Genomic DNA, 115,343 nt, shown 5'->3' on the forward strand with positions numbered 1-115,343 from the left:
CGCCCATGCCCTGGTCGAGCCGTAGGAGTGCGGGGGACTTGGTGTGTTCGTCACCGCCTCCGAGCCTGATTGCGATGCGTGCCAGTAGGTCAGTAAGCGCCCCGGTGGGGTGGGTGATTTCGCCGTAGTACGAGGCGTCTGCGTATTGAGGGCGCTGATCTTCTGTTCCGTACACCGCGTGGTACAGCGACATCTGCACATCAGCGATGGACCCCGAGGCGTCCAGGATCTCAGGGCGGATCCGCAGCGCCTTCCACCAGGGCGTCACGCCGCTCTGTTTCACCACAATTCCTCGTTTCCTGATAATGGTCTTGATTGTAGGGTCAACTTGTGCTGCTTAAAAAAGGGTGGGATGACCCTTTTCAGCAGCCTCGCGTGATGTGCGGATCTGCGCGTTCGCGATGTTTCGTGCGGCGACATCGACGCCGCGTCGGCTGCGCTGTAGACCGTTCCATGCGGCAACGTCGGCCTCGCCTTCGGGCAGTCTGTTTGCCAGGTAGGCGATCGCGGACCACAGGTACTCGTCGTCGTTGTCTCTGGCAGCGTCCACGAGAACCTCGGCGACAGCGTCCAGACCATCCGGCCAAGCCTTCGCCATGGCGAAGGCCACGTCGATGACGGAGGAGTCCGGCGTGACGGTGCTCTTGAACTCCTTCGCGGTGAGGAGGCGGCAGCCCTTGTCCCCCTGGTGGAGCAGGTTCTTGACGTCACCCATGTCCAGATCGCCGGCCAAGACTTGCCATCGGAGTTCCGACTTAGGTGCCAGTTGCCGGCCATAGAGGCGTACCCACCACAGGGCGAAGCGCGTACGCGCGTCGAACGAGTCCAGCGGCAAGGAAACGACTTTGATGTCTGCGGCGTCCTGGACGGCCTTTCGGGCAACGATCAGGAAGCGCTCCAGTCCCACTACAGCGCCCGTCACGTCCAGGATCTGCGAGTAGCGTCCTGTCACTTCCATCGCCGGTCCGGCGGATGCCATGAGCATGTCGGTGTGTGCAAGGCCCGACCGGTCCCAGAGTTCGACTCTTGACTTGACCTCGGCTTTTACCTGCGCCTCTACGGCGGCGAGGCGTCCTTCCCTGCGGTCCGGGGGCGCGGGTCGGCAGGCCATTGTCAGGGTCGTGACGATGTTGGCGGACGTCGCGGAAGCTCCTCCGGCCTCGGTCTTGGCGGGCCACGACCCTGTGAGGATCAAACCGGCTGCCGAAATCGCGCTGAGCAGGCGATGCCAGACTTCGAGGTCCCCGTGCCCGAAGACGATGGTGACGACGCCATCGTCGGTTACGACACGGCGTGCCTCTGCGAACGCTCGGGCGATGCTGCTGTCGTAGTGCTCACGTGTGCGATGGTCCCCGGCGGGTCCGCCGCCCCGCTTGACGATGATCTCCTCTGCCTTGTCCTGGACACCCCCAGGGTGCGTGGTCATGGACAGCATCGGGTCGGCCGTGTTCATGGCGCGCTTCGCCCAGACGAAGAAGACGTCACTGGAGTCGCTGTAGTCGATCATGTCGTCGTACGGAGGATCGGTGACGACAGCATCGAGCCAGTTGGGCCGGAACGGCAGCGTGGTGGCACTGCCACGTTGCACGGACGCTGGCAGGGCTGAGGCCCGCTGCCGAATGTTTCGCAGTGCGGTGACGGTCTGCTTTGAAAGGGATTCCCAGGAACCAGGCCCGGACGACAGCCCGCTTTCAAACCAGTCGTACGAGAAGGAGACTGCCGACTGATTGACGAAGATGTCGCCAACCTGCGCTCCACCCGCTTTTTGAAGGCGTGCTCCGCGGGTGGAGCGTCGGATCTTACGCATCATCGCCGCCGTGGCGTAACCGGCGAGAGCGCGAGCGTAGTCGGTTGAGATGCCGGCCTTCAGGCACTCCTGGGTGACTTCGTTGATGGCGCGGGCCAGCCGGACCAGTCCTAGGGTCTGGCGCGCTTCACACATGTCGCCATAGGTGCGGTCCCCGTAATTAACTGATTGAATCGTTCGCGTGTTACCCGGGGCGATGAGCTCGTCAGGGCGTGCTGGCAACAGGCCGAAAGGCGGTTCATGTTTCAGTGCTTCCGCTGCCTGCTTCGCTGCAGAGAACTCTCGATCGGTGGGCTGGCGGAAGACCTTCGTCTTGTCTTCTGGGTCGATATCGGCTGCCGCGAGGAGCATGTCCTCGCGCATACCTTCGGCGCTCAGGCGAGTGTGCACTGCTTTGGAGTGGACATGATCGCAGAACGGGCACACGGCGACGCGACCGTCTGCCGAGTACTTGCTCTTGCCTGCTTGGACGCGTGTAGGCGTGCCGATCGGCGGGCCGTCGTGGACGAGAGCTTCGCAGATGCCTGTAGTGGGGTCTGCATGGATACGGAAGCTCTGGCCGCTGTCTCCCTTTTTGGGGCGAGGGCGTCGCAATTCCAGTTCGCCGACAAGCGGAAAGCGTCTACCACATTCTTGGCATGGAAGTGTGGAAGCCCAAAGGTATCCCCAGGGGTAGGTTCCGGCGGACTTGGGGTAGAAGTCGTCCATCGATTTGCGGAAGCGGTGCCCGACTTCCTGGAGAAAGGTCTCTACGTCAGTGACGATGCGGTCCCTGTCCCCTTCGAGGGGCAGGGCTCCATTACTCTTTTGGAAGGGCAGGGACGGCTCCCGACGCCAGTCCCGGAAGGGAAGGTCGGCAAGAAGGGAGCCTCCGAGAGCTGCGAATGGGGAGTAATCGATTCCGAAGGCTTCTGCCTGGAGCCGTCCTGCTTCGAGAGGGATCATGGCCCGTCCGGAAAATGGGTCCAGTACCCGAGGCCGCCGACCGTATTCTTTCTCAAGGATGGCCTGGATCTCGGTTGCACCGTCCGTGTGCCCCTTGAGTGCCCTGCGGACGAGGTTCTGCAGGTCGCGCTGGTCAGCCTCGTCGTCAGGCCAGGGCAGGAGACTTGTGAGTACGGCCGCCTTAGCCTGGGCGACGGGACGCTTTGCGAACCACACCCAGAGGCTTGACTCGGTATTACCGCTTCCCCAGCTCTCGGAGCACGCATCACTGACCTCAGCGCAGGGAAACCAGCGTTCGATCATGCGTGTCATGTGGAGCTCTCCTGAGTACGGTCACGGGCGGTCCGTAGTGAGGACCCGGGGATCCGAAAGACGGCGTCGCCGCGGATGTCACCCGCGAATACGTTAATAGGGTCGCGGAAGCTACCGAAAAGCGCCCCCAGGCCGTCGTTGCACTGGTCCACGACGTACAGCCAGTAGTCCCTCCGGTGCTGCATGGCCATGAGCACCTCGTTACCCGTCAGACGGATCCCCCGGGATGCCGCTGAGTCCCATACTCCCTTGACCTCAACCAGTTGCTGGTCACGGCCCCTCACTGCCCGCAGATCGTATCCCCGATTCTCCGTGTGTACGTCCGAGACGATCCATCCGTCCTCCTGGAGGAGGCGCTGCACGTGCCGCATGGCGACGCGCTCGGAGTCCTTCTCCTCGACCGTCTTGTCGACCGCGCTCGCGTAGACCCGCATGCGGCCTACGCAGGTCGGGGTGGTGATCTCCACTTTGCTTAGGCGTTCCAACTCCTCCAGCCGCCGCTGTGCCTGCGCGCGCAGGCGATCGCGCAGCGCCAGACGCTCGTCACGGTTCGGGATCTGGTGCGTGAGATCTACGGGAAGGTTCTGCAGGTCGCGCCGCGCGGAGGCGAACCAGTCGTCGCGTACCTCCTGATACTTCTTACGGGTGTCGCCTGCGAGCTGGTTGGCGCGCTCCTCGGCCAGCTGCTCGCGGGCCGGGTGCGGCGCGCCTCCCGGCTGGGTAGTGGGCACCAGGTTGGCCAGCGTCTCCCAGCGGACGGGATACGCGTCGCCTGTCTCGTCGATTCGAATGAGCCCTGCCCAAGCGGTACGCCGCTTTCCCCCCACCTCGGTCAGGGTGGCCTCGTAAGCGTGCAGCTCGTAGCCCGTAATGCTGGTTGGATCCTCGGCCGCGCCCCCGCGGTAGAGGTCGGGGGCAAGCCCGTCAGCGACATGTCCGATGAGATCGCCGAAGGCCAGGCTGCCGGGGCCAAGAGGCAAAGCCCGAGACGTGTCTGCGCTTCCTGCGTTGTCCTTGAGGGCTTGGCTGCTTGTGGCCACCAGAGCCTGTTGCCCACTGCCCAGCCCTGCGGGGAGTGCGGCGTCTGAGGTGAGAAGCAGAATGCCGTCACCGGCCGCAGTGTTCTGTACACGCAAAAGGTCGGCGGCATCGAGCCGCTTGAGGAATGCCTCGACGATGGCGGGGTTGATGCGTTCGAGGAGGTCTTGCTGGAGGAGAGTCAGTGCGGCCATCGCTTCGACCTTGCTGGCCAGCTCGGCTTCCTGCGCTCGGGCCTGCTGGGCCCGCCTGCGCAAGTCCACCACGGTGATTCGGCGGGCCGCCTCTTCTGCGGCCTGCCGTCGCTCGGCGTCATCGCCGTAGAGAGCCTGGAGCCATTCCTCATACCGGATGCCGGCGAGTTCGGCTACGAGGGAGAGACTGTCGAACATCTGGCCATCGAGCTCGTTGGCAGCAGTAACAAACCGGTCGAGAAGGCGGTGCAAGGTCGCGCCTTCCCGGGTATCGACCGCGACCAGGTTGAACAGTTCGACGTCTCGGGTCTGGCCGACACGGTGGATGCGGCCCATCCGCTGTTCGAGTCGCACTAGAGACCAGGGGATGTCGTAGTTGATCAAGACATGTGCCACCTGGAGGTCGATGCCTTCGTTGCCCGCGTCGGTGGAGACGATGATCTGAAAGTCGCCGCGCATGAAGGCGGCTCGTACTGCGTCGCGCTCGTTGTTGGGCTGTCGGCCGGAGTACATGCGTGCCGTGTAGCCCTCACGCTCAAGCCGCTCGGTGATCCACTCCGCAGTGTCCGCGAACTCCGTGAAGATGACTGCCTGCTGATCGCCGCCGGGTGCGATGCCTTCGGGGGCCAGGCACCCGTCGATGAGTACTCGCCACTTAGAGGGAGCGTTCATCGGATCCTGGAGGATCTGGTCTACCTGCTCGACAAGATCGGAGATGGCCTTGCGCTCGGCGCGGGATGCGGCTGAGTCCGCGTTGACGACCTGGGCTTCCTCGCGGCTGGCGTCGTCCTCACCGTAGGGGTCTGCCTGCACGGAGGCTTCGGCAGCGGCGAGCCGCCCCATGTGCTGCTGTCGGCGCCTCAACGTCTCCTGGAGCGCGAAAAGAGAGGAGGCAGCTCGCTTGCCGTAGACCATACGGGCAAGCGGCTGGGCGTTAGGCAGCATGTAGCGGTCCACCATCGCCAGTGCCTGGGTGTAGACCGAGAGCTCCTGGCGGCTCAGCGGAATACGGTGATTCGTGGCCCGGCGACGTTTGAAGAGATGGCTATGGCCGTCGTAGTCGACCAGGTCCTCCTTCATCCGGCGAAGGAAGTGGATCGGCCCGGGCGTGAGCTTGGACAATTCCTGCGACTGATCGTCGCCCGGATCCGGGTAAATGTCGGGATCCACCAGATGCAGGAGATGACGGAACAGCCACTCGGATCCGCGATGCGGGGTCGCCGTCATGAGGAGAGTGCGAGGCGCCCGGGACAGGAGCCGACCCACCCTGTGATACGTCTGCGCCGTGGGGGTCAGCCTGTGCGCTTCGTCGAATACGACGATGTCCCAGCCTGCGCGGTCTGGACGGATGGCTTCCTGTACGGCGCCATTAACTGCCGCCAACTCCAGTGACACAACCCACATGTCGTGAGTTACATCGAGTGCATGCTCACGGACGGTGTCGGCGGTGATCCGGCGAAGGCCGCCGTCGAAGAACCGGTCGAAGTCTGCCTGCCATTTGGACACCAGGTTGGCTGGCGCGACGATCAATGCCTTGCGGATGAGTCCATACCGCTGCATCTCGCGGAGATATAGGCCAGCCATGATGGTCTTACCAGTGCCCGGCTCGTCGGCGAGCATGAACCGCAACCACGGCTGCGGCAGCATGGCCCCGTAAACCGCGTTCGCCTGATGCGCATAGGGGTTCAAGGGCGACGACGCGAGAAGGGTGCTGCTCGCGTTGGTCGCGGCGGCGCCCATCCATTGCGTCCACATGCCGGCCAAGATTCGCGCGGAGGGCGCGCCGCCGTCCCTCGCCAGCACCTGCACCCGGGCTGCTTCCTCGGCAGTTAGATCGGCTTTGTAGAGAGCTTGGTGATCATCGATGACGTACAGAGACCACCCGCCATCAGGTAGCTTCCGTGCCAAGTCGATGGTTACCCAGCCGGGCACAGTTTTCGGCAGGCTGACGCGCTGCCCCTGCTCGAATGACGTCGCCACGAACCTGCTGCTCCCCGCTATGTGTCACGCTCGCTCCAGTCGACCGTCGATGTCGACGGTGCGGCTATACCACCCTAGTACTGGCTGTGTGTGACTCGCGTGTAGCGCTTGTCGAGCCAGGAGAAGCAGGACGCCGCCGCAAGGCTGTGGGGGCCCTGAGAGGGGGAGCCGGCCACTGTCGGCGGCCGACGTCAGCAGCCATGGCTGCTGACGTCGGCCCGGACCGCACTCAGTCCCAGCCGTCGGAGATCGAGCGAAGCGCGCCGAAGAGTGCTCCATCGAGGAGTAGTCCCGGCAGCCGTGAGTTACCCGGCCGCAGTTCGCACCTGCGGCACCGGTCCATCGACAGTGAGCCAGTGCTGGGGCGACGTCCTGTGCCATGCTCTTGCCGGAAGATCGCCCGGTGTCCGTGATGACGAGGACGGTGCATGACGGCGTCAGGCTCGGCGACAGCGACCTCGAAGTTCGGAGATGACGGCCCTGTCAAACGCGTTGACTGCACCATCCACCGCAGCCACCCGGTCGGCCGCATCTACCAGCCCAATTCCATCTGAACGGGGATGCCGTTCACGACATCGCTCTGAGCCTGTGGGGCCACTCCGATTGGTACGCCGAGCCGGGTGGCGATGGGCGTGTACAGGTCGGTAGAGACCTCTGGGGTGCGCAGGGAGATCAGGAGGGCGTAGCTGACGGGTAGGCCGATGCGGTCGTTGCGCCTGTTCGCCTTCCACCAGCCTCCGATGGGGTAGACGGCGAGCGTGCCGCAGTCGGCGAGTTCGGCCGCCGATCCGCGCCAGATGTCGGCGTGCAGGGAGCCGAGGTTGCGGGCTCGGGGGCCGACCAGCCACTTGCTGTTGGATTCGAATGCCCTGGGGTTGCCGAGGCCGTCGCTTTCGTGTTCCGCCTGTTCGGCCAGTCTTCTTTGGAAGGAGTCGCTGGATTCGGTGGGGCCTTTGATGGCGAAGCGGAGGCCGTGTGAGGCATAGCTGTAGCGGCCGAGCATGCCGCGCCGGCCGGGATTGGGTTCGATCATGTAGGCGAGCGTTACGCGCAGGTCGACGGTGGTCTCGGCCAGGTCGCGCAGTTGTTCCAAGGGCCAGGGCAGCTCGTGCAGCTTGAGTTCGGCCAGGCGAGCCTGCCCGCCCTTGACCTTGTACGGCACCAGGGTGTTCTGGATGATCATCGTGACGGCGTTCGAGGCGCTGCTGCGGATACGTTCGGCGGTGGGCACGCCCCACCCGTACCGGCGGATCACCTGTCGCATCACGTCGCCCTTGGCGAGTTTGGGGGCGCCGGTCTTCTTGAACAGGCCCTGTTCGACCATGGCTGGGGTCCACTGGGCTTCGTGCACGAGAAGGGCCCGAACAGTCTCCGGCCTCAGTCCGGGGTAGGCGCTCATCGCCGTAGCGGCGAGCGCAGCCGCCTGGGCCGTGGCAGCGCTTGTAGCGTTCGTCCATGTCAGCTGACGCGCAGGGTCGTGGTGGGTGGTTGCCACGCTCACCAGATCGTGTGCGTCCAGGATGCTGTCGTCAGGGGCGACGAGCATGTTGCCGCCCTCCAGAACGATGTCGGGCTTGGTGATAGAACCGTTGGTCAGCGCCACCGAGGTCCGGCTGAAGGGGGACAGGGCGCCCGGCGCCGCCAGCGGACGGTATCCCTGGAACAGGGCGGAATCGGGGACGGCGTCCATGTGCGTGCACGCCCCGACGGTGAGTACGTTGTGCGCTTGGGCAGGTTCCTCGATGCGTGACAGGTCGGACAGAAGGAGCGGATCCAGCGTGCCGTCGTCGCGGCGCATTTGGTGGGGGACAGCACCGCGGATGTTGCCGGCGCTGACGATGATCAGGCGTGACGCTTCGGGATCGGGCGCACCGATCAGCTCGATCCGGTCGTCCCGGACAGTGACGTCCGTCCCTGCTGCCAGGGCGTCCAGGGTGGCCGACCACAGGGTTGCGGTGCCGTCTACGCCGTTCTCCCCCTCCCCGGACTCCCGGGTGACAGCCATCGAGAAGACGCGTCCGGACGGTGCTGGGCCCCCATTGCCGATCTCAGCGGTCGCGACCGCGTTCGCGGTTGTCTCCGCACAGCTCCGTGGGGAAGCGCCGGGCGTGTGAGCGTCATTGAGGATCTTCACGGACTCAAGACCGTGACCGAGGACGACGGGACCTTGTGATTCAAGAGCTGCCGCGAAGTCCCCGAAGAGGGCGAGTCCGGCCATCTGCGTGCCGTGCCCGATCCGGTCGGCCGGCGTACTGCCAGGAAGCACGCTGTAGGCGCGCTCGTGCAACGCGGGCTTCAGCAGGGCGTGCTCCTGAGCTATCCCCGTGTCCAGGATGCATACCGCCGGGGACTCCGGTGCGGCCGGCTCGATGCGCGCGGCGAGATCCTTGACGAGGTCCACGCGAAACTCGCGGTCGACGCTGTAGAGGCCCTCGGCGAAGGTAGGACTGCGAAGCTCCGCAGGGCAGGCGTTCGTGGCCAACAGGAACGCCAGCTCGTTGCCGGTCGTCGCCACGTGCGCCACCAGGCGTTCCCCGACATGGATCGCTCGTTCACTGACCCGCCAGCGACGCTCTTCGGCCAGGGAACGCAAAGTGGCTACGGCCGTCGGCGAAATCCGCGGATCGAACCACAACTCCCACCACCGCTCCTCGTCCAGCGGCGGCAGATCCTGGCGCTCCTGCCAGAGGTGCTCCAGCAGAGCCCGCTGGACCTGTTCCATGTTCGCCACAAGCTGGGCCTGCTTAGGGTTCCCGCCGGGGGTGTCATCCGTGAAGTCGGCGATCCGCTGAGTGAACGAGGCGACTTTGTCGAAGGGGATCCAGACCAGCGCGTCCTGCCGAGTGTCGTCGGTCTGCGGGCGGCTGCTCATGAGTGTCAGGCCGGATGCATCCAGGCGCTCCAAACTCAGAGGGTGATCGCGAGCCGCCTCGATACGCACCGCGAAGCCGTCTGGCTGACAGTTCTCGGGCGTCTGCTGCACGAGCTGGGTTGACTCCCGGCGGGCCTTCTCCAACCCGTCCACCAAAGCGTCGGCGTGCCCCTGCCGGTCCGTGTGCTGAACCAGAGCCGGACCAGTCCCGCCAGCAGCCTCGGAGCGTGGCGTGAAGGTGGCAGCCTCCCAGGGCACGATCAGGTGCGGACTGAGCCGTGCGGAAGAGTCGGGCTCAGGCATGGTGGGTGGCGTGGCGCTCGATCAGGGCTTCCAGCAGCAGTTGCTCGTCCACCACATCCCGATCAGCCAAGATGGCTCGTTTGGCCGCTGCTTCCGCCGCTTTGACCAGCTCGGCGTGACTCAGGCCCGATGCACGTTCTGTCACGAGGCCCCACCGTAGTGTGCTTGTGTCCATTCCGGCTAGACGTCGCTGCAGCACCTGTACAGCTTCCTCTCCGGTGGGAGGGCCGTAGGTGGCGATCATGTCGAAGCGACGGAACAGGGCCTGGTCCAGCAGTTGGTGGTGGTTGGTGCCGGCCACCACGAGGCTCTCAGAGGGCGCCTCATCCAGGAACAGCAGAAATGAGTTCAGGATCCTGCGGGCCTCGCCGACGTCGTTGCCTGCCGCCCGTTCGGCTCCCAGAGCGTCGAATTCATCGAACAGGTAGACCGCTCGGGTCTGGGCCACGGCGTCGAAGACCAGGCGCAGCTTGGCGGCGGTCTCGCCCATGAACCGGCTGATCAGACCGTCCAGGCGAATGGTGAACAGGGGCAGCTTCAGCTCTCCGGCCAGTGCCGCTGCCGTCATGCTCTTGCCCGTCCCAGGAGGCCCGGACAGCAGAATGCGGTGCACAGGGGTAAAGCCGAAACGCTCCAGCCGTGCACGCTGTCGCTGTTCGTGCAGCACGCGATCCAGCGAGGCCCGCAGTCCGGCGTCCAGGGTCATGTCGTCGAGCTGGGTGTCCGGGTAGCCTGCCGTCAGGAGACTGGTCAGCTCACCGCGGGGCTGCACGACCGGGGTAGCGGCACGCTGGGTGTCCGGCTTCCCCTGCCTCTGTTGGGCGGCCTCAACCAGCTCGCGCAGTTCTACGGCGAACTTTCCCTGCCCCTGGCGGGCGGATTTTGCCGCAACTTGTAGAGCGACGCTGTAGAAGAGGTCGTCGTTGGCTTCGGAGTGCGCCCGCACAAGAGCTTTCAGGTGATCGGCGTTTGCCGCCATACGCCTGTCACCCTCCGTGTGGACTGCCTGTAATAAGAGGTGTACCCAAATCAGCGGGCACCTGCGCTTGCATCGTACGGCCCTGGGCTCCGGGCTGCTGCCCGGATCCTCCACTGGCCGGGATGTCCGAATGAGTGGATCGCAGTGCGGGAACCCGGTATGACCTGCTGGCCTGGGACCCGTCTCTCACCCAGGCCGCGGACGGGGCCGTCTGTCGGTGATGTCCGAATCGTGCGTGCCGATCCGCGCTGTGCGCAGGAAACCTGCGCGCTCGACGACCCTCCCAGGGCCCGCATCCCTCAGTTCCTCAGTCTGCTTCCGCATCGAGGATCTGTTAGCGAGAAGCGAGCGCTCGCTCCGAAGATCCCGTGCCGCCTCGCCGAGACGCTTTGCCGCCCGCCGCCGCCCGTCAAGGTGGGGCGGGAGGCGGTTGCTCCCTCAAGGGCTGGGTTAAGGGTGCGCCGATCTTTCCCTCGGACTGCACGTTCACCGCAAGGGGTGGTTTGGTCAATTCCCCCTTGCTTGTCTTGAGGAGAGGGAGCACGGTTTCGGGTGCTGGGCGAATCAGGAAGGACTGCGTTCGGCGCACGGTGGCTGGGGTGAGGTCCCTAAGCGGAGCACGCGCCGGTCTGGACGGATCGCTGACGCGGATGACCGTGGGCTGGTGCGCCGCAGGGAGAGGGATGCAGCGGCATGCCTCGCTCTCGGCGCGAGCAGGAGGGGGCATGGGTGGCCAGCGTTTTCCAGAAGTGCAAGCGGGATGTCCGGGACCCGAGCTATCCCTGTGAACGTCCAAGGTGCGGCCACGGGTGGACGGTGCGATATCGGGAGCCGGGCGGCAGACGGGGCCGGCAACGCGAGAAGTCGTTCTCTCGGAGGGTGGGCCTGGACGGTGCGGACGCCTATGTCGTCCACGTCGAGAACGACAAGAAGTCGGGCACATGCCTGGACCCCGCGCGGGGAGCCGTGTGCCTGCAGGTCTGGGCACAGGACTGGGTCGAACGACGAGCTATCGGCGATACGACTCGCCGCAACTACGAGGGCTTCTTCCGCAACCACCTCGTGCCGCGCCTGGGGCAAAGGGTTCTGGCCAGCCTGGCGCGGCGCGACTTCGAACAGTTCGCCAAGAACCTGCACGGATCCGGTGCGGGCCTGGCGGCTTCCACGGTCAACGATCGCATGCTTGTGGTGGCCGCCATGCTGGAAGCGGCCGTGGTCGACAAGCAGATCCCGGACAACCCCGCGCGAGGAGTCCGAATACCCGGAGCGAGGCCGGCGGCAGCGGATGAAGATGAAATCCCGACGCCGGCGGAGGTCGATTTGATCGCGGCACACATATCACCGCAATACCGGCTCGCCGTCTACTTGCAGGCGGGTACTGGCCAGCGTCCCAGCGAGGTCCTCGCCTTCTCCGCCGAATGTCGACGGTCCGGATTCGTCAGGATCCGTTGGCAGGTCAGCGCCATGGCCCACCGTGCGGACTGCCGCACGGTCTTCGTACCGCTTAAAAATCGGACGGAGGGTGAATATCGCGACGTCCCGACCGCCCTCTTTGTTGATCAGGAGATGGACGCTCACCTGTCGACATGGAAGCCGGTGCCCGTGACCTTCGCCGGGCAGAGGGGCAAGCGGCGCAGGCTTGAAGCCTTTTTCCCCCCGCGTTCCCACGGCAAAGGCACGATGCCCACCGCGTCCACCTACGGCTACCACTTCAAGAAGGCGTGCCAGTCGGCGGGCCTGGTCGGCCCGGACGGCAAGGCGACCTACACACCTGGCAGCCTGCGGCACTTCTTCGCCTCGACCGCCTTGGCCAACGGAGTCCCGATCCATGAGGTCTCACGCTGGCTGGGCCACCGGTCGATCAAGACCACGATCGACATCTACGGGCATCTGCTACCGAGCGCCTGGGGCCGTTGTCGTACGGTCCTGCAGAACGCGATGCGGCCGACACCCTTCATCGAGGCAGGCCCGGCTGAGGCACCCGACCGGATCCGGCGTAAGCACCCAGGCGGCGAGTCGAGGGGCGGCCGACGAGGCGACTGAGCTGGGACCGTTGCCGTGCCCTCATGCAGAAGGTCATGGGCCCGGTGCTCGGCGACATTCCGGAGGAACCCCGTGAGTACAGCTCGGCGGCCTGAGGTGCTGAGCGTGCTGGATAGCTTCCCACCGTGCTGGATCGGTGCTGGATCCGATCACTGGAAGAGACGTTTCCGCAGGTGGGAGCCCTGTGTCAAACGTTCCGCTTCAACGTCTGACGCGCAGTCAAGAGATGTGCCCGGCCCGCTTGTTGGCGGGTCGGGCGCAGGTGTGCGTCCGCGTGGAGTCCTTGTGCCGCGGAGCGCTGAGGTGTTGGTGACGGGTCTGGTTGGTGTGACTGCAGCGTTCAGACTTTGACGACCTCTACGGCGGGGCCGCACAGGAGCGTCAGGTCCTCGGGATCGGAGGTCAGGACGGTGACTGGCTGGGGTGCGGTGCTGGCGATGACGGCGAAGGCGGCGTCGATGGCGTACTTGTGGCCGTGGAGGCGGTGGCTGCGCAGGAGGGCTGCGGCCTGATCGGTGATCTCCTTGGTGACGTCGTGAACGTCGACGCGGGAGAGGACCCACTTGATCCGGGCGGGGTGAATGCGCTCGTAGTCGGCCTCGAGGGTGGTCATGGCGCTTGTGGCCACGCGGATGCCTTCCTCCGACGCCGCTTGGATCAGGGCCGTGACGGTGCGGTCCTTGCGGTAGAGCTTGGAGAGGCCTTCACTGTCGAGCAGTAGGGTGCCGGGCATCAGGCTGCGGCCCCGCCGGCCTGCCGGTGGTCATGGCGCAGCAGCGCGCGGGCGGCTTCGACCTCCTCGCGGGTGAGCTCGTCATTGTCGGTCGCGAAGTCGGCGACGATCTCCCGGAGCTTGTCCATGGCGACCCGTTGTTCGAGGGCTTCGGCGACGTAGGAGGAGAAACCGCCGGGCCCGACGTGGGCGCGTGCGGCTTCGGCGAGGTCCTCGGGCAGGCTGATCGAGTACTTCTTGCTACTGCTCATGGTTCCCATGCTACCGGTGGTCGTAAGTCTCGGGGTGTACATGGTCGTGGCCGCGCGCCCCGTGCGGACCGGTATCCGGCCGGTCCGCGGAGAGTCCGCAGGACACCCGTGAGCGCCCGTCGCCGGCCAACGCGAGCCAACGGAGAAATGGCTGGTCAGGGTCCTGCGCGGGGCTCCGCCGCAGGTCAGGACCAGACCGCAGACATTCCGCTCCAATGTGTAGTGGCTGACTCATCACCACGTCGTTGATCTGGCAAGCATGCAGTTCAGAAGGGGCTCGACTCTTCGGAGTCGAGCCCTTCGCTTTTTCCGGTGCTGGGATGGCGCTGGGTTACCTGACTTCTCGTCACCTGCCGTCACCCCTTGTCGTGAGTGCCGTGCTGGGTTTGCGCCGGGACGCGGATGCTCCGCCGGTGCCAGAGTCCACTCTGATGAGCCCTCCCGGGACTACGAGCCGACCGTCGCGGGGAGCGCAGCCTGCCGTGCCTGGGTTCGTTCTTGCCGGCTTCCAAGGCCTTACGGAGTGGCCGCTCCGGCAACGTGGCGTCGATTGGTTCGCCGAGCCCCAGGTCAAGGAGTTCTTCAGGGTCTCGTCCAGGAGTGCTCGCCGGTCGGAAGGCTGATCAATCAGTCCGGGTCGTGCTCCCGGCTCTGATCGAGGCACCCTCGACGCGCTCCAGCATTTTGCTGCCATTTCTTACTCTCAATTGATATCGTTGCTGGAGCGTCGAGCTGTGAAGGGGACAACTGATGGCCAGGACTGTGATCGATCTGGACGAGGAGATCGTCGAGCAGGCGATGCGGGTGTACGGGGCGAGGACGAAGGCCGCCGCAGTGCGGGCGGCCATGGAGGAGGGGGTGAGGCTGCGGCTGCGCCGGGAGCTGTTCGATGCCATTGACGATGGTGAGTTTGATGACGTGTTTGCGGAGATCCGGTCGCAGACGGGGCCGCGGAACCCGGACGGCTCGCTTAAGCGCGAAGGCGGGTCTTCGGCGGCGTGAAAGGGCGCTACCTCATCGACAAGTCCGCGCTGGCCCGCCGGGGCAAACCGGCAGTGCGGGCGCGGCTGGATGTACTGGACCGCGATGGACTCCTAGCAGTGTGCGCCCCGACCGAGTATGAGGTTTTGTACTCGGCGCGTGGAAAGCCCGAGGCGTTGCGCCTGCGTACCCTGCTCCGTGGTTTCGACTACTTGCCCTGCAACGACGAGGAGTTCGAGCAGGCGCTCGCGATCCAGGCGCTGGCGCTGAACGCTGGCTTTCACCGGGCGCTGTCGCTGGCCGACGTCCTCATCGCGGCAACCGCAGAACGGCATGGGGTCACGGTCCTGCACTACGACGGTGACTTCGACATGATCGCCTCGGTGAGCGGGGTGCAAGCCGAGTGGGTCGTGGAGCCCGGCACCGCCGACTGACCGGGAACGCCCGTTCCGGTGAGCGATGGTCTTGCCCACCACCGGGGCAGGAATGGGCTCCCCGCCACGGTGTGCGGTGAAAGGGAGCCTCGGAGGGCCGGCTGTCTACCGGGTCAGCTCCCGCCGTCGTCGTCTTCGTCCCGTGTGCGAGGTGCGAAGGGCCGGTGCGGGCTGTGCGAGGTGTCCCAGAAGTACGGAGATGTCATGTCGTTCTCGCTCGTCTGCCCCCAGTTCTGGTTCCGTTCGCCCGCGCCGCTCTCTGCCGTTCCCGGCGTGAACGTGCCGGCGTCCGCGTTGGCATCCGGGTCCGCGGCCGCGTCGGTGAACGGCGAGTCCTCGGGGGCTGAGAAGCCCGGCGACCAGGGCCCCGTGGTGTACCCCTCACCCGAAGACTCATCCTCCGGCCCCGTGCCCCCACCTTCGTCGGGCATCGGGAAGAAGGTCTGCCTGATCTCCTCGGCGACCTCGTCCAAGCCGGCCGCTTCCAGGCTCCGGATTACACGGTGTACGAACACCATGTACTCGTCCATGTCCGGCTTCAGGCCGACCGCTGCCAGCAACAGGAGCAGTCGATCCGAAACCCCTACTTCTTCCTCGCGGTCGAACGTCCCTCCTCCTTGACCGTATCCATCCCACAGAGGGCCCCCGACAGCCGCTTCGCTGCGCGCGCTCACGGGCGGAACGAGCAGGTGGCGGAAAAGCTCGGGTACCTCCTCGTCGTTGGCCGCCGCCGCGATTTGTGCGAGCGGGCCGATCATGTCGACCGCCTTCTCGATCTCGTTCTCGTGACGGGCCAGCCACCACACCACCGCGCTGCCCGCGCTCTTGAGCACGTCGTCACCGAGGTAGCGACGCTGGTTGCGCTCGTGCTGACGCTCGTACTCCCAGATCTCCTCGTCCTTGCGAAGGTCATTCAACTTTCGTAGGCGCTCGCGGTCGGCGGGGGCGAGAGTCAGCGTCACATCGGCCGCCATGGCCTTCACTCGTCCGCTCCGGTCCGGGAGCGGGACGCCCAGCTCTCCCTCCAGGAGATACCGCGCGAAGCTCGCCCGGCCGGGCTCCTCGCGGTGGACGACCTCCAGGGCCCGACTGACGACCGAGGACACCGCGAGGGCCGGGTAGGCGCCGTCGGACTGGGTGGCGTGCTCGGGGACCGGCCGCCACCACACGGTGGCGGAGAAGAGGAAGTCGTAGCCGTCCGTCGCGCTCGGCAGCGACGCATCGACCACCCGCGTCTCCTGGTACGGCTGCTCCGCCGGTGCTGCCGGCGGCTCGGGTTCCCCCGGCTCGTACGGATCGGCCAACGCGCGGTCACCGCCGAGGACCGTCATCACGAGCAAGAGGGAGCCCGAGGCTGTGACCATGGACATGAAGCCCCACAACCACGCCGACCAATGCAGGAGGTTCCCGAGTGCAACCGGTGCGATGCCGCAGCAAGCGATGAATAGCATGCTGGGAAAGCGGTGTCTCATCGTGCCTCTTCCGTGGTTCGAGGTCCGGCGCCCGCATGCTCCGTGCGGGCGTACTGCGCGTGGTCGATGTGCTGCCAGAAGAGCGCGGCGGCGGCCGCCCGGGGCGGGTGGCGCGTGGACCCCGCCCACTCGCAGGCGATGGCGTAGAGACGGTGGAGGGCGGCCGTGCGGCCGTGCGTCGCCCTGACCATCACGCGCAGTGCCATCTCCCGCGATCTGTCGCTCGCCACGGCATTCAGCCAGCTACTCACCAGCGGGTTCCAGAACTCCGTCGGCTGTTGGGAGAAAATCGTCTGCCAACCCAAGAACAGGTCCGGCCACGGCGGCGGATCCGGTGTCCGGCCGCTACCCAATAGCTCTGTGAGCAGATGGAGATGAGGTTCCGGCCCGGCCGGCTCCCCACGCGTCCTGTCCCGCAGACGGTCGATCAGCAGCCTGTAGAGCCGACGATCGCTGCCGGCGAGGTGGAGAAGCGCTTCCCGGGCTTCGCGCGCCGCCTCCCCTCTCCGTACAGCGAGGTAGTGGAGCCGCACCATCGCCTGGTCCGGGTGCGTCGCGCCAAGGCTCTGGACGCAGGCGGCGGTCAGGACGCGAACGAGACCGTCCGACAAGGGGCCGGACCTCGCACACTCGTACATCCGCCTGCGGAACCATCCCCCGAACCTCTCGTGGCTGAGACCGAGTTCGAGAGCCGCCACGGCTCGTGGGTCGCAGGATGCCCCGGTCGCACGGTTCGCCCAGCGGACTACAAGGTCGAGGAGGTGGTCGGGCCGCCCGACGGCCAGGGACCGCTCGGCGAAGCGGGCGACGACGTTCATCCGGTCGTCGGTGGTCAGACCGCGGAGCGCGGCAGCATGGTCGATCCAGTCCCTGAGGTCGTCGCGTACCCCGGGGAAGTTCGCCCAGAAGTATGTCCGTACCGCGTCGGCGTAGGCCAGCCGCTGGAAGCGGAGCCGTCCGTCCGGGTCCCGTTCGATCCCCAACGCCGCCAGCCGCTCACCGAAATCCGTCCGTGCGAGCTCGGACGTCGCCTCTTCCTCGTGTCTCACCGTCCTCATCAGACCGTGCCACGCCTCGTAGACGATGTCGGCGCGGGCTTCCTCGAACACCGCCGTCGTGAGCAGCAGGGCCCGCTCGGGCGCGGTGCGGACCGTGGCGATCTGTTGGCCTACCTCGCCGGCACGGTCGGTCACCGCGTGCATCGCCTGATCGAGCCATCCCGCGAAGTCGGTCCCGAACCGTCCGCTGTCGCGGGCAGACCTCACCAGGCCCGCAAGCCGCGCCAGTTCCCGCATGGGGGAGCGGTCGTACAGGCGCTGGAGGTCGGCGCTCCGCAGGTCTGCGGAGCGGAAAACCATCCGGTCCATGCGGAGGTGACGGGTCACGACGGCGATGCCCCGGGGGCGTCCCAGCGCCACCGTGTGCGGTTCGAGGTCCGGTCCGTGGACGTGCTCCATGCCCGACGGCAGGACGACGACCATGTGCCCCCCCGCCTCCTGGACTTGTGACCGGCGCACTGCCAGGCGCCGCTGGGCCTTGGCGTACGCCTCCTCGTCGCCGATCCCGGAGAGGTCAAGGAGGAAGCGGTCCCCCTCACCGGGAGCAAGAGACTCCTCGTCCTTGTCCGTAACGGGAAGCTCCTCGAACCGGACCCCGTTCTCGTCGGCGTCCCCGTCCTCACCGAGCCCGTGCAGCAGCATGATCGCCGCGGCGCGGCGGCCGCTGCCTGGCGGAGCCTCCAGCAACACCACCGAACCGGGCTTCTTCAAGCGGTCGGCGGCAACGCGGTAACCCAGCGGTGAAACGAACCGGTCGGCCAGACGCCTCCGGTCCTCGTGGACGATCCGGAGGGACTCGACCCCTTTGCGGATCATCCAATCCGCGCCAACGCCGTAAAAGACGTACTGCGGCCCCACGCCATTGTTCACAGGGCCACGCGGATCGTTGACGGTGACACGATCCTGCTCGGTCATCGTTCGTCGTCCGAGCGCCGGCGCTCGCGCTCGAAACGCTGATGGACCGTACCGCTGTTGTCGCCGGCTGTGAACTGTGCCCCGGTATTGTCGCCCTCGAAGTGAGGGCCGTTGTATTGGTGGCCCCGACCGGTGTTCACAGGCCCCTGCGGCTCGTTGACGAAGGTGCCTGACAGTTCGCCGTTGAGGTTTCCGATACCGCCGCGCACGCGCTGCTCGATGTCGCGCGTCCGCATCCTTGTGTGCCCGTTGTCCCGGGCCGACTTCTTACCGGATTCCGCCTTCGCCCGCTCCCGTACCGCAAGGGCGTCCCGGTCCACCGCACCCAGCTCGGGCAGGAGCCGGGCAAGAGCGTCCCCGAGGGCCGCCAGGTCCGGTTCGGCGTTGCGGTGGTCGAACCGCCTGTACTGGCAGTCCGCCAGCTCCAGCAGATCGTCCGGAAGGATGACGCGGTCGATCCTCGTGGCCTTTCCGACGAGCACGGGGATCACCAGGATCCCGCGGTCGAGCGCTGTCTGAATCTCGCGCCGGGTCCAGTCCTGCTCGGTTTCCAAGGCCGGACGGCCATCGGCGCCCCGTACCTCCGCCCAGCGCGGGCCGATCACGGCGAGGAGCGCCTCACAGTCTTCCACCGCCCTGACCAGTTCCGCGGGGAACCGACGGCCGGGTTCGATCGAGTTGCTGGCGAAGAAGATCCGCTCGTCGCCGAACCGGCGGGCGAGTTCCCGAGCGATCATGGTCGCTGCGGACTCCTCGTCGCCTGTGCGGTAATTGACGAAGACGTCGGGCATGAAGGTTCCCTTCGTGAAGGAGGACCGGATGAACGGGCGCGGGGCTGTGGACCGGGGGCTGCGGTTCGCCCAGGACATGAGGTTCTGACCGTGTGGACGGCATGGCGCATCCACAGGGAGGCGTGCGGATTGAATTGAGGTGTGCCGCCTGGTGCGTCACGGGTCGCGGGCCGCCTGAAGAAGCCAGGGGTGCGGTGCGACGCGTCGAGCGGTGTTCAGAGGGGATCCGTCGGAGACCGTGGGATCCGGAGGGCCGGGGGATGGAGCGGTCCGGCGAGCCGGGCGGTTCGAGGCGGTTTCGGTCGTGGAACGGCTGTCAGTTGTGCGCGGGGGCGAGTACGCGTGCCAGCGCGGGCTGCAGATCACGTACGGCGCGACTGCTCCGGAACCGGGAGAGCTCCCGTGCGAGACGCCGGACGTCGCTGTTCACTGTCGCTGAGGGCACGGCCGGCATCACTCCCAGGAGATCCCCGGCGATCGCGCACGCGTGTTCGACCTCCCCGGAGGCGGCATGGGCCAATGACCGGCGGAAGCCGTACCGGGCGCGGGTGCGCAGCGCCTGCGGCGGGAGGCGGCGGTACTCCCGGTCGAGTACCTCGGCGGCTGCTTTGGGGTGGCCGAGGTCGTACAAGCACCAACCGGTCGACATCGCCGCCGGATCACTCACATGGGAGGTGCCGATCACGGGCTCCGTGCTGCTGCGGGTGTCGTCGCTGCCGAGTAGTTCCCGCGCCTTGTCGAGGCTGCGGAGGCAGTCGACTTCGTTCCCGATGAGCGCGTGCCCCTGGGCCTCTCGTTGGGCGGCGAGTCCCCGGATGCGCGGCGGGAGTTCGCTGCCTTGGGCGCGGCGGGCAAGGGCGACGGTGCCGATCCCGTCCCCGCCGTACATCGTGATCAGGGCGCGACGCACCAGTGCGTAGGAACCGAGGTGCGGGTCACCCCCGGCGCGTGCTAGTTCGGCGGCCTCGCCGGTCCAGCCGAGTGCCGCGTCACTGTCCCCGGCCTCCTGGGCCATCCAACCGGTGAACTCCGCGAACCGCGAGGCGAGCAAGAGCGCGGGGGTCCGAGAAGCGGGCTGGGCATCGGCAGCCAGCCCGGTGATCATGCGGGTCTGCGTCTCCAGCAGGGGCAGCAGGGCCCTGGGCGCGGTGGACTGGCCGAGTTTCCGCAGTTGGTCGAACTGCATGCGGAAGGAGGGCAGGAGGGGGTCATCGGTGGAGGACACCGCCTGACCGCCGAGTGTCAGGCCGAGGTCGATCAGCGCTCCCGTACCCGCTGAGAGGACCGCCCGGCGCGCGACGAGCCATCGGCTCGGCCCGACGGGGGATTCGGCGGTGCCCGAGTCCGAGTCCGTCTCGGGACGAGTGACCAGGCGCTGCAGTTCGCCGTCCGCGCCGAGGAAGGCATCGCACCGGCGGGCCAGTTCGGGGGACGCGGAACGTTCCCCGCGTTCGACCTTACTGAGGTGCCCCTTGTCGTAGTTGAGCGCCACGGAGAACTCGGTCAGAGTCAGCCCCCGCTTCCACTCGTAATCGGCGGAGTTCTGGGCCGAAACTGGAAGTCGTGCTCATCATCAACCTCCTCTTGAACATTGATCGCGAGAGCCGTACGCCCTCACGGGGAGTCGTCATCCGACGACCACCGGGCGACACGAAACCCGACGGTCAACACCCGGTGTGACGGCGTCGTTGCGGTTCGCATCCGAGAGCGAGTTTGGCATGAGGCGCGCCTGGAGAATCGAGGTTCGGCGGTGTTGCCCGTTGCCTCTTTCGTGCTCCGCTATTCCCTGTCCATTCATCGGAGTGACCGGGTTGACGGCGAGCGTGGTGACGCGATCGGGAATGACAGGATCACGGGCGGGTCCAGCCATGGGCGAAGTCACGGTGGAGGTCCGTCCAGCGGTGTTGGTGAAGGCGGCGTCGATGGCGTACGTGCGGCCGTGGAGGCGGTGGCTGCGAAGGTGGGCTGGGCCCCGCCCGTGGCGGCACCGTCCGTGCGCGATTGACCGGTCACCCCTTCCGGTACGCATGAGGCGAAGACGTTGGTGCGTCCCCCCGCGCGTACGGCACACTGAGCCCGCAGTTCATCGCCGTGCGGCGGCAACGCACGGGTGACGCGGGTGACTCGGGGGAGTACGGAATGGATCGCCGCCCGTCCATGGTGCTGGCCGCCTACGGGGCCTGGAACCATGTGATCCTGCTGTCGCTGTTCGACCCGATGAAGCGCCGGCTCACGGGACTGCTGGCCCCCGGCCGGGAGATCGGGCCGGTGCGTGTGCTCGGTCTCTCGATGGACGGTTTCGTGGTGACCGACCCGGGCCGGGTCGCCGGGTGGCTGCCGCAGGTCGTCTTCGTCGTCGCGGGCGGGGTGCTGACCTACGGGGTGTTACGCGGCGCGCGGGGACTCAAGCCGCGACTGCGGACCGTACTCGCCCTGAACGGAGCCGCGTTGCTGGCGGCGGGGCTGGCGGTGCTGATCGGCCCCGCGCTCGATCCGCAGGCGCGTTCGGCCTTCCTGACGTACAACGAGTGGACCGGAAGCGCCCGGATGGGGGCGGTTCCGGCGGCGGCGGCCCAAGCCGCGCTGTGCGTGGTCTGGCTGACCGTCTTCGCCTGGTACCTCATGTGGCGCTACCGGCATCTGCCTCCCGTGCGGCGCTACCTCGGCATCCGGGACGAGACAGGCGGGGAGCCTGCTCCTCTGCTCGAAAGGCCCATAGAACGGCGGCAGTTGATGTGGGCCGGGCTGATTCCGGCGGTGCTGTTGGCCGTGGCGGGCGGCCCGGTGCTGCGGCACTCCGCGCAGCGGTACCTGGAACAGGATCTGTCGGTCACCTTCGACCCCGCACTCTGGGACCCCTACCGGCCGCCGCTCCTCGTCCAGGAATGGAGCGGCGTCCTCTACCCGGCGCTCCGCCTGCGGCCGCTCTCCCACGAGACGGCCGGCGGCTGGCTCGCCACCCTGACGGTCTGCGTCGTCTTCCTCCTCGCCCTGGCACCGGCGCTCCGCTCGGTGGCACGGCACCTGACCGCCGGCCCGGAGGGACGCGTCACCGCGCTGCGCCTGGTCATGAACGGCTGGTACGCGACCCTGCTCGCGGCCGTCGTGGCGGCGTTCGTGGACGGCAGGCTGCTGCAGTGGAGCGCGCCGCGCGTGGAGGCGGAGCAGGCGGAGCTGCGTCCCGGACTGGCGCTCGGCGACGCCGTGCGGTTCGGCACGGCCTGGGGCTGGACCGTCGGGCTCGCCTGTCTGGTCGCGGTGGTCCTGATGCGGCGGCACGCGGGGAGCCGGGCCGCCCGGCCCGGTACGGAAGTGGACGAGGAGCAGCCGATCGATGCCTAGGAACCGACCCGTCGCCCGCAGGACGGACGCCCTCACCCGGGCGAGCGTGCGCAGGAGCGCCACCCGGGCGCCCGCCGGTGCGATTGCCGAGGAGGAGGCGGCGCCCGGCAGGCTGCGGTGGCTGAAGAGCCCGGCGGCCTGGCTGCTCACCATCGTGCTGACGGTGGCGGCGGTGACCTTCCAGGACGTGCTGACCGCGTCGGTGAAGACGATCCTCCCGCTGGACCGGGTGCCGGACCGGCTCTCGCCGCAGGGCGCGATCGAGGTGGTCGAGGTCAAGAACGTCAAGTACTTCGGCTACTACCTGGTGCGCGGCGGGGCGGACGCGGAATTCCGCCGCTCCCTGCCGCTGACCGAAGAATGGCGGGAGGACCCGAGGACCGTCGACGTCGAGACGTCGGAATGGGTGATCACCTTGCAGGGCCGCGCCTCCCAGCAGGTGCGGATCACCGACATCGTGCCGGAGATCGAGGGGGGTTCCTGCAAGGCGGCGCTCACCGGGGACAGCCTGGTCCACGCTCCCTCGGCGGGCGCCCAGGACGTCATCCCGCTGCAGTTGAAGGTCGACTCGCCGCAGCCCCGTCTCGAAGTGGTCGGCGAGAACGGCAAGGGCGGTGAGGACGCCGAACCGTACTTCACCGGGTCCGGGGCCAAGCACATCACGCTGAACCAGAACGAGTCCGAGGCGTTTCTGGTGCAGGCGACGGCGGAGAAGGGCTACTGCCGCTGGCGCTACCGCGTGCACTACCAGGTCGGTGGCGGCGTCGCCGAGACGACGATCAGCGCCCCGAAGGGCAAGCCGTTCGAACTGACGGCCCGGCTGCCCGACTCCGCCGGTTATGACGAGGTCTTCTTCCCGCCCACCGACTGCGCGTCCCCGGGCAAAGAAGACCTGCCGGAGGCGTGGTTCGAGCAGACGGGGGCGGAGTACGCCCGCGACCGGAAGGACCCGAGCCCGCCGTGCCCGGAGAGCTGACGTCCGACTCGCTCGGCCGTCGCGCTGCGAGGTGAGCGAGTCGAGATCGAACGGGACCGGGAACGAGACCGCGAACGGGACCCGGCGTTCGTGACGGCCGCGCAAGGTGCTGGCCGGGTGCGTGCGCGCGGCCCGGGCCCCTCCGCGTCCGCCCCCACGCGTGTCACCGTTCCTCCGCCTCCACCCTGAACTCCGCGATCCCCGCGGGCTTCTCCGGGTCGGCGGAGGTGACGGACACCCGGATCCAGCGGGCCGTCGCGCCCGGGGCGTACGGGCGCCAGGCGCTGCCGTCCAAGGAGGTCTCCACCGTGTGGGCGGCGGGCGGGACGTCCGACCAGGCCGGGGCGGCCGAGGTGATCCGGCGGGGGCGGCCGAGGTCGGTCGTCAGGGTGCCGGTCGCGCCGTCGGGGGCCCAGGTGGTGGCGGGGGAGCCGTCGACCGCCGCCTCCGCGTACAGGCCGGGGGCCTCCGAGGTCGCGGTCGTCGGGCGGCAGCGGGCCGCGTCGGCGGTCGGCGTCAGGTCGGGGCGGCGGGTCGGCAGGGTGAGGGTGCCCGAGAGCCGGCGCGGCCCGTCCGGGGTGTGCACGGTGAACGGGGCGCCCGACGTCAGGCTGACCGTGGTGGTGCGCGCGCCGACGGCGACGTCGTACACACGTCCCCGGTGGCGCAGGCCCCGGACGGTGACGCCCTCGCCGAGCTGCGGCGGCAGGGTCGGGTCCAACCGGATGCCGTCCTCGCGCAGCCGCAGCCCGGTCAGCCCGTGGGTGAAAACCTGGAGGAACCCGCCCTTCCCGGTCAGGAAGTCCTCGGCCGGGAAGCCCGACAGGGGGTCCTGCGCACCGGCCTTCTCGCCGCGCGCCTCGGAGAAGAGCTCGTACGGACCGCGCACGAAGGGCCGGACGGAGCGCTGGAGATAGGTGTACGAGGCGCAGCCCGGCTCCCCGATGGCCGCCGCGTCGACGGCGTGCACCGAGTCCGTCATCGCCGGCCCGTCGGGGTCGGTGCGCGCGGCGTAGTGATCGAGGGTGGCGGCCGCCGCGCCCGGCTCCATCGGCCACTCCAGCGGATACATCAGCAGCACGGTGTCGGCCTGCTTGATGGTGGAGCCGTTGTACCCGGCGTACTGGAGGAACACCTTGCGCGCCGGGTCGTACGGGATGCGCAGGCCGTCCGCGACGCGCGCCCACCGCGTCGGTGCGGCCCGGCCGAGGAGTCCGGCGGCGCGGGTCGCGTGCCGGAGCGCGGTGGCGGCGACGGCGTTGGTGAAGACCCCGTCCGTGACGCCGTTGCTGTACTCGTCGGGGCCCGCCACGTTCCGCAGCGAGTAGCTGCCGTCGTCGTTGGCGGCGGCGCGGGAGGACCAGAAGTCCGCGATGCCCCGCAGCAGCGGCCAGCCGCGCGACTCCAGCCAGGCCCGGTCGCCGGTGGCCAGCCAGTACTGCCAGACCGCCAGCGCGATGTCGCCCTGGAGGTGGATCTGGGTGAGGCAGTGCGGCGGGTCCCAGCTCTGGCACTCCTGGTCCAGCCGCCCCCGGCTCGCGCTCGTCCAGGGGTAGAACAGGCCCTCGTACCCGAGCCGTTCGGCGTTGGCGCGGGCCGCGTCACGGGTGCGGTAGCGGTATTCGACGACCGCGCGCGCCAGCTCCGGGCGGGTCGCCAGCAGCCCCGGATACATCCAGGTCTCCGCGTCCCAGAACACCATGCCCGCGTAGTTGTCGCTGGTGAGACCGGTTGGGGCGACGCTGTCCGCGGAGTCCCGGCGGGTGCTCGCCAGCAGCCCGTACTGGGCCGACCGCAGCCACCGCTGGAGATCCGGGCTGCCCGGCACCAGGACGTAGGCGGACCAGTCCTCGCGCCAGGCGGCGGCATTGTCCTCGAAGACCTTCCGCCACCCCCGCCGGGCCGCGTCCCGCGACGCCGCACGGGCGGCCGCGCGCGGGTCACGGGCCGTCAGACCGGTGTCCACGCCCACGTACTTCTCGAAGGTGTACGTACGGCCTTCGCGGACCTGGTGCGTGGCGGTCGTCGGCTCCGGTGCGAGAGGGCGGGGCCGGCCGGTGGCCGGTGCGGCGGGGCGCACGGTCTGGGCGATCGCGCCTTCGACGTCCGTGCCGCGGGTGCGGAACGTCCCGTCGGCGGCCACCGCGATCCGGCGTGCGCCCCTCGCGTCGAGCGCGCCGCTGACGGTGGCCGGGCCCGACCAGTGCGGGCGCATCCGCAGCCGTACCGCGCCGGCGTGGACGTGGCTGCGGTCCGCGAGCACCTCGTAGGCCAGGTCGGTGGCGCGGCCGTCGGCCGTGGTCCAGCGCAGCGAGGTGCGGACCACGCCGCAGGCGAGGAAGAGGGACTGGCGGTAGTGCGAGATCCGTCCCGCCGGAGTGCCGGAGCCCAGGGTCTCCCCGCCGACCCGCACGTCCAGGTTGGTCCAGCTCGGCAGCGCGGCGACGACCTCGCGTCCCTCGGCGGTGCCCGGTTCCGCACCGTAGAGACCCGAGACGAAGGCGCCGTCGTAGCGCGGGGTGTAGAGCGGCCAGCCGGTTCTCTCCGCGTGCACGGCGTATCCGGCGCCCACGGCCGGGACGCGGTGACCGAGGTAGCCGTTGCCGACGTACGCGTCGTAGCCCGCCGCCTCCCCGTACCGCGTGGAGGTCCGTACCCAGGACGCGTCGCCGCCGGGGCTCCGCTCGCCGCAGACCGGGGTCGCGGGGGTGCGGTCCGCCACCGGGCCGGAGGCGTGCCCGGTGGGGGAGAGGGGCGGCACCAGGAGGGTGCCGGCGACGAGGGGCGCGAGCAGGGCGACGCGGGGGAGTCTCACGCGGCCGACGGTAGGCAGCCGGGGCGTACGCGGGCGCGCGCGCCGCGCGCCATCGGCGCCGGGCCAGCGGTACGGCGGACGGCGCGGAGGGCCGGATGGAGCACGGACGATCCACGAGCGCGGTCCTGGTGGTTCCACCCGCCGTCGCCCCGCGACCTTTCAGCCGACGGTCGGGGGGCGCCTCACCGAGGGTGATCACCGGGTCGGTGACGGACAGGGCGTCCGTGTTACGTCCGGGTGAATTGACGCGCGTAGAGAGAGTGCCGGGATGGGTCGGTTCCGAGGCCGGCGCCAAGGTCCCGCCGGGCTCGGTGGACGGGAAAACGCCAGGTGGGCGGGGCAAGGTCGGTCTGCGGGCCGTTCCGGTGGCCGGGGCGGGACACTCTCCGCCGGGCATGTGGGGGGAGTGTCGTTCGTATGGCGGGTCCGGGGAGGACGCGGTCGTACCCTTGCGTGATCCCCGGCGTTCCGCCAGTCTTTCGCGGGAGGGCGGACGGGCTGGTCCCGTGCCGTGCGCAACGCCGCCGAAGCGTCGTCGGGCGGCCGCGTGGACGGCCGAGGCACCGGCTCGCACCAACGCCGCCCCCGGTCCGCACACCGTCCGTCAGGAGGCTGTCCGTGTCGTCGTCGCCCGGTCACTACGCGCGTAGAAGCGCGCCGGTGACGCTTGCGGGGGCCGAGGCCCGGGGGCCCGTGGCGGAGAGCGGCGGTCGCCCTCGACCCGGCTGACCGCCGCACCCCGAACGCGTCGTCCGGCCCTCCCCACCTACGGGGCCGGGCGGCCCCGCGAACGTGCCGCCCGGCACCCCCCACAGCACATGGCCGGGCGGCACTGTCGCGTGTGCTCCCGGACCGTCCGCCGCCGGCGCGCTAGCCGGGGCATGCGTGAGGCGTGCGGGGGGTGTGGGGCGGGCAGAGTGAACCGGGGGTGCGCGCCGTGTGCGACGGGTGGGCCCCGGTGATCACGCACGCCGCACGTTCATGCAGGCCAGACCCAGGAATCATCACTTCGGGTGAAACTGTGGCCATCGCTTGTGCGGTGCCACCCACGGTTGCGACGCTGTTGCGGTCTGTCAACCTGTTGGGAGTGGCCTGTGACTTTCGGTGAGCAGCCCGCCTATCTGCGCGTGGCGAGCGATCTGCGGGAGAAGATCGTCAATGGTGCGCTGCCTCCCCATACCCGCCTGCCCTCGCAGGCCCGCATCCGCGAGGAGTACGGCGTCTCGGACACCGTCGCGCTGGAGGCGCGGAAGGTCCTGATGGCCGAGGGCCTGGTGGAGGGGCGCTCCGGCTCGGGCACCTACGTGCGCGAGCGCCCGGTGCCCCGTCGGATCGCCCGCTCCGGGTACCGCCCCGAGGGCGGAGCGAGTCCGTTCCGCCAGGAGCAGGCGGCGGACGGGATGCAGGGGACCTGGGAGTCCCGGAGCGAGCAGGAGGGTGCCAGCGCGGAGATCGCCGAGCGGCTGGGCATCGAGCCCGGTGACCGGGTCATGCGCACCCGGTACGTCTTCCGGGACGCGGGCGAACCGATCATGCTCTCCACGTCCTGGGAGCCGCTCGCCGTGACCGGACGCACGCCGGTGATGCTGCCGGAGGAGGGTCCGCTCGGCGGCTGCGGGGTCGTCGACCGGATGGCCGCGATCGAGGTGGTGGTGGACAACGTCACCGAGGAGGTCGGGGCCCGGCCCGGCCTGGCCGAGGAGTTGCTGACGCTCGGCGGGGTGCCGGGCCACGTGGTGATGGTGATCGGACGGACGTACTTCGCGTCGGGACGGGCGGTGGAGACCGCCGACGTGGTGGTGCCCGCCGACCGGTACCGCGTCGCCTACCATCTGCCGGTCAGATGAACGGGGCGCCACGGGAGGCCCGGACGCGCACGGACCCCCCTGCGGACCGAACCGAACCAGACCGCACCGGATGAAGCGGACCGCACCGAACCGCACCGAACCGCACCGGTCGGCATCGCACGGACCGGCGTGGTGCGGATCGGCATCGCACGGACCGGCGTGGCGCGGGTGCCTCCGGCCGCCGCCGCACCGATATCGGTGTGCGGTGTCCGCCCCCGTTCACGCCGAGTTGACCGGCCGTCGGCGCGGTTAACCGGTGGGCAACGCCGCAGCTCGAAGCGTTGACATGTTCATCTCCTATCTTCCCGTTCGTCCCCGCACACCGGACCGACGAACGGGAAGTCACCGATGACGGACACCGCGACACCCACGGCGGCCGACGCGCCGGAGCCGGGGCCCCCGCCGGGCCCCGGCGAAGGCCCTGCCCGCAGTTACGCCAAGCTGGCCGCCGACGAGAGCCGCGAGGACTACTCGCTCCGCTACGCCCCGCACTCCTTCCGCCGCTGGTCGCCCTCGACGGTCGCCGGCACGGCGCTCGGCGGCATCGCCTACCTCGCCGACTTCGCGATCGGCGCCTCCATCGTCTTCACCTACGGGTTCACCAGCGGCTTCGCGTCCATCCTGTGCGCCGCCACGATCATCTTCGTCACCGGCATCCCGATCGCGCGGGCCTGCGCCACGTACGGCCTGGACATGGACCTGGTCACCCGGGGCGCCGGGTTCGGCTACTTCGGCTCGACGCTGACCTCGCTCATCTACGCCTCGTTCACGTTCATCTTCTTCGCCCTCGAAGGCTCGATCATGGCGCAGGCCATGCACCAGGCCGTCGGGCTGCCGGTCGAGGTGGGCTATCTGGTCACCACCCTGATCGTCATCCCGATCGTGTTCCGCGGCATGGGGGCGCTGGCCAAGGTGCAGGCGTGGACCCAGCCGGTATGGATCATCGGCATGGTCCTGCCGTTCGTCGTGCTCGCCTTCGAAGCCCCCGGTTCCTGGAGCGCGTTCACCTCCTTCGGCGGCACCGAGGGCGCGGGCTCCGGGTTCGACTGGCTCGGCTTCGGGCTCGGCACCGGCGTCGCGCTCTCGCTCATCGCCCAGATCGGCGAACAGGCCGACTACCTCCGCTTCATGCCGGCCAAGACCGAGGCGAACAAGCGGCGCTGGAACCTCGCCGTCCTGGCCGCCGGCCCCGGCTGGGTCGTCATCGGTGCGGCCAAGCAGCTCGGAGGCGCGCTGCTCGCCTTCGTCGCCCTGGAAGCGGTCGGCAAGACGCACGCGCTGGAGCCGATCGCCCCGCAGATCGAGGCACTGAAGCCCTGGCTCGGCTCCTTCGCGCTGCCCGCAGCCGCGCTCTTCGTGATCGTCTCGCAGATCAAGATCAACGTGACCAACGCCTACAGCGGCTCGCTCTCCTGGTCGAACTTCTTCTCCCGGCTGACCCACAAGCACCCCGGCCGGGTCTGGTACATCTTCCTCAACCTCGCCATCGCGCTGACGCTGATGGAGATGAACATGTTCGCGGCACTCAACAAGCTGCTGGGGTTCTACTCCAACGTGGGCATCGCCTGGATCGTCGCCGTCGCGGCCGACCTCGTCATCAACAAGCGGATCGGACTGAGTCCGCCCTACATCGAGTTCAAGCGGGCCTACCTCTACGCGGTGAACCCGGCGGGCTTCGGGGCGATGGTGATCGCTTCCGTCGTCTCCATCCTGGCGTTCTTCGGTCTCTTCGGTGCGTACGCCGAAGCCTTCTCCACCTTCATCGCCGCCGGACTCTCCCTGGTCCTCTGCCCGTTGATCGCCTGGGTCACCAAGGGCCGCTACTACCTGGCGCGCCCCAACCCGGTGAACGGGCCCGGTGTCGAGATCGCCGACATCACGGCGACCCACACCTGCACCGTCTGCGAGACCTCCTACGAGCTGCCCGACGTCGCGGACTGCCCGGTGCGGTCCGGCCCGATCTGCTCGCTCTGCTGCTCGCTGGACGCGGAGTGCGGCGACGTCTGCCGCCGTGCACCGGCCGGACCCGTGCTGATGCCGCTGCCGACCGTGCGGGAGGCGGGGCCGACGATCGCGCTCTGAGCCCGCCGGCACGGAACGAAGGGGGCGCATCCAGCCGGATGCGCCCCTTCGCGTGGCCTGATCCGTACCTCTTTGTGTAAATCCGCATCCGCTGAGTAAAGGTCAGGCGTAGGCTCCGGCATATGCGCAAAGAGGTTTCCTGGGGGTCCTCAAGGATGGACATGCGAACAGGGGGAGAGGCGAGATGCTCGGGAGAGGCACGATGAGCGAGAGTGCCGCCGTGCTTCCGTGGCAGGTGGTGCGGCACGACGACGAGACCGAGGGCAACCGCTACCGGATCGCTCGCTTCGCCACACAGGCCGAAGCGCAGAAGATCGCTGACGGCTTCGACACCGAGGGGCAGAAGCACTTCTACCGGGTGGAGCGCGTGGGGCCGGACGGCCACCTCTGATCCACTCGCGCACGACGGTCCGGGGCGGCCGGGCCGCCCATGACCGGGGCGGCCCGGTCGCCCCGTCCGTGCGCCGGAGTGCGCCCCCCGTCTCGAACCCCCGGTCCGAACCCCCCGGCCGAACTCCCGGTCCGGGCCCCGGTCCGAACCCCCCCCGGTCCGAACCCCCCGGCCGAACTCCCCGTCCGAACCCGTCGGCCGAACCCTCCCGCCCGCACCCCGGCCCGCGCTCCTGGCCCGGGTGCCCCGGCCCCGAACCTCTCTGGCCCCCACCCCCGGCCGTGCGCCCGCGGAACCCGTGATTCCCGCCTCCGGCCCCTCGCCCGGTAGGGTCTGCCCCCGGAAAACGGCGCGCCCCGGACCGTCGTACGCCGTACCCGGCCGACGCGTGCGCCGCTCGGACCGGGTGCGCCGCGCAGCGGCCGGAACGCGCCCGCGAGGCACGACCGGCGCGGGACGCCGAGGGCAGAGGTGGGGCGGATGACGGGACTGATCGACACGGTGGCCTGGGTACGGGTGGAGGACGGCAGGATCCTGTGCGCCCGCTCACGGGGCAAGGACGCCTTCTACATCCCGGGCGGCAAGCGCGAGCCCGGCGAGAGCGATCTGCAGACCCTGCTGCGCGAGGTCGAGGAGGAGCTGACGGTGGCCCTCGACCCGGCGACCGTCTCCCGGGCCGGTGTGTACGAGGCCCAGGCGCACGGCCACGAGGACGGCGTGAGGGTCCGGATGGCCTGCTACTACGGCGACTACCGCGGCACGCTGGCCGCCAGCAGCGAGATCGAGGAGGTGGCCTGGTTCTCCTACGCGGACCGGGACCGCGTCCCGCCGGTCGACCAGCTCCTCTTCGACGACCTCAGGGCAGACGGCCTGCTCACCTGACCTGGCACACCGCGCCCCGCCCGCCGACGACCCGCGAAGAATGCGCGATATCCGCCCGCAAACCACCCTTGGTGGTGATCTGTGATACTTCGCGTACCGGAGCGGGTATGGGGTGAGTACCTCTGTAAAGGGCGAGCCCTGCTGCTCCTGGGATGTGGTCGCGTGATCCGTACCGAAGGCGACCGCGCCGAGTGGACCTTCCCCGCGTCCCCCGGTGCCGTGCGTGAAGCGCGGCACGTCGTCCGGGACACCCTGCGGGCCTGGGAGCTGCCTCCCAGCACGGTGGACATGACGGTCCTGCTGGTCAGCGAGCTGGTGACCAACTCGCTCAAGCACGCCACCGGCCCCATCGGCGTCCGGCTGACGCGTCCTGGCGCGGAGAGCCCGGACGGACCGGGGCACGACGGACCGGGGCACGACGGAGCGCGACCGCGCGGGACGCGTCCGGACCCCGGTCTCCGGGACGGCGGCTCCCCGGAGCGGACCGGCGGACGCGGTCCGGGACACGGGCACGGACGCGGTCACAGCCGCGACCACGGCGCGGTCCAGGGCACCGGACTCGTGGTGGAAGTCTCCGATCCCCTTCCGGATCTGCCCACCGAACGCGTCGCCGGACCCGACGACGAGGGCGGCCGCGGGCTGCAGCTCGTGGCTTGTTCCGCACGCCGGTGGGGCACGCGTCACGGCAAGAACGGCAAGACGGTGTGGTTCGAGCTGCCTCTGCCTGGTTAGGAGTGGAGGGGGACACACAGGCGATCACCAGAGGTCGGGCAGCACCTGGCTGAAAGGACTGAGACCTTGCTGTGATCGTCAACGTCGTGCCGGGAGGGCCTGTGGTGCTGAATACTGCGGTCAGGACCGGTCCGGTGTGTGAGCTGGAGGGGACGGTCGTGTGAGCGAAACACCTGGGTCAGCGGGCGGAGTCGTGTGGCAGAGCAGCCCGCCTGGCTCGATCTATGACTACGTCAGGGTCGCCTCGTTCTCGATCGGGCACGACGGCCTGATCGAGCAGTGGAGCGAGAGAGCCGCTGATCTCTTCGGCATGGCCGCGCGCCAGGTGATCGGCCGCGACCCCGTGGAGGCGTTCCTCCCCGACGAGCTGCGCCCCGGCGGGCGCCGCCGTGTGCGTGAGATCCTCGACGGCAAGGAGTGGACGGGCCTCGTCCCGTTCCGGATGCCGGGCGAGGACGGAGCGGGCGGACTCGCCGAGCTCTATGTCATGCCCAGCCTGACCGAGTCCGGCGAACGTGCCGCGCTCTGTATCGTCCTGGACGTACGCGCTCTGCGCAGCATCGAGACGGACCTCGCGGCCTCGCAGGCCATATTCGGCCAATCTCCTTTCGGTTTCGTCCTGTTCGGCAAGGACCTGACGGTGGTCCGTGCCAACGACCGGTTCGCCACCGTCTTCGGCGGCCGGGCCTCCGACCACCGGGGCAGGAGCGTCGACGACTACCTCGCGCCTCCCGAGGCCGATCGGCTCACCGCCACCCTGCGCCGCGTCCTGGACACCGGTCAGGCCGTCACCGACCTCCGGCTGGTCGGCACTGTTCCCGGCGACCGGCAGCGTCGGCACTGGTCGATGAACCTGTACCGGGTGCACGGCGGATCGGGCCGGCCCGTGGGTGTGGCGGGGCTCGCCACCGACATCACCAGCCGCCACATCGCGGCCCGCGAGGCCGCCAGTGCCCGCCGCAACCTGGCCCTGCTCAACGAGGCCAGCGCCCGCATCGGCAATTCCCTCGACCTGGAGACCACCGCCCGCGAACTGCTCGACGTCGCCGTGCCGGGCTTCTGCGACCTGGCCGCCGTCGACCTGTACCAGGGCCTGCTCGCCGGCGACGAGCTGCCGCCGGGCAGCGGGGGCCCGCAGCAGGCGGAGTCCGGCGGCTCGGCGGAGCTGCGCCGGGTCGCCCACGCCAGCGCCGTCGCCGACGCGATGCCGGGCGTCGCCCCCGACCTGGGATCCCACGGTCCGGCCGACGGCCGGACCGACGGGCTCGTGCCGTCGCCCCGTGCCGCGTCCGATCCGGGCGGGTCCGGGGCGCCGGTCACCGGCGCGGCCCCGGCGCTCGGCGACGTACACCGCTACCCGTCCGGCTCGCCCGCCGCCGCGGCGCTGCGCACCGGACGGATCCAGGACGTGCCCGAGGACGGACCCGGCTTCGTGCAGTCCACGCTGGCCGTCCCGATGGTCGCGCACGACACCGTGGTCGGGCTGGTGCAGTTCTCCCGTACGAAGGGGAGCGAGCCGTTCGGCGAACGGGACCGTGCGCTCGCGGTCGAGCTGGCCGCCCGCGCCGCCGTCTGCATCGACAACGCCCGCCTCTACCGGCGTGAACACGAACGCGCCCTGATACTCCAGCGCAGCCTGCTGCCGCCGGGCGATCCCGAGGCCGCGGGCCTCGACATCGCCTGCCGCTACCTGCCGGGCAACGCCGCGACCGAGGTCGGCGGCGACTGGTTCGACGTCATCGAGCTGCCCGGTCACCGCACCGCCCTGGTCGTCGGCGACGTCATGGGCCGGGGGCTGCGGGCCGCCGTCGCCATGGGCGAACTGCGCACCGCCGTGCGGACGCTGGCCCTGCTCGACCTGGAGCCCGCCGAGGTGCTGGCCGCCCTCGACGAGGTCGCGCGCGGCCTCGGCACCCCGGGCGGCGGCGAGCGGTTCGGCGGGGGCGGCGGCGCCCAGTGGCCCTCGCGCGCCGCGCACAAGTCGCGGGAGGCCGACCTCTCGGAGGTCTACCTCGCCACCTGCGTCTACGCCGTGTACGACCCGGTCACCCGGCGCTGCACCTTCGCCAACGCGGGCCATCTCCCGCCGGCCGTGGTCGAACCCGGCGAGTCGGCCCAACTCCTCGACGTGCCGCCGGGGATGCCGCTCGGCGTCGGCGGCGAGCCCTTCGAGGAGGTCGAGGTCGAGCTCAAGGAGGGCGCGCTCCTCACCCTGTACACCGACGGCCTGGTGGAGTCCCGCGACCATCCGCTGGAGGAGGGACTGCTGGCGCTCCGGGAGGCGCTCACCGGTCCCCGCCGGGCTCTGGAGGACGCCTGCGACCATGTGCTGGCGTCGCTGCACACCCGGCACGGCGAGGACGACATCGCCCTGCTGATGGCCCGGATCCAGGGGCTGCCCACCGAGGCGGTCGGCGACTGGCGGCTCCCGCGCGAGCCCCGTTCGGTCGCCCGCGCCCGCGAACTGGCACGCTCCCAGCTCCAGTCGTGGGACCTGGACGATCTGGTCGACACCACCGAACTCCTGGTCAGTGAGCTGGTCACCAACGCGCTCCGGTACGGCGAGGGCGAGGTCCGGCTACGGCTGCTGCGCGACCGCACCCTCGTCTGCGAGGTCTGGGACGCCGGGCTGGTGCAGCCGCGACGCCGCCGGGCCCGCGACACCGACGAGGGCGGCCGGGGCCTGCAACTGGTCGGACTGCTCAGCGCCGCCTGGGGCTCCCGGCGCACCCCGCGCGGCAAGACGGTCTGGTTCGAACTGGCCCTGCCCGACGGGCGACCGGCCGCCGAACTCTCCGTGGAGGAACTGCTGAGCATGTACTGAGCGGGCGGGGCGTCCGGCGCCCGGAGAGGCGACGGACGCCGGGTCCCGGACCGCGACCGCCGTCCGGGAGCATCCCACCAGCGCGCCGGCAGTGGCGTCCCGCACCGGCGTCTCACCCCGGCGCGCAGCCACCGGTGGAGCGGGCGGGCTCAGGGGGTCGGGGACTTCAGCGCGGCGAGCCGCGCCTCCACCTCGGCGCTGTCGCCCAGGCTGTCCAACTGCTCGAACTGGGCGTCCAGCGACGAGGCCGCCAGCTCCTGCTTGCCGACCGCCCTGGCCTCCTCGCGCCGCACCTTGTCCTCGAACCGGCCGATCTCCGTGGTCGGATCGAGGACGTCGATGTTCTTCACCGCGTCCATCATCTGGTTCTGCGCCTGCGCGGACTTGGCGCGGGCCACCAGTTCGTCGCGCTTGGACGAGAGCTGCGACAGCTTCGCCTTCATCTGGTCGAGCCCGCTCTTGAGCTTGTCGACCACTTCGGTCTGCGAGGCGATGGTCGGTTCCGCCGTCGTCGCCTCCTTCTCCGACTGGAGCTGGCGCCCGAGCGCCACCTTGGCGAGGTTGTCGAACTTGTCGGCGTCCGCCGTCGACCCGGCCGACCGCAGCTCGTCCGCCTTGCGGCTCGCCGCGAGCGCCTTGTCGCCCCACTGCTTCCCGGCCCGGACGTCCTCCTCGTGGTCCTGCTCCATCAGCCGCAGGTTGCCGATGGTCGCCGCCACCGCCTGCTCCGCCTCCGCGATGTTGTCGGTGTAGTCGCGGATGAGCTGGTCCAGCATCTTCTGCGGGTCCTCGGCCTGGTCGATGAGGGCGTTGATGTTGGCCTTGGCCAGCTGGGTGACCCGGCCGAGGATGGTCTGCTTGCTCATGGCTCTGCTCCTGGGTGAGGGGGAACGCGGGAACGCCCGTGGCTTGCGCGGGCCGTGTGAGGTGACGCGTACGCCGTACGGGTCCGGTGTGTCGTACGTCCGGTGCGCCGACCGGACAGGTGGTGCCGGAGGGGCCTCGGGTGCGGGAGGTGCGGGTGGTGCGGGTGGTGCCGGAGGGGAGTGGCGGGCGCGCCCGGTACGGTCCGCCGTCAGAACCGGCCGCCACCGCCTCTCCGGCCCCGCGTGCCTCCCCCGCCGAAGCTGCCGGGGGAACCGAAGCCGCCGCCGCGTCCCCCGAAGCCCCCGCCGCCGTATCCGCGGCCCCGGCCGCCTCCGCCGCCCAGCAGGCCGCCGAGGATGATGCCACCCAGCACGGCCCCGCCCATGCCGCCCCCGCCGGATGCCCCGCCCCCGTACCCTCCGCCGCCGAAGCCGCGCACGTCCTGTTCGGCCAGGCTCTGCGCCTGGGCCGCGAACGCGTCGGCGCGCTGGGCCTCGGCCAGCGCCCCCTGCGGGTCGCCGCCCGCCGCGAGCTGCCCGGCCTGTTCCACATGGCGCTGGGCCTCCGCGAGCCGGGTGCGGGCCTGGCTGCCGATCGCCCCCCGGTGGGTGGTGATGAAGTCGGCCGCGGCGCCCACCGAGGAGCGGGCCGCGAGCAACGCCTGGTCGAGCAGCGAACGCGCCCGGGTGTCGCCCTGCTCCCGTTCCCGCGCGCCGGCCAGCGCCTCGTCCAGTGCCGCGTCCGCCTCCTCGACCCGCCGCAGCGCGTCGATCGGGTCGTAGCGCCCCGCCGTCTCCGCCCGCACGTCCTCGACCACCGACCGGGCCCGGGCGATACGGCCCCGCAGGTCCGCGGTGGGCGCTCCGGCGGCGGTCCCGGTCAGCAGGCCGCCCGCGTCCGCGAGGTCGGTCTCCGTCTCGGTGAGCGCGGCCGGCAGCCGTCCTTCCGCCTCGGCCAGCTCGGCTGAGCGCCGCTCGACCGCGTCGACCAGGGTGCCCGCCTGCCCTACCGCGCCCTCGGCGGCCCGTACGTACACCGCGGCCTGCGCGTTGTCCCGGGTGTCGACCGCCTGCCGGGCCCGGTTGAGGCTGGAGGTGGCGAAGACGAGCCGGTCCTTGGCCTGTTCGACGTCCTGGGCGACCGGGGCCGCCGCCGAGTCCGCGTACCGGCTCCGCATCGCGGCGAGCGTCGATTCGGCCGCGGTGACCCGGCCGGTGAGGGCGTGGAAGGCCGACTCCACCGTGGCCACCACCTCCGGGGCGTTCTGCTCCAGGGCGCGCAGCCGGTCGAAGTCCTCGGACACGGCGTCGAGCCGCCGGTCGGCCGCGGTGCAGCGGGACACGATCTCCTCCAGCATCCGCCGCCTGGTCGCGTCGTCCTCGGGGAAGGCGTCGTCCAGTTGCTGGCGCAGTCGGAAGGACGCGGTCAGCTCGCTCTTGGCGCTCTCCACCGCCGAGGCGAAGGGGGCGGCCGCCTCCTCGCCGAACTGGGCGGTGGCGAAGCCCAGTTCCTCCTCGCTGGTGCGCACGGCGTCGTCCGTGTCCACCAGCAGTTGTTTCGCCCGCGCGTCGAGTTCGGGCAGCGGGGTCGGTGGCTCCGCCGCCTCGGCCCCGGCACCCGCGGGCCCCCACCCCTTGGCCGCCGGCGTGGTGCGCCCCGCGGTCCGTCGCCTGCGCCGGGTGAAGGCGTACGCGGCGACCGCTCCGGCACCGCCCACCACGACCGCCGGCAGGATGAAGTCGCCCGCGTCGGTGCCGCCCGAGCCGCTGCCTCCGGGGTCCGCCGGGCCGGGTGTCAGCCCCGGTGCCGGCACCGGCCGGCCGGCGAGGACCGCCTTGTAGCCGTCGGCGGCGCCGATCGCGGCGCCCGCCCAGTCGCTGACCCGCAGCGCCGGCCCGATCGCGGTGCTCGCCACGTCGCGCAGCTGCGCGTCGGTGAGCCGGGAGTCCTGGTCGACCGAGTAGGCGTACTGCCGGTCGTGGGTGGCGACGGCCAGCAGCACGTCGTCCTGGCCGAGGCCGTTGCGGGTGGCGGTGTCGTCGGCCCAGGTCTGCGCGGACCGGCCGGAGAATCCGCGCACGTACACCACGAAGAGCTGCACGCGCCGTTCGTCGTACAGCGAGTCGAGGGCCGCGTCCACCTCCGCCGTGCGGTCGCCCAGCGCGCCCACCCGGTCGGTGATCTGGCCGTCCCGTGACAGGGTCACGGGGTCGTCGGCCCGCGCGGTCACGACGGCGGGCAGGGCCAGGCAGCACAGCGCGAACAGCGCGACGAGCAGGACTGGACCGGGTATCGGGCTCCGGGTGCGGCAGGGGGGCGGCGTCACACGGTGGAGGTTATGTCCGGCTCTGTCCGCCCGCGACCGGAGCCGGGGGCCACCCGGGGAGAGGCGGCGGCAGGGACACCGGGGTCAGGTCCGGTGCCCCTGCCGCCGCCCGGAAGGGGGCCCGGTGGACGGGCTTCGGGGCCGGGGCGGGGACCGTCAGGCGGCCAGGCGGGGGAGGGCGCGGGCGCGGCCGAGGGAGCCGAGCCACTTCGCGGACGGCCGGGCGGTGCGGGCGAAGGTCTCCCAGTCGACGGCGATCAGGCCGAAGGTGGGCGTGAAGGAGCCCCACTCGTAGTTGTCGAGCGCGCTCCAGGCCAGGTAACCCGCGATGTTCAGGCCGTCCTCCAGCGCCGAGGCGACCTCCTCCAGCGCGCCCGCGTAGTAGTCCTCGCGGCGGCGGTCGTCGTCGGTGGCGATGCCGTTCTCGGTGACGATCAGCGGGACGTCCGGGCCGACGATCGAGGCGGTGTGGCGCAGCGCGTGGCCGACGGCGGCGGGGTAGTACTCCCACTGGGTGAGGGTGCGTTCGGCGTCCGCGGGGGCCGGGAGGGGGCCCTCGGGTCCGATCTTGGTGCGGGTGTAGGACTGCACGCCGATCCAGTCGTCGCCGCGCGCCGCCTCGATGAAGACGTCCTCGCGCGGGTGGCGGTAGGCGGCGGTGACCTCCTCGGCGCCCGGCTCGGCCTGGTAGACCTGGTTGGCGATGGTCCAGCCGACCCGGATGCCGGCGTCCAGGGCCCGCACCTCCCGCACGGCGGCCCGGTGCGCGGCGATGATCGCGGCGGTGGTCTCGTCGTCCGGGGTGGGCAGACCGGCCGGGGGGAAGCTGTTGTCCCCGCGCTTGGCCTGGCCCGCCATGACGGCGATCATGTTGGGCTCGTTGATCGTGCAGACGTGCGAGACGCCCTCGGAGATGACCGGCGCGCACGCCGCGACGTACCGGGCGAACAGGTCGGTCGCGCCGTCGGCGGTCCAGCCGCCGCGCGCCTCGAACCACTGCGGCACGGTGAAGTGGTGCAGCGTCACCATTGGGCGCAGGCCACGGGCGATCGCGCCCTCGACCATCCGGCGGTAGTGGGCCAGCTCCGCGCGGGAGAACCGTCCCTCCACGGGCTCGATCCGCGCCCACTCGATCGAGAACCGGTAGTCGGTGAAGCCGAGTCCGGCCAGCAGGTCCATGTCCTCGGGCCAGCGGTGGTAGCTGTCGCACGCGTCCAGGGAGGGCGACTGGATGTGGGTTCCGGCGGCATGCTCCTTCACCCACCAGTCGCAGTCGGTGTTGTTGCCCTCGATCTGGTGGGCGGCGGTGGAGGCCCCCCACAGGAAGCCTTCGGGGAACGGGACGGGGGTGTGCGTCATCGCGACGTGTCCTTCTGGTGCGTGCGTGCGTGCGTGCTTGTGTGTGCGTGCGGGTGCGTGCGGGGGGAGGGGGCGGCGGCGGGGATGCGGGGGCCGCCCGCGGGGCTACTTCATGCCGGCCGTGGCGATGCCCTGGGTGAAGTGGCGCTGGAGCGCGATGAACACCACCAGTACCGGCAGGACCACCAGGAACGCTCCGGCCATCAGCATCCCGTTGGAGCCGCCGGCCTTGTTCGGATCGGTGGCGAACGTCGCCAGCGCGACCGGCAGCGTGTACTTGTCCGGGTCGTTGGTGGCGATCAGCGGCCAGACGAAGTTGTTCCAGGAGCCGAGGAAGGTGAAGATCGACAGGGTCGCGAGCGCGGGCTTCACCAGCGGCATCACGATCCGCCAGAAGATGTACCACTCGCCGGCGCCGTCCATCCGGGCCGCTTCCAGCAGCTCGTCCGGGATCGACTGCATGAACTGCCGCATCAGGAAGACACCGAACGCCCCGGCGGCGAACGGCAGCACCAGTCCGGCGTACGAGTCGATCAGACCGAGCCTGCTCATCAGGACGAAGAGCGGCAGCAGCATCAGGTTGCCGGGGACCATCAGGGCGCCCAGCACCAGCCCGAAGATCTTGTTCCGGCCGACGAACCTCAGCTTGGCCAGCGCGTAGCCGAGCATCGAGCAGAACACCAGGTTCGAGACGGTGACCAGCACCGCGACGATCACCGAGTTCAGGAAGTACCGCGGCAGGTCCAGCTTGTCCAGCAGCTGCCGGAAGTTCTCCAGCGTCCACTCGGTCGGTATCCAGACGGGTGGGCTCGCCGAGAGTTCGGCGGTCGTCTTGAACGACGAGACCGCCATCCACAGGAACGGCGCGGACATGACCAGCAGCCCGGCGGAGAGCAGGACGTAGACCAGCGGGCGGCCCGATCGCCGCCGGCGGCCGCCGGCCGGGGCGGTGGGGGACGGGCCCTTGTGGACCGGCGCGATTCCCGCGGCGCCGGGTGCGTTGCCGGTGCTCATTCGGTGTTGTCCTTCAGCAGTCGGAGCTGGAGCACCGTGATGGCCATGATCACCACGAACAGGACGTACGCCATGGCGCTGGCGTAACCCATGTGGAAGAAGTTGAAGCCTTCGCGGTACATGTTCAGCGAGACGGTGAGGGTGGAGTCGGAGGGGCCGCCCTGGGTCATCACGAAGGGCTCCTCGAAGACGTTGAGGTAGCCGATGGTCGTGATGACGGTGGCGTACAGCATCGTCGGCCGCAGCAGCGGCACCGTGATGCCCCGGAACTCCTGCCAGGCCCCGGCGCCGTCCAGCCGGGCCGCCTCGCGGACCTCGGTGGGGATCGCCTGGAGGCCGGCGATGAAGAGCACCATGACCGTGCCGACGTTCCGCCACACCGCCATCGCGATCATCGACGGCATGGCCAGTGCCTCGGAACCGAGGAAGTCCGGTGCGGTCAGGCCCACTTCGGAGAAGAGACCGGCGATCAGGCCGTCACTCGGGTCCAGCACGAACCGCCAGACCACCGCCACCGCGACGATGGTCGTGACCACCGGGGCGTAGAAGCCGACCCGGAAGAAGGTGCGGGCCCGGTCGATGCCGTTGTTCAGCAGCACCGCGACGACCAGCCCGAGGCCGATCGTCAGCGGCACCCCCACGACCACGAAGTACGCCGTGTTGAGGAGCGAGGTGAGGAACTTCTCGTCGCCGAACAGCTCGGTGTAGTTCTCGAAGCCGATGAAGTCCGCCTCCCACGGGCGCGTCACGTTGCGCAGCCCGAAGTCGGTGAAGCTCATGAGCAGCGTGGCGAGGATGGGGAACGCCATGAAGACGGTGAACAGGACGAGGAAGGGGGTGGAGAACAGCCAGCCGGCCGCGTTCTGCACACCCAGCGGCTTCTTCTTCCGGCCCCGGGCGCCCGCCGCCCCCGCCGGGGAGGCGGTGCTCCCCGGCGGAACCGGCGCGCCGGCCGGCTGCGCGGTCTTGCGGGTCATGGTGCTCATGGCTCCTACTTCACGAGGCTCTCGATCTCGGACTGCGCCGTCTTCAGCGCGTCCTCGGCGGAGGCCTTGCCCTGGGTGACCTTGGCTATCGCCTGGTCGACCTGGTCGGTGACCTCCGTCAGGTTGGGCAGCGGCGGGGACGCCTTGGCGGTGTCCATCTGCTTCTTGAAGACCTGGAGCGTGGCGTCGTCGGCGAGCGCCCCGGACTCCCACGCCTCGGTGTTGGCGGGGAGGTCCTTGGTCCGCGCGTACCAGTCGGCCTGGCCCTCGGCGTCGGTGAGGTAGGAGATGAACTCCGTTGCCGCGGCCTTGTGTTCGCTGTCCTTGGAGATCACCAGGGAGGAGCCGCCGGCCATCGAGGTGGAGGAGGCGTCGGCGGGCACGTTCGCCACCGCCCACTTGCCCTTGATCTGCGGCTGGCCCTCGTCGAGCAGGGTCACGTGCCAGGGGCCGCCGAAGAACATCGGGACGCGGCCGTTGCCGAAGTCCTTCACCACGTCGTAACCGGGCGGGACGGACGTGTCGGAGAGGCCCTGGGCGAAGTAGGAGCCGTACTCCTTCAGGGCCTTGACGGCGGCCGGGCTGTCGATGACGGCCTTGCCGTCCTCGTCGACGATCGCACCGCCGGCCGAGTACAGGAAGGGGTAGAAGCTCTGCACCGTGTCCAGGCCGCTCGGCTGGATGGACAGGCCCCACTGGCTGCCCGCGTCCTTCCGGTACGCGGTGGCGAGGTCCTTCATCTCCTTCCAGGTGGCCGGAGCCTTGTCGACGCCGGCCTTCTCGGCCAGGTCGGTGCGGTAGTAGAGGACACGGGTGTCGACGTACCACGGCACGCCGTACGCGGTGCCGTCCACCTCGCCCTGGCTCCAGCCGGAATCGAAGAAGTCGTTCTCGTCGAACACCTTGGTGTCGACCGGCTCCAGCACGCCGAGTTCGGAGAACTCGCCGAGGTAACTCCCGCCCATCTGCGCGACGTCGGGCAAGGTGCCGGCGGCCGCGGCGGCGACGAGCTTCTGGTGGGCGACGTCCCAGCCGACCGGCGTGACCTTGACGGTCACGTTCGGGTGGGCCTTCTCGTAGACCTTCGCGACGTCGGCGAGCTTCTCGCCCTCGGCCCCCATGGCCCAGACGGTCAGTGTCTGCTTCTGGTCCGCCGCGACGTCGGCACCCCCGGAGCTGCCGCAGGCGGTGATCCCGAAGGCGAGCGCGAGGGCGATGGAGGCGGAGACGGTTCTGGCGGTGCGGGGCATGGAGGGCTCCTCCTTGAGCGATCCGAATGTATGCGCTGCCTGTAAGCGCATACATCACTCTGCCGGGTCGGTCCGGGAATTCGCAAGAGGGTGCTGGGTCACACTCGCGCAACGTGCCGGAGTTCCGGGCGCGCCCCCGTCGCACGGTAAGTGCGTGTCATGTGAAACAACAGCCGGTGTGACCGGATTCGCACCCCTGGGAACGGCGGCACCGGGGCGATATCGTCGCGATCATGGTTTCGTTCGCGCACGACTTCCCCTTCGATCCGGCCTACGGACGCACCCTCGACGACCTGTTGGAGATCCCGGCCCCCGACGGCCCGGACGACTTCGCGGAGTTCTGGCGGGCGCGGTTCGAGGCGGCGCGCGCGGTCGGGACCCGCCCCGAGCTGGGCCCGGTGGAGGAGGTGCGTGACGGCGTACGCGTGCACGGCGTCACCTACACCTCGGTCGGCGGGATACGCATCGGCGGCTGGATCGCGCTCCCGGACGCGGAGGCCGGGACCGCCCCCGGCGCGCCTGCCGGGAATGCCCTGGGCACGGGCGCCGCGCGGGCCGGTTTCGTCGTCGGGCACGGTTACGGAGGGCGGGACGAGGCCGGCTCCGCACTGCCCCTGCCGCTGCCCGGTTCCGCCGCCATCCTGCCGTGCGTACGCGGGATGGCGACCCGGAGCGAGGTGCCGGGCATCCCGACCGCCTCCGCCGGGCACGTCCTGCACGGCATCGGCTCCCGCGACACCTACGTCATCGGCGACTGCGTGGCCGACCTCTGGTGCGCCGCCTCCGCCCTGCTGGAACTGGTGCCCGCGCTGGCCGCGGAGGGCGCACCGCGCCTCGGCTACCTCGGGGAGAGCTTCGGCGGCGGCCTCGGCGCCCTGGCGCTGCCGTGGGACGACCGGTTCGGCGCGGCGCAGCTCACCGTGCCCACCTTCGGCAACCACCCGCTGCGGCTGACCCTGCCGTGCGCGGGCAGCGGCGAGTCGGTGCGCACCCACCACCGGGACCACCCCGAAGTCACCGACGTGATCCAGTACTTCGACGCGGCGACGGCCGCCGCCCGGCTCGCCCTGCCCACCCTCGTCGCCGCCGCGCTCTTCGACCCGTACGTCCCTCCGCCCGGCCAGTTCGCCGTGCACAACGCGCTGCCGGGCGTCCGCGAGCTCCAGGTGCTGACCGCAGGCCACTTCGCCTACGAGGCGGAGCCGGGCGAACGCGACGTCCTGGCGAAGAACCGGACCCGTTTCTTCGGCGAGCACCTGGGCGTGTGACGGCGGGGCGCGGGCTCACGGGGCGGGACGTGTCCCCCTTGCCGTAGGCCGGGACGCGCCCGATCCGTACGGACCACGTGCACGCAGTCCCGGCCCACCCGGCACCCGCGCCCCGGCCGCCCGGAACCCCCCCCCGCGGTCCGTCCGTCCCGCGGCTCACCCGAGCCCGCGGCTCACCCGCACCCGCAGCTCTCCCGCAGGCCGAGGGAGACCGGGAGTTCCAGCGAGACCGGCGGCCCGGCGGGGTCCCGGAGGCGCTGGACGAGGAGTTCCACCGCCTGCTCGCCGAGCTGCCGGATCGGCTGGCGGACCGTGGTCAGCGTGGGGCGGACGATGCGGCCGAGCGGGATGCCGTCGAAGCCGGTGACCGCGATGTCGCGGGGCACCCGCAGGCCCCGTGCGGCCAGCGCCTGCAGGGCGCCCACCGCCATCTGGTCGTTGGCGAAGAGCATGGCCTCCGGGTGGTCCGCGCCCGCCGCCTGCGCGCGGTCGAGCAATGCCTCCGCCGCGCGCGCCCCCTCGGCCTGGGTCATCATCGCGGTCCGCACGTCGGGTTCGGCCGGTTCCGTGAGGCCGGCGTCGCGGCACGCCTCGCGGAAGCCCCGGAAACGGGCCTCGGCGTCCGGCGACTCGGGGTCGCCGCCGACGAACGCGAGGCGGCGCAGCCCGTGATCGTCGACGAGGTGGCGGGTGAGGGCGCGTTGACCGTCGGCGTTGGCCACCACGAGGTGGTCGAGGTGGTCGATGCCGCGCGGCCCGGCGAGCATGACCACCGGGAGGCGCCGCGAGATCACGTCCAGGTCGCTGGTCGGCACCGTCTGCGCGAGCACCGCGAAGCCGTCCACCCGCCCCGCGACCTTCGCCACCAGACTCTCCGGCCCCCCGTCCAGGGAGGCCGCGATGAGCAGGGCGTATCCGTGCCGGCGGGCGGCCCTCTCCATGCCCCGGATGATCTGGTCGGAGTAGAGCATCACCGCGTGGTCGTCGTCCGCGTCGGCGCCGGCCGCGGCGGTCTCGGCGTCCGGGTCCGCGTAGTCGGGGAAGCACAGGCCGAGCACGCCCGTGGTCCGGCTGGCGAGCCCGCGGGCGTTGCCACTGGGTACGTAACCGAGTTCGCGGGCCGCGGCCAGGACCCGCTCGCGGGTCTGGACCCGCACGGACTCCGGGGTGCGGTAGACCCGCGAGACCGTGGCGATGGAGACGCCCGACCGCTCTGCGACGTCGTACACCGTGGGGGCGCTCACTCGACCGACCGTCCGCTTCTTCGTTCCGCGGCGCGCTGGACGCGTGCCGGCTCTTCGTTACGGGGAGGGCGCTGGCGCCCGTGATGAAAGCGCATTCATTCTAGGGCGGCCGGGTGGCGCCAGCAAGGTCGCCCGGCGTGATTCCTGTCGCGCCGGCCCTCGCCGCGATCGCCCCGGCGCCTTGTGCCGCAAGGGGCCGACAGGACGAAAAAGACAGGCTACCTTGCAAGATGGCCTGTACATCTTTACGCTGGAACCATGTCCGACAGGCCCGAAAACCCGACCGGTCGCGCGGCGGCGCGTCCGCGGCCCACCGATCCGGCACCGGAGCAGTTGGCGATCGATCTGGCGTCCGTGGTGGGCAGGCTGCTGCGGCGGCTGCGCACCAGTTCCGCCGAGTCGCTGCTGACCCCGACCCAGCGGTCGGTGCTCGCGCGGCTCGACCAGGACGGCCCGGCCACCACCGCGGCGCTGGCCCGCGCGGAGTACGTACGTCCGCAGTCCATGCGGCTCACCCTCGGCGCGCTGGAGGACCAGGGCATGGTCGGTCGCGCGCCCGATCCGGCGGACGGGCGCAAGTCCGTGGTCTCCATCACCGCCACCGGGGCCGCCACCCTGGCCGGGGTGCGGGCGGCCAAGCACGACTGGCTGACCGAGGCCGTCGCCGCCGAGTTCGACGGGGCCGAGCGTCGCACGGTCGCCGAGGCCGTCGCCCTGCTCGGCCGTCTGGTCGGACCGTGAACGGCGCGGACGCCACCGGGCCGCGTACGACAGAACCGGCCGCGGCTCCGCGTACGACGGAACCGGCCACCGGACCGCGTACGGCGGCGGAGGCGGAGCCCGCCTCTCGCGCGTTGCCGGGGCGCAAAGCCCCCGCCGGGGACGAGGGGACCGGATTCGGCGCCCGGCTGACCGCGCCGCTGATGATGGGCTCGCTGCTCAATCCGCTCAACACCACCATGATCTCCACCGCGTTGGTGTCGATCGGCCACGACTTCTCGATCGGGGCGGCCAAGACCGCCTGGCTGATCTCCGTGCTCTACCTCGCCAGCGCCGTCGCGCAGCCGGTCCTCGGCAAGCTCGCCGACTCCCTCGGGCCGCGCCGCGTCTTCCTGGCCGGGCTGGTCGTGGTGGTGGCGTCCGGGGTGGTGGGGACCTGGGCGCCCGGCTTCGGCTGGCTGATCGTCTCCCGGCTGCTGCTCGGCATCGGGACCTCCGCCGCCTACCCGGCGGCCATGGCGGTGCTGCGCGACGAGTCCGGGCGGCTGGGCCGGCCCACCCCGCGTCCGGTCCTCGCCCGGCTCTCCTTCGCCGCGCTCGGCAGCGCCGCCGTCGGCCCGACGCTCGGCGGCGCGCTCGTCATGCTGGTGGGCTGGCGCGGCATCTTCGCCGTCAACATTCCGGTGGCGCTGGCCGCCCTGGTCGCCACGCTGCTGTGGATTCCGGCGGACCCGCCGCGCGGGCGCCCCGCCGACGGCAGCCTGCCGCGGCCCGACGTCGACCCGCTCGGCATAGGGCTGTTCTCCGCCGCCCTGACCGTCCTCGTCTTCTTCCTGCTGGACCTCGCGCACCCCCAGTGGTGGCTGCTCGCCCCGTTCGCGGTGCTGGGCGCCCTGCTGGTGCGCTGGCAACTGCGCGCCCCGCGGCCCTTCATCGACCTGCGCACGCTCGCCGGCAACGGCGCCCTCTCCCGCACCTACCTGCGCCACGGCCTCAGCTACCTCCTCATCTACTGCGTGATGTACGGCTTCACCCAGTGGCTGGAGGAGGTGCGCGGCTTCTCGTCCGGGCAGACCGGGCTGCTGATGCTGCCGATGTCGGTCGCCGCGCTGGTCTGCTCGTTGCTCGGCGCCCGCACCAAGGGCGTCCGGGGCCCGCTGGTGCTCGCCTGCCTGCTGCTGGGCGCCGGCGCCGGCACCCTCGCGTTCCTCACCGGCGACACCCCGCTGGGCGTGCTGCTGCTGGCCGGCGCCTGCTTCGGCGTCCCGCAGGGCCTGATCGGTACGAGCAACCAGGCCGCGGTGCAGGCGTTCTCGCCGGCCGCGTCCATCGGATCGGCCGCCGGACTCCAGCGCACCGCGCAGTACATCGGCGCGATCACCGCCTCCTCCCTGATCGCGCTGGCCTACGGGCAGGCCGCGACCGACGCCGGGCTGCACCTCATGGCCCTGGTCGCCGCGGTGCTGGCGGTGCTGCTGATCGTCCTCACCGTCACCGACCGAGCGCTGCGCACCGCCACCCCCTGAACCGCCGGCCTTCCCGACCACCGCCCCCGCACCGTCCCGAACAGCACCAGATCCCGAACAGCATCAGACCCCGAACCGCACCATCCCGATCAGCACCGCACCAGATCCCGAACAGCACCAGGAGCACCCCCATGTCCGTCACCGCCCTCGACCCCAGGACCGCGCTCGTCGTCGTCGACCTGCAGAACGGCATCGTCGCGCTGCCCACCGCCCACCCCGCCGCCGACGTCGTGGCCAAGTCCGCCACGCTGGCCGACGCGTTCCGCGCCAAGGGCCTGCCCGTCGTGCTGGTGCGCGTCACAGGAGGGGCGCCGGGCCGCACCGAGGGCCCGCAGCCGTCCGGCAGCCCGGCCGCCGACTGGGCCGACCTCGTCCCGGAGATGAGCCCGAAGGACGGCGACTTCGTCGTCACCAAGCAGCAGTGGGGCGCCTTCTACGGCACCGACCTCGACCTCCGCCTGCGCCGTCTGGGCGTCACCCAGGTCGTGCTGACGGGCATCGCCACCAGCATCGGCGTCGAGTCCACGGCCCGTTCCGCGCACGAGCACGGCTACCACGTCACGGTCGCCGTCGACGCGGTCACCGACATGAACGCCGAGGCGCACGCCAACAGCGTGCAGCGGATCTTCCCGCGCCTCGGCCAGACCGGCACCACCGCGGAGATCGTCGAGCTGCTGGGCTGACCCACAGCCGTCCCGCCCCGTGCCCCGGACCCGGCCCGCCGCCGGTTACCGGGGCACAGGTGCGTCCGGGCCCGTCCGGCTCCGCCGCGCGGGTGACCTTGGCGGGGCCGCACGCCGTGTCTGCGCCGTCGTCCGGGGGAGGACGGTTCAGTGGAGGGGCGCAACCGGTGTGATCAACTGCAAATGCCAAGTACGTCATATCCGGTCCATTCCGGTACGGGGTGGCCCGGTCCCGTTCCCGGAGGTACCAGCCATGTCCCACGTCGGCGTCCCGCGCGGGACCGTACGCAAGCGCCGCATGCTCGCGCTCCTGACGGCCGGGGTCCTCACGGTCCCCGTGCTCGCGGGCTGCTCCTCCGACGACGACGGGCCGGTCGCCGCCCTTCCGCAGGACATCTCCCCGGCCGACCGCCGGCAGGTCGCCGACGGGTCCACCGTCACCTGGGCCGTCGACACGATGCCCGCCACCCTGAACGCCTTCCAGGCCGACGCCGACAGCGCCACCACCCGTGTCACCGGCGCCCTGCTGCCGACCCTCTTCCCGCTGGACGCTTCCGGGCAGCCGAAGCTCAACCCCGACTACCTGGAGTCGGCCAAGGTCATCGAGACCGAGCCCCGGCAGGTCGTCCTCTACAAGCTCCACCAGCAGGCGGTGTGGAGCGACGGCCGCGAGATCGGCGCCCCCGACTTCGTCGCCCAGTGGCGCGCCCTCAGCGGCAAGGACTCCGCGTTCTGGACCGCGCGCAACGCCGGGTACGACCGCATCGAGAAGATCGAGCGCGGCCACGACGACCTCCAGGTCCGGGTCACCTTCTCCAAGCCGTACGCCGACTGGCGCGCGCTCTTCTCCCCGCTGTACCCGAAGGAGGTGACCGGTTCGCCGGACGCCTTCAACGACGGCGCGCGCTCCGCCCTGAAGAACACCGCCGGCCCGTTCAAGCTGAGCCGGGTGGACAAGGACGCCAAGACGGTCACGGTGGTCCGGGACCCGCGCTGGTGGGGCGACGAGGCCAAGCTCGACCGGATCGTCTTCCGCGCGGTCAAGCCGCAGGACCGGGCCGAGGCCCTCGCCGAGGGCGCGGTCGACGTCGCCGACATCGACGCCCCGGACGCCGGGCGCATCACACTCGCCGCCCGCGACGGCGGCAAGAACGGCGGCCTGCCCCTCACCCACGGCCCCGGTTCCGAGCTGACGCCCGCCGCCGCGCTGCGCTCCTGGGCCCTCGCCCACGGCTCGGACGAGGAGGCCGCCGAGGACGCGAAGGCGGCCCGCGAGCAGACCCGCCTGGCGGCCGAGCGGTACGCCACCGAGCAGGAGGGCCTGCGCGCGTACACCGTGCGCAAGTCCCTGGAGCCGTCGTACACCCAGCTCGCGATCAACGGGGAGTCCGGGCCGCTCTCCGACGAGCGGGTGCGGCGGGCGGTGGCCCGCGCCCTGGACCGGCAGGAGCTCGCCGACTCCGTGCTCAAGCCGCTGGGCTTGCCTTCCCGGCCGCTGGGCAGCCACCTCGCCGTGTCGGGCCAGCCGGCCTACCGTGACGGCAGCGGCGCGCTGGGCGACCAGGACGCCGACGAGGCGCTCGCGCTGCTCGCCGACGCCGGATGGAAGCCCGGCGGGGCCCGGAAGCCCGCCGCCACCGAGGCGGGCAGCGAGGCGGAGAAGAAGAAGGGCTCCGGCGACGCGGACCAGGACGCCAAGGACGCCGAGAACCCCGCGGAAGCCGAGGACGACGCGTCGGAGAAGCCCGCGGAGGCCGCCGGCGACGAGGACGCGGACGCCGGCGACGACGGCCTCTACATCGTCGGCGACGACAACAAGGCGGGCGACGACAAGCCCGGCGGGCTGAAGGTCGTCGACGACGAGGACGCGCACCCCGCCCTGGTGTCCGCCCAGGACCGGCGCCCCGGCGGCGCCCCCGGCGCCTACGCCCCCGCGGGCACGGCGGCGCCCGCCGCCCCCGCCTCGGTGCGCGGTCCCCTCGGCAAGGACGGCAAGCCGCTCACCCTGCGCTTCGTGCTCCCGTCCGGGCCCGGTTCCCAGACGCTGCGCAGCGTCGGTGAGCGGATCGCGTCGATGCTGGACTCGCTCGGTATCCGCACGGAGATCAGCAAGGTCTCGGACGAGAGCTACTTCAAGGACCACATCGCGTCCGGCGAATACGACCTGGCGCTCTACTCCTGGCCCGCCACCGCCTACCCGGCCACCGACGGCCGCCCGATCTACGCCAAGCCGGTGCCCGCGTCGGACGGGTCGCTGCTGGTCGAGCAGAACTACACCCGCGTCGGCACCGACCACATCGACCAGCTCTTCGACCAGGCCGCGGCGGAACTGGACGAGGGCGCGGCCCGCGACCTGATGCGCCAGGCGGACGCCCGGATCTGGGCGGCGGCCGGTTCGATCCCGCTCTACCAGCGTCCGCAGCTCGTGGCGGTGGACAAGAAGCTCGTCAACGTCGGCGCCTTCGGCCTGGCCGGGCCGCGCTACCAGGACATCGGTTTCCGGGGCAGCGGAGCCGCGGGCGCACCGGCCCGGCCGGCGAAGCCGGCCGGCGAGGGAGCCGGGGACCAGGAGCGGGAGATCGCGCGGTAGGCGCTGCGACAAGCCCTCCACACCTGCGGACAAGTCCTCCACAACATCCCGCAAAGACTCCATGAATTCGGAGAACCAGCAGGTCGGAGCCTTGCCCAGGCTCAAGAAAAGCTCTGGAACCCTTGCCCGCCGACCCTGTCGGCGGGCAGAGTGGTCTCTGCCCCGACCCGGGCTCTTCACCCCTGCTCCACCGCGCCCCGCACCACCCGTGCGTCTCCCGTTCCCCAGCGGGCGGACCCCGGACTCCCCGCAGATCCCCCGGCGATTCCCGCAGCCCCCGCCGCGCGCCCGCGCATCCGCTCCGACCGGTGCCGATGCCCCTCGCGTCCGGCCCGGAAGGCGTCGGGCCGGAGGTGGGATATCGGCTGGATCCCGGCGGAAGACCGGCCTCCCGCATCGGCCGGGGAAGCCTCCGGCGCGCCGGGCCCGTACCATGGGACGAGCCGTGGCGCGTCCGCCCGGCGGGCGTACGAGGACCTGAGACCGACTGCGACGCCTGATCCCCGATCCGAGAGAAGCGCAAGCCACCCATGCCCACGCGCCACGACATCCGTAACGTAGCCATCGTCGCCCACGTCGACCACGGCAAGACCACGCTGGTCGACGCCATGCTGAAGCAGGCCGGCGCCTTCGCCGCGCACGCCGCCGAGCACCTCGACGATCGCATGATGGACTCGAACGACCTGGAGCGTGAGAAGGGCATCACGATCCTGGCCAAGAACACGGCCGTCAAGTACCACCCGAAGGATGGCGGCGACGTCATCACGATCAACATCATCGACACCCCCGGCCACGCCGACTTCGGTGGTGAGGTCGAGCGCGGCCTGTCGATGGTCGACGCGGTCGTGCTGCTCGTGGACGCTTCCGAGGGCCCGCTGCCGCAGACCCGCTTCGTGCTCCGCAAGGCGCTGTCCGCGAAGCTGCCGGTCATCCTCTGCATCAACAAGACGGACCGTCCCGACTCGCGGATCGACGAGGTCGTCAACGAGACGTACGACCTCTTCCTCGACCTCGACGCGGACGAGGACCAGATCGAGTTCCCGATCGTCTACGCCTGCGCGCGTGACGGCGTCGCCTCGCTGACCAAGCCCGAGAACGGCACGGTCCCGCAGGACAGCGACAACCTGGAGCCGTTCTTCTCCACCATCCTCTCCGCCGTCCCGGCCCCGGAGTACGACGAGAACGCCCCCCTCCAGGCGCACGTCACCAACCTGGACGCGGACAACTTCCTCGGCCGCATCGCGCTCTGCCGCGTCGAGCAGGGCGAGCTGCGCAAGGGCCAGACCGTCACCTGGATCAAGCGGGACGGCACCCAGTCCAACGTCCGCATCACCGAGCTCCTGATGACCGAGGCGCTCACCCGCAAGCCGGCCGAGAAGGCCGGTCCGGGCGACATCTGCGCCGTCGCCGGTTTCCCGGACATCATGATCGGCGAGACGCTGGCCGACCCGGAGAACCCGATCGCGCTGCCGCTCATCACGGTGGACGAGCCGGCCATCTCGATGACCATCGGCACCAACACCTCGCCGCTGGTCGGCAAGGGCGGCAAGGGCCACAAGGTCACCGCCCGCCAGGTGAAGGACCGCCTCGACCGCGAGCTGATCGGTAACGTCTCGCTCCGCGTCCTCGACACCGAGCGCCCGGACGCCTGGGAGGTCCAGGGCCGCGGCGAGCTCGCGCTGGCCATCCTGGTCGAGCAGATGCGCCGCGAGGGCTTCGAGCTGACCGTCGGCAAGCCCGAGGTCGTCACCAAGCAGATCGAGGGCAAGACCTTCGAGCCCATCGAGCGCATGACGATCGACTCGCCGGAGGAGCACCTCGGCGCCATCACGCAGCTCATGGCGACCCGCAAGGGCCGCATGGAGACGATGACGAACCACGGTTCGGGCTGGGTCCGCATGGAGTGGATCGTGCCCTCCCGCGGCCTCATCGGTTTCCGTACGGAGTTCCTGACGCAGACCCGCGGCACCGGCATCGCGCACTCCATCTTCGAGGGCCACGAGCCGTGGTTCGGCGAGCTGCGCACCCGCCACAACGGCTCGCTGGTCGCCGACCGTTCGGGCTCGGTGACGCCGTTCGCGATGGTCAACCTCCAGGAGCGCGGTGTCATCTTCACCGAAGCCGGCACCGAGGTGTACGAGGGCATGATCGTCGGCGAGAACTCCCGCGCCGACGACATGGACGTCAACATCACCAAGGAGAAGAAGCTCACCAACATGCGTGCGGCGTCCGCGGACACCACGGAGAACGTGGTCCCGGCCCGCAAGCTCTCCCTGGAGCAGTCCCTGGAGTTCTGCCGCGAGGACGAGTGCATCGAGGTGACCCCGGAGACCGTGCGCATCCGCAAGGTCGTCCTGGACCAGAAGGAGCGCGGTCGCACCGCGTCCCGCGCCAAGCGCTGACCCCGCCCGCGTCGCGGCCCGTCCGGGCCGCCCGCAGACGGTGACCCGCTGCTGAGCCACGGCTCCGCACGGTCACCGGCGCAGGTGGCATCGACCGGAGGCCCGGTCCCCACGCACACGTGGGGGCCGGGCCTCCGTCAATTGATTTACGTCACTCTTTCGTCCGGTTATCGGGTTCCCCGATCCGAAAGGTGTGTTAACAGTCCGTTTCGCGGGTGTCTGTCTGCACTCACTTTGTCCGGATTTCGGGCATCCAGGCTGTGGTGATGTTGTCAAACCGAGACCCTTTAAGTGTGGTTTACAGCCCGGCTGTGCCCAATAGTTGGCTCCATTGAGCTCGGGTCAATGGGTCACGCACTGTGGGGAGTGCGCCGACTCACGAGCACACTCGGGGCATCACGCACACCACCCTCGGAAGCGAGGGCGTTGCCGTGCGGTGTCCCTCTTGAAGTCAAAAGTGGACTCATGAGGAGGAAACCCATGCGCGGTGCCAAGAGCGCCAAGTGGGTCGCGGGAGCGGCAATCATCGCCCTGGCCGCGACGGCCTGTGGTGGCGGCGACGACGACGCCAAGGACAGCAAGAGCGCCAAGGGTGCGGTCGACGCCAACGGCATCTTCTCCATCGAGGTCGGTGAGCCGCAGAACCCGCTGCAGCCCGCCAACACGATGGAGTCGAACGGCAGCATCGTCACGGACGCGATCTTCTCGCAGCTCGTCGACTACGACCCCCAGGGCAAGCTGGAGATGGTCAACGCCGAGTCGGTGGAGACCACCGACTCGAAGCTGTGGACCGTCAAGCTGAAGGCCGACTGGAAGTTCCACGACGGCACCCCCGTCACGGCCGAGTCCTACGTCAAGGCCTGGAACTGGGCCGCGAACATCACCAACGCGCAGACCAACGCGTCCTGGTTCGCGGACATCAAGGGCTTCGCCGACGTGCACCCCGACGGTGAGGGCGCCAAGCCGAAGGCCGACGCCATGTCCGGCCTGAAGGTCGTGGACGACACCACGTTCACCATCGAGCTCAACTCCCCGCTGCCGTACTTCTCCTACAAGCTCGGCTACACGGTGTTCTCGCCGCTGCCCGAGTCCTTCTACGCGGACCCGAAGGCCGCCGGCGAGAAGCCGGTCGGCAACGGCGCGTACAAGTTCGAGAGCTGGGACCACAAGAAGCAGATCAAGGTCGTCCGCAACGACGACTACAAGGGTCCGGACAAGGCGAAGAACGGTGGTGTGATCTTCAAGAACTACACCACCCTCGAGACCGCCTACGAGGACCTGAAGTCCGGCAACGTGGACGTTCTGCGCCAGATCGCGCCGAAGGACCTCCCGGTCTACCGCGACGACCTCGGTGACCGCGCCGTGGACCAGGCGTACTCCGCCATCCAGACGCTCGGCGTCGCCATGTACTCGCCGACCTGGAAGAACACGGACCCGAAGGTCCTCCAGGGCCTGTCGATGGCGATCGACCGCGACACCATCACCAAGACGGTCCTCCAGGGCACCCGTGAGCCGGCCACCGGCTGGGTCGCCAAGGGCGTCCTCGGCTACCAGGACAACGTCGCGGGCGAGGTCACGACCTACAACCCGACCAAGGCCAAGGCCCTCATCAAGGAGGGTGGCGGTGTTCCGGGCAACAAGGTCTTCATCCAGTTCAACGCCGACGGCGGTCACAAGGAGTGGGTCGAGGCCGTCTGCAACAGCATCACGCAGGCGACGGGCGTCGCGTGCGCCGGCGACTCCAAGACGGACTTCCAGGCCGACCTGAACGCGCGTGACGCCAAGGAAGTCAAGTCGTTCTACCGCGGTGGCTGGGTGCTCGACTACCCGATCAACGCCAACTTCATCAGCGACCTGTTCCGTACGGGTGCGGCGGGCAACAACGGGTTCTTCTCGAACAAGGAGCTCGACAAGCAGATCGCGGCCGCGGACTCCGCCGCCACGCTCGACGAGTCGGTCAAGGGCTACCAGACCATCGAGAAGGAACTGGTCAAGTACATGCCGACCATCCCGCTCTGGTACTACAAGGTCAACGCCGGTTACTCGGAGAAGGTCCAGAACGTCCAGTACGCGCAGGACGGCGACCCGATCCTGACCGAGGTCGAGGTCAAGAAGTAACACCGACGTAGTCCGCGGGTCGGTGCCGGACCGGATCTGACATCGGACCTGTACCAAGCCTGCACGCAGTGGCCGGGGGGCCCTTCCGCACCTCGGACCGACCCATCGGGAAGGTCCGTCGCACGGGAGGGCCCGTCGGCTGCCGCTTGCCGATTTACATGGAGGCACGATGGGGCGCTATGTCGTACGACGACTGCTCCAGATGATCCCGGTCTTCATCGGGACAACCCTGCTGATCTTCCTGATGGTCTACACGCTGCCCGGCGACCCCGTGCGCGGGCTGTTCGGGGACAAGGGCGCCGATCCGGCGACCCTGGCGGCGATGAGACACCAACTCGGGCTGGACCAGCCGATCCTGGTGCAGTACTGGGACTACATGAAGGGGATCGTGGTCCACTTCGACTTCGGTACCCAGATCGCCAGCGGACGCCCCGTCACCGACGTGCTCGGCGACGCGTTCCCGGTCACCCTGCGCCTCGCCGGCATCGCCTTCGTCATCGAGATCGTCCTCGGTGTCGGACTCGGCATGCTCGCCGGTCTGCGCGCGGGACGGCTGACGGACAACATCGTCCTCGTCTTCACGCTGCTGATCATTTCCATCCCGGTCTTCGTGCTCGGCTTCATCGTGAAGTCGGTGTTCGCGTTCCAGCTCGACTGGATCTCGCCGAACGTCTCCAACGAGGCCACCTGGGGCGAGCTGATCACGCCGGGCATCGTGCTCGGTTCGCTGTCGCTCGCGTACGTCGCCCGGCTCACCCGGACGACGATGGCGGAGAACCTGCGCGCCGACTACATGCGCACCGCGGTGGCCAAGGGCCTGCCCAAGCGCCGCATCGTCGGTGTGCACCTGATGCGCAACTCGCTGATCCCCGTCGTCACCTTCCTCGGCACCGACCTCGGAGCCCTGATGGGCGGAGCGGTCGTCACCGAGGGCCTGTTCAACGTGAAGGGGATCGGCGGCACCATCTTCGAGTCGATCGTCCGCCGCGAGGGCACCACCCTCGTCGGGCTGGTCACCATCCTGGTGCTCGTCTACCTCCTCATGAGCCTCATCGTCGACCTGCTGTACGCGGTCCTGGACCCGAGGATCCGGTATGCCTGACATGACCAAGACCGCGACCACCCCCGAGGACGCCAAGGCGGCGGCCGTCACCGGGCAGCCGGTCGCGCCCGTCAAGGCCGAGAAGGCACGCAGCCTCTGGGGCGACGCCTGGATCGACCTGCGCCGCAACTGGTACTTCGTGATCTCGGCCGTCCTCATCGTGATCCTGCTCGTCATCACGGCGTTCCCTGGCTGGTTCACCAGCGCCTCGCCCACCTCGGGCGACCTGGTGCACCACTTCCTGGGCAAGCCCGAACTGAGCAAGGTCGGTTCGGACGGCTGGCTCGGCTGGGACGGCCAGGGCCGGAGCGTCTACGCGCGTGTCATCTACGGCACCCGTGCCTCGGTGATCGTGGGCCTCGCGGTGACGCTGCTCGTCACCCTGTTCGGCGGGCTGATCGGCATGCTCGCCGGTTACTTCGGCGGCTGGGTCGACGCGCTGCTCTCCGGATTCACCAACATCTTCCTGGGCCTGCCCTTCCTGCTCGGTGCGATGGTCGTCCTCCAGGCGTTCACCGAGCGTTCCATCTGGGTGGTCGTCCTCGCTCTGGCCTTCCTCGGCTGGACGCAGATCGCCCGCGTGATGCGCGGCGCGGTGATCACCATCAAGCAGGCGGACTTCGTCCAGGCGGCCCGAGCGCTGGGAGCGGGCACCCCCCGCATCCTGTTCCGGCACATCCTGCCGAACGTCCTGGCCCCGGTGATCGTCGTGGCGACCATCTCGCTCGGCGTCTACATCTCCGCCGAGGCCACCCTGTCCTACCTGGGCCTCGGCCTCGCCTCGCCCACGGTCTCGTGGGGCATGGACATCTCCGGCGGCGCGAGCCAGATCCGGGTGGCGCAGCACATCCTGCTCTACCCGTCGATCATGCTCAGCATCACCGTCCTGGCGTTCATCATGCTCGGCGAAGCCGTCCGTAACGCCCTCGACCCGAAGACGCGATAAGGAGGGCGCACGTGACCAGCATCGATCAAATCGCAGAGGTCCCGGCCGCGCGCTCGGGAGACGACCACGTCGGTCCCCTGCTCGAAGTACGTGACCTGCACGTGGAGTTCCACACCCGGGACGGCGTGGCCAAGGCCGTCAACGGCGTCAACTACAGCGTGAACGCCGGGGAGACGCTCGCCGTGCTCGGCGAGTCCGGCTCCGGCAAGTCCGTGACCGCGCAGGCGATCATGGGCATCCTCGACATGCCGCCGGGCAGGATCCCGCAGGGCGAGATCTTCTTCCGCGGTCAGGACATGCTCAAGATGTCCTCCGAGGAGCGTCGTCAGATCCGCGGCCGGAAGATCGCGATGATCTTCCAGGACGCGCTGTCCTCCCTCAACCCCGTGCTGAGCGTGGGGTACCAGCTCGGCGAGATGTTCCGGGTGCACCAGGGCCTCTCCAAGAAGGAGGCCCGGGCCAAGTCCATCGAGCTGATGGACCAGGTCAAGATCCCCGCCGCCGCCGCGCGCGTCTCGGACTACCCGCACCAGTTCTCCGGCGGCATGCGCCAGCGCATCATGATCGCCATGGCGCTGGCCCTGGAGCCCGACCTGATCATCGCCGACGAGCCGACCACGGCCCTCGACGTGACGGTCCAGGCCCAGGTCATGGACCTGCTCGCGGAGCTCCAGCGCGAGTACAACATGGGTCTCGTCCTGATCACGCACGACCTCGGCGTGGTCGCGGACGTCGCCGACAAGATCGCGGTGATGTACGCGGGCCGGATCGTCGAGACCGCTCCGGTGCACGAGATCTACAAGCGCCCGGCGCACCCCTACACCAAGGGTCTGCTGGAGTCGATCCCGCGTCTGGACCAGAAGGGGCAGGACCTCTACGCGATCAAGGGCCTGCCGCCCAACCTGCTCAAGGTGCCCTCCGGCTGCGCGTTCAACCCGCGCTGCACGATGGCGCAGGACATCTGCCGCACCGACATCCCGGCCCTGTACCAGGTGACCGAGCGGGACGGCGCCGAGCTGGTCGGCCGCGGCAGCGCCTGCCACTTCTGGAAGGAGACGATCCATGGCTGACATCGACAAGGGGACCATGGACGCCGACGCCACCCCGAACGTCACCGCGGTGGAGACGGTCGACGCGGCCACGGAGGACGAGGCGGTCGCCGCCATCGACGCCCCCGCGACCCGGGGAGAGCCGATCCTCCAGGTGCGCAACCTGGTCAAGCACTTCCCGCTGACCCAGGGCATCCTGTTCAAGAAGCAGGTCGGCGCCGTCAAGGCCGTCGACGGCATCTCGTTCGACCTCTACGCGGGCGAGACGCTCGGCATCGTCGGCGAGTCCGGCTGTGGCAAGTCCACGGTCGCCAAGCTCCTGATGACGCTGGAGCGGGCGACGGCCGGCGAGGTCTTCTACAAGGGCCAGGACATCACCAAGCTGTCCGGCAGGGCGCTGAAGGCGGTCCGCCGGAACATCCAGATGGTGTTCCAGGACCCCTACACCTCGCTCAACCCGCGCATGACGGTCGGCGACATCATCGGCGAGACCTTCGACATCCACCCCGAGGTGGCCCCGAAGGGCGACCGGCGCCGCAAGGTGCAGGAACTGCTGGACGTCGTCGGCCTGAACCCGGAGTACATCAACCGGTACCCGCACCAGTTCTCCGGCGGTCAGCGCCAGCGCATCGGCATCGCCCGCGGCCTGGCGCTCAACCCGGAGATCATCATCTGCGACGAGCCGGTCTCCGCGCTCGACGTGTCGGTGCAGGCCCAGGTCATCAACCTGATGGAGAAGCTCCAGGACGAGTTCAACCTCTCCTACCTCTTCATCGCGCACGACCTGTCCATCGTCCGGCACATCTCCGACCGGGTCGGGGTCATGTACCTCGGCAAGATGGCGGAGATCGGCACGGACACGGAGATCTACGACCACCCGACGCACCCCTACACCCAGGCGCTGCTGTCGGCGGTCCCGGTCCCCGACCCCGACGCCCGTGACGGCCGTGAGCGGATCATCCTCTCCGGGGACGTCCCCTCGCCGGCCAACCCGCCCTCGGGCTGCCGCTTCCGCACCCGGTGCTGGAAGGCGGAGGACCGCTGCGCCACGGAGGTCCCGCTGCTCGCGGTTCCCGAGCGCTTCAAGGGGGCGCAGACCCCGGCCGCACACGAGTCGGCGTGCCACTTCGCCGAGGAGAAGGACGTCGTCCACGCGGCCTGATCCCGTCCTCTCCCGCACGGGCCCGTGCGCGCGGAACGCCACAGCGTTCCCCGCGCACGGGCCCGTCGGCGTTGCGCCGTCCGGGGCGCGGCCGCCGCGCCCGTACGGGCGAGGTGAACATGCGGCAAAGGTGCATATGGGTTCCTATGGGCTGAGCTACTCACAGGACTCACAGGAGGCACTCCATGCGCGGAGCCACACACGCCAAGTGGGCCGCTTGCGCGGCGGCCGTCGCCCTGACGGCGACCGCCTGCGGCGGCGGGGACGACAGCGGTGGCGGAAGCGGTGGCGGTGGCGCCGACGGCATCGTGAGCTCCTCCTGGGGCGACCCGCAGAACCCGCTGGAGCCCGCCAACACCAACGAGGTCCAGGGCGGCAAGGTCCTCGACATGGTCTTCCGGGGGCTCAAGCGCTACGACCCGAAGACCGGCGAGGCGAAGAACATGCTCGCCGAGAAGATCGAGTCCGACGACGAGCAGAACTTCACCGTCACCGTCAAGGACGGCTGGACCTTCTCCAACGGCGAGAAGGTCACCGCCGACTCCTTCGTGGACGCCTGGAACTACGGCGCCGCGCTGAAGAACAACCAGAAGAACGCGTACTTCTTCCAGTACATCGACGGCTACGACAAGGCCCACCCCGAGTCGGGCTCCGCCTCCACCGACAAGCTCTCCGGGCTGAAGGTCGTGGACGACAGGACCTTCACCGTCAAGCTCTCGCAGAAGTTCTCGCTCTGGCCCGACACCCTCGGCTACGCGGCCTTCTCGCCGCTCCCGAAGTCCTTCTTCAGCGACCACGACGGATGGCTCTCCAAGCCCGTCGGCAACGGCCCGTACACCATCGAGAAGTACGCCAAGGGCTCCTCGATGAACCTGCGCAAGTGGGACGGCTACCCCGGCACGGACAAGGCGAAGAACGGCGGCATCGACCTCAAGGTCTACACCGACAACAACACCGCCTACACCGACCTGACGGCCGGCAACCTCGACCTCGTCGACGACGTTCCCGCCTCGCAGCTCACCAACGTCGAGTCCGACCTCGGCGACCGCTACATCAACACCCCCGCGGGCATCATCCAGACCCTCACGTTCCCCTTCTACGAGAAGCAGTGGACGACCGACGACGCCCGCAAGGTGCGCCAGGGCCTGTCGATGGCGATCAACCGGGACCAGATCACCAACCAGATCTTCCGCAAGACCCGTACCCCCGCCAGCGACTGGACCTCCCCGGTGCTCGGCGAGGAGGGCGGCTACAAGAAGGGCCTCTGCGGCAAGGAGTGCACCTACGACGCCGCGGCGGCGAAGAAGACGATCGAGGACGCCGGCGGCATCCCCGGCGGCCAGCTCAAGATCGGCTACAACGCCGACACCGGCTCGCACAAGGAGTGGGTCGACGCCGTCTGCAACAGCATCAACAACGTCATGGGCGACAACAAGGCCTGCGTCGGCGCCCCGGTCGGCACCTTCGCCGACTTCCGCAACCAGGTCACCCAGCAGAAGCTGACCGGCCCCTGGCGCGCGGGCTGGCAGATGGACTACCCGCTGATCCAGAACTTCCTGCAGCCGGTCTACTACAGCAACGCCTCGTCCAACGACGGCAAGTGGAGCAACCAGGAGTTCGACGACCTCGTCGACAAGGCCAACGCCGAGTCCGACAGGGCGAAGGCGGTCTCCACCTTCCAGGACGCCGAGAAGGTCATGGTCGAGCAGATGCCCGTCATCCCGCTCTGGTACCAGAACGGCAGCGCCGGCTACTCGGAACGCGTGGACAACGTCGAGCTGAACGTCTTCAGCGTCCCGGTCTACAACGAGATCACGGTCAAGTGACCCGCTGAAGGCCGGGCGGCGGGTGCGGAGCTCCGCACCCGCCGCCCGGCGCACCCCGTTCCGACCGACCGCCCCGACCCGCCAGGAGCCCTTCATGGGACGTTATGTGATCCGGCGGCTGCTGCAGATGATCCCGGTCTTCTTCGGCACCACGCTGCTGATCTTCCTCATGGTGAACGTGATGGGCGACCCCATCGCGGGCCTCTGCGGCGACCGCCAGTGCGACCCGGCCACCGCCGCCCAGCTCCGCTCGGAATTCGGCCTCGACAAGCCCGTCTGGCAGCAGTACCTGACCTACATGGGCAACGTCTTCACCGGCGACTTCGGCACCGCGTTCAACGGGCAGAAGGTCACCGAGCTGATGGCCACCGCCTTCCCCGTCACCATCCGCCTCACCCTCATCGCGATCGTCTTCGAGATCGTCATCGGCATCACCCTCGGCGTGATCACCGGCCTGCACCGCGGCCGCCCGGTCGACACCGGCATCCTGGTGCTGACCCTGGTCGTCATCTCCGTGCCGACCTTCGTCACCGGCCTGCTGCTGCAACTGCTGCTCGGCGTGAAGTGGGGCGTCATCAGCCCCTCGGTCTCCTCGGAGGCGCCGTTCGACGAACTGCTCGTTCCCGGCCTGGTGCTGGCCTCGGTCTCCCTCGCCTACGTCGCCCGGCTCACCCGCTCCTCGATCGCCGAGAACGCCCGCGCCGACTACGTGCGCACCGCGGTCGCCAAGGGGCTGCCCCGGCGCCGCGTCATCGTCCGTCACCTGCTGCGCAACTCCCTGATCCCCGTCGTCACCTTCATCGGCACCGACGTCGGCGCCCTGATGGGCGGCGCGATCGTCACCGAGCGGATCTTCAACATCCACGGCGTCGGCTACCAGCTCTACCAGGGCATCCTGCGTCAGAACTCGCAGACGGTCGTCGGGTTCGTGACCGTCCTGGTCCTCGTCTTCCTCGCCGCCAACCTGATCGTCGACCTCCTGTACGCCGTACTCGACCCGAGGATCCGCTATGCCTGAGCCACTCGAACAGGACGGGGCGATCTCCCCGGCAGGGGCCGGCGGGGCCATGGACCTCGCCCTGGCCGAGGGGACCAGCCTGGAGAAGACGCCGGGCGGCCCCGACGGCACCGGCCCCACCGAGAAGCCGCGCAGCCTCTGGTCGGACGCCTGGCGCGACCTCCGTCGCAACCCCGTCTTCATCGTCTCCGCCCTGGTGATCCTCTTCCTGGTGATCATTTCCATCTGGCCGTCCCTCATCGCGAGCGGCGACCCCCTCCAGGCCAACCTGGACGACGCGCAGAAGGGGTCCGAGCCCGGCCACCCGTTCGGCTTCGACCCCCAGGGCCGCGACGTCTACACCCGGGTCGTCTACGGGGCGCGCACCTCGGTCACCATCGGCGTCTGCGCCACCCTCGGCGTGGCGATCCTCGGCAGCGTCCTCGGCGGCCTGGCCGGCTTCTTCGGCGGCGGCTGGGACGCCGTCCTCTCCCGCATCACGGACGTCTTCTTCGGCATCCCCGTCGTCCTCGGCGGCCTGGTCTTCCTGTCCGTCGTCAGCAGCTCCACCGTCTGGCCCGTCGTCGGCTTCATCATCCTGCTGGGCTGGCCGCAGATCGCCCGCATCGCCCGCGGCTCGGTGATCACCGCCAAGCAGAACGACTACGTCCAGGCGGCCCGCGCGCTCGGCGCCTCCCACTCCCGGATGCTGCTGCGCCACGTCACCCCGAACGCCATCGCCCCGGTGATCGTCGTCGCGACCATCGCGCTCGGCACGTACATCTCGCTGGAGGCGACCCTGTCGTACCTGGGCGTCGGCCTGAAGGAGCCCGCCGTCTCCTGGGGGATCGACATCTCCGCCGCCTCCACCTACATCCGCAACGCACCGCACATGCTGCTCTGGCCCGCCGGAGCGCTGGCGATCACCGTGCTCGCGTTCATCATGCTCGGCGACGCGGTGCGCGACGCCCTCGACCCCAAGCTGCGCTGAGGAGCCGGTTGCCATGTTGCTCGAAGTGCGCGATCTGCACGTGGAGTTCCACACCCGCGACGGAGTCGCGAAGGCCGTGAACGGCGTCGACTACTCGGTGGCGGAGGGAGAGACGCTCGCCGTCCTCGGCGAGTCCGGCTCCGGCAAGTCGGTCACCGCGCAGGCGATCATGGGCATCCTCGACATGCCACCGGGGAAGATCACCGGCGGTGAGGTGCTGTTCAAGGGCCAGGACCTGCTGAAGCTCAAGAAGGAGGAGCGGCGCAAGATCCGCGGCCAGGAGATGGCCATGATCTTCCAGGACGCGCTCTCCTCGCTCAACCCCGTCGTCACCGTCGGCCAGCAGCTCGGGGAGATGTTCACCGTGCACCGGGGGATGTCCCGCAAGGACGCCCGCGCCAAGGCCGTCGAACTGATGGACCGGGTGCGCATCCCCGCCGCCAAGGAACGCGTCGGGAACTATCCCCACCAGTTCTCCGGCGGCATGCGCCAGCGCATCATGATCGCCATGGCGATGGCGCTGGAGCCCTCGCTGATCATCGCGGACGAGCCCACCACCGCCCTCGACGTCACCGTCCAGGCCCAGGTCATGGAACTGCTCGCGGAACTCCAGCAGGAGTTCCGCATGGGCCTGATCCTGATCACCCACGACCTCGGCGTGGTGGCGGACGTCGCCGACAAGATCGCGGTGATGTACGCGGGCCGGATCGTGGAGAGCGCGCCCGTCCACGACCTCTACAAGGCCCCCGCCCACCCCTACACCAAGGGCCTGCTCCGCTCGATCCCGCGCCTCGACCAGAAGGGCCGGGAACTCTACGCGATCAAGGGTCTGCCGCCCAACCTGCTCCGCATCCCGCCGGGCTGCGCCTTCAATCCGCGCTGCCCGATGGCCCAGGACGTCTGCCGCACCGACGTCCCGCCGCTGTACGAGGTGGAGCGAGACCGCCGGAGCGCCTGCCACTTCTGGAAGGAGACGCTCGATGCACGCTGACCACTCGCCGGGACGCCGGGAGGCGCGCGCGGAGGGCGAGATCGCCTCCGAACTGCTCTCCCATGCCCGCCACGAGTCCGCGCGGGCGGGCGGCGAGCCGATCCTGGAGGTCCGCGACCTCGTCAAGCACTACCCGCTCACCCAGGGCATCCTCTTCAAGAAGCAGGTCGGAGCGGTCAAGGCGGTGGACGGGGTCAGCTTCGACCTCTCCGCCGGCGAGACCCTGGGCATCGTCGGGGAGTCGGGCTGCGGGAAGTCCACGGTGGCCCGGATGCTGGTCCACCTGGAGCGGCCCACGGCGGGCGTGATCCGGTACAAGGGCGAGGACGTCACCGCGCTGTCCGGCCGGGCGCTGAAGGCCGTGCGCCGCAACATCCAGATGGTGTTCCAGGACCCGTACACCTCGCTCAACCCGCGCATGACGGTCGGCGACATCATCGGGGAGCCGTACGAGATCCACCCGGAGGCCGCCCCGAAGGGCAGCCGGCGGCAGCGGGTGCAGGACCTGCTCGACGTGGTCGGGCTGAACCCGGAGTACATCAACCGGTACCCGCACCAGTTCTCCGGCGGCCAGCGCCAGCGCATCGGGATCGCCCGCGGGCTGGCGCTCAACCCGGAGATCATCGTGGCCGACGAACCGGTCTCGGCCCTCGACGTGTCGGTCCAGGCGCAGGTCGTCAACCTGCTGGACCGCCTCCAGGCCGAGTTCAACCTCAGTTTCGTCTTCATCGCCCACGACCTGTCGATCGTCCGGCACATCTCCGACCGGGTCGGCGTGATGTACCTGGGCCGGATCGTGGAGACCGGTTCCGAGGAGGAGATCTACGACCACCCGACGCACCCCTACACGCAGGCGCTGCTCTCCGCGGTGCCGGTGCCGGACCCCGAGGCGCGCGAGTACCGGGAGCGGATCATCCTGCACGGCGACGTGCCCTCGCCGGCGAACCCGCCGTCCGGCTGCCGCTTCCGCACCCGCTGCTGGAAGGCGCAGGAGCGCTGCGCCCAGGAGGTGCCGCTGCTGGCGGTCCCGGCGGCCTTCCGGCTGACGCACGGGCCCGAACACCACGACTCCGCCTGCCACTTCGCCGAGGAGAAGCGGGTGGTCCCGCCGGAGGGCGTGCTGGAGGCCCCGGAGGCGCCGGAGGCGGGCGCGGCGGACGCGGGTGTCGCTGACTCCGGGTCCCCGGCTTCCGGCTCCACCGCTTCCGGCTCCACCGCTTCCGGCTCCCCGGGTTTCGGCTCCACCGCTTCCGGCTCCACGGCGGCGGACGTGCGGGAGGGTGGCCGACCGGGCGGGGAGGGGCCGCCGGAACCGCCCTCCCGGCCGTCCGACGGACCCTCCGACGGGCCGTCCGCGCAGGATCCGGGCGGGCGGTCCTGAGCGCGGCGGACGAACCGCGCGGTCGTTAACAGCCAGGCAACTCGCCCGTCGCCACACCGATATACGAACGCGCCACCATGGACAACGTACGGCCGTGCGGGTGCCGTGAACCGGTCGGAGGGGCTTCGTGTCCCTCCGGCCGGTTACCCATGTCCCGCCCCGCCCGACACGCCGGTGCAGGCCCCCTTGTTCATCCGTTCGGGTGCGTGGAGGATCGCACGCGTGACACTCACACGGGGCGCACGCATCACGGGGACGATCCTCTGCATCGTCCTGGCCGTCATCGACGCGGGCTGGATCGTCCGTGACCTCCGGGCGCTCGACGGGGCGGCCCGTCTCTGGGACAGCTGGGCCGGAGTGGGCCGCGGCGACTTCGGGCCGCTGCCGGCCACCGGGGCGGTCTCCGCCGTGCTGCTGGTGGCGACCCTGGTGGTGGCCGCCACCGTGCCGCGCTCCCCGGTCGCCGCCTCCGCGTTGGCCGCCACCGGCATCGTCACCGTCCTGCTGCGGCTGCCCGGCGTCTGGTCCATCGGCTCCTCGTGGCTGGAGGGGCGGTACGAGGACGAACTGCGCACCCGCGGCTTCCTCTCCACCTTCGTCACCCTCGCCGCGGCCCTCGCGCTCGTCGTCATCGCCGCGGCGGGCCGCCGCCCGGCCGAGGAGGCCGGCGGCCCGCCGCCGACGCGGCCGGACCGCGGCGCCTCGGTCCTCGCCTTCCTGGCCCTCGGCGTGGCCGGCGCGGTGACGATCGCCTGGGAGATCCGGATCGCCTCCGTCGTCCCCTCGTACATCTATCCGGAGTGGTACACCGGCGGGAACGGCATCGTCTCGGTGCTGACCGAGGGCACCAGCGGCTGGAACGGCCTCGTGGTGGCGCTGCTGTGCCTGGTGGCCGCGGTGTCGGCCCTCGTGCACGCGGTGCACGCCCGTCCGCTCGGGATGATCGCGGCGGCGCTGACGCTCGTCTCCGGCGGACTCGGCGTCTACCGGGCCTTCGAGCTGGAGCAATACGACGTCTTCTCCCGGATGCGCACCGAGGAGCAGCTCTCGCTGCTCTCGTCGCACCTGCTGCTGGTCGCCGGGGCGGTCGCGCTCGTCGCGCTGGCCCGCCGGGGCGTGGTGGAGGTGCCCGGCGCCCGCGGCCCCGGATACGGGCCGGGCGAGTACGGGGCGGGCGGTCCCGCGCCCTGGCGCGTACCGGGGCCGCAGGGGGCCGGATACGGCTATCCGCAGGGCTCCGGGCCGGGCTACGGCTACCCGCAGGACCCCGGATCCGGGCCGCGGCAGGGCCCGGCCCAGGGCCCCGGTCACGGCTACCCGCAGGGCGGCGGCCAGGGACCGCCGCCGCCCTCCTCGCCGCCGCCCAACTGGTAGGCGCGGCCCATCGGTTCAGGCGCCGGTCGGCAGTCCCAGTGAGCGCTTGAGGAAGTCGACCTGGAGCAGCAGCAGGTTCTCCGCGACCTGCTCCTGCGGCGTCATGTGGGTCACCCCGCTCAGCGGCAGCACCTCGTGCGGCCGACCCGCCGCCAGCAGGGCCGACGAGAGCCGCAGGGTGTGCGCCACCACCACGTTGTCGTCGGCGAGCCCGTGCACGATCATCACCGGGCGTACGGTCTCCGCCGCCCCGGACAGCCCCTCGTCGGTCACCAGGGAGTTGCGGGCGTACACCTCCGGTTGCGCGGCTGGGTCGCCGAGGTAGCGCTCGGTGTAGTGGGTGTCGTAGAGGCGCAGGTCGGTCACCGGGGCGCCCACCACCGCCGCGTGGAAGACGTCCGGCCGGCGCAGCGCCGCCAGCCCCGCGAGGTAGCCGCCGAACGACCAGCCCCGGATCGCCACCCGGGACAGGTCCAGCGGGAAGCGGTCCGCCAGCGCGTGCAGCGCCTCGACCTGGTCCTCCAAGGTGAGCGCCAGGTCGTCGCGCACCGCCTTCTCCCAGGCGGGCGAGCGGCCCGGCGCGCCCCGGCCGTCCGCGACGACCACCGCGAAGCCCTGGTCCGCGAACCACTGCGAGGTCAGGTGGGCATTGTGGGCGGCGACCACCCGGCGGCCGTGCGGGCCGCCGTACGGGTCCATCAGCACCGGGAGCGGACCGTCCGAATCCGCATAGTCCCGGGGGAGCAGCACGGCGCACGGAATGCGGCGTGCGCCCCCCTCGGTGAGGGTGATCCGGGGCGACAGCAACGGCTCCTGCGCCAGGTTGGCGACGGACGCGGCCGGCCTGCCGTCGCGCAGCACCCGGACCGATGCCCCCGGCCGCTCCAGCGAGGTGGAGACGAGCACCGTCACGGCGCCGGAACGCACCGCCGAGTGCACCCCCGCACCCTCCGAGAGCCGCTCCACGCCCAGTTCGTTGACCCGGTAGACGTGCGACTCGCCGGTCTCCGGGGCGGCCGCCTCCTCACCCGCCACGGCCTGCACCAGGATGTCGGACGCACCGACGTCGAGCACCGCCTGGAGGTGCAACCGGGCCCCGGTCAGCGTCCGGTCGCCCACCGCGAGCACCCGCGCGCCCCCCTCGTCGGCGATCCGCACCAGCCGCCCGTCCGGCGCCCACGCGGGCACGCCGGGGAACAGGTCGAGCCACACCGGGTCCTCGTCCACGTGCACCGTACGCGTCGTGCCGGTCTCCGGGTCCACCGCCAGGTAGGCCTGTTCCCGCTGGTCGCGCGCCTGTACGAGGAGCAGCGGGGCGCCCGCGGACGACCAGTGCACCCGGGCCAGGTACGGGTACCGCGCACGGTCCCAGACCACCTCGGTCCGGGCGCCGGCGAGATCGGTCACGAAGAGCCGTACCTCGGCGTTGGGCGTGCCGGCCGCCGGATACGCCACCTCGGCGGGCTTGCGCTCCGGATGCGCGGGGTCGGCGATCCACCACCGCCGCACCGGACTCTCGTCGACCCGCGCGACCAGCAGCCGGTCCGACTCCGGGGACCACCAGAAGCCCCGGTGGCGGTCCATCTCCTCGGCCGCCACGAACTCCGCCAGGCCGAACGAGACCTCCGGTCCGTCCGGTTCGGCCAGCGCCCGGTCGCCCTCGCCGTCCGCGCCCACCACCCGCAGGGCGCCCTTCGCCACGTAGGCGACGTGCCGGCCGTCGGGGGAGGGGCGGGGGTCGATCACCGGGCCGGGCACCGGCAGCGCCCGTGCGGTGCCCGCCCGCAGTTCCGCCACGTACACCTTCCCGGAGAGGGCGAAGGCCGCCAACTCGGCCCGCCCGTCGACCGCGTAGCCGACGATGCCGGCCGAGCCCTCGCGGCTGCGCTCGCGCCGGGCGCGCTCCCGCGCGGACAGCTTCTCGGCCGAACCGCCCAACAGGACGGCCGGATCGGCGACGATCCGCTCCTCGCCGGTCGAAAGGTCCAGCATCCACAGGCGGTTGGTCGCGTCCTCGCCCGAGGTGGAGCGCAGGAAGATCACCCGCGTCCCATCCGCTGAGACGGTGAACGCCTTCGGCGCCCCGCGGGTGAACCGTTGTGAACGGGCGTGCTGGCGGGGAAAGGTCAACTTTTCCGAGGTCATGGCCCCGAACCTAGCCCGGACCGGCGGCCCGTGCGCCCCTCGTGCTGCTGTGACCCGAACAATGCCTTGGCACGGATAGTTATGATCCGTAGCGCTGGGTGGGTAAGAACCTGCCGACTCACGTCTGCTGTCCGTCCCCGACCGTACTGATGGAGGTGAACCGCCGTGGCACTCTCGATTTCGGCGGTGGTGCTGCTGGCGATCGTCGTCTTTCTGCTGATCCGGAAATCCGGACTGAAGGGCGGACACGCGGCGGTCTGCATGCTGCTCGGTTTCTACCTGGCGAGTTCCTCGATCGCGCCGACCATCACGGACTTCACGTCGAACGTCGCCGGCATGATCGGCGGCATCAAGTTCTGACGCCGGGGAGGCCCGGGCGTCCGTCGACCCCGGGCCGCGCCCCCCGCCGCCGCGTCCCGCCGGCGTGCGGGGTCCCGCCGTCCGCCGGTCGCGGCACGCCCCGCGCGGGCCCCTGTACCCCCTGCGGCGGCCGTCCGCCCCCGTACCGGCACGGCCGCACCCCGGACGTGTGAACCGCGGACACCTGTGCCCCGCCCTCGCGGCCGCAATCGTAGGGTGGTCCCCATGAAGGACCTTCCCGCCCGCCGTCTGCTGCTGGTGCACGCGCACCCCGACGACGAGTCGATCAACAACGGCGCCACCATGGCCAGGTACGCGGCCGAGGGCGCCCACGTCACGCTGGTGACGTGCACGCTCGGCGAGGAGGGCGAGGTCATCCCGCCGGAACTGGCGGGGCTCGCCGCCGACCGGGGCGACCGGCTCGGCCCCCACCGGGTGGGCGAACTCGCCGCCGCGATGAAGGAGCTGGGCGTCACCGACCACCGCTTCCTCGGCGGCCCCGGCCGGTTCCGCGACTCCGGGATGATGGGCGCGGAGCAGAACGCCCGCCCCGGCGCCTTCTGGGCGACGCCCGTGGACGAGGCTGCGGCCCCGCTGGTCGAGGTGATCCGCGAGATCCGCCCGCAGGTCCTCGTCACGTACGACCCCCGCGGCGGTTACGGCCACCCCGACCACATCCAGGCGCACCGGGTGGCGACCCGCGCGGCCGGGCTGGCCGCCGACCCCGCGTACGGCTCCGGGGCCCCGCACGCCATCGCCAAGGTGTACTGGAACCGGATGCCCCGCCCGGTGGCCGAGGCCGCGTTCGACCGGCTCCGGACCACCGCCGCCGGCGCCTTCCCCGGGATCGCCGAGGTGGACGACCTGCCGGGGGTGACCGACGAGGCGGACATCACCGCGGAGATCGACGGGTCCGCCCACGCCGCGGCCAAGACGGCCGCGATGCGGGCGCACGCCACCCAGATCACCGTCGAGCCCGTCGGAGGAGCCTGCTTCGCCCTCTCCAACGGCTTGGCGCAGCCCCTCTTCACCACCGAGTACTACCAGTTGGCGCACGGTGTCCCCGGCGGGGACGGCGGGCGCGAACACGATCTCTTCGCGGGCGTCCCGGACGCCGCAGAAGTGCCGGGAGCACAGGCATGAGCAGCAGCAAGGACCGCGCCCGCGCCGGGGCGGAGGCACGCGCCCCGCGCACCAACGCCCCGCCGCGCACCGCCGGATCGACCCGCGAGGTGCCGCCCGCGGTGACCCCGGCGAGGGTCGCCGCGTACGTCGCCCTGGTGGTCCTCGGCGCGCTCGTCTCGCTCGCCGGTTCCCTGCTCCACGACGCCTGGTTCCCGGGCGGGCTGCTGCTGTCCCTCGCCGCGGCGGCGGGGGTGTTCTCCGCCGGACGGATGCTCACCCGGACCCAGTTCGGGGCGCTCGCCCCCGCCGCCGGATGGCTGGTCGGCATCGTCCTGCTGCTCGGCGGACGGCCGGAAGGCGACTATGTCTACGGCGACAGCGTCGCGTTGCTGCTGTTCATGCTCGGCGGGATGGTGGTCGCTGTGATCTGCGCCACCACCTCGCGGCTTCCGGTTTCGGCCACCGACGGCGGGTGAACCGGGGCCTGATGAGCACAGAACGGTCGCACGGGAGCATGCACGGGTGTGTGGCCGGGGTGGAGGTTTCCCCCGGCCGAGAAGTGCCGCCGCGCGGCGGCCAGTATGGTGGTGCGCGCGCCGAGCCGTCCCCTGGCCTGCGGCATGGGGGAAGTACGGGCGGCGGAGCCAATCGGGAGAGCCTGCTTTGAGTCGTGAAACTGACAGTTCGTCCTCCGGGCCCCAGGGGCGCGGTGGTGCCGCGTACCCGTCGGGCACGCCGCCGTACGGATCACGCCAGTATCCGTCGCTGAACCCGACGCAGGAGGAGCCTTCCGAGGCCCCCGAACCGGCGGAGCCGCCCCGGCCCGAGGAGAAGAAGACCGAGACCACGCTGACGACGCGGATCCGGATCAACATCCCCGGTTCGCGGCCGATCCCGCCGGTCGTCATGCGTACGCCGATGGGCGAAGGCGAGGGCGAGAGCGCGGGCGACCGCCCGGACCCGGAACGCACCGTGGCCACCCCGGCCCCCGGTCCGGTCCCCGGCGCGCCCGCGCCCGGCGCCCCGGCCGCTTCCGGGTCCGAGGGGCCGGACTCCGGCGCCGACGGTCCGGCGCCGGCGAAGAGCGGCAGCGACTGGTTCGCCCCCCGCAAGAACGCCCCGGCTCCGCCGGCGGGCGAGAGCGGCGGTCCCGCGGACCGGAGCGGCGGCCCGTCCGCGGCCGGCGCCTCCGGCGACCGGCCGGCCGGAACCCCGCCCCGTGCGGACCTGCCGGGCTTCCCGGGCGGACCGCAGCAGGGTTTCCCGGGCGGGCCCCCGCCCGGCGGCACCCGTGACGGCGGCCCCGGCGGCCCGCGTTCCACCCCCGACTTCGGCGTACGGCCCCCCGGTCCGGGCGGCCCGACGACGGGCCCCGCGGCCGGAACGGCGTCCTTCGCGCCCGGCGGCCAGGGCGGTCCCGGCCAGGGGCCGGGTGCTCAGGGGCCGGGTGCGCAGGGGCTCAGCGGCCAGGGTCCTGGTGCGCAGGGTCCGCGTGCTCAGGGCCCGGGCGTCGGTGGTCCCGCCGGGGGGCCGGGTGGTCCCGGCGCACCCACGGGTCCGGCGGCGGGCAATCCGTTCGGTCCCGGTCCGGGCGGTCCCCACGGGGGCACGGGCGGCCCCGGTCCGGGCGGCCCGGGTGGCGGCACGGGCGGCCCCCGCAGCGGTGTGCCGCCGCGGATGTCCGACGACACCGCGATCCTGACCCCGCAGCAGCCGGCCCCCGAGCCGCGCGGCGGGCACGTCTCCGGCGACACCCTCACCGGCGGCATCCCGGTGATCCCGGGCGGTCCCCGGCCGTTCCCCGGCGGCCCCGGCTCCCCGGACGGCCCGACGGCCGGCGGACCGGACTCCCCGGAGCCCGCCCGCCGGACGCCCGCCCCGGCCCCGGCCCCCAGGAAGAAGGGCCGCTCCAAGGTCACCCTGCTCGGCGTGGCCGCGGTCGTGCTGCTCGGCGTCGCGTACGGCGCGGGTCTGCTGCTGAACCACTCCGAGGTCCCCAAGGGGACCAGCGTGCTCGGCGTGGACATCGGCGGCGGCACGAAGCAGGAGGCGGTCGACACCCTCGACAAGGCCCTCGGCAAGCGCGCCCAGGCGCCGATGACGCTCTCGGTGGACGGCAAGGAGGCCCAGCTCGACCCGGAGAAGGCCGGGCTCGGACTGGACGCCGAGGAGACCGTGCGCGGCGCGGCGGGCAGCGACTACAACCCGGTCTCGGTGATCGGCTCCCTCTTCGGCGGGGACCGTCCGGCGGACCCGGTGATCCCGGTCGACGAGGAGAAGCTCGGCGCCGCCCTCACCGAACTGGCGGGCGTGTCCGGAACCGCCGGCGAGGGCACCATCAAGTTCGAGCCGAACAAGGCGATCGCCGTGCCCGGCAAGTCCGGGCAGCGCCTCGACGTCAACCAGTCGATCATCTCGGTCCGCGACGCCTACCGGGCCCAGGTGCAGACGGGCAAGGCCTCCACGGTCGAACTGCCCGTCAGCACCCAGGAACCCACCATCACCCAGGCCGAACTGGACCGGGCGATGAAGGAGTTCGCCGAGCCCGCGATGTCCGGCCTGATCACGATCAAGGCGGGCCCGAAGGAGATCCAGTTCGGCCCGGCGCGGTCGCTGCCGCAGATCCTGTCGATGAAGGCGATCGACGGCAGGCTCGTCGACCACTACGACAAGCAGGCCATCGAGACCCTGTGCGACGGAGTCTTCGACGGCATCATGGCCGTCAAGGCGGACGGCAAGAAGCACCAGGTCGGCCCGGACGACGTGGCCCAGGCCATGAAGACCGCGCTGACCGGCAAGACGCCCGCCGAGCGGACCGTCACGATCGACCTGACCGGCGCGGGCTGACCCACGTCCGGTTCGCCGTTACCCACCGCCCCCGCCCCCGGTGCCGCCTCGCGGCCCGGGGGCGGGGGCGTACGTCGTCGTTGTGCGTCGTACGGCGTGCTTCGTCGGCGGTGGCGTACGGGGGCCGGGGGCAGGGGCGTTGTCGGTGCGGGCGGGTACGTTCGGCCGGGTCCGGCATTCCTCCCACCACGAGATTCGGGAGACTCTCATGGCGACCCCCTGGGCCCTCACCTTCGACTGCGCCGACCCGGTCGGGCTGGCCGCCTTCTGGGCCCTGGCCCTCGGCTACGAACCCGCCCCGCCGCCCGAGGGGTTCGACACCTGGCATGCCTGGTACGCCGACCAGGGCGTCCCGGAGGCGGAGTGGGACGACGGCGCGGGGCTGCGCGACCCCGAGGGCATCGGCCCCGGCCTCTCCTTCCTCAAGGTCCCCGAGCCCAAGCGGGCCAAGAACCGCCTGCACCTGGACATCAAGGCCGGTGGCGGCCGCCAGACCCCCTGGGAGACCCGCTGGCCCCGCGTCACGGCCGCGGTGGACCGGCTGACGGCGGCCGGCGCACGCGTCGCCTCCGTCGAGGAGCTGAACGGCCGGCCGGACCACTTCGTGCTGGAGGACCCGGAGGGGAACGTCTTCTGCGTGGTGTGAGGGGAGTGCGCTGGGTGGTGGGCCGGCCGTGTGGCGCCCGGACACCGGCTCGGCAGCGACAGCTCGAAAGAGGGAATGGCGGGAGCTGTCGCTCCCCCTTCCGGCCAAGTGGTGGGCGTGATCACCGCCTACTGCAACGGCATGCCGAAGTGCCCACACCGGGTGAATGAATAAGCCGGTGAACGAAGACGACCACGAGATCGAAGACCTGCAGAGGGAAGTAGCCGGCCTTCTGTTGGAGTACGTCTACGCGCCACTGCTGGAAGACCAGCACGTACGAGGGGTCCTGCCCGCTCCGGAGGGTGCCCCCGCAGTCCGAGTCGCCCTCGGCGACAGGGACGAGTGCGTGCCCTCCCGGCTCACGATGTACGAGATCCCCCTGGGCGCGGGTGATGAACTGCGTACCTCGCACGACGTCGTCGCTCTCCTTCGGGCTGCACACACCGGGACGCACATCTACCCCTCGGACAGAGTCACTTCCGTCATGGGAATGGATCTGTACCTGGTCGACCCCGGCCACTCTTGAAGAGGCGCCGTTCACCACGCACGACTGGGCCTCCACCCTCCTGCGGTGCCTTGCTCGGCCGCCGGACGGGCGCCCGGAGACAGGGCTACGCGGATTCCTGTTCACAGCAGGAGGGCTGTTGCGCCTTTACCTGGACAGCGCTGACGTACGTGGTGTCGTCGGCGCTGACGTACGGCCCGGCGGTGCACTGACCGCCCTCCTGGCGGCGCTGCCCTCACTGCTCGGGCGGGAATGGGGGACCCCGGACACGCTCGACGACCCTCACTGCCGGTACGTGGTGGATCTCACCGGATGGTGAGCAGCAGAGGCACGAACACTCGGCACACGGTTGTAGTGCGGGTCCGGCCGGGGAGAGGAGCGGCTCAGCGGCTTTTGGCCGACGGGTAGACGCTGAGGTCGCCGTAGTCGGACAGCACGCCGGCCAGGTCACCGGGGGTGTGCCGGAGGGTGGCGTCCAGGAAGGCGAGGGTGGTCGCGGCGACGACGTGCGGGCTTTCGTGGCGGCCCAGGGAGCCGACCGTCGAGGGCACAGGCGGCAGGTAGAGGGGGCTGTCCATGAAGGTGAGGTGTGCGGCGCCGGGGACAGTGAGTCGGTAGCTCGTCGCGGTGCCGGCCCGGAGGGCCTCGGTGAGACGGGGCAGGTAACGCGGGTCGGTCGCAGGAGTGATGGCCTGGGTGAGCGCGAGGGCCGGCTGCTGGAGGGCGGGGAGGGCGGGGCCGTGGGGGTAGCCGTCCAGATCGATGACGGCGTCGAACCGGCGGTCCTGCCGCGCCGCTTGCAGAGCGGCCGCGCCGCCCATGGAGTGCCCGGTGACTGCGACCCGACCGGTGTCCAGGCGCCCGGTCAGCGGGTCCGTGTTCTCACCTCGGTCCAGATGCTCCAGCTGGGTGAGGGCGAAGCGGAGATCTGCGGCCCGGACGGCCGTCCAGCCGACCGCCAGCCTGCCGTCCTCGTCCCGGTCTCCGGTGGAGGCGATCTTGGCGTGGATCGTTCGGCCGTCGGCGAGTACGACGGCGGCGGAGTCGTAGGGGTGGTCGAGAGCGACGACCACATAGCCGTGGCTGGCCAGTTCTTCCGCCCACGCGGTGTTCTGGGTACGCACTCCGCCCGATCCGGGAGAGAACAGCACCACCGGGAACCGTTCGCCCCCGCCGGCCACCGGAGCGCCGAAGACCGCATGGGTGCGGGCACGCGGGACGCCGTCGACCAGGAAACCGGGCAGGCCGGCCTCGCGGGCGAGGGCATCGGAGACGGTGCGCGCCTCCTGCTCCGTACGACCGAGGTACTGGGCCCGCTGCCCGCCCGCGGGGCCTTTCCGCGCGGGATACCAGAGCTGGAGCACGACGGTGCGCCGGTCGTGCGGATCAGCGGTGAAGCTCTCCGGGCGGAGCGGGTCGGTCCACTGCACCACGCGGGTGCCGACCGCGAAAGGGCCCGAGGGCTCGGGAAAGACGGGCACGGGAAAGGCCCAGGCTGCCACCGGACCCATGGCGATCAGGCCGACGCAAGCCACTGACCCCGGCATCGCAAGCCACCATCGGGCCCGCCGCGTCGGCCGTCCGGTACGGCGTCGCAGCAGGGGAGAGAGGGCGAACGGCGACGCGACGGCAGCACCTGCCACTACCGGCAGCATCTGCCAGCGGATCCCTGTCACGCTCAGCACGATCGCGGACGGCACGAAAACCGCCGCCGCGGCCATCGTGACGCGTGGGCGGGCGGCGGGAGCAAGCCAGCGTGCCACCACCAGCGCGACGGCACCCAGCAGGACAAGGAGTTCCAGGGGGGACAGGTACAGCCCCGTGATGTTCTCGGCCACCCGGTCATACTCGACGCCGGGCACGCGCTGCCACATCGCTCGCGGGTCGCCTTCGTGTGGAACCGTGGTCGCACTCCGGGGCAGGTCCCCGTGCGACCGGAGTGGTACGCGAACCCGCCGGATCAGCGGCCGCACTGCCACCCGGGAGGTACGGGAAATCCTCCTGCGGTCGTGGCGTCGCACGGTGCCGTCGGACGACCCCGGAGGTGAGAGGGGCAGGTGGGAGGGGCGCGGCCGTGTCTCGAACGGGTGCCTCGTCACGCGAACCCGCTGTCGCCGTACGGGCCGGGGCCGTTCACCGGGAGGTCATGCGCCGGCCGGGTGGACTCCGTCCGGAAGCGGCATGGTTGCGCGGCGGCGCGCCTCCGGGGTGCGCCCGGAGACGAAGGCAGGGCGCATGACACCCATCAGCCGTAGAGGATTCGTAGGACTGGGCGCTTCCGTGGCCGCGGGGATGACACTGGGCGCGGCTCCGGCTCCGGCTCCGGCCGCGGGCACGCGGGCGGGCGCGGCGGCCGCCGCCACGGGGACGATCAAGGACGTCCGGCACGTGGTGATCCTCATGCAGGAGAACCGCAGCTTCGACCACTACTTCGGACGGTTGAAGGGGGTGCGCGGGTTCGACGACCGCAGCGGCATCACCCTCGCGGGCAACCGCTCGGTCTTCGACCAGCCCAACGGCACCGGCCGCCAGTACCCGTGGAAGCTCAGCGCGACCCCGGCGGCGGGCGGCCAGCCGGGCCCGGTGCTGGCCCAGTGCAACGGCGACCTGCCGCACTCCTGGTCCTCCCAGCACACCGCGTGGAACAAGGGCCGGATGGACAAGTGGGTATCCGGCGTCGGCAGCGTCCGCTCGCTGGGGTACCTCGACCGTGCGGACCTCCCCTTCCACTACGCGCTCGCCGACGCCTACACGGTGTGCGACGCCTACTTCTGCTCCACCCTCAGCGCCACCGGCCCCAACCGCACCTACCTGTGGAGTGGAAAGGTCGACGCCTCCAGCTACGACGGCGGCGACGAATCGGGCCTGACGTGGCAGAACTACGCCCAGGCGTTGCAGGCGGCCGGGGTGAGCTGGAAGGTCTACCAGAACGCGCAGGACAACTACGGGGACAACGGCTGCGCCTACTTCTCGGCGTTCACCAGTGCCAAGGCGGGCAACCCGCTGTACGACCGGGGCATGTCCTCCGTCCCGAAGGTGACCGGCTCCACCCCGGACGACATCGCCGCCGCCATCAAGGCGGACGTGCTGGCGGGCACGCTGCCGCAGGTCTCCTGGGTCGTCCCGAACCAGGCGTTCTCCGAGCACCCCTACGCGCCGCCCGGCGACGGGGCGCACTTCATCGACCTGGTCTACCGGGCGCTGGCCGCGGACCCGGACGTCTTCGACTCCACCGTCCTGTTCCTCAACTACGACGAGAACGACGGCTGCTTCGACCACGTCCCGCCGCCGGTCCCGCCCGCCGGTACCGCCGGTGAGTTCCTGAACGGTGTCCCGTACGGGTTCGGGTTCCGCGTCCCGATGACGGTGATCTCGCCCTGGACGCGCGGCGGCTGGGTCTCCTCGGAGGTCTTCGAGCACACGTCCGTGCTGCGCTTCCTGGAGACGTGGACGACCGCACTCGGCACCCCGGCCGCCTGCCCCAACATCACTGCCTGGCGGCGCAAGGTGAGCGGCGACCTGACCGGTGTGTTCGACTTCGCACACCCGGTCTACGGCGCGGTCGCGCTGCCGGCGACGAGCGTGATCGGGTACGCGACGTGCGGTCCGTTGTCCAACCCCGTGCCGACGACCAATGCGCTGCCCGCCCAGGAGCCGGGCACCCGCCCCTCCCGTGCCCTGCCCTACCAGCCCAACGGATACCTGGACCGGCTGGAGTTCGGGACCTCCGGGAAGATCCTCGCCTGGTTCACGATGGCCAACCAGGGCGCGCCTGCCACCCGGGCGGCCCATCTCTCCATCCACCCCAACGCCTACCGCGACACGACGCCGTGGCAGTACACCGTGGACGCCGGAGCCACCGCCACCGACTTCTTCAACATCGGCTCGGGCAACGGCGACGGCAAGTACGACCTCACGATGACCGGCCCCAACCGGTTCCTGCGCCGCTTCAAGGGGGACGCCACCAAGGCGGGCAAGTCGGCGGAGGTGCGCGTCAGGTACGCCACGGCGTCCGGCACCGGGAAGCTCGCCGTCTACTTCGCCATGGTCAACTCCGGTACCGCACCGCTCACCTTCACCCTCACCTCCAACCACTACCGCACCGACGGCCCGTGGACCTACACCGTCGCCGCCGGCGCCACGGTGGAGGACTTCTTCAACGCGGCCGCCTACCAGAACGGCTGGTACGACTTCACCGTCACGGTGGACGCCGACGCCACCTGGTCGCGCAGGTTCACCGGCCGGCTGGAGACGGGATCGGCGAGCGTCAGCGGCTGACGCCCGCCTCCGCGCGGCGCGTGTAACCATCTGGAAGCCCTGGTTCCGGAAGGCCGTCCCCGCGTGCGCGCGCGTGGGGACGACCGGGGGCGGGCTCGGGCGATTTCCCTTGTGTGGCCGGGTGGTTACCGGGCAATGAATCGTGACCTATGGTGACTCCTTTACCTCTCCACCGTCCCTACGGCTCAGTAGATTGCCCGTGCTGCCCACGCGGGTGCGTACCCTGCGGTCTTTTCTGTGAGGGGCGGCGGGGGGGTGGGGCCATGGAACAGCCAAGGGGAGCGGGCGGACCGGCCGCGAGCACGGCGGGCATGCGATGTCAGATCGACATCGACGGCGAAGGGGGTTACGGCTGGCGGCTGATCGCGTCCAACGGGCGGCCCGTGGCGGTGGCGCAGGTGTCGTACGCCTCGCACGCACGGTGCAGGAGCGCGTTCGTCGCCCTGTGCGCGACGCACGACCGGCACACCGGGGGCATCCAGCACAGCGCGGGAGGCGGCGGCTGGGTCTGGGTGCTGCGGGATCTGCGCGGAACGGTGGTGGCCGCGTCGTCCCGGACGTACGAGCGGCACGCGACCTGCCGTACCGCTTTTGAGCGCTTCCGTTCGATGCTGCCCGAACTGGAGCCGGAGAAAGGCGCGTTGTGGGGGGAGGCGTGAAGAGGTCCGGTCGTCGGCCGGCCTGAGCAGGCCGGGGCGGACCGTCTCGATGTTGCCCCGCGGGGTCCCCTCGTTCACCTTTCGGGCCGAGCGCGTCAATCGGGCGGGGCGAGCGTCGGGGTGTGGATTCGCCGAAGATGTTCAGACGCACCGCGAAGGACCGGACACGCGCGGGGCGGCCCGCCGACGCCCGGCCCGACGCGTTCGACGGGCCGCCCGAGGACGTACGGTCCGGAGGCGTGCAGCCCGGAGGCGTGCAGCCCGGAGGCGTGCAGCCCGGAGGCGTGCAGCCCGGAGGCGTGCACCACGGAGGCGCGCAGCCCGGGGACGTACGGCGCGGAGACGTATCGCACGGGGACGTACCGGACAGCGCCGGGGCGGTCGCCGTGGCGCTTGCCGCACCGGTGACGGACGCCGTCCCCCGGCGGCTGTACGCCGATCCCGGACTGCCCGACAAGGTGTTCCGCACGGTGGCCCGCTCCGGGGGCGCGCTGGTGCTGGTGGTCATGCTGCTCGTCGGCGGATTCCTGTTCCACCGCGCCCGGCTCGCACTCGAAGAGGCGGGCTGGTCGTTCCTCACCACCGCCCAATGGGCCCCGGACGCGGGCGACTTCGGCATCGCGGCCGTGCTCGTCGGCACCGTCCTGATCGCTCTCATCGCCATCGTGTTCGCGGTGCCGCTGGCGCTCGGATCGGCGCTCTACATCTCCGAGTACGCCTCACCGCGCCTGCGCCGGACGCTCATCAGCGTGGTGGATCTGATGGCCGCCGTGCCGTCCGTCGTCTACGGCCTCTTCGGCTTCTTCTTCCTCCAGGACAAGGTGGTGCCCACCGCCCGGTGGATCGCCACCTACCTCGGCTGGATCCCGCCGCTCGGCGTCGAGGGGGCCGACCCGGACGACCCGCTCGCCCCGGCCAGCGTCTACACCTCGTCCTCCCTGCTGGCCGGTCTGGTCGTGGCGATGATGATCGCGCCGATCATCTGCTCCATCATGCGGGAGGTCTTCTCGCAGGCCCCCGCCGGTGAACGCGAGGGCGCCTACGCGCTGGGCGCCACCCGCTGGGGCATGATCCGCAGCGTCGTGCTGCCCTTCGCCAAGGGCGGCATGATCGGCGGCACGATGCTGGGGCTCGGCCGGGCGCTGGGGGAGACCATCGGCGTTTTCATGGTCATCTCGCTGACCTTCGACGTCCAGTGGCACGTGCTGCAGGCCGGCACCAGCTCCGTCTCCTCGCTGATCGCCCTCCGGTACGGGGAGGCGGGCGAGTTCGGGATGTCCGCGCTGATGGCGGCGGGGTTCGCGCTGTTCGTGATGACGCTGATCGTCAACTTCGCCGCCTCCTCCATCGTCGCCCGCAGCCGTTCCGGGGCGAGCAGCGACGCCTGAGCGGAGCCGTCGTCGCGGGCGGCGGGCGCACCCCGACGACCGCCGGGCCGCGGAGCCGGCCGGGCCCCGAAACCACCGAGTCCCGCGAGACCCCGCCGCCGACCGAGTCCTGAAGCCCGCCGAAGCCTGAAGCCGCCTGAAGCCCGCCGCAGACCGTGGCCGCAGACCGCGCCGCACGCAGCCTCCCGCCCGCCGAGTCCTGAAGCCCGCGCCCGGTTCCGCCCGGAGAAAAGAGCCTTCCGACCATGACCCTGGCCCCCGAAGCGCCCCGCGCGTCCGGCGGCGCGGACCCGGCCCGCGACCCCGCGCCCCGTACCGTCCTGCCGGGACCCGCCCGCACCAAGGACCCGGCGGGCGAGCGCCGGCGCGCGCTGTCGCCGCTGCGCGCCACCGACGTCTACGCGCTGATCGGCTCCGCCGCCGGGGCGCTCTCGCTGACCTGGCTGGTCTTCGACCGGCTCACGCCCTTCAACGGCGCGGTGGGGTTCGTCGTCGTCGCGTACGTCCTGTTCCTGACGCTCTACGGGATCGTCGTCTCGCTGGACGAGGACGGCCCCGCCGTCGTGGACCGGATCGCCGCCGCGCTGATCCGCTCGCTGGGGCTGCTGCTCGTGGTGATCCTGGTGTTCGTCGTGGTGTACGCCCTGTTCGAGGGCCGCAGCGCGCTCGCGCACCTCAACTTCTTCACCGAGGACATGCGCTTCGCGGGACCGCTGGAACCGCTCAGCGTCGGCGGCGCGCTGCACGCGGCGGTCGGCACCCTGATCATGATCACCATCGCCCTGGTGATCACCGTGCCCGTCGGGCTGGTCTGCGCGGTCTTCCTGAACGAGGTGCCCGGACCCTTCGCCCGCTTCGTCCGCACGGTCGTGGAGGCGATGACCGCGCTGCCGTCCATCGTCGCCGGGCTGTTCGTCTACGCGACGGTGATCCTCGGACTCGGCATGGACCGCTCCGGGTTCGCGGCGGCCCTCTCCCTCTCGGTGATGATGCTGCCGATCGTCATCCGGGCCGCCGACGTCGTCATCCGGCTGGTGCCCGGCACCCTGCGCGAGGCGTCGTGCGCGCTGGGCACCTCCCGCTGGCGGACGGTCTGGCACGTCATCCTGCCCACCTGCCGCTCCGGGCTCACCACCTCGGTCATCCTCGGCACCGCGCGGGGCATCGGCGAGACCTCGCCGGTGCTGCTCACCGCCGGATTCACCGCCGAGATGAACTGGGACCCGCTCTCGGGGCCCATGGTGTCGCTGCCGCTGGCCACGTTCACCTTCGTGCGCTCGCCGGAACCGAACATGATCTCCCGCGGCTTCGGGACCGCCGCCCTGCTGATGGCCGTGGTGCTGCTGCTGTTCGTCGCCGCCCGCGTCATCGGGGGCCGCGGACCGGGGCAGCTCACGCGGGCCCAGGAGCACCGCCGGGTGACGGCCTCCCGGCGCGACGCCGCCCGCTTCGCCGCGCGGCACGCCGCCGGCCCCACGGCCGCGCCCGCCACCGCACCCGCGCCGCATCCGTCCGATCCGCCACCACCGGAGCCGTACCGGACCGACCCGCCGTCGTACCGCTCCGACCCGCCGGCCGCGCCGTGACGCGCGCCGAGCGACCTCCGCCGGGGCGCCCCTCGCGGCGCCCCGCCCGGAGCGACGCCGCCCGCGCGGCGCGTCCGCCCGCACCGAACCCGTACGCCCTGAAGGAGTCCGTCGTGAGACCCGCCACCGCCCTGTCCCGTCCGGGGGTGATGCTGATGGCGCTGCTGCTGGTGTTCGGCGCGCTCTCGGCCGTCCGGGCGCCCGCCGCCGAGGCCGCCTCGTACGCGAAGATCACCGGTTCCGGCTCCACCTGGAGCGCCAACGCGGTCACCCAGTGGGTCCGCAACGTCAAGGCCAACTTCGGCATGACGGTCAACTTCACCGACAACGGCTCCTCGCAGGGCCGCGAGCAGTTCCGCAACAACGTCGTGGACTTCGCGGTCTCCGAGATCCCCTACGGGCTGAAGGAGCAGGGCGTCGTCGACACTCCGCCCAAGCGCGGCTTCGCCTACATGCCGATCGTGGCCGGCGGCACGGCGTTCATGTACAACCTCAAGATCAACGGCAAGCGGGTCACCAACCTGCGGCTCTCCGGCCCGGTCATCGCGAAGATCTTCACCGGGCGGATCACCCGCTGGAACGACGGCGCGATCAGGGCGGACAACCCGGGGCTGACCCTGCCGGCCCGCCAGATCATCCCCGTGGTGCGCTCCGACGGCTCGGGCACGACGGCGCAGTTCACCACCTGGATGGCGAAGAAGGAGCCTGCCGCCTGGAACGCCTACTGCGCCAGGACCGGGCGCGGCTCCGCCTGTGGGATGACCTCGAACTACCCGCTGCTCAGCGGAAGTTCGATGATCGCCAAGTCCGGATCCAACGGTGTGGCGGGGCATGTGCGCCAGGAGTCCGGTGAGGGCGCCCTCACCTACGTCGAGTACTCCTACGCGCTGAAGACCGGTTTCCCGGTCGCCAAGATGCTGAACACGTCGGGCTTCTACGTGGAGCCGACCGCCTCCAGCGTGGCCGTCGGCCTGCTCGGCGCGCGGATCAACACCGACAGGAGCAGCCAGTCCTACCTCACCCAGATCCTGGACGGCGTCTACGACAACCCGGACCGCCGCACCTATCCGCTCTCCAGCTACAGCTACATGATCCTGCCGACCAAGGTGGAGCAGGGCTTCACCGAGGACAAGGGCAACTCGCTCGGCACGTTCGGGCGTTACTTCCTCTGCGACGGTCAGCAGCAGGCCGAGGAGCTGGGCTACTCCCCGCTGCCGAAGAACCTCGTCCAGGCCGGTTTCCAGCAGTTGCGCAGAGTTCCGGGCGCGCCCGCCTCCGCGATCGACATCAACAAGTGCCGCAACCCCACCTTCTCCGCCGACGGCAGCAACACCCTCGCCAAGAAGGCCGCTTACCCCAAGGCGTGCGACGCGAAGGGCCGCACGCAGTGCACCACCGGCACCGCCGGTGACACCTCGGCGACACCGGTCAAGCCCGCCGCGTCCGGCGGCGGAGGCACTTCCGGCACAGGGACGGCGTCCGCCGGAAGCGGGACCGCCGCCGGCGGCGGCTCCGGGACGGGCGGCGCCACCGGCGGCCGGGGCACGGGAGGCACGGCCGGTGCTGCGGCCGACGCGGACGGCGACGGCGCGGCCGACGCCGTGGCGGCGGGAGGCGCGGCGGCCGGAGGCACCACGATCGACCCGGACACCGGTGAGGTGATCGCCGACTCCGGTACGTCCGGCGACAGTTCGGTGGTCGCCAACCCCGTCACGCTCGCCACCGGGGACGCCTTCGGGATGCGTGGCGCGCTGATGGCGCTGTCCGCGGTGCTGCTGGTGGCCCTGGTCGTCGGTCCGCCGCTGACCGCGCGGGCCCTGGCGGCCCGCGCACGACGCCGGGGGGAAGCGGCATGAGCGACGCGACGACGTATCCCGGCGCACCGGGGGCGGGGCCCGCGCGCGGTGTGCGGGTGGGGAGCGCGGGACGGCTCGTGCCCGTCCGGCGCCGACTGGTGGCGGGCCTCGGCGCGCTGGCTGCCGCCCTGGTCCTCGCCGTGGTGCCGCTGCCTCCGGGCGGCGACGCGCGGGCGAGCGCGGCGGAGCAGGGCTCGGCCGTGACGAAGACCGGTACGAAGGGACCGTACGACGACTTCTCGCAGGTGAAGGTGACCGTCGGCCAGACGGCCGACCTGCGGGGCCAGGCGGTGAAGGTGTCCTGGACGGGAGCCACCCCCGGGACCACCGAGAAGGCCCGCGACTTCATGCAGATCATGCAGTGCTGGGGCGACGACCCCGAAGCCGGGCCGTCCCGCGAGCAGTGCGAGTTCGGAGCGGGCGGCACGGCGACGCCCGGCGGCACCCGCGCCCTCGTACCGGGCTCCGACATGGACCCCGGCGAGGACGGCTACGGGGACGTTCCGACCGAACCGGGGGTCACCGACCAGAAGTACGTCCCGTTCCGGCCGGCCGACGGGCCCGCGACGACGAGTGCCTACGACTACACCTACTTCACCGGCGGGGACAGCAACTCCCTGCCCTGGGTGCAGAACGACTCCGACGGCTCGGGCGAGGCGATCTTCGAGGTGACGACCGCCTTGGAGGCGCCGCACCTGGCCTGCGGGGCGCGCCGGACGGCCGACGGGAAGGTCCAGCCGTGCTGGCTCGTGGTCGTGCCGCGCGGCGACCACAACCCGGACGGCAGGCTCGCCGAGTCCGGCACGTCGCCCCAGGCGGCGAGCGGGCTGAGCCGGTCGGTCTGGGACCAGCGCATCGTCTTCCGCCTGGACTTCCTGCCGGTGGGCGACAACTGCGACGCGGACAAGCCCGAACGCCGCACGATCGGCTCCGAGTTGGTCACCGACGCGATGACGTCCTGGCAGGGGGCCCTGTGCACCGCGGGGACCCGTCGCTTCACCTTCACCCAGACCGGCGAGGACACCGCCCGCTTCGCGGTCACCTCGCCGACGGACACCTCACCGGGCCTCGCCTTCACGGTGGACCCGGTCGAGTCCGGGGCGGCCGGCGCCGCCGTCGTGCACGCACCGGTCGCCATCAGCGGCCTCACGATCGGTTTCCTCTGGAACTACGACGAACCGGAGACCGACGCCTCCCGCCACGTCGGCCGGCTGCGGCTCAACCAGCGCCTGCTGGCGAAGCTGCTGACGGAGTCGTACGTGGAGAACGTCCGCATGACCATGTTCAACCAGCCCCCGCCCGAGACCGTGGCCGGAAACCCCCTCCGGATCTCGACCGATCCGGAATTCCTGGAACTGAACCCGGACATCAAAGCGGGTCGCAATGCGCCGAATGGAATGATCGTCGGTCTGGAGAATTCGGACACGGCCCGGATGCTCTGGCGCTACCTCATCGAGAACGACGCTGCGCGCGCTTTCCTGGAGGGCGAACCGGACCCCTGGGGAATGCGGATGAATTCCAGCTACACGTCCCTGGAACTCGCGGATGAGCCGATCAACTACTACCCCAAGAGCGACACCACCGCGACCGGCACGCTGTGCCCCGACGTCTCGTACACCAGCCAGAACCTGGTGCCGTACGCCAACGACCTGCACGCGGCGGCCCTGAAGATACGCCGCGGCTACTCGGGACTGGCGTTCCTATGCGACCGGACGACCGTTCCGGTGGGGTTGCAGTCCACCCGTCCTCCGCTGGTCGGCGCCCATGAGATCGGTATCGCCGACTCCGCCTCCGCGCGGCGGTACCTGCTCGACGTGGCGGCCCTGCCCAACGCCGACGGGACCTTCGTGAAGCCGACCGACGCCACCCTGCTGAAGGCGGTCGCGCAGATGCCCGACTCCTCGGTCGAGGGCGTCAAGGCGGCCGACCCGTCGAAGGCACGCGGCAGCGCGTACCCGCTGACCTCCGTCGTCTACGCGGCGGCCTCCGTCGACCAGGCGCGGGACGCCCGCGACGACTACGCCAAGGTCATCCGGTACGCAGCGGGCCCGGGGCAGCGGCCCGGCACGGCGGCCGGCGAACTCCCGGCGGGATACGCCCCGCTGCCGCAGGCCATGCGGGACCAGGCGCTCGCCGCGGCGACCGCGCTGGAGAAGGGTGTGGCCGCCGGGGGCGACGACCCGGCGGACGGGGCGCCGCCGGCCGGCGGCGCGCAGGGCGCGGCCGGCGGCGGTTTCCCGGCCGGTGCCGCGGACGGCGGCGGGGGCGACGTGGGCGGGGCCGCCTCCGGCGCGGGCGGTGGCGCCGGCGACACGGCGGACGCCGACGCCCCGAGCGCCGCGCCGCCCGGCGGTGCGGGCGGCGCGGGGCAGCCCGTCGCCGAGTCCGCGGTCGGCGGCACCACCCCCGGCCAGCTGCTCGGCGCGGTCCGCTGGGTGCTCCTCGGCGTGCTCCTGCTGGCCGCCGCCGCCTCCCTCGCCGGACCGGTCCTGCTGCGGCTGGCGGCGCGCCGGGGCGGGACGGGGGCGGTCGCCGGGTGAGGCGCCGGAACCGACGGGGAGCGCGCCTTTCCGGTCCGGACCGGCTCCGGTCGGGCGCGCTTTTCCAGCTCCGTCACGCGCACCTCCAAGGGTGGCCCAGGAAAGAATTCATTCATCTGATCCGCCCCTCGGATTTGTGGCCACCGGGACTTCGTTCGGGAATCGTAGGCATCGCCGGCCGACGGGCCGGAGGCAAGGAAATCCGGATTGTTTCACGCTCCCTTCATCGTCGTCCGTACGCATGGAATCCGTTTCCACGGAGGAGAAATCAAGTGAACGTCACGTCTCGTGCTCGTGCCGGTGCCGTCGTCGGTGCTCTCGCTCTCGGTCTCGGCGCCCTGGCCGCCCCCGCCGCCGTCGCCGACCCGCCTGCCGCCGAGTACCGCACGCTGGCCGGTGCCGGTTCGGACACGACCCAGGACGTCGTCAACGGCCTCGGCAACGTGGTCCTGGGCACTTCCGGCAACAAGATCATCGCCTCGTACGACGCCACCGGCTCGGCGACGGTCAAGACCCGTGCCACCGGCTGTGTGATCAACCGGCCCAACGGCTCCTCGGCCGGCATCACCGCTCTGGTCAACGACGTCGCCGCCGGCACCAACTGCCTCGACTTCGCCCGCTCCTCGCGCGGCGTCAAGACCGCCGGATCGGCCCTCACCTGGATCCCGTTCGCCAAGGACGCGGTCTCCGTCGCGGTGCGCACCGACAGCGCGCTCTACGCCGCCGGCGCCCAGAACCTCACCACTGCGCAGCTCAAGGCCATCTACCAGTGCACCACCACCACGCTGAACGGCGTGACCCTCACGCCGCTGCTCCCGCAGGCCGGCTCCGGCACCCGCTCCTTCTTCCTGGAGAAGATCGGCCTGACGGACGCCCAGGTCGGCGGCTGCGTCGACCAGACGGTCCAGGAGAACAACGGCGTGGCCCTGAACACCGTCGGTGACATCGCCCCGTACTCGGTCGCGCAGTACATCGCGCAGGTCAACGGAGCCGTCACCGACATCCACGGCGCCACCGACGTGATCAGCGTGAACGGCACCGCTCCCTACACCTCCTCCTTCACCCTCAACACCGGCTTCACCTACGCCCGTGACGTCTACAACGTCGTCCCGACCGCGAAGCTGACCAACGCCACCGTCGCCTCCACCTTCGTCGGCACGTCCTCCAAGGTCTGCGCCGCCACCTCCACCATCACCGGCTTCGGGTTCGGCACCCTCGGCACCGCCTGCGGCGCCACCTCCATCAAGGGCGCCAACTGACCCACCGCACGCTCACGCGCCACGGCCGGGCACCCCACGGGTGCCCGGCCCCCCGGCGTATCCGTCCGCCTACCGCACTCCCCGGGGGGAAACCCATGAACCGCCTCGCACCACTGAGACCGCCCGTGGCGCTGCTGACCTGCTGCGCGCTGCTGTTCGCCGCGCTCGCCACCGTGCTCGCCCTCGCCGCGCAGGCGCACGCGTACACCACCATCGGATCGCTCACGCTCACCCCGACGAGCGGGAAGACCGACGACCCGCTGTTCGCCACGCACGCCGAGACGGACGGCCCGTGCCCGGCGGACTCGCTCTCCTCCACCCTGACCCTGGTCGACCCCGGCACCGGCACGGGCCTGATCCTCGCCAAGCTGAAGTCCCCGCCGAGCGTCACCGGGCCCTTCTCGGACGACCTGGTCAAGGGGGTCCCCGCGGTGGTCTACCAGTCGCTGGGGCAGCGGCTCGCCCAGGCCGTCCCCGACGGGAACACCGACGGCGTCTACACCATCGGACTCAACTGCGGTCTGGGCACGGCCGACGCCCCCGCCTTCACCACCCTCATCAAGGTGGAGGGCGACTCCTGGTCGGTGCTGGAGCAGCAGGCCACCGGCATCACGCTGTCCACCGCCCCCGATCCGGTCCGGGCGGGGAAGCCGTACACGCTCGTCGCCACGGTGGCACCCGAGGGCGCCGCCGGGAAGGTCACCCTCTCCACCGCGGCGAGCGAGAACGCCGAGTACACGGAGATCGGACAGGCGGACGTGTCCGGCGGCACGGCGGAGTTCGCGCTGACCGCTCCGTCGCAGGCCGGCCCCTCGTACGTACGGCTGGCGTTCACGCCCACGGATCCGCAGAGGTACGCCGCGTCCCAGAAGGACGGCTTCATCGAGATCACCGCGGTGGAGACCCCCACCACCCCGCCCCCGACCACCCCCGCCCCCGGTGAGTCCGAGGACCTCGACGTCACCGACGCCGAGGGCAACGCGCTCGACGCGGACCCCGTGCTGGAGCCCGGAGACGCCGTGAAGATCACCGCGCGCGGCTTCACGGCCGCGGCCGTGGTCAAGGTCGACCTCGACGGCGGAACCACCTTCGCCGACGCCACCGCGGACGCCGAAGGCACCGTGAAGGAGTACGCGTTCACCGTGCCCGACGACGTCGAGGACGGCGCGCACACCCTGACCCTCGGCGAGGAGGCGGCCGACGGGCACAGCGTCGCGTTCCTCTTCACCACGGGCGGCGACCCGACGGACGCGCCCACCGACCCGGACGGCGACCCGAGCGACACCGCCGGCACCGGCGACACCTCGGGCGGTGCCGACGGCGGGGCCGGCCAGGGCGCGGACGGCGGCTCCGGCGGATCGGACGCCGGCGGCCCGGGCACCGACTCCGGCTCGGGCTCCGGTTCCGGCACGCTGGCGTCCACCGGCGCGCGGCTCGGCACGGCCGCCCTCGGCGGGCTTGCCCTGATCGCCGCGGGCGCCGTCCTGGTGATCCACGTCCGCCGCAAGGGACTGCTCAGCTTCGCGTCCGCCCGGCACTGAGCCGGTCCGCCGCAGGCCCGGGTCCGCCAGTGCCGCGGACCCGGGCCGGGGCCGTCCGGGTGCCCGCGAGCCCGTCGCGCCCGGCGGCACCGGAGCCCGTAAGGGGCTCACACCCCCACCCGATCCGCCCGCCCACCAGGAGTGCACCCACCGTGTCCGTGACCGTGTCCGCGCCGCCTCCGGCCGCCCCGCCCGACGAGAAGCAGACCTCACCGGCCGTGCCGCGCGAGCCGGCGCCCCCCGCGCGCGCCGGGTTCGCGCTGGCCGGGACCGTGCTGTGCGTGCTCGCCGCCGTGCTGTTCGGCTTCGCCGCCAACCTCACGGTCGCCGGCCACCTCCAGCACGCCCGGGACCAGCAGGTCGCGCACGACACCCTGCGGGAGCAACTGGCCCTGGGTACCGCGCCGGTGGGGCAGCAGACCTTCGACGGCAAGGCCGTCGGGCTCGGTGCGCCCCTCGCGCTGCTGCGTATCCCGGTGCTCGGCGTCGAGGAGGTCGTCGCCGAGGGGACCACCTCGACCGTCCTCATGTCGGGTCCCGGCCACCGCCGCGACACCCCGCTGCCGGGCCAGGCGGGGACCTCGATCCTGATGGGCCGCCAGTGGGCGTACGGCAGCCCCTTCGGCCACCTCCACGACCTGCCGCCCGGCGCCGCGATCGAGGTGATGACGGGCCAGGGCAAGGCGGTGTACCGGGTCACCGGCATCCGCAGGGCGGGCGAGAAGCTGCCACCCGCGCTCGCCGCGGGGGAGGGCCGGCTCACCCTGATGACGGCGACCGGCGCCCCGTACACGCCGTCCGGCGTCCTGCGGGTCGACGCCGAACTCGTCACCCCGGTCCAGCCCAACCCGCCGCGCCCGCTGCGCACCGGATGGATCTCCGGAGCCGAGAAGCCCCTCGCGGGCGAGGAGGGCGCCTGGCTCCAGGTGTTCCTGTGGACGCAGGGCCTGCTGCTGGCCGCGCTGCTGACCGTCTGGGCCCACCGCGTCTGGGGCCGCTGGCAGACCTGGATCTGCGCCGTCCCCCTGCTGGCCGCCCTCGGTCTCGCGGACGCGGGAGCCGTGACCGCCCTGCTGCCCAACCTGCTCTGACCCGGCGACGGACCCGTGACGGGCCTACGACGGGCCCGCGACGGACCCACGACGGGTCCAGGACGGGTCCACGAAGGGTCCCGCCCGACCCGCACCCGCCCCCCGTACCCACACCCCCGCCCCACCCCTCCGGACCGCCCACCGAACGACCGAACGACCAGGAGTCACCATGACCGCCATCGACACGACCGGCGCGGCCCCCGACCGCGACGCCTTCACCGACACCCTCGTCCAGCCGCGCGTGATCCGGGGTCCCGGCCCCGCCACGCTGGAGGCCGAGGAGATCTCCGCCTGGTTCGGCGACCACAAGGTCCTGGACCGGGTCTCGCTGACCATGCCCGCCCGCCAGGTCACCGCCCTGATCGGACCTTCCGGGTGCGGGAAGTCCACCTTCCTGCGCATCCTCAACCGGATGCACGAACTGATCGGCTCCGCCTCGCTGGCCGGCCGGGTGCTGCTCGACGGCGAGGACGTCTACGACCGGGGCCGCCGGATCACCCGGGCCCGCCGCAACATCGGCATGGTCTTCCAGAAGCCGAACCCGTTCCCCGCCATGTCGCTGTACGACAACGTCCTCGCCGGCCTCAAGCTGAACGCCATCAAGGCCGGCCGTGACGCACGGGACGACCTCGTGGAGGAGTGCCTCACCAAGGCGGGGCTCTGGCGGGAGGTCAAGGACCGGCTGCGGCAGCCCGGCGGCGCGCTCTCCGGCGGGCAGCAGCAGCGCCTGTGCATCGCCCGCTCGCTCGCGGTGCGCCCGCGCGTGCTGCTGATGGACGAGCCCTGCTCCGCGCTCGACCCGACGTCGACCCGGCGCATCGAGGAGACCGTTGCGGAGCTGAAGTCCGAAGTGACCATCGTCATCGTCACCCACAACATGCAGCAGGCCGCCCGCGTCTCCGACACCTGCGCGTTCTTCCTCGCGTCCCAGGGCACGCCCGGCGTCATCGTCGAACACGGCGACACCGGCGCCATGTTCACCGCGCCCCGCGACCCCCGCACGGCGGACTACGTCAACGGGCGCTTCGGCTGAGCGGACCGCGGGGTGCGGGGCCCGGGGGGTGCGGGGCGCGGTCCGGCCGCCGGGCCGGCCTCAGTTGAGCAGCGAGCGGGCCGCGCGGGCCTCGCCGCGGATCAGCTCGGCGGACGCCGGCTCCACACCCGCCACCACGTCCGCGTACTCCTCCATCGCCCGCGCCCCCGCCAGGTAGTCGCCCCTGCGCACCAGCACCCGGGCCCGCTCGAACCGCAGCCGGGCCGGGTGCGAGGGCAGCAGCAGCGACAGGTCCAGCGCCCACAGCGAGACGTCCGAGCGCTCCGGACGGGCCTCGGCCCACACCCGGATGTTGGTGAGCACCCGCGACACGACCTCCAGCGGCCGGGCCGGCTCCCAGGCCCGCTCCGTACCGGAGGGCCAGGAGCCGGTCGCACCGGCCACCAGGGCCCTCGCGTCCTGCCCGGACAGGGTCACGCCCCCGGCGAACGGATCGGCCAGCACCCGGTCGTGCGCGTCGCCGAACGCGACGACGAAGTGCCCCGGCAGCGCCACCCCGTGGACCGGGGCGCCGGCCCGACGCGCCACCTCCATCCACACTACGGACAGCAGGATGGGCAGCCCGCGCCTGCGCCGCAGCACCTCCTGGAGCAGCGAGGACTCCAGCCGCCGGTACTCGGGGGCCGCGCCGCCGAAGCCGTACCGGCCGCCCAGCAGGTCGGCCAGCGCCGCCGCCCAGTCGCCGGGACTCCGCGTCCCGTAGGGGAGTTCCCCGGCCAGCCGGTCCAGCTCGATCTCCGCCGCGTCGATCCCGTAGGGGTCGGGTCCGGAGCCGTCCCGTCCCGGGCCGGGCTCCTCCGCACCGAGCAGCAGGCAGAGCCGTGCGAGGTCCGGCCGCTCGGCGCGGGCCTCCTCGGCGAACAGCCGGCGCCGCTCGACGCCGGCGGGATCACGGGTGGTCATCGCGGCCCGCTCAGCCGGCCAGGAAGTGGTGGTACACGTGGTGGGCGGCGAAGCCCATCCCGTCGTACAGCCGGCGCGCGCCGGTGTTGTCCTGCTCCACCTGGAGCCAGGCGGCCGAGGCGCCCTCCTCCAGGCTCCGCCGGGACAGGGCCGTCATCACGGCCGTCGCCAGTCCGCGCCGCCGGTGCTCCGGGGCCACCTCGACCGCCATGAAACCGGCCCACCGCCCGTCCACGACGCACCGTCCGATCGCGGCGGGCGGATCGTCCCCCCGGTCGCCCGGCACCGTCGCGAACCACACCGAGGGGCCCGCCTCCAGCACCTGCCGCTCGACCCGGCCCGCCGTGCCGGTCCGCTGGTACCGCGCCAGCCAGGCGTCGTCGGGGGTCCGGCTCAGCCGCACCCCGGAGACGTCCGCCGGAAGGTCACCGACGGGCGCCAGCGCGGCGATCCGCACCTCGGCCGAGACCTCCCGCCGCCAGCCGTGCTCTTCCAGGAGCGCGCACAACCGCTCCTGGGCGTCCGCCGCGCCGGTCGCCGCCTGCACGTACGCCGGCAGACCGCGCTCCGCGTACCAGCGGCGCACCAGGTCCAGGGCGTCGGGGAGCGGCAGACCCGGATCGCCGAGCGGCAGGGCGGAGTTGGCGCGCCGGGTGAAGCCTCCGGCGGCCCGCAGCCGCCACTCGCCGAGCGGGGCGCTCTCCACCGGCTGCCAGGCCCGCGCGGTGACCTCGGCCAGTTCGCGGAAGGAGGCCGCGGGACCGCGCCTGCGGGCCGGGGCGGCGGGCACCACCTTGCCGGCGACCACCGAGGATTCCGCGATGCGGACACTCTCGCCGCCCCGGCGCGTGATCCCGAGCACACCGTCGTCCCACGATGTGAGAACTCCGACCGTGTCGGTGAACTTCGGTCCGGCGGCGATGTTCTCGGCTTCCTCGACACGTTGCCTGACCGACACCCTTTTTCCCAGATCAGCCGGGTTGATCCGGACTTCCATCCGTCCGCCCATGGTGAATTCCACCGCCTTCACCGCCCCTCCTGTTCGGATCGTGCCCAAGAACGGAGATACTAGGTGAGGGCATCATCGACGCCGCGCTCCCGCGCGAGAGCCAACGCCCTACCGAGGAGGAACGACAGCGTGACCTACGTCATCGCGCAGCCTTGTGTCGACGTGAAGGACAAGGCCTGCATCGAAGAGTGCCCCGTCGACTGCATCTACGAGGGCCAGCGGTCCTTGTACATCCACCCGGACGAGTGCGTCGACTGCGGCGCCTGTGAGCCGGTCTGTCCCGTCGAGGCCATCTTCTACGAGGACGACACTCCCGAGGAGTGGAAGGACTACTACAAGGCGAACGTCGAGTTCTTCGACGACCTCGGCTCGCCCGGCGGCGCCTCCAAGCTCGGCCTGATCGAGCGCGACCACCCGTTCGTCGCCGCCCTGCCGCCCCAGAACCAGTAGGCGGCCGGTCCACGCGCGCCGCCCGGTCCCGTACGGCTCGCCCCGTACGGGACCGTGCTGTTTCCGGGCGGTGCGTGCGCCCGGCGGCGCCCGCCGCACGTACGAGAAAGCAGAGATCCGTGTCCGCAGTCTCCTCCCGTCTCCCCGCCTTCCCGTGGGACAAGCTGGCCCCCTACAAGGCCACGGCCGCCGCCCACCCGGACGGCATCGTGGACCTCTCCGTCGGCACCCCGGTCGACCCGGTGCCCGCGCTGGTCCAGCAGGCGCTCGTCGACGCGGCGGACAGCCCCGGTTATCCGACGGTGTGGGGCACCGAGGCGCTGCGCGACGCGCTCACCGGCTGGGTGGAACGCCGCCTCGGCGCCACCGGGGTGACGCACCGCAACGTCCTGCCGGTCGTCGGTTCCAAGGAGCTGGTGGCCTGGCTGCCGACCCAGCTCGGCCTCGGCGCCGGCGACAAGGTCGCCTACCCCCGGCTCGCCTACCCGACGTACGAGGTCGGCGCGCGGCTCTGCGGCGCGGAGCCGGTGGTCTACGACGACCCGACCGAGCTGGACCCGGCGGGCCTCAAGCTGCTCTGGCTCAACTCGCCGTCCAATCCGACCGGGCGGGTGCTGCCGAAGGACGAGCTGACGCGGATCGTCGCCTGGGCCCGCGCGCACGGCGTCCTCGTCTTCAGCGACGAGTGCTACCTGGAACTCGGCTGGGAGGCCGAACCCGTCTCCGTGTTGCACCCGGACGTTTGCGGGGGCGACTACGCGGGCGTGGTGGCCGTCCACTCGCTTTCCAAGCGCTCCAACCTGGCCGGGTACCGGGCCGCGTTCATCGCGGGCGACGCGGCGGTCCTCGGTGAACTGCTGGAGATCCGCAAGCACGGCGGGATGATGACGCCCGCGCCCGTCCAGGCCGCGACGGTCGCCGCGCTCGGCGACGACGCGCACGTGGCGGAGCAGCGGGTCCGGTACGCCGACCGCCGCTTGGCGCTGCGCGCCGCGCTGGAGGGCCACGGCTTCCGCGTCGAGCACAGCGAGGCCAGCCTCTACCTGTGGGTGACCCGCGACGAGCCCTGCTGGGACACGGTCGCCCACCTGGCGGAGCTGGGCATCCTGGTCGCGCCGGGCGACTTCTACGGCCCGGCGGGCGAGCACTTCGTGCGGGTGGCGTTCACCGCCACCGACGAGCGTGTGGTCGCCGCGGTGAAGCGGCTGTCCTGACCCCGGCCGGGCCGGGCCCCGCGGGACCCGGCCCGGCGGCGCGTCCGCCCGCCGGGTGCGGGTGGGCCGCCGCAGCCGCAGGCGGCGTCGGCGGGTGGCCCGGCGCGGCCGTACGCGGCGTCCGTGCGGGCTGCCGCGGCCGTGCGCGCTAGCCGAGCTCCGGGTCCCGCGGCTCCGGACCGGTGCCCTCGGACGTGCGTACCGGCTTGGCGTGCAGGACGTCGCGGGCCTGTTCGGCGGCGCGGGTGATGCTCTCGTTGACGAAGTCGACGAAGCGGGCGATGTTCTCCAGCCGGTTTCCGGCGGGGGTGTCCGAGCCCAGCACGCCGACGCCCTGCCGCGCCGTCACCGCCAGTTGGGCGGTGGAGCGGGCGCTGGCCATCATCGACCGGTACCAGACGTCGTCGTCCACCACGTACCGCTCGCGGCGGTTCGTGTCGCGTTCCCGGCGGACCAGGCCCTGTTCGTCCAGGTAGGCGATGGCCTTCGACACGGACGCCGGGCTGACCCGGAGCCGCCGGACGAGTTCGGACGCGGTGAGGCTGCCCGCGTCGGTGGTGTAGAGGCAGGTCATCACCCGCGACATCATCCTCGGCATGCCCGAGGCCGTCAGGACGGCGGTGAACACCTCCTCGTACGCGCGGACCGCCTCGGCGTCGCGTCCGTGCGGCTGCGGGTACGCCTCCGGGTCCCCCGGGGCGGTCCGCGCGCGGCGGGCGCGGTGCTCGGTGGCGCGGTGGGCCCGGTCGGCCCGGTAGGAGGTGGGACCGCCGTTGCGCATCACCTCGCGGGTGACGGTCGAGGTGGGGCGGTCGAGCCGGCGGGCGATCTCGGCGTACGCCAGCCCGTCCGCGAGGCCCAGTGCGATCTGCCGACGGTCCTGCTGGGTGAGTCTGCCTCCCGGCATCACGTTCTCCCTCGTGCCGTTCTCCCGTTGTCCCGGTCCGCCGCGGTGCGCCGCGCGGGCGGGGGTCGCCACCCTAGCGTTCACTTCCATGCCATTGCAATGGATGCGGGGGTCGGCTGTTGCGTTAGCTTCGATGGCGTTGCAACGATTTCTCGAACCGGACCTGCAATAACGGCAGTTAGAGCCTGTAAGTGCGTTGCCGAGATCGTGAAGGCAACGTAGCGTTTCCGGTGTCAGAAAGAAAAAACGACGAAGGAGAGAACGATGCAGAAGTTCGACACCCCCGCCCAGGTCTCCGTCGTCCTCGACATCCCCGCGGGGCGCGTCCGGTTCATCGCCGCCGACCGGTCCGACACCACGGTCGAGGTGCTGCCGGCGAACCCCTCGAAGGGCCGCGACGTGAAGGCCGCGGAGCAGGTCACCGTGGCCCACTCCGACGGCGTCCTGCGGATCGGCGCCGCGTCGGCGAAGAACCGGATCCTCGGGGACTCGGGATCGGTCGAGATCACGGTCCAGCTCCCGGCCGGGTCACGGGTCGAGGCGAAGGCCGCCAGCGCCGAGTTCCGGGGCGTCGGCCGCCTCGGTGACGTGGTCGTCGAGGCCGCGCACGGCTCGGTCAAGTTCGACGAGGCGGAGAGCGCCCGGCTCACCGTCCAGGCGGGCGACGTGACGGTCGGCCGCCTCGGCGGGCCCGCCGAGATCAGCACCCAGAAGGGCGACCTCCGGATCGCCGAGGCGGTGCGCGGCACCGTCGTCCTGCGCACCGAGTCCGGTTCCATCGAGGTGGGCGCAACCCGCGGGGTCTCCGCCACCCTGGACGCCGGCACCGGGTACGGGCGCGTCGACAACGCGCTGAAGAACGCCGACGGGGCGGACTCCGCGCTGCACATCCGCGCCACCACCTCGCACGGCGACATCACCGCCCGCAGCCTCTGAGCCGGCCGCGCCCGGCACTGCGGCCGGTGGTGGGACAGGGCGAGGGCCCCGGGACACGTCCCGGGGCCCTCGCCCTGTCCGTGCGGCGGTCGGCGGCGCACCGTGCGCCGGTCGTCCCGCCGCGTGTCAGCCGCCCAGCGGCAGCCCGCCGACCAGGCTGCCGCCCTTCGTCGCGCTGTCGGCCGCCCCGCCCAGCACCTCGGTGGCGCCGCCCGCGGCCTTGCCCAGGGTGTCCTTGGCCTCGGGGCCGGCCACGCCGCCCGCCTCGCCCACGGTCTTGGCGGCCACCGGCACGGCGGTGCCGACGAGCTTGCCGCCGGTCTCCCGCACGGCCTCGGTGCCGTCCTGGGCGGTGGCCTCGGCGGTGGAGCCGAGCGCGGAGGCGCCGTCGAGCTGGGTCAGGCCGCCCAGGTCGGTGGTCTGCGGGAGTCCCGCGGCACCCGCGGCACCGGCCGCGCCGACCACGGGGGCCGTACCCGCGGCGATCAGCAGCGCGGCACGGGCGATCCGACGGGTCAGGGGGAGGGACATGATGCTCCTTCGACAGGGTCTCGGCAGGATCGGAACCTGCCTGTCCGGTGCTCCGGACGGACTGATCAACCGTGGCGGGGGCGGGGGAGGTTGCGGTGCGGGCCGGTAAAGAGTGGGCAATGCGTCAGATAATCCACAGCGGGCGGACCGCCGCCCGGGGGAAGGCGGAGCGTCACCCGGTGGACCGTCACTTCCCAGTCCCCGTAAGGGAAATCAGGGGTTCGGCAGGTCATCGGGGGCGGTGTCCCGGCGCCCCGACGCGGTCCGCCGGGGATCACCCCCACGGGCGACCCGTCCGTTCTACTGTGCGATCCGCATCCGGACCTCGGAGCCGGACGTGTCCGCACCCTCTTCACGTTCCGTGCGCCAGCCCTCCCCGGCCCTCCACACCCGGTCCCCGAAGACCACCCGGTCGATCCGCAGGGCCTCCGCCCGCGCGACCGCCCAGTGCGCCAGCTCCCACCCCCTGCGGTCCGCCCCCTCGGCGTCCGCGCCGCTCTCCCGCACCCGGGCGACCGGCACCGACACCGTGTCCCCGCCCGGCGGCCCGGCGGCCTCCGTCGCCGGCAGCACCCCGTCGCCGAAGTCCCGCACCAGCTCGGCCCGGACCTTCGCCGCGTCGCCGGGGCCGGCCGCGGCCGCCTGTGAGGGCGCGCAGTCCAGCGTCGCCCGCGACCGGCCGGTCAGCGCCGCCGCCAGCAGCGTCGCGTCCGGCTCGTGCTTCGCGTACGCCTGCGGGAACCCGCTGCGCTGCACCCGTTGCGCCGCCTCCGTCAGCGGCAGCCGCGAATAGCCCGGCACCTCGGCCAGGTGCTCGTAGAACTTCCCGGCGGAGTACACCGGGTCGAGGATCTGCGCCGGGGTGCCCCACCCCTGCGAGGGCCGCTGCTGGAACAGGCCGAGCGAGTCGCGGTCGCCGTAGTCGATGTTGCGCAGCGCCGACTCCTGCAGCGCGGTCGCCAGGGCGATGGTCACCGCCCGCTCGGGCATCCGGCCGGTGGTCCCGACGGCGGCGATCGTCGCCGCGTTGGCGGCCTGGTCGGCGGTCAGGGTGTACGACTCGCCCTCGTCGTCCGCGCTCCGGTCGGCGGGCGCTCCGGCCGCCCGCACGACACATCCGGACAGCCCTTTGCCGCCGGGCACGCAGCTCACGGCGACATAGCCGGCCAGGCCGAGGAGCACCGCGCAGCCGGCCGTGACACGGACCAGGCGGCGGCGGCCGGCGGAGCGACGGGGGACGGCGGTGTTCCGAGGCACGCGCCCACCGTACTGGAGGTCACGGACGGCTCCGAAACCCTTGTCCTCTAGGGTCGTGGGCATGACCGACAGCACGCTTGACCTCACGCTCGACGGCCCCGCGCTGACCGCATGGCTCGTCGATCACCCGTCCGTGAGCGGGGACGAGAAGGGGCTCGCCGACGCCATCGAGACGGCGCTGCGCGACCTCCCCCACCTGACCGTCGAGCGGTTCGGGAACAACGTCGTCGCCCGCACCTTCCGGGGCAAGGGCGAGCGGGTCGTGCTCGCCGGCCACATCGACACCGTGCCGATCGCCGGCAACCTGCCCTCGCGGCTGGACGAGAACGGCGTGCTCTGGGGCTGCGGGACCTCCGACATGAAGTCCGGCGTCGCCGTCCAGCTCCGGATCGCGGCCACCGTGCCGGAGCCCAACCGCGACCTCACCTTCGTCTTCTACGACAACGAGGAGGTCGCCGCCCACCTCAACGGTCTCGGCCACATCGCCGACGCGCACCCGGACTGGCTGGAGGGCGACTTCGCCGTCCTGCTGGAGTCCTCCAACGCCGAGGTCGAGGGCGGCTGCCAGGGCACCCTGCGGGTCTTCCTGCACACCGAGGGCGAACGCTCGCACTCCGCGCGCAGCTGGATGGGTTCCAACGCCATCCACGCCGCCGCGCCGATCCTGGCCAGGCTCGCCGCGTACGAGCCGCGCCGCCCGGTCATCGACGGCCTCGAATTCCGCGAGGGCCTCAACGCCGTGCGCATCGAGGGAGGCGTCGCCAACAACGTCATCCCCGACGCCTGCACGGTCGTCGTGAACTACCGCTACGCCCCCGACCTCAGCGAGGAGCAGGCCCTCGCCCACGTGCACGAGGTCTTCGACGGCTGCGGGGTCGCGGAGTTCGTCGTGGACGACCACTCCGGCGCGGCCATGCCGGGGCTCTCCCACCCCGCGGCCAAGGAGTTCATGGAGGCGGTCGGCGGCACCGCCCACCCCAAGTTCGGCTGGACCGACGTGGCCCGCTTCGGCGCGCTCGGCATCCCCGCGGTCAACTACGGCCCCGGCGACCCGCTGTACGCCCACAAGCGCGACGAGCACGTGCGGACCGACCGCATCGTCCGCTGCGAGGAGCGTCTGCGCTCCTGGCTCACCAGCTGACCCACGGCGTTACTCCCCGCGTAACCTCCATGGATCTACGCTGGCCCGGAGAGTCACCAGCAGGTCGGTGGAGGGAGCAGGTCATGGGCAACCCCGAGGACGCGCGCATTCCCGAAGGTGCGGAGATCCCCGAAGGCGCGGTCAAGCCGGAGGAACAGCGGATGGGACCGGTGCTCCGGCGCAGGGAGCAGGTGCAGCCCGGCACGACCGATCAGCGGCTGCTGGACACCGAGGGCGACTCCGAATGGGTGCACACCGACCCCTGGCGGGTGATGCGCATCCAGTCGGAGTTCGTCGAGGGCTTCGGCGCCCTGGCCGAGCTGCCGAGCGCGATCAGCGTCTTCGGCTCGGCCCGCACCCCGGCCGGCACGCCCGAGTACGAGGCGGGGGTGCGGATCGGCAGCGCCCTCGTGGAGGCCGGCTTCGCCGTGATCACCGGCGGCGGGCCGGGCGCCATGGAGGCCGCGAACAAGGGCGCGCGCGAAGCCAACGGCGTCTCCGTCGGCCTCGGCATCGAGCTGCCCTTCGAGTCGGGGCTCAACCCGCACGTCGACATCGGCGTGAACTTCCGTTACTTCTTCGTCCGCAAGACGATGTTCGTGAAGTACGCACAGGGCTTCGTGGTGCTGCCCGGTGGTCTCGGCACGCTCGACGAACTCTTCGAGGCGCTCACCCTCGTCCAGACCGGCAAGGTGACCCGCTTCCCCATCGTGCTCTTCGGCACGGCCTACTGGGGCGGCCTGGTCGACTGGCTCCGCGACACGGTGATCGCCCAGGGCAAGGCCTCGGAGAAGGACCTCCTCCTCTTCCACGTCACCGACGACATCGAGGAGGCGGTCATGCTCGTCACCAAGGAAGTCGGCCGCTAGACGCGCACGGTCCGACGGCGACGGCGGGGGCCGGGACGCGGCCCGGACCCGCCGGGGGCTACGCCAGCCCCCGGCGCGCCACCGCCGGCGGCCGGTGGCCCGCGATCGACGCCACCATGTCCAGCACCTGCCGCGTCTCCGCGACCTCGTGCACCCGGTACACGCGCGCGCCCAGCCACGCCGAGACCGCCGTGGTCGCCAGCGTGCCGATGAGCCGCTCCTTCACCGGCCGGTCGAGCGTCTCCCCGACGAAGTCCTTGTTGGAGAGCGACACCAGCACCGGCCACCCGGTCGCCTCCATCTCGCCGAGCCTGCGGGTCGCCTCCAGCGAGTGCCGGGTGTTCTTACCGAAGTCGTGCCCCGGATCGATCATGATCCCGTCCGGCCGGACCCCGAGCGCCACCGCCCGCTCCGCCAGCCCCACCGTCACCCGCAGCACGTCCGCCATCACGTCGTCGTAGGCGACCCGGTGCGGCCGGGTACGCGGCTCCGCGCCGCCCGCGTGGGTGCAGACCAGGCCGGCCCCGTACCGCGCCGCGACCTCCGCCAGCTTCGGGTCGACCCCGCCCCACGCGTCGTTCAGCACGTCGGCGCCCGCCTCGCAGACCGCCTCGCCCACGTCGTGCCGCCAGGTGTCCACGCTGATCACCACGTCCGGATGGCGGCGGCGCACCTCGGCGACGAAGCCCACCGTGCGGCGCGCCTCCTCCTCCGCGGTGACCTCCTCGCCCGGACCCGCCTTCACCCCGCCGACGTCGATGATCGCGGCGCCCTCGACGACCGCCCGCTCCACCCGCGAGAGCGCCGGCTCGTCCAGGAACGTCGCGCCCCGGTCGTAGAACGAGTCGGGGGTACGGTTCACGATCGCCATGATCACCGGCTCGTGCGGCCCGAACTCCCGCCGCCCCAGCCTCAGTGCTCCGCCGTCCATCGCGTCTCTCCTCCTCGGGTGGTGCCGGTGGCCGGTGGTGGGGCCGCCCGCGGGTGCGGCCGGGGGTGCGGCCCCGCGCGGGGAGCGGCCACAAGATCCCGACCGGAAGACCCTAACCGTCCGCGGGCCCCGACCGTCAGTCCCGCATGGCACGATCGGAGCCGGACAGATTTCCGCCCCGGGGAGATGCGCGTGTTCTGGTTCTTGCTGCTCACGATGGTCGTGGTGATCGCCGCGGTCACCCTCGCGGTGGTCGGCGGAGGGGAGCGCGCCGTGCTGACGGACGCACCCGCCGAACATCTCGTCGATCCGCTGCCCGCCCACCGCCCGGTGGGCCGTGCGGACATCGAGGCGCTGCGGCTCCCGCTGGCGGCCCGCGGCTACCGCATGTCCGAGGTCGACGAGGCGCTGGACCGCGTCGGTGCCGAGCTCGCCGAGCGGGACGCCCGGATCGCGGAGCTGGAGTCGGAGCTCGCGGGCGCCCGTGCCGCCGCGGCCGGCGGGCCGGACCTCTTCAAGCGTCCCGGCGATCCGGAGACCAGCGGCCACGACGAGGACGGACGATGAGCGGCGGGACCGTACCGGCGGCGGACGGCCGCCCGCGCTGCCCCTGGGGCGTGTCCACCGAGGACTACCTCGCCTACCACGACGACGAGTGGGGGCGGCCCGTCCACGGCGACGACGCGCTCTTCGAACGGCTCTGCCTGGAGGCGTTCCAGTCCGGGCTGTCCTGGCTCACGATCCTCCGGCGCCGCGAGGGCTTCCGCGCCGCCTTCGCGAAGTTCCACATCCCTGCGGTGGCCGCGTTCACCGGCGCCGACCGCGAGCGCCTCCTCGCCGACCCGGGGATCATCCGCAACCGTGCCAAGATCGACGCCACGCTCGCCAACGCCGAGGTGCTGGCCGGTTGGGCCCCCGGCGAGCTGGACGAACTGATCTGGTCGTACGCCCCCGATCCCGCCACCCGGCCGGTGCCCCGTCTGCTGACCGACGTCCAGGCCGTCACTCCGGAGTCCACCGCGCTCGCCAAGGAGCTGAAGAAGCGCTCCATCCGCTTCGTCGGACCCACCACGGCCCACGCCCTCATGCAGGCGTGCGGGCTGGTCGACGACCACCTCGCCGACTGCGTCGCCCGGGGAGACAGAGGAGCCCGGGAAGACCAGGGAGCCCGGGAAGACCGGGGAGACCGGAAGGTCTGATGCCCGGTGGACCACCGCGTGCGGGGGCGGCCCACCGGGTCACCTGCTCACTTGCCGAGGTAGCGCGGCTTCTCCTTCGCCAGGAACGCCTTCACCGCGATGACGTGGTCCTCGGAGGCGCCCGCCCGCGTCTGGAGCTCGTCCTCCTTCTCCAGCGTCTCGGCCAGGGTGTGCCCGGCGCCGTACGCCATCGACGCCTTCAGCGCCGCGTAGGACACCGTGGGCCCCTCCGCCAGCGCACGGGCCACCGCCGCCGCCTCGGCGGCCAGGTCCGCCGCGGGCACCACCCGGTTGACCAGCCCCAGCTCGTACGCCTCCGAGGCCGGGACGGAGCGCGGGAAGAACAGCAGGTCGGCGGCGCGGCTCGGGCCGATCAGCCGCGGCAGGGTCCACGACATGCCGGAGTCCGCGGTCAGCGCCACGCCCGCGAACGAGGTGTTGAACGAGGCGGTGTCGGCGGCGATCCGGTAGTCGGCGGCGAGCGCGAAACCGAAGCCCGCGCCCGCGGCCACGCCGTTGACGCCCGCGACGACCGGCTTCTCCATCTCGGTCAGTGCCCGCACGATCGGGTTGTAGTGCTCGGAGACCGTGGAGAGCGCGTTGCCCGAGCCCGTCTCGCGGGCGGTCAGCAGCGAGGTGACGTGTTCCTTGAGGTCCTGGCCGACGCAGAAGGCGCGCCCGGTCGCGGTGAGCAGAACGGCGCGCACGGCCGAGTCGTCCGCGGCGGCGCGCAGCGCGTCCCGCAGAGCCACCTTGGCCGCCCTGTTCATGGCGTTCATGGCGTCCGGGCGGTTGAGCGTGATCGTCGCCAGCCCCTCCTCCACGTCGTAGAGCACGGTGTCCGTCATGTCGTCCGCCATCCTTCATCCCCTTGCTGTGCAGGCAACGTTGCCCCGTGGGGCAAGCATGGCGGACGACCGGCGGCGCGGACATGTGACCTGCGTCTAACGATTGGCTCTCGGCTGGAGCCCGGAAGCGGCGCAGTATCGCAGCCGGATCGCCGAAATGAGTGGTTTTGACTGCGTGCGTTGCGCAAGCGATGCCGAGCGATGTTGGTCATCGGGGTGTCCGATGCGGGATAATGGCCTGGAAGCAATGTGTTCGATGCCGGTGAGGCAGCGCCTGTCATGGGGCCGCCGGTTGCGATGAGCTGGTTTCAGGAAGGGGAACGAGCATGGCGGCCATGAAGCCGCGGACGGGCGACGGCCCGCTCGAGGTGACAAAGGAGGGGCGGGGCATCGTCATGCGCGTTCCGCTCGAAGGCGGCGGTCGGCTTGTCGTCGAGCTGACTCCGGACGAGGCCGAGGCCCTCGGTGACGCGCTGAAGAAGGTCGTCGGCTGAGGCGGAACGCCCATCACCTTCACCACTGCCCCGACGCGGAACACGCGCCGGGGCAGTGGTGCGTCCGGGGCCGGTGGCCCACCGGGAGGGGTCCGGCGCCCGGCCGGCGTACCGGCCGGGAAGAACGCACGGGTCAGCCGCGCCGCACCGCGCAGAGCAGCCCGTCGCCCACCGGAAGCAGCGTCGACATCAGCTCCGGGCTCTCCCGGACCGTCCGCAGCAGCTCCCGCACCCGCTGGACCTCGGCCGGCTGCGCCGACGAGTCCACCGTGCGGCCGTCCGCGAAGACGCCCTCGAAACAGACCACCCCGCCGGGACGCAGCAGGCGCAACGATTCAGCGAGGCACTCCAGGCTCTCCAGCCGGTCGCCGTCGCAGAAGACGAGGTCGTATCCGCCGTCGGCGAGCCGGGGCAGCACGTCGAGCGCGCGGCCGGGGATGAAGCGCGCCCGGTTGGTCGCGAAACCGGCGGCGCGGAACGCCTCCCGGGCGAACTGCTGGCGCTCGGGTTCGGGATCGACGGTGGTCAGCACGCCGTCCGGCCGCATTCCCTGGAGCAGATACATGCCGGACACGCCCGTGCCCGTACCGATTTCCGCCACCGCTTTGGCGTCCGCGGCAGCCGCGAGCAGGCGCAGCGCGGCGCCCGTTCCCGGGGTCACCGGGCGAAGCCCTGCCTCCCGCGCCCGTTCCCGGGCCAGGTGCAGCGCGTCGTCCTCGGCGACAAAGGCGTCGGCGAACGCCCAGCTCGTCTGCCGGTTGGCGGTAATGACCCTCTCCTGTCCCCGTAGTTGGCGCAACGGTGACTGTATCCGCTGCGGCCGGGAACCCGCAGATGGGACCGGACGTTGGGGAAGCACGGGGGAAAGCGCCCGGGAACGACCCGCCGATCGGGTCCGTGATCCGGCGCGGCACACCCGGGCGAGGCCCGGTCCCCCAGGAAAAAGGCTTATCCGGAGCTAACGGGCGAGGTGGCTATGGTAGGGGCTCCACTGGACACCACCAGAGCCGACAGGGGAGGTGCGGCTGAGCCTGTGGATCGGGGAGGAGCGCTGCGGCGCTTTCTCAGGTCGGCGGGCGAGCCGAAATCCGTGACCAACATCGCTGACCGTTCTTCCAACGATTCCGCAACGACCGCGACCTTCGCCTCCGATGCGGATTCCCCGGCGTGGACCCCGCCCTCATGGGAAGAGATCGTCAGCACGCACAGCGGTCGCGTGTACCGCCTTGCCTACCGACTGACGGGAAACCAGCACGACGCCGAGGACCTCACCCAGGAGGTCTTCGTCCGTGTCTTCCGTTCGCTGTCCACCTACACCCCGGGCACGTTCGAGGGCTGGCTGCACCGCATCACCACCAACCTCTTCCTGGACATGGTCCGCCGCAAGCAGCGGATCCGCTTCGACTCCCTGGGCGACGACGCCGCCGAGCGGCTCCCCAGCCGTGAGCCGTCCCCGCAGCAGGTCTTCAACGACACCCACTTCGACGCGGACGTCCAGCAGGCGCTCGACACCCTCGCGCCCGAATTCCGGGCCGCGGTCGTGCTCTGCGACATCGAGGGGCTGAGCTACGAGGAGATCGCGGCCACCCTCGGCGTCAAGCTCGGCACGGTCCGCAGCCGCATCCACCGCGGCCGCTCCCACCTGCGCAAGGCGCTCAAGCACCGGTCGCCCGAGGCCCGTGCCGAGCAGCGTTCCCTGGCGGGCGCGGTCCTGGCGGCGGAGGGAGGCACGGCGTGAGCGGCACAGGCCCCACCCCCGCCGAACAGCATCTGGGGGACCGGCTCGCGGCTCTGGTCGACGGCGAGCTGAAACACGACGCCCGTGAGCGGGTGCTGGCGCACCTGGCCACCTGTCCCAAGTGCAAGGCCGAGGCCGACGCGCAGCGCCGCCTCAAGAACGTCTTCGCACAGACCGCGCCCCCTTCGCCTTCGGAGGGGTTTCTGGCGCGGCTCCAGGGCCTGCCCGGCCGGCCGGGCGGCGACGAGCACGGCCCGTTCGGCTCCGGCGGCTTCGCCGACGAGTACTTCACCACGCCCGGTGGCCGCGCCGGCTCCCCGCTGGGCGTCGGCTACCTCCCCACCGCCCACCCCGCCGCACCCGTGCGCGTCGCCGACCGCGGCTTCCGCATGCACGACGTGGTCCGCGAGGCGGAGCGCTCCCCGTGGCACGGCCGCAGGTTCGCGTTCGCCGCGGCCGGCGCCGTCTCGCTGGCGGCCATCGCGCTCGGCTCCACCATGCCGACCGGCACCTCCACCGAGGACCAGCTCCGTGCCGAGGGCACCGGCTCCGCCGTCGTACCGCTGAACGCGGACGACCGCGCCGCGCGCACCCTCTCGGGCGCCGGACGCGGCGGCGGGGCGCTGTCGGTGGACGGCGGCCCGCAGTCCCCCCTGCCCTCTCCCACGGCCTCCGTCATGACCGAGGTGCTCGCCGCGTCGCCCCCGCTGACGGGAGCGACGGCGTACGCCGGTGCCGGGCAGGCGTCGCCGCTCGCCGCGGCGGCCGTCTCGGTGGCCTCGCTCATATGCCCGCGCACCGACGGCCCGCTGCTCGCCGCGGTCGCCCCGCCGCGCGCGAGCGAACCGGCCACGTCCCTGCCGTCGACGCACCAGGCACTGCCCCGGCGCTGACCGGCAGCCGGTCCCGATGCGCCGATCCCTGCGCATCCCGTCGTCAACCTGGTTGAATCCCGGCGGGGAGTGGTCTCCCCGCCACGACGAGACGCAGGCCGGCAACGGGGGAGAACATGGACGACGGGAAGCCCACCGGGCCGCGGGCGAAGTGGTGGAGCCGCCCCGCAGGAGGCCCGGACCGGTCCGGACGCGGCGACGCCATGGCCCCCGCGCCGCAGCCGGAAGCCGAAGCGCCGCAGCCCCGGGCCGAAGCGCCGCAGCCGCAGGCCGACGCTCAGGCCCTCGCGCCGCAGGCCCCGGCGGTCGACCCCGCGGCCCCGGAGCCGGTCCCGGCCGCCGCGCACGCTCCCAGGACGGAGATCCCCGCCGCGCAGGCACCGGCCGCCGCGGAGGCCCTCGCCGCCCAGCCCCCGGCCGCCGCGCAGACCCTCGCCGCACAGCCCCCGGCCGCCGCGCACGCCCCCGCGTCGGTCGCGCCGGGAACCGGGCCCGCCCCGCATCCCCGGCCCGTGCCGCTGCACGAGCCGGACGAGTACAGCACCCCGCCCTACGGCGGCCCCGGCCCGTGGGCGCCCGCACCGCCGGTGCAGCGCCCCGTGCCCACCCCGCCGCACGGCATCCCGCTTCCGGCCGCTTCCACGCCCCCGTACGTCCCGCGGCAGGCCGGGACCGAGCACCCCGCGCCGCAGCCCGCCCCCGCCGCCTGGCACCGGTACGACCCCTGGGGCACGCCCCGGCACCCGCTGACCGGCACCGGTACCGGCACGGACCGGCCCCGCCGCTCCCGCCGGGGCTCCCGGACGGCCGGCGCCGTGCTGCTCGCCCTGGTGGCGGGATGCGTGGGCGGCGGCATCGGTTCGTACCTCGAACGCAACGGCGGTGTCGGCACCGCCGTGGAACTGCCGCAGGCACCCGCACAGGCGGGTGACCGCGCACCGGGCAGCGTGGCGGGCATCGCCGCCGCCACCCTGCCCGGCGTGGTCACCCTGCACGTCAGCGGCGGCTCCGAGTCCGGCACCGGCACCGGCTTCGTCCTCGACGCCCGCGGCCACATCCTCACCAACCACCACGTCGTCGCCCCCGCCGGTTCGTCCGGGGACATCACGGTGACCTTCAGCGGCGGCGAGACCGCGTCCGCCGAGGTCGTCGGCACCGACAGCGGCTACGACCTCGCGGTGGTCAAGGTGGACCGGGTCTCCGGGCTCCGGCCGCTGCCCCTCGGCAACTCCGACGGCGTCCGGGTCGGCGACCCGGTGGTCGCGATAGGCGCGCCCTTCGACCTGTCCAACACGGTCACCTCCGGCATCATCAGCGCCACGGAGCGGCCGATCACGGCGGGCGGCGAGGACGGCGGGGCCGGCGACGTCAGCTACGTCGACGCGTTGCAGACCGACGCCCCGATCAACCCCGGCAACTCCGGCGGCCCGCTGGTGGACGCCGGCGGCCGGGTCATCGGCGTCAACAGCGCCATCCGTGCCGCCGACAGCGTCGGAGCCCTCGGCGGGCAGTCCGGCTCGATCGGCCTCGGCTTCGCGATCCCGATCAACCAGGGCAAGCGCGTCGCCGAGGAACTGATCAACACGGGCCACGCGACCCACCCGGTGATCGGCGTGACGCTCGACATGAAGTTCACCGGCGACGGCGCCAAGGTGCGGGACGGGGAGACCGACGACGGCGGGGCGCCGGTGACCCGCGGCGGCCCGGGCGACGAGGCGGGGATCGAGCCCGGGGACGTCGTCACCGCGGTGGACGGCGCACGGGTGCACAGCGGTGAGGAACTGATCGTGAAGATCCGCGCGCACCGTCCCGGCGACCGGCTCCGGCTGCGGGTGGACCGCGGCGGCCGGGAGCTGTCCCTGACCGTGACGCTGGGCACCTCCACCGGCGGCTGACGGGCGGCCGGGCGGCGGCGGAACCCGCTCCCCGGCGGCGGGGGACCCGGCCGCCGGGCACCTCCGCCGGGCCGCCGGGGCCCGTGCGCGCCGGGACGTCACGCAACCCGGGGGCCACCTGGAGCTACCGTCCTGACAGCTTGGGAAGGTACCGTTTGCACAGTCCGGGCCCAGACCCGGTCGCCGGTGACCGGGCGAGGGACACGGAGCACACACGAGGAGCGGGCAGAGTGTTCAATGACATAGGCGCACTTGAGCTCGTGACGCTCGGGATCCTCGCGGTGCTCGTCTTCGGGCCCGACAAGCTCCCCAAGCTGATCCAGGACCTCGCCCGCACCGTACGCAAGATCCGTGAGTTCTCGGACAGCGCGAAGGAAGACATCCGCTCCGAACTCGGTCCGCAGTTCAAGGACTTCGAGTTCGAGGACCTCAACCCGAAGACGTTCGTCCGCAAGCAGCTCATGGAGAACGGCGGCGACGACCTCGGCATCAAGGAGATCCGGGAGAGCTTCGACCTCCGCAAGGAGATGACCCAGCTCACCGACGTCGTCAACGGCAAGGACAGCGTGTCGGCCGCCGACACCGCCGTGGCCGCACCCGCCGCCACCGCTCCCGACCTGCTGAAGAAGACCCCTCAGCCGGTGAAGGACGACCGCCCGCCGTTCGACGCGGACGCCACCTGAGGCCGGTCAATCCCGGCTCGTCCGGACGGTATGGCTATTCTCCATCTGTCCGGTTGCGAGAACGCCCATGCCCGCGGGGGGCGGGCCGCTCCGGATCCTGAGAGATCGAGGAGGCGGCCGGACAGATGGAGACCACGAGTCGGGCAGGGGCGGACAGCGCGCCCAGCGAGGTCATCGCGGATGCGGAAGGCGTGGCCGGGGAGGCCGTCGCCGAGGCGGAAGGGGTGCCGGCGGCCCGGCGCACGGTCGACGGCTACGCACGGGCCTCCTTCCCCTGGTACGGCCTGGACGACGCCTTCACGGGCCCGCGCTGGCTGATGCAGGTCGGCTCCGCGGCGGACGGCACCGTGCAGCACGGATCCGTCGGCCACGGTGACGAGCCGTCGGTGCGCGCCGAGTCGAACGTCGAGAAGGAGCGCTTCGCGGTCGTCGTGACGATCGCCAGCAGCCCCGTACGGCGCACCGGCGACGGCACCGGGGTGCTGGACGCCACCACCGTGTCCTCGGCCGCCTGGCTGGCCGGTTCGGGCCTGCTGGCCTACACCTGGCCGCCGCAGCTCGACCACAGCCTCCGCGACGACTGGCTGGACCAGCAGACGGAGACCGCGTTCACGCTCGCCGACGACCTCGACCAGGCGCCCTGGTCGACGCTGTCGCTGCCGGTCGACGGTGTGCCCGTCGACTTCCACTACCGCGAGTCCGAGTTCGGCTGGGTCCTGGCCGGTTCCGCCCCCAGCGGGGTGCACATCGGCGCGTACGGGCGCGGCCTGAGCGCGTACGGCCTCGGCTTCTCGGTCGTCGAGGACCTCGGCGTCTACGCCTGACGGGCGCGGCGTCCACCGGGCCGCGGGGCCCGGAACACGGCCCGGACACGGCCCGGACGCGGCGACGCCGGGGGCGGCCCGCATCGGCGGGCCGCCCCCGGCGTCGTACGGCCGGGAGACTCAGAACTTGTTGCGCGGCGTGATGCCCAGCGACATGCCGGACAGGCCGCGCTGACGGCCGCCCAGCTTCCGGGCGATCTCGCGCAGCGCGCTGCCGGCCGGCGAGTCGGGGTCGGAGAGGACCACCGGCTTGCCGTCGTCGCCGCCCTCGCGCAGCCGGACGTCGATCGGGATGGAGCCCAGCACCGGGACCTCGGCGCCGACCGTCTTGGTCAGCCCGTCCGCGACCCGCTGTCCGCCGCCGCTGCCGAAGACGTCGATCATCTCGTCGCAGTGCGGGCAGGGCATGCCCGACATGTTCTCCACGACGCCGACGATCTTCTGGTGCGTCTGCACCGCGATGGAGCCGGCCCGCTCGGCCACCTCGGCGGCGGCCTGCTGCGGGGTCGTGACGACCAGGATCTCCGCGCCGGGGACGAGCTGCGCCACCGAGATCGCGATGTCGCCGGTGCCCGGCGGGAGGTCGAGCAGCAGGACGTCGAGGTCGCCCCAGTACACGTCGGCGAGGAACTGCTGGAGCGCCCGGTGCAGCATCGGGCCGCGCCACACCACCGGGGCGTTGCCGGGGGTGAACATGCCGATCGAGATGACCTTCACGCCGTGCGCGGACGGCGGCATGATCATGTTCTCGACCTGGGTCGGCTTGCCGTCCGCGCCGAGCATCCGCGGCACGCTGTGGCCGTAGATGTCCGCGTCGACCACGCCGACCTTGAGCCCGTCGGCGGCCAGCGCCGCCGCCAGGTTGACCGTCACCGAGGACTTGCCGACGCCGCCCTTGCCGGAGGCGACGGCGTAGACCCGGGTCAGCGAGCCGGGCTGGGCGAACGGCACCTCGCGCTCGGCGGTGCCGCCGCGCAGCGAGGTCGCGAGCTCCTTGCGCTGCTCGTCGCTCATCACGTCGAGGGTCACCTCGACCCGCGACACGCCCTCGACACCGCCGACCGCCTCGGTCACGTTCCTGGTGATGGTCTCGCGCATCGGACAGCCGGAGACCGTGAGATACACCGTGACAGCCACCACACCGTCATCATCGATCGCGACCGATTTCACCATCCCCAACTCGGTGATCGGTCGGTTGATCTCCGGGTCGTTCACTGTCGCCAGCGCTTCGCGCACCGCGTCTTCCGTAGCCATGGGACCGATGGTACGGCGCGGCGTCCTACGCGCGGGTAACCCGTCAGCGGTCGGCTTCGTCACTTCCGCGTGCGACGGGCCCGTGGCGCTCGTCCAGCTCCTTCACGAGGTCCTGGAGTTCGGACCGGATCCAGTCGCGCGTGGCGACCTCGCCGAGGCCCATCCGCAGCGCCGCGATCTCGCGCGTGAGGTACTCGGTGTCGGCGATCGACCGCTCGTTCTGCTTGCGGTCCTGCTCGTGGGTGACCCGGTCCCGGTCGTCCTGGCGGTTCTGCGCGAGCAGGATCAGCGGCGCGGCGTAGGACGCCTGGAGCGACAGCATCAGCGTCAGGAAGATGAACGGGTACTCGTCGAACCGCACCGACCGCGGCGCGAAGATGTTCCACACCACCCACAGGACGATGATCAGCGTCATCCAGACGATGAACCGGCCGGTGCCCAGGAAGCGGGCGATCCGCTCGGAGAAGCGGCCGAACGCCTCCGGGTCGTACTCCGGCAGCAGTCGGCGGCGCGGCGCCCTCGGCTGGTCCAGCCGGGCGCGCGGCGGGCGCACGATCCCCGAGGAACCCGTCGTCGCTGCCTTGGCGCGTTCGTCAGCGGCCACCGGCGATCCCCTCCTCGCCGTGGAACTCGGTCTCGCGCCAGTCGTCCGGCAGCAGGTGGTCCAGCACGTCGTCCACGGTCACCGCGCCCACCAGCGACCCACTCGCGTCCACCACCGGCACCGAGACCAGGTTGTACGCGGCGAGGTAGCTGGTCACCACCGGCAGCGGGGTCTCCGGCGGCAGCGGCACCAGGTCGCTGTCCACGATCGAACTGACCAGGGTGAACGGCGGGTCGCGCAGCAGCCGCTGGAAATGGACCGTGCCGAGGTACTTCCCGGTGGGCGTGTCGTCGGGCGACCGGCACACGTACACCTGGGCGGCCAGGGCGGGGGAGAGGTCGGATTGGCGGACCCGCGCCAGCGCGTCGGCGACGGTGGCGTCCGGCCGCAGAATGATCGGCTCGGTGGTCATCAGACCGCCCGCGGTGCGCTCCTCGTACGACATCAGCCGGCGGACGTCGGCCGCGTCGTCGGGGCGCATCAGGGTCAGCAGCCGCTCCTTGTCCTCCTCCGGCAGCTCGGAGAGCAGGTCGGCGGCGTCGTCCGGGTCCATCGCCTCCAGCACGTCGGCGGCCCGTTCCTCCTTGAGCTTGCCGATGATCTCGACCTGGTCGTCCTCGGGCAGCTCCTCCAGGACGTCGGCCAGCCGGTCGTCGTCGAGGGCGGCCGCCACCTCGGCGCGGCGCTTGGGGGTGAGGTGGTGCAGCGCGTTGGCCACGTCGGTCGGGCGGAGCTTCTCGAAGGTCGCCACCAGGCTCTCCGCGCCCTGACCGGTCTCCTCCAGCGAGAAGTCCTTGACGGCCGACCACTCGACCGTCAGCGTCTCGCCCTTGCGGCGCAGCGCCCCGCCCCGCCCCTTGCGGACGAAGCACTTGTCGATCTCCCAGTCGCGGCGGGCCGGAAGCTGCTGGATCGACACGTCGAGGACGGTGACCTCCTCGTCGGTCTCCGCGAGCCGCACCCGGCGGTCCAGGAACTCGCCGAGGATGAGGCGTTCCGTGGGGCGCTGTTCGAAGCGCCGCATGTTGACCACGCCCGTGGTGATGACCTGGCCGGACTCGACGCCGGTCACCCGGGTCATCGGCAGGAAGATGCGCCGCCGGCTGACGACCTCGACCACCATGCCGAGCAGCCGCGGCGGCTTGCCGCCGACCCGGAGCATCGCGACGAGGTCGCGGACCCGGCCGACCTGGTCGCCGTTGGGGTCGAAGACGGGGACGCCGGACAAGTGCGAGACGAAGACCCGGGGGGTGCCTGCCGCCATCGTCCGCGTCTCCCTTCGTGTGGCCGTACGGGTCGGACCGTACGGGCCGTCGCCGTCGTGGCGGCTCGGACCGTCGCCCGGGCCGTCGCCGGGGCCGTGGCCGGCGGTGCGGCGTGCGATGCCGGTGTGATCATTCCACGGCGCGTCCTGTGCGGCGATTCGGTCCGTCCCGCGGTGCTCAGGCTAACCGGAGCCCGCACACGATGCCTTCGCGGACCGTCCGCACGGTCTCTGCGGGACGGCGTAGGGGGCACCGGTACGCTGCGGGTTGCCAGCCCCCTACATGTGGACGAGAGGCAGTGCGCGTGACCTCCTTTGCCCCCGGCGTACGGGCCCGACGCAGGACGGCGCTCGCCGCGGTGCTCTGCGCGGGGCTCGCCGTGACGACGCTCACGGGCTGCGCGGGAGACGATCCGGACGCCGGTACCAACGGCCTCGGCAAGCTGTCGGCGACGGAGATCGACCGGAAGGCGAGAGCGGCGGCGGACACCGCCGCCGCCGTGCGGCTGTCCGGGAAGCTGATCAGCAAGGGCGGCGACTACACCCTCGACATGCAGCTCAACGCGGACGGCGGCACGGGCTCGGTCACCTCGAAGGACAACACCTTCGCCCTGCTGCGTGTCGGCGACGACCTCTACCTCAAGGCCGATGCCGCCTTCTGGGCCCAGCACGGCGAGGGCGAGGACTCCGCGACCGACGGCGAGGCCGCCGCCAAGCTGGATGACAAGTACGTGAAGGTCCCCGAGGACGACCCCACCTACGACCAGCTCCGCGGCTTCACCGAGAAGAAGACGCTCCTCGACGGCCTGCTCACGCTGCACGGCAGCGTCAACAAGGGGGACCGGGGCAAGGTCACCGGGGTCCGCACCATCGAGATCATGGGCGGAAAGGGCGAGGGCGGAGCGCTCGACGTCTCCCTGGAGGGCTCCCCCTACCCCCTGCGGGTCGCGCGCGGCGGTGGCGGCGGCACCATCACGCTCGCCGACTGGGGCAAGGCCTTCGCGCTGGAGGCGCCCTCCGAGGACGACACGGTCGACTACGGCGGCCAGCTCCCGAAGTCCTCGGGCTGACCCCCTCCCCGGCGGGGCCGGTCAGCGCGAACGGCGACGACGGGGCCGGTCAGCGCGAGCGGCGGCGCTTCAGCAGCAGCCGGGGGAGCGCGGCCGGGACCGGCCGCCGGGTGGTCGCCGCGGTGGCCGGCGGCCGGGCGGCCAGCGAGCCCGAGGGCAGGTCCGTGGTGGAGGCGACGGGCGTCAGCCGCAGCACCCGGCACTCGTCCGCCCAGCGGTCCACGATCCGTTCGGCGTCCGGCGCGTTCAGCCGCTTGCCCTTCAGCTCGGCGACCGCCGCCTCCCACGCGGGCGTGCGCGGGGCCGGCTCGTCCACCGCCGCCGTCCAGGACACGATCCGCCCGCCCTTGTCCTTGCTGCGCACCGTCACCTCGGCGG

At 71.4% G+C, this 115,343-nt stretch carries 93 protein-coding genes (2 of these 93 cut by a window edge); 59 read left to right on the forward strand and 34 right to left on the reverse strand.

All coding sequences use genetic code 11. The features are described 5' to 3' along the window. The 5 genes from Q0994_RS02460 to Q0994_RS02480 all read right to left on the reverse strand — a co-directional run. On the reverse strand, positions 1-283 hold the 5' end (the start) of the coding sequence (locus tag Q0994_RS02460; protein WP_299528247.1) for a DUF499 domain-containing protein. It extends 2,663 nt beyond the left edge of the window; the window shows 283 of its 2,946 coding nt (coding positions 1-283); its start codon is at positions 281-283; its stop codon lies off the left edge, out of view. A gap of 54 nt (positions 284-337) precedes the next feature. Next, on the reverse strand, positions 338-3,064 hold the full coding sequence (locus Q0994_RS02465) for a DUF1156 domain-containing protein (protein ID WP_299528249.1): 2,727 nt from the start codon (positions 3,062-3,064) through the stop codon (positions 338-340). Continuing rightward, positions 3,061-6,276, reverse strand: coding sequence for a helicase-related protein (locus Q0994_RS02470; RefSeq protein WP_299528251.1), 3,216 nt, complete (start codon positions 6,274-6,276; stop codon positions 3,061-3,063). The genes Q0994_RS02465 and Q0994_RS02470 overlap by 4 nt, the downstream gene beginning before the upstream one ends. A 532-nt stretch (positions 6,277-6,808) precedes the next feature. Beyond that, positions 6,809-9,451, reverse strand: coding sequence for a S8 family peptidase (locus Q0994_RS02475; RefSeq protein ID WP_299528253.1), 2,643 nt, complete (start codon positions 9,449-9,451; stop codon positions 6,809-6,811). Beyond that, positions 9,444-10,430, reverse strand: a complete 987-nt coding sequence (locus Q0994_RS02480) for an AAA family ATPase (RefSeq protein WP_299528255.1) — start codon at positions 10,428-10,430, stop codon at positions 9,444-9,446. The genes Q0994_RS02475 and Q0994_RS02480 overlap by 8 nt, the downstream gene beginning before the upstream one ends. Positions 10,431-11,309: 879 nt before the next feature. Between Q0994_RS02480 and Q0994_RS02485 the strand changes: the two genes are divergently transcribed. Then, positions 11,310-12,473, forward strand: a complete 1,164-nt coding sequence (locus Q0994_RS02485) for a tyrosine-type recombinase/integrase (protein WP_299528257.1) — start codon at positions 11,310-11,312, stop codon at positions 12,471-12,473. A gap of 340 nt (positions 12,474-12,813) precedes the next feature. On the opposite strand, the gene Q0994_RS02490 is transcribed toward Q0994_RS02485, so the two are convergent. Next, entirely contained in the window at positions 12,814-13,206 is a 393-nt protein-coding gene (locus tag Q0994_RS02490) for a DNA-binding protein (RefSeq protein ID WP_299528259.1), read from the reverse strand. Further along, positions 13,206-13,457, reverse strand: a complete 252-nt coding sequence (locus Q0994_RS02495; protein WP_299528261.1) for a hypothetical protein — start codon at positions 13,455-13,457, stop codon at positions 13,206-13,208. Before Q0994_RS02495 ends, Q0994_RS02490 begins: the two co-directional genes overlap by 1 nt. 750 nt (positions 13,458-14,207) lie before the next feature. On the opposite strand from Q0994_RS02495, the gene Q0994_RS02500 reads away from it, so the two are divergent. Together Q0994_RS02500 and Q0994_RS02505 are read left to right on the forward strand one after the other, a co-directional pair. Continuing rightward, positions 14,208-14,459 (forward strand): type II toxin-antitoxin system VapB family antitoxin, encoded by a 252-nt coding sequence (locus Q0994_RS02500; protein ID WP_299528263.1) that lies wholly within the window; start codon positions 14,208-14,210, stop codon positions 14,457-14,459. Beyond that, positions 14,456-14,872, forward strand: coding sequence for a PIN domain nuclease (locus tag Q0994_RS02505; protein WP_299528265.1), 417 nt, complete (start codon positions 14,456-14,458; stop codon positions 14,870-14,872). Before Q0994_RS02500 ends, Q0994_RS02505 begins: the two co-directional genes overlap by 4 nt. A gap of 113 nt (positions 14,873-14,985) precedes the next feature. On the opposite strand, the gene Q0994_RS02510 is transcribed toward Q0994_RS02505, so the two are convergent. From Q0994_RS02510 to Q0994_RS02525, 4 genes are all read right to left on the reverse strand, one after another. Beyond that, positions 14,986-16,344 carry a hypothetical protein gene (locus Q0994_RS02510; protein ID WP_299528267.1) on the reverse strand — a complete coding sequence of 453 codons (1,359 nt, stop codon included), beginning with the start codon at positions 16,342-16,344 and terminating at the stop codon, positions 14,986-14,988. Beyond that, positions 16,341-18,317 carry a hypothetical protein gene (locus tag Q0994_RS02515; RefSeq protein ID WP_299528269.1) on the reverse strand — a complete coding sequence of 659 codons (1,977 nt, stop codon included), beginning with the start codon at positions 18,315-18,317 and terminating at the stop codon, positions 16,341-16,343. The genes Q0994_RS02510 and Q0994_RS02515 overlap by 4 nt, the downstream gene beginning before the upstream one ends. Continuing rightward, positions 18,314-19,108: a toll/interleukin-1 receptor domain-containing protein gene (locus Q0994_RS02520; RefSeq protein WP_299528271.1), complete on the reverse strand. Its 795-nt coding sequence runs from the start codon at positions 19,106-19,108 to the stop codon at positions 18,314-18,316. The genes Q0994_RS02515 and Q0994_RS02520 overlap by 4 nt, the downstream gene beginning before the upstream one ends. A gap of 316 nt (positions 19,109-19,424) precedes the next feature. After that, positions 19,425-20,600 (reverse strand): transcriptional regulator, encoded by a 1,176-nt coding sequence (locus Q0994_RS02525; protein WP_363325525.1) that lies wholly within the window; start codon positions 20,598-20,600, stop codon positions 19,425-19,427. Between the two features lie 647 nt (positions 20,601-21,247). Between Q0994_RS02525 and Q0994_RS02530 the strand changes: the two genes are divergently transcribed. Together Q0994_RS02530 and Q0994_RS02535 are read left to right on the forward strand one after the other, a co-directional pair. Further along, complete coding sequence (locus tag Q0994_RS02530; protein ID WP_299528273.1) at positions 21,248-22,450, forward strand: hypothetical protein; 1,203 nt, start codon at positions 21,248-21,250, stop codon at positions 22,448-22,450. Continuing rightward, complete coding sequence (locus Q0994_RS02535) at positions 22,443-23,426, forward strand: hypothetical protein (RefSeq protein WP_299528275.1); 984 nt, start codon at positions 22,443-22,445, stop codon at positions 23,424-23,426. Before Q0994_RS02530 ends, Q0994_RS02535 begins: the two co-directional genes overlap by 8 nt. A 163-nt stretch (positions 23,427-23,589) precedes the next feature. Here the strand turns inward: Q0994_RS02535 and Q0994_RS02540 are convergent, their stop codons facing one another. Further along, complete coding sequence (locus Q0994_RS02540) at positions 23,590-26,241, reverse strand: glycosyl hydrolase family 65 protein (RefSeq protein WP_299528277.1); 2,652 nt, start codon at positions 26,239-26,241, stop codon at positions 23,590-23,592. A 1,094-nt stretch (positions 26,242-27,335) separates the two neighbouring features. On the opposite strand from Q0994_RS02540, the gene Q0994_RS02545 reads away from it, so the two are divergent. From Q0994_RS02545 to Q0994_RS02570, 6 genes are all read left to right on the forward strand, one after another. Beyond that, positions 27,336-28,088, forward strand: coding sequence for a GntR family transcriptional regulator (locus tag Q0994_RS02545; RefSeq protein WP_299528278.1), 753 nt, complete (start codon positions 27,336-27,338; stop codon positions 28,086-28,088). 348 nt (positions 28,089-28,436) lie between these two features. Next, a complete protein-coding gene (locus tag Q0994_RS02550; protein ID WP_299528279.1) occupies positions 28,437-30,170 on the forward strand; it encodes a cytosine permease in 1,734 nt (577 codons plus the stop codon). 184 nt (positions 30,171-30,354) lie between these two features. Continuing rightward, entirely contained in the window at positions 30,355-30,561 is a 207-nt protein-coding gene (locus Q0994_RS02555) for an SPOR domain-containing protein (protein ID WP_299528280.1), read from the forward strand. A 480-nt stretch (positions 30,562-31,041) separates the two neighbouring features. Then, entirely contained in the window at positions 31,042-31,443 is a 402-nt protein-coding gene (locus tag Q0994_RS02560) for an NUDIX domain-containing protein (protein ID WP_299528281.1), read from the forward strand. A 162-nt stretch (positions 31,444-31,605) separates the two neighbouring features. Further along, on the forward strand, positions 31,606-32,175 hold the full coding sequence (locus tag Q0994_RS02565) for an ATP-binding protein (RefSeq protein ID WP_299528282.1): 570 nt from the start codon (positions 31,606-31,608) through the stop codon (positions 32,173-32,175). A gap of 193 nt (positions 32,176-32,368) precedes the next feature. Continuing rightward, the gene (locus Q0994_RS02570) at positions 32,369-34,999 is read left to right on the forward strand and encodes a SpoIIE family protein phosphatase (RefSeq protein WP_299529245.1); all 2,631 of its coding nucleotides are present in this window, start codon (positions 32,369-32,371) and stop codon (positions 34,997-34,999) included. Between the two features lie 149 nt (positions 35,000-35,148). Here the strand turns inward: Q0994_RS02570 and Q0994_RS02575 are convergent, their stop codons facing one another. The 6 genes from Q0994_RS02575 to Q0994_RS02600 all read right to left on the reverse strand — a co-directional run bounded on the left by Q0994_RS02575 (position 35,149) and on the right by Q0994_RS02600 (position 42,801). Further along, the gene (locus Q0994_RS02575) at positions 35,149-35,865 is read right to left on the reverse strand and encodes a PspA/IM30 family protein (RefSeq protein ID WP_299528283.1); all 717 of its coding nucleotides are present in this window, start codon (positions 35,863-35,865) and stop codon (positions 35,149-35,151) included. Positions 35,866-36,074: 209 nt separating this feature from the next. After that, positions 36,075-38,192 carry a TPM domain-containing protein gene (locus Q0994_RS02580; protein ID WP_299528284.1) on the reverse strand — a complete coding sequence of 706 codons (2,118 nt, stop codon included), beginning with the start codon at positions 38,190-38,192 and terminating at the stop codon, positions 36,075-36,077. Between the two features lie 156 nt (positions 38,193-38,348). Then, a complete protein-coding gene (locus Q0994_RS02585; RefSeq protein ID WP_299528285.1) occupies positions 38,349-39,551 on the reverse strand; it encodes a glycoside hydrolase family 1 protein in 1,203 nt (400 codons plus the stop codon). Between the two features lie 105 nt (positions 39,552-39,656). Continuing rightward, the gene (locus Q0994_RS02590; protein WP_299528286.1) at positions 39,657-40,565 is read right to left on the reverse strand and encodes a carbohydrate ABC transporter permease; all 909 of its coding nucleotides are present in this window, start codon (positions 40,563-40,565) and stop codon (positions 39,657-39,659) included. Beyond that, positions 40,562-41,551, reverse strand: a complete 990-nt coding sequence (locus Q0994_RS02595; protein ID WP_299528287.1) for a carbohydrate ABC transporter permease — start codon at positions 41,549-41,551, stop codon at positions 40,562-40,564. The genes Q0994_RS02590 and Q0994_RS02595 overlap by 4 nt, the downstream gene beginning before the upstream one ends. 5 nt (positions 41,552-41,556) lie before the next feature. Then, the gene (locus Q0994_RS02600; RefSeq protein WP_299528288.1) at positions 41,557-42,801 is read right to left on the reverse strand and encodes a sugar ABC transporter substrate-binding protein; all 1,245 of its coding nucleotides are present in this window, start codon (positions 42,799-42,801) and stop codon (positions 41,557-41,559) included. A 233-nt stretch (positions 42,802-43,034) separates the two neighbouring features. Between Q0994_RS02600 and Q0994_RS02605 the strand changes: the two genes are divergently transcribed. Then, a complete protein-coding gene (locus Q0994_RS02605) occupies positions 43,035-44,069 on the forward strand; it encodes an acetylxylan esterase (protein ID WP_299528289.1) in 1,035 nt (344 codons plus the stop codon). Positions 44,070-44,242: 173 nt separating this feature from the next. Here Q0994_RS02605 and Q0994_RS02610 read toward each other — a convergent pair whose 3' ends face one another. Then, positions 44,243-45,313 (reverse strand): LacI family DNA-binding transcriptional regulator, encoded by a 1,071-nt coding sequence (locus Q0994_RS02610; RefSeq protein WP_299528290.1) that lies wholly within the window; start codon positions 45,311-45,313, stop codon positions 44,243-44,245. A gap of 258 nt (positions 45,314-45,571) precedes the next feature. Between Q0994_RS02610 and Q0994_RS02615 the strand changes: the two genes are divergently transcribed. From Q0994_RS02615 to Q0994_RS02690, 16 genes are all read left to right on the forward strand, one after another. Continuing rightward, complete coding sequence (locus Q0994_RS02615) at positions 45,572-46,054, forward strand: MarR family winged helix-turn-helix transcriptional regulator (RefSeq protein ID WP_299528291.1); 483 nt, start codon at positions 45,572-45,574, stop codon at positions 46,052-46,054. Between the two features lie 182 nt (positions 46,055-46,236). Next, a complete protein-coding gene (locus Q0994_RS02620) occupies positions 46,237-47,559 on the forward strand; it encodes an MFS transporter (RefSeq protein WP_299529247.1) in 1,323 nt (440 codons plus the stop codon). Between the two features lie 131 nt (positions 47,560-47,690). Further along, positions 47,691-48,242 (forward strand): isochorismatase family protein, encoded by a 552-nt coding sequence (locus tag Q0994_RS02625; RefSeq protein WP_299528292.1) that lies wholly within the window; start codon positions 47,691-47,693, stop codon positions 48,240-48,242. Between the two features lie 253 nt (positions 48,243-48,495). Beyond that, the gene (locus Q0994_RS02630; RefSeq protein WP_299528293.1) at positions 48,496-50,832 is read left to right on the forward strand and encodes an ABC transporter family substrate-binding protein; all 2,337 of its coding nucleotides are present in this window, start codon (positions 48,496-48,498) and stop codon (positions 50,830-50,832) included. Positions 50,833-51,362: 530 nt separating this feature from the next. Next, positions 51,363-53,234 carry a translational GTPase TypA gene (gene typA, locus Q0994_RS02635; RefSeq protein ID WP_299528294.1) on the forward strand — a complete coding sequence of 624 codons (1,872 nt, stop codon included), beginning with the start codon at positions 51,363-51,365 and terminating at the stop codon, positions 53,232-53,234. Between the two features lie 480 nt (positions 53,235-53,714). After that, positions 53,715-55,352 carry an ABC transporter substrate-binding protein gene (locus Q0994_RS02640; protein ID WP_299528295.1) on the forward strand — a complete coding sequence of 546 codons (1,638 nt, stop codon included), beginning with the start codon at positions 53,715-53,717 and terminating at the stop codon, positions 55,350-55,352. 169 nt (positions 55,353-55,521) lie between these two features. After that, positions 55,522-56,454, forward strand: coding sequence for an ABC transporter permease (locus Q0994_RS02645; protein ID WP_299528296.1), 933 nt, complete (start codon positions 55,522-55,524; stop codon positions 56,452-56,454). After that, positions 56,447-57,400 (forward strand): ABC transporter permease, encoded by a 954-nt coding sequence (locus Q0994_RS02650; protein WP_299528297.1) that lies wholly within the window; start codon positions 56,447-56,449, stop codon positions 57,398-57,400. The genes Q0994_RS02645 and Q0994_RS02650 overlap by 8 nt, the downstream gene beginning before the upstream one ends. An 11-nt stretch (positions 57,401-57,411) precedes the next feature. Further along, a complete protein-coding gene (locus Q0994_RS02655) occupies positions 57,412-58,470 on the forward strand; it encodes an ABC transporter ATP-binding protein (RefSeq protein WP_299528299.1) in 1,059 nt (352 codons plus the stop codon). Then, positions 58,463-59,611: an ABC transporter ATP-binding protein gene (locus tag Q0994_RS02660; RefSeq protein ID WP_299528301.1), complete on the forward strand. Its 1,149-nt coding sequence runs from the start codon at positions 58,463-58,465 to the stop codon at positions 59,609-59,611. The genes Q0994_RS02655 and Q0994_RS02660 overlap by 8 nt, the downstream gene beginning before the upstream one ends. Before the next feature lie 185 nt (positions 59,612-59,796). Beyond that, entirely contained in the window at positions 59,797-61,437 is a 1,641-nt protein-coding gene (locus tag Q0994_RS02665) for an ABC transporter substrate-binding protein (RefSeq protein ID WP_299528303.1), read from the forward strand. A gap of 94 nt (positions 61,438-61,531) precedes the next feature. Further along, positions 61,532-62,455 (forward strand): ABC transporter permease, encoded by a 924-nt coding sequence (locus Q0994_RS02670; protein ID WP_299528305.1) that lies wholly within the window; start codon positions 61,532-61,534, stop codon positions 62,453-62,455. After that, on the forward strand, positions 62,448-63,425 hold the full coding sequence (locus Q0994_RS02675; protein WP_299528307.1) for an ABC transporter permease: 978 nt from the start codon (positions 62,448-62,450) through the stop codon (positions 63,423-63,425). Before Q0994_RS02670 ends, Q0994_RS02675 begins: the two co-directional genes overlap by 8 nt. Before the next feature lie 13 nt (positions 63,426-63,438). Then, positions 63,439-64,416 (forward strand): ABC transporter ATP-binding protein, encoded by a 978-nt coding sequence (locus Q0994_RS02680; protein WP_299528309.1) that lies wholly within the window; start codon positions 63,439-63,441, stop codon positions 64,414-64,416. Further along, positions 64,406-65,797, forward strand: a complete 1,392-nt coding sequence (locus Q0994_RS02685; protein WP_299528311.1) for an ABC transporter ATP-binding protein — start codon at positions 64,406-64,408, stop codon at positions 65,795-65,797. Before Q0994_RS02680 ends, Q0994_RS02685 begins: the two co-directional genes overlap by 11 nt. A 222-nt stretch (positions 65,798-66,019) precedes the next feature. Further along, positions 66,020-67,171 (forward strand): hypothetical protein, encoded by a 1,152-nt coding sequence (locus tag Q0994_RS02690; protein ID WP_299528313.1) that lies wholly within the window; start codon positions 66,020-66,022, stop codon positions 67,169-67,171. Between the two features lie 15 nt (positions 67,172-67,186). On the opposite strand, the gene Q0994_RS02695 is transcribed toward Q0994_RS02690, so the two are convergent. Continuing rightward, on the reverse strand, positions 67,187-69,316 hold the full coding sequence (locus tag Q0994_RS02695) for a prolyl oligopeptidase family serine peptidase (protein ID WP_299528314.1): 2,130 nt from the start codon (positions 69,314-69,316) through the stop codon (positions 67,187-67,189). Positions 69,317-69,481: 165 nt separating this feature from the next. Here Q0994_RS02695 and Q0994_RS02700 point away from each other — a divergent pair, with 165 nt between their 5' ends. The 7 genes from Q0994_RS02700 to Q0994_RS02730 all read left to right on the forward strand — a co-directional run bounded on the left by Q0994_RS02700 (position 69,482) and on the right by Q0994_RS02730 (position 75,118). After that, positions 69,482-69,676: a hypothetical protein gene (locus tag Q0994_RS02700; protein WP_299528316.1), complete on the forward strand. Its 195-nt coding sequence runs from the start codon at positions 69,482-69,484 to the stop codon at positions 69,674-69,676. 225 nt (positions 69,677-69,901) lie between these two features. After that, complete coding sequence (gene mshB / locus Q0994_RS02705; RefSeq protein ID WP_299528318.1) at positions 69,902-70,819, forward strand: N-acetyl-1-D-myo-inositol-2-amino-2-deoxy-alpha-D-glucopyranoside deacetylase; 918 nt, start codon at positions 69,902-69,904, stop codon at positions 70,817-70,819. After that, positions 70,816-71,277 (forward strand): DUF6113 family protein, encoded by a 462-nt coding sequence (locus Q0994_RS02710; protein ID WP_299528320.1) that lies wholly within the window; start codon positions 70,816-70,818, stop codon positions 71,275-71,277. Before mshB ends, Q0994_RS02710 begins: the two co-directional genes overlap by 4 nt. 187 nt (positions 71,278-71,464) lie before the next feature. After that, positions 71,465-73,648, forward strand: coding sequence for a hypothetical protein (locus Q0994_RS02715; RefSeq protein WP_299528322.1), 2,184 nt, complete (start codon positions 71,465-71,467; stop codon positions 73,646-73,648). A gap of 208 nt (positions 73,649-73,856) precedes the next feature. Beyond that, on the forward strand, positions 73,857-74,294 hold the full coding sequence (locus Q0994_RS02720) for a VOC family protein (protein WP_299528324.1): 438 nt from the start codon (positions 73,857-73,859) through the stop codon (positions 74,292-74,294). Between the two features lie 166 nt (positions 74,295-74,460). Next, positions 74,461-74,820, forward strand: a complete 360-nt coding sequence (locus Q0994_RS02725) for a hypothetical protein (protein ID WP_299528325.1) — start codon at positions 74,461-74,463, stop codon at positions 74,818-74,820. 118 nt (positions 74,821-74,938) lie between these two features. After that, positions 74,939-75,118 carry a hypothetical protein gene (locus Q0994_RS02730; protein ID WP_299528327.1) on the forward strand — a complete coding sequence of 60 codons (180 nt, stop codon included), beginning with the start codon at positions 74,939-74,941 and terminating at the stop codon, positions 75,116-75,118. Positions 75,119-75,182: 64 nt separating this feature from the next. Here Q0994_RS02730 and Q0994_RS02735 read toward each other — a convergent pair whose 3' ends face one another. Next, positions 75,183-76,673, reverse strand: coding sequence for a dienelactone hydrolase family protein (locus Q0994_RS02735; protein WP_299528329.1), 1,491 nt, complete (start codon positions 76,671-76,673; stop codon positions 75,183-75,185). 361 nt (positions 76,674-77,034) lie between these two features. On the opposite strand from Q0994_RS02735, the gene Q0994_RS02740 reads away from it, so the two are divergent. After that, a complete protein-coding gene (locus tag Q0994_RS02740) occupies positions 77,035-79,077 on the forward strand; it encodes a phosphocholine-specific phospholipase C (RefSeq protein ID WP_299528331.1) in 2,043 nt (680 codons plus the stop codon). 263 nt (positions 79,078-79,340) lie between these two features. Further along, positions 79,341-79,736, forward strand: coding sequence for a hypothetical protein (locus Q0994_RS02745; protein ID WP_299528333.1), 396 nt, complete (start codon positions 79,341-79,343; stop codon positions 79,734-79,736). 141 nt (positions 79,737-79,877) lie between these two features. Here the strand turns inward: Q0994_RS02745 and Q0994_RS34105 are convergent, their stop codons facing one another. Beyond that, positions 79,878-80,138 carry a pentapeptide repeat-containing protein gene (locus Q0994_RS34105; RefSeq protein WP_363325526.1) on the reverse strand — a complete coding sequence of 87 codons (261 nt, stop codon included), beginning with the start codon at positions 80,136-80,138 and terminating at the stop codon, positions 79,878-79,880. A gap of 2 nt (positions 80,139-80,140) precedes the next feature. Here Q0994_RS34105 and pstC point away from each other — a divergent pair, with 2 nt between their 5' ends. From pstC to Q0994_RS02785, 8 genes are all read left to right on the forward strand, one after another. Continuing rightward, entirely contained in the window at positions 80,141-81,124 is a 984-nt protein-coding gene (pstC, locus tag Q0994_RS02750; RefSeq protein WP_363325528.1) for a phosphate ABC transporter permease subunit PstC, read from the forward strand. 245 nt (positions 81,125-81,369) lie between these two features. Beyond that, positions 81,370-82,710, forward strand: a complete 1,341-nt coding sequence (gene pstA / locus Q0994_RS02755) for a phosphate ABC transporter permease PstA (RefSeq protein WP_299528337.1) — start codon at positions 81,370-81,372, stop codon at positions 82,708-82,710. Between the two features lie 113 nt (positions 82,711-82,823). After that, entirely contained in the window at positions 82,824-84,566 is a 1,743-nt protein-coding gene (pstS, locus tag Q0994_RS02760) for a phosphate ABC transporter substrate-binding protein PstS (RefSeq protein WP_299528339.1), read from the forward strand. Next, on the forward strand, positions 84,563-87,106 hold the full coding sequence (locus tag Q0994_RS02765; RefSeq protein WP_299528341.1) for a hypothetical protein: 2,544 nt from the start codon (positions 84,563-84,565) through the stop codon (positions 87,104-87,106). Before pstS ends, Q0994_RS02765 begins: the two co-directional genes overlap by 4 nt. A 272-nt stretch (positions 87,107-87,378) precedes the next feature. Continuing rightward, entirely contained in the window at positions 87,379-88,365 is a 987-nt protein-coding gene (locus tag Q0994_RS02770; protein WP_299528343.1) for a hypothetical protein, read from the forward strand. 95 nt (positions 88,366-88,460) lie between these two features. Further along, positions 88,461-89,906 (forward strand): hypothetical protein, encoded by a 1,446-nt coding sequence (locus tag Q0994_RS02775; protein WP_299528345.1) that lies wholly within the window; start codon positions 88,461-88,463, stop codon positions 89,904-89,906. Between the two features lie 152 nt (positions 89,907-90,058). Continuing rightward, a complete protein-coding gene (locus Q0994_RS02780) occupies positions 90,059-90,997 on the forward strand; it encodes a sortase (protein WP_299528347.1) in 939 nt (312 codons plus the stop codon). Positions 90,998-91,166: 169 nt separating this feature from the next. Beyond that, positions 91,167-92,030, forward strand: a complete 864-nt coding sequence (locus Q0994_RS02785; protein ID WP_299528349.1) for a phosphate ABC transporter ATP-binding protein — start codon at positions 91,167-91,169, stop codon at positions 92,028-92,030. Positions 92,031-92,090: 60 nt separating this feature from the next. On the opposite strand, the gene Q0994_RS02790 is transcribed toward Q0994_RS02785, so the two are convergent. Beyond that, positions 92,091-92,954: a transglutaminase-like domain-containing protein gene (locus Q0994_RS02790; RefSeq protein WP_299528351.1), complete on the reverse strand. Its 864-nt coding sequence runs from the start codon at positions 92,952-92,954 to the stop codon at positions 92,091-92,093. 10 nt (positions 92,955-92,964) lie between these two features. Beyond that, entirely contained in the window at positions 92,965-93,975 is a 1,011-nt protein-coding gene (locus tag Q0994_RS02795; protein ID WP_299529249.1) for a GNAT family N-acetyltransferase, read from the reverse strand. 117 nt (positions 93,976-94,092) lie between these two features. Here Q0994_RS02795 and fdxA point away from each other — a divergent pair, with 117 nt between their 5' ends. Next, a complete protein-coding gene (gene fdxA, locus Q0994_RS02800; RefSeq protein WP_014048159.1) occupies positions 94,093-94,413 on the forward strand; it encodes a ferredoxin in 321 nt (106 codons plus the stop codon). 119 nt (positions 94,414-94,532) lie between these two features. Further along, the gene (gene dapC / locus Q0994_RS02805) at positions 94,533-95,627 is read left to right on the forward strand and encodes a succinyldiaminopimelate transaminase (protein WP_299528355.1); all 1,095 of its coding nucleotides are present in this window, start codon (positions 94,533-94,535) and stop codon (positions 95,625-95,627) included. A 148-nt stretch (positions 95,628-95,775) separates the two neighbouring features. On the opposite strand, the gene Q0994_RS02810 is transcribed toward dapC, so the two are convergent. Beyond that, a complete protein-coding gene (locus tag Q0994_RS02810; RefSeq protein ID WP_299528357.1) occupies positions 95,776-96,534 on the reverse strand; it encodes a helix-turn-helix domain-containing protein in 759 nt (252 codons plus the stop codon). A gap of 264 nt (positions 96,535-96,798) precedes the next feature. On the opposite strand from Q0994_RS02810, the gene Q0994_RS02815 reads away from it, so the two are divergent. Then, positions 96,799-97,470, forward strand: coding sequence for a DUF4097 family beta strand repeat-containing protein (locus Q0994_RS02815; protein ID WP_299528359.1), 672 nt, complete (start codon positions 96,799-96,801; stop codon positions 97,468-97,470). Between the two features lie 126 nt (positions 97,471-97,596). Here Q0994_RS02815 and Q0994_RS02820 read toward each other — a convergent pair whose 3' ends face one another. Continuing rightward, complete coding sequence (locus Q0994_RS02820; protein WP_299528361.1) at positions 97,597-98,001, reverse strand: ATP-binding protein; 405 nt, start codon at positions 97,999-98,001, stop codon at positions 97,597-97,599. A gap of 300 nt (positions 98,002-98,301) precedes the next feature. After that, positions 98,302-99,258 (reverse strand): hypothetical protein, encoded by a 957-nt coding sequence (locus tag Q0994_RS02825; protein ID WP_299528363.1) that lies wholly within the window; start codon positions 99,256-99,258, stop codon positions 98,302-98,304. A gap of 61 nt (positions 99,259-99,319) precedes the next feature. Here Q0994_RS02825 and dapE point away from each other — a divergent pair, with 61 nt between their 5' ends. Together dapE and Q0994_RS02835 are read left to right on the forward strand one after the other, a co-directional pair. Continuing rightward, complete coding sequence (dapE, locus tag Q0994_RS02830; protein WP_299528365.1) at positions 99,320-100,399, forward strand: succinyl-diaminopimelate desuccinylase; 1,080 nt, start codon at positions 99,320-99,322, stop codon at positions 100,397-100,399. Between the two features lie 83 nt (positions 100,400-100,482). Further along, positions 100,483-101,268, forward strand: a complete 786-nt coding sequence (locus tag Q0994_RS02835) for a TIGR00730 family Rossman fold protein (protein WP_299528368.1) — start codon at positions 100,483-100,485, stop codon at positions 101,266-101,268. Between the two features lie 58 nt (positions 101,269-101,326). Here the strand turns inward: Q0994_RS02835 and folP are convergent, their stop codons facing one another. Then, a complete protein-coding gene (folP, locus tag Q0994_RS02840) occupies positions 101,327-102,199 on the reverse strand; it encodes a dihydropteroate synthase (protein WP_299528370.1) in 873 nt (290 codons plus the stop codon). A 186-nt stretch (positions 102,200-102,385) separates the two neighbouring features. Here folP and Q0994_RS02845 point away from each other — a divergent pair, with 186 nt between their 5' ends. After that, positions 102,386-102,766, forward strand: a complete 381-nt coding sequence (locus Q0994_RS02845) for a DivIVA domain-containing protein (protein WP_299528372.1) — start codon at positions 102,386-102,388, stop codon at positions 102,764-102,766. Beyond that, on the forward strand, positions 102,763-103,398 hold the full coding sequence (locus Q0994_RS02850; RefSeq protein WP_299528374.1) for a DNA-3-methyladenine glycosylase I: 636 nt from the start codon (positions 102,763-102,765) through the stop codon (positions 103,396-103,398). Before Q0994_RS02845 ends, Q0994_RS02850 begins: the two co-directional genes overlap by 4 nt. 47 nt (positions 103,399-103,445) lie before the next feature. Here the strand turns inward: Q0994_RS02850 and Q0994_RS02855 are convergent, their stop codons facing one another. Further along, entirely contained in the window at positions 103,446-104,258 is an 813-nt protein-coding gene (locus Q0994_RS02855; RefSeq protein WP_299528376.1) for an enoyl-CoA hydratase/isomerase family protein, read from the reverse strand. 314 nt (positions 104,259-104,572) lie between these two features. On the opposite strand from Q0994_RS02855, the gene Q0994_RS02860 reads away from it, so the two are divergent. Further along, a complete protein-coding gene (locus tag Q0994_RS02860) occupies positions 104,573-104,740 on the forward strand; it encodes a DUF3117 domain-containing protein (protein ID WP_009997451.1) in 168 nt (55 codons plus the stop codon). A gap of 133 nt (positions 104,741-104,873) precedes the next feature. Here the strand turns inward: Q0994_RS02860 and Q0994_RS02865 are convergent, their stop codons facing one another. Beyond that, positions 104,874-105,539, reverse strand: coding sequence for an O-methyltransferase (locus tag Q0994_RS02865; protein WP_299528402.1), 666 nt, complete (start codon positions 105,537-105,539; stop codon positions 104,874-104,876). Positions 105,540-105,716: 177 nt separating this feature from the next. Here Q0994_RS02865 and sigE point away from each other — a divergent pair, with 177 nt between their 5' ends. The 5 genes from sigE to Q0994_RS02890 all read left to right on the forward strand — a co-directional run bounded on the left by sigE (position 105,717) and on the right by Q0994_RS02890 (position 110,773). Then, positions 105,717-106,478 carry an RNA polymerase sigma factor SigE gene (gene sigE / locus Q0994_RS02870; RefSeq protein ID WP_299528404.1) on the forward strand — a complete coding sequence of 254 codons (762 nt, stop codon included), beginning with the start codon at positions 105,717-105,719 and terminating at the stop codon, positions 106,476-106,478. Next, positions 106,475-107,371, forward strand: coding sequence for an anti-sigma factor (locus tag Q0994_RS02875; protein WP_299528406.1), 897 nt, complete (start codon positions 106,475-106,477; stop codon positions 107,369-107,371). The genes sigE and Q0994_RS02875 overlap by 4 nt, the downstream gene beginning before the upstream one ends. A 116-nt stretch (positions 107,372-107,487) precedes the next feature. Further along, entirely contained in the window at positions 107,488-109,266 is a 1,779-nt protein-coding gene (locus Q0994_RS02880; RefSeq protein ID WP_299528408.1) for a S1C family serine protease, read from the forward strand. A 230-nt stretch (positions 109,267-109,496) separates the two neighbouring features. Beyond that, the gene (locus tag Q0994_RS02885; RefSeq protein ID WP_299528410.1) at positions 109,497-109,949 is read left to right on the forward strand and encodes a sec-independent translocase; all 453 of its coding nucleotides are present in this window, start codon (positions 109,497-109,499) and stop codon (positions 109,947-109,949) included. 125 nt (positions 109,950-110,074) lie between these two features. Next, complete coding sequence (locus Q0994_RS02890; RefSeq protein WP_299528412.1) at positions 110,075-110,773, forward strand: hypothetical protein; 699 nt, start codon at positions 110,075-110,077, stop codon at positions 110,771-110,773. Positions 110,774-110,893: 120 nt separating this feature from the next. On the opposite strand, the gene Q0994_RS02895 is transcribed toward Q0994_RS02890, so the two are convergent. Genes Q0994_RS02895 through Q0994_RS02905 form a run of 3 tightly spaced genes read right to left on the reverse strand, consistent with a single transcriptional unit; the run spans position 110,894 to position 113,895 of the window. Beyond that, positions 110,894-112,027: an Mrp/NBP35 family ATP-binding protein gene (locus Q0994_RS02895; RefSeq protein WP_299528414.1), complete on the reverse strand. Its 1,134-nt coding sequence runs from the start codon at positions 112,025-112,027 to the stop codon at positions 110,894-110,896. Between the two features lie 43 nt (positions 112,028-112,070). Continuing rightward, positions 112,071-112,631, reverse strand: coding sequence for a DUF1003 domain-containing protein (locus Q0994_RS02900; protein WP_299528416.1), 561 nt, complete (start codon positions 112,629-112,631; stop codon positions 112,071-112,073). Next, positions 112,621-113,895: a magnesium transporter MgtE N-terminal domain-containing protein gene (locus Q0994_RS02905; RefSeq protein WP_299528418.1), complete on the reverse strand. Its 1,275-nt coding sequence runs from the start codon at positions 113,893-113,895 to the stop codon at positions 112,621-112,623. The genes Q0994_RS02900 and Q0994_RS02905 overlap by 11 nt, the downstream gene beginning before the upstream one ends. Positions 113,896-114,200: 305 nt before the next feature. Here Q0994_RS02905 and Q0994_RS02910 point away from each other — a divergent pair, with 305 nt between their 5' ends. Further along, positions 114,201-114,965, forward strand: coding sequence for a hypothetical protein (locus tag Q0994_RS02910; RefSeq protein WP_299528420.1), 765 nt, complete (start codon positions 114,201-114,203; stop codon positions 114,963-114,965). 49 nt (positions 114,966-115,014) lie between these two features. Here the strand turns inward: Q0994_RS02910 and Q0994_RS02915 are convergent, their stop codons facing one another. Beyond that, positions 115,015-115,343, reverse strand: the 3' portion of a protein-coding gene (locus Q0994_RS02915) for a hypothetical protein (RefSeq protein ID WP_299528422.1). The gene runs 190 nt beyond the window's last position; only the last 329 of its 519 coding nucleotides appear in the window; its start codon lies beyond the right edge, outside the window; its stop codon occupies positions 115,015-115,017.

Origin of the sequence: uncultured Streptomyces sp. (genome assembly GCF_947488945.1) — a bacterium.
Taxonomy (GTDB): domain Bacteria; phylum Actinomycetota; class Actinomycetes; order Streptomycetales; family Streptomycetaceae; genus Streptomyces.

Coding starts and splice junctions, on each gene's coding strand:
- Q0994_RS02685 (WP_299528311.1), top strand. CDS start 64,406: ATGCACGCTGACCACTCGCCGGGACGCCGGGAGGCGCGCGCGGAGGGC.
- Q0994_RS02585 (WP_299528285.1), bottom strand. CDS start 39,551: ATGACGCACACCCCCGTCCCGTTCCCCGAAGGCTTCCTGTGGGGGGCC.
- mshB (WP_299528318.1), top strand. CDS start 69,902: ATGAAGGACCTTCCCGCCCGCCGTCTGCTGCTGGTGCACGCGCACCCC.
- Q0994_RS02620 (WP_299529247.1), top strand. CDS start 46,237: ATGATGGGCTCGCTGCTCAATCCGCTCAACACCACCATGATCTCCACC.
- Q0994_RS02835 (WP_299528368.1), top strand. CDS start 100,483: ATGGGCAACCCCGAGGACGCGCGCATTCCCGAAGGTGCGGAGATCCCC.
- Q0994_RS02895 (WP_299528414.1), bottom strand. CDS start 112,027: ATGGCTACGGAAGACGCGGTGCGCGAAGCGCTGGCGACAGTGAACGAC.
- Q0994_RS02790 (WP_299528351.1), bottom strand. CDS start 92,954: ATGACCACCCGTGATCCCGCCGGCGTCGAGCGGCGCCGGCTGTTCGCC.
- Q0994_RS02670 (WP_299528305.1), top strand. CDS start 61,532: ATGGGACGTTATGTGATCCGGCGGCTGCTGCAGATGATCCCGGTCTTC.
- Q0994_RS02890 (WP_299528412.1), top strand. CDS start 110,075: ATGGAGACCACGAGTCGGGCAGGGGCGGACAGCGCGCCCAGCGAGGTC.
- Q0994_RS02605 (WP_299528289.1), top strand. CDS start 43,035: ATGGTTTCGTTCGCGCACGACTTCCCCTTCGATCCGGCCTACGGACGC.
- typA (WP_299528294.1), top strand. CDS start 51,363: ATGCCCACGCGCCACGACATCCGTAACGTAGCCATCGTCGCCCACGTC.
- Q0994_RS02820 (WP_299528361.1), bottom strand. CDS start 98,001: ATGTCCCTCCCCCTGACCCGTCGGATCGCCCGTGCCGCGCTGCTGATC.
- Q0994_RS02860 (WP_009997451.1), top strand. CDS start 104,573: ATGGCGGCCATGAAGCCGCGGACGGGCGACGGCCCGCTCGAGGTGACA.
- Q0994_RS02630 (WP_299528293.1), top strand. CDS start 48,496: ATGTCCCACGTCGGCGTCCCGCGCGGGACCGTACGCAAGCGCCGCATG.
- Q0994_RS02680 (WP_299528309.1), top strand. CDS start 63,439: ATGTTGCTCGAAGTGCGCGATCTGCACGTGGAGTTCCACACCCGCGAC.
- Q0994_RS02710 (WP_299528320.1), top strand. CDS start 70,816: ATGAGCAGCAGCAAGGACCGCGCCCGCGCCGGGGCGGAGGCACGCGCC.
- Q0994_RS02695 (WP_299528314.1), bottom strand. CDS start 69,316: ATGACCTCGGAAAAGTTGACCTTTCCCCGCCAGCACGCCCGTTCACAA.
- Q0994_RS02650 (WP_299528297.1), top strand. CDS start 56,447: ATGCCTGACATGACCAAGACCGCGACCACCCCCGAGGACGCCAAGGCG.
- Q0994_RS02625 (WP_299528292.1), top strand. CDS start 47,691: ATGTCCGTCACCGCCCTCGACCCCAGGACCGCGCTCGTCGTCGTCGAC.
- Q0994_RS02810 (WP_299528357.1), bottom strand. CDS start 96,534: ATGCCGGGAGGCAGACTCACCCAGCAGGACCGTCGGCAGATCGCACTG.
- Q0994_RS02880 (WP_299528408.1), top strand. CDS start 107,488: ATGGACGACGGGAAGCCCACCGGGCCGCGGGCGAAGTGGTGGAGCCGC.
- Q0994_RS02725 (WP_299528325.1), top strand. CDS start 74,461: ATGAATAAGCCGGTGAACGAAGACGACCACGAGATCGAAGACCTGCAG.
- Q0994_RS02480 (WP_299528255.1), bottom strand. CDS start 10,430: ATGGCGGCAAACGCCGATCACCTGAAAGCTCTTGTGCGGGCGCACTCC.
- Q0994_RS02520 (WP_299528271.1), bottom strand. CDS start 19,108: ATGCCCGACGTCTTCGTCAATTACCGCACAGGCGACGAGGAGTCCGCA.
- Q0994_RS02515 (WP_299528269.1), bottom strand. CDS start 18,317: ATGACCGAGCAGGATCGTGTCACCGTCAACGATCCGCGTGGCCCTGTG.
- Q0994_RS02660 (WP_299528301.1), top strand. CDS start 58,463: ATGGCTGACATCGACAAGGGGACCATGGACGCCGACGCCACCCCGAAC.
- Q0994_RS02815 (WP_299528359.1), top strand. CDS start 96,799: ATGCAGAAGTTCGACACCCCCGCCCAGGTCTCCGTCGTCCTCGACATC.
- Q0994_RS02905 (WP_299528418.1), bottom strand. CDS start 113,895: ATGGCGGCAGGCACCCCCCGGGTCTTCGTCTCGCACTTGTCCGGCGTC.
- Q0994_RS02785 (WP_299528349.1), top strand. CDS start 91,167: ATGACCGCCATCGACACGACCGGCGCGGCCCCCGACCGCGACGCCTTC.
- Q0994_RS02500 (WP_299528263.1), top strand. CDS start 14,208: ATGGCCAGGACTGTGATCGATCTGGACGAGGAGATCGTCGAGCAGGCG.
- sigE (WP_299528404.1), top strand. CDS start 105,717: ATGGTAGGGGCTCCACTGGACACCACCAGAGCCGACAGGGGAGGTGCG.
- Q0994_RS02855 (WP_299528376.1), bottom strand. CDS start 104,258: ATGGCGGACGACATGACGGACACCGTGCTCTACGACGTGGAGGAGGGG.
- Q0994_RS02775 (WP_299528345.1), top strand. CDS start 88,461: ATGAACCGCCTCGCACCACTGAGACCGCCCGTGGCGCTGCTGACCTGC.
- Q0994_RS02495 (WP_299528261.1), bottom strand. CDS start 13,457: ATGAGCAGTAGCAAGAAGTACTCGATCAGCCTGCCCGAGGACCTCGCC.
- dapE (WP_299528365.1), top strand. CDS start 99,320: ATGACCGACAGCACGCTTGACCTCACGCTCGACGGCCCCGCGCTGACC.
- Q0994_RS02740 (WP_299528331.1), top strand. CDS start 77,035: ATGACACCCATCAGCCGTAGAGGATTCGTAGGACTGGGCGCTTCCGTG.
- Q0994_RS02735 (WP_299528329.1), bottom strand. CDS start 76,673: ATGTGGCAGCGCGTGCCCGGCGTCGAGTATGACCGGGTGGCCGAGAAC.
- Q0994_RS02490 (WP_299528259.1), bottom strand. CDS start 13,206: ATGCCCGGCACCCTACTGCTCGACAGTGAAGGCCTCTCCAAGCTCTAC.
- Q0994_RS02720 (WP_299528324.1), top strand. CDS start 73,857: ATGGCGACCCCCTGGGCCCTCACCTTCGACTGCGCCGACCCGGTCGGG.
- pstA (WP_299528337.1), top strand. CDS start 81,370: ATGACCCTGGCCCCCGAAGCGCCCCGCGCGTCCGGCGGCGCGGACCCG.
- Q0994_RS02675 (WP_299528307.1), top strand. CDS start 62,448: ATGCCTGAGCCACTCGAACAGGACGGGGCGATCTCCCCGGCAGGGGCC.
- Q0994_RS02510 (WP_299528267.1), bottom strand. CDS start 16,344: ATGAGACACCGCTTTCCCAGCATGCTATTCATCGCTTGCTGCGGCATC.
- Q0994_RS02560 (WP_299528281.1), top strand. CDS start 31,042: ATGACGGGACTGATCGACACGGTGGCCTGGGTACGGGTGGAGGACGGC.
- Q0994_RS02475 (WP_299528253.1), bottom strand. CDS start 9,451: ATGCCTGAGCCCGACTCTTCCGCACGGCTCAGTCCGCACCTGATCGTG.
- Q0994_RS02555 (WP_299528280.1), top strand. CDS start 30,355: ATGCTCGGGAGAGGCACGATGAGCGAGAGTGCCGCCGTGCTTCCGTGG.
- Q0994_RS02645 (WP_299528296.1), top strand. CDS start 55,522: ATGGGGCGCTATGTCGTACGACGACTGCTCCAGATGATCCCGGTCTTC.
- Q0994_RS02535 (WP_299528275.1), top strand. CDS start 22,443: ATGCCTAGGAACCGACCCGTCGCCCGCAGGACGGACGCCCTCACCCGG.
- Q0994_RS02850 (WP_299528374.1), top strand. CDS start 102,763: ATGAGCGGCGGGACCGTACCGGCGGCGGACGGCCGCCCGCGCTGCCCC.
- Q0994_RS02615 (WP_299528291.1), top strand. CDS start 45,572: ATGTCCGACAGGCCCGAAAACCCGACCGGTCGCGCGGCGGCGCGTCCG.
- Q0994_RS02600 (WP_299528288.1), bottom strand. CDS start 42,801: ATGCCCCGCACCGCCAGAACCGTCTCCGCCTCCATCGCCCTCGCGCTC.
- folP (WP_299528370.1), bottom strand. CDS start 102,199: ATGGACGGCGGAGCACTGAGGCTGGGGCGGCGGGAGTTCGGGCCGCAC.
- Q0994_RS02530 (WP_299528273.1), top strand. CDS start 21,248: ATGGATCGCCGCCCGTCCATGGTGCTGGCCGCCTACGGGGCCTGGAAC.
- Q0994_RS02745 (WP_299528333.1), top strand. CDS start 79,341: ATGGAACAGCCAAGGGGAGCGGGCGGACCGGCCGCGAGCACGGCGGGC.
- Q0994_RS02640 (WP_299528295.1), top strand. CDS start 53,715: ATGCGCGGTGCCAAGAGCGCCAAGTGGGTCGCGGGAGCGGCAATCATC.
- Q0994_RS02550 (WP_299528279.1), top strand. CDS start 28,437: ATGACGGACACCGCGACACCCACGGCGGCCGACGCGCCGGAGCCGGGG.
- Q0994_RS02590 (WP_299528286.1), bottom strand. CDS start 40,565: ATGAGCACCGGCAACGCACCCGGCGCCGCGGGAATCGCGCCGGTCCAC.
- Q0994_RS02845 (WP_299528372.1), top strand. CDS start 102,386: ATGCGCGTGTTCTGGTTCTTGCTGCTCACGATGGTCGTGGTGATCGCC.
- Q0994_RS02595 (WP_299528287.1), bottom strand. CDS start 41,551: ATGAGCACCATGACCCGCAAGACCGCGCAGCCGGCCGGCGCGCCGGTT.
- Q0994_RS02765 (WP_299528341.1), top strand. CDS start 84,563: ATGAGCGACGCGACGACGTATCCCGGCGCACCGGGGGCGGGGCCCGCG.
- Q0994_RS02465 (WP_299528249.1), bottom strand. CDS start 3,064: ATGACACGCATGATCGAACGCTGGTTTCCCTGCGCTGAGGTCAGTGAT.
- Q0994_RS02575 (WP_299528283.1), bottom strand. CDS start 35,865: ATGAGCAAGCAGACCATCCTCGGCCGGGTCACCCAGCTGGCCAAGGCC.
- Q0994_RS02665 (WP_299528303.1), top strand. CDS start 59,797: ATGCGCGGAGCCACACACGCCAAGTGGGCCGCTTGCGCGGCGGCCGTC.